The organism is Sandaracinobacter sp. T42 (genome assembly GCF_059115405.1).
Genome location: NZ_CM181101.1, coordinates 970796 through 1085057 on the forward strand (window position 1 = coordinate 970796; position 114262 = coordinate 1085057).

The 114262-nt window shown below is 67.6% G+C and carries 97 protein-coding genes (2 of these 97 cut by a window edge); 50 read left to right on the forward strand and 47 right to left on the reverse strand.

The features are described 5' to 3' along the window. The 9 genes from ACW9TV_RS04635 to ACW9TV_RS04675 form a co-directional block, all read left to right on the forward strand. On the forward strand, positions 1-448 hold the 3' portion of the coding sequence (locus ACW9TV_RS04635) for a YbgC/FadM family acyl-CoA thioesterase (protein ID WP_494304683.1). It extends 38 nt beyond the left edge of the window; the window shows 448 of its 486 coding nt (coding positions 39-486); its start codon lies beyond the left edge, outside the window; the stop codon is at positions 446-448. 88 nt (positions 449-536) lie between these two features. Beyond that, positions 537-1214: a protein TolQ gene (tolQ, locus tag ACW9TV_RS04640; protein ID WP_494305033.1), complete on the forward strand. Its 678-nt coding sequence runs from the start codon at positions 537-539 to the stop codon at positions 1212-1214. 73 nt (positions 1215-1287) lie between these two features. Continuing rightward, entirely contained in the window at positions 1288-1683 is a 396-nt protein-coding gene (locus ACW9TV_RS04645; RefSeq protein WP_494304684.1) for an ExbD/TolR family protein, read from the forward strand. Beyond that, positions 1680-2495 (forward strand): cell envelope integrity protein TolA, encoded by an 816-nt coding sequence (gene tolA, locus ACW9TV_RS04650; protein WP_494304685.1) that lies wholly within the window; start codon positions 1680-1682, stop codon positions 2493-2495. The genes ACW9TV_RS04645 and tolA overlap by 4 nt, the downstream gene beginning before the upstream one ends. After that, positions 2492-3808, forward strand: coding sequence for a Tol-Pal system beta propeller repeat protein TolB (gene tolB, locus ACW9TV_RS04655; protein ID WP_494304686.1), 1317 nt, complete (start codon positions 2492-2494; stop codon positions 3806-3808). Before tolA ends, tolB begins: the two co-directional genes overlap by 4 nt. A gap of 36 nt (positions 3809-3844) precedes the next feature. Next, positions 3845-4402, forward strand: a complete 558-nt coding sequence (pal, locus tag ACW9TV_RS04660) for a peptidoglycan-associated lipoprotein Pal (protein ID WP_494304687.1) — start codon at positions 3845-3847, stop codon at positions 4400-4402. After that, entirely contained in the window at positions 4402-5529 is a 1128-nt protein-coding gene (gene ispG, locus ACW9TV_RS04665; protein ID WP_494304688.1) for a flavodoxin-dependent (E)-4-hydroxy-3-methylbut-2-enyl-diphosphate synthase, read from the forward strand. Before pal ends, ispG begins: the two co-directional genes overlap by 1 nt. Then, positions 5526-6020, forward strand: coding sequence for a GNAT family N-acetyltransferase (locus tag ACW9TV_RS04670; RefSeq protein ID WP_494304689.1), 495 nt, complete (start codon positions 5526-5528; stop codon positions 6018-6020). The genes ispG and ACW9TV_RS04670 overlap by 4 nt, the downstream gene beginning before the upstream one ends. A gap of 25 nt (positions 6021-6045) precedes the next feature. After that, on the forward strand, positions 6046-6702 hold the full coding sequence (locus tag ACW9TV_RS04675) for a glutathione S-transferase family protein (RefSeq protein WP_494304690.1): 657 nt from the start codon (positions 6046-6048) through the stop codon (positions 6700-6702). A 92-nt stretch (positions 6703-6794) separates the two neighbouring features. Here the strand turns inward: ACW9TV_RS04675 and ahpF are convergent, their stop codons facing one another. From ahpF to ACW9TV_RS04690, 3 genes are all read right to left on the reverse strand, one after another. Next, positions 6795-8405: an alkyl hydroperoxide reductase subunit F gene (gene ahpF / locus ACW9TV_RS04680; RefSeq protein WP_494304691.1), complete on the reverse strand. Its 1611-nt coding sequence runs from the start codon at positions 8403-8405 to the stop codon at positions 6795-6797. A gap of 75 nt (positions 8406-8480) precedes the next feature. Next, a complete protein-coding gene (ahpC, locus tag ACW9TV_RS04685) occupies positions 8481-9044 on the reverse strand; it encodes an alkyl hydroperoxide reductase subunit C (protein WP_494304692.1) in 564 nt (187 codons plus the stop codon). A 323-nt stretch (positions 9045-9367) separates the two neighbouring features. After that, on the reverse strand, positions 9368-10408 hold the full coding sequence (locus ACW9TV_RS04690; RefSeq protein WP_494305034.1) for an aspartate-semialdehyde dehydrogenase: 1041 nt from the start codon (positions 10406-10408) through the stop codon (positions 9368-9370). Between the two features lie 116 nt (positions 10409-10524). On the opposite strand from ACW9TV_RS04690, the gene gspN reads away from it, so the two are divergent. Both gspN and ACW9TV_RS04700 read left to right on the forward strand, forming a co-directional pair. Next, a complete protein-coding gene (gene gspN, locus ACW9TV_RS04695) occupies positions 10525-11262 on the forward strand; it encodes a type II secretion system protein N (protein WP_494304693.1) in 738 nt (245 codons plus the stop codon). 55 nt (positions 11263-11317) lie between these two features. Beyond that, positions 11318-11890, forward strand: coding sequence for an HdeD family acid-resistance protein (locus ACW9TV_RS04700; RefSeq protein ID WP_494304694.1), 573 nt, complete (start codon positions 11318-11320; stop codon positions 11888-11890). Here ACW9TV_RS04700 and ACW9TV_RS04705 read toward each other — a convergent pair. After that, positions 11853-12926 carry an AI-2E family transporter gene (locus tag ACW9TV_RS04705; RefSeq protein WP_494304695.1) on the reverse strand — a complete coding sequence of 358 codons (1074 nt, stop codon included), beginning with the start codon at positions 12924-12926 and terminating at the stop codon, positions 11853-11855. The genes ACW9TV_RS04700 and ACW9TV_RS04705 overlap by 38 nt on opposite strands. An 80-nt stretch (positions 12927-13006) precedes the next feature. On the opposite strand from ACW9TV_RS04705, the gene ACW9TV_RS04710 reads away from it, so the two are divergent. After that, positions 13007-13387 (forward strand): GtrA family protein, encoded by a 381-nt coding sequence (locus ACW9TV_RS04710; protein WP_494304696.1) that lies wholly within the window; start codon positions 13007-13009, stop codon positions 13385-13387. A gap of 4 nt (positions 13388-13391) precedes the next feature. Here the strand turns inward: ACW9TV_RS04710 and ACW9TV_RS04715 are convergent, their stop codons facing one another. Further along, positions 13392-14609, reverse strand: a complete 1218-nt coding sequence (locus ACW9TV_RS04715; protein WP_494304697.1) for an argininosuccinate synthase — start codon at positions 14607-14609, stop codon at positions 13392-13394. A 152-nt stretch (positions 14610-14761) separates the two neighbouring features. Between ACW9TV_RS04715 and ACW9TV_RS04720 the strand changes: the two genes are divergently transcribed. Genes ACW9TV_RS04720 through ACW9TV_RS04730 form a run of 3 tightly spaced genes read left to right on the forward strand, consistent with a single transcriptional unit; the run spans position 14762 to position 19889 of the window. Next, positions 14762-16819 (forward strand): transglycosylase domain-containing protein, encoded by a 2058-nt coding sequence (locus ACW9TV_RS04720; protein ID WP_494304698.1) that lies wholly within the window; start codon positions 14762-14764, stop codon positions 16817-16819. Positions 16820-16878: 59 nt separating this feature from the next. Further along, positions 16879-18183, forward strand: a complete 1305-nt coding sequence (locus tag ACW9TV_RS04725) for a metal-dependent hydrolase family protein (RefSeq protein ID WP_494304699.1) — start codon at positions 16879-16881, stop codon at positions 18181-18183. Between the two features lie 59 nt (positions 18184-18242). After that, positions 18243-19889: an ABC-F family ATP-binding cassette domain-containing protein gene (locus ACW9TV_RS04730; RefSeq protein ID WP_494304700.1), complete on the forward strand. Its 1647-nt coding sequence runs from the start codon at positions 18243-18245 to the stop codon at positions 19887-19889. 10 nt (positions 19890-19899) lie between these two features. Here the strand turns inward: ACW9TV_RS04730 and ACW9TV_RS04735 are convergent, their stop codons facing one another. The 5 genes from ACW9TV_RS04735 to ACW9TV_RS04755 are packed head-to-tail and all read right to left on the reverse strand — an operon-like array spanning position 19900 to position 24934. After that, complete coding sequence (locus ACW9TV_RS04735) at positions 19900-20433, reverse strand: CinA family protein (protein ID WP_494304701.1); 534 nt, start codon at positions 20431-20433, stop codon at positions 19900-19902. After that, positions 20412-21926, reverse strand: coding sequence for a class I adenylate-forming enzyme family protein (locus tag ACW9TV_RS04740; protein ID WP_494304702.1), 1515 nt, complete (start codon positions 21924-21926; stop codon positions 20412-20414). The genes ACW9TV_RS04735 and ACW9TV_RS04740 overlap by 22 nt, the downstream gene beginning before the upstream one ends. Further along, on the reverse strand, positions 21923-22846 hold the full coding sequence (locus ACW9TV_RS04745) for an alpha/beta fold hydrolase (protein ID WP_494304703.1): 924 nt from the start codon (positions 22844-22846) through the stop codon (positions 21923-21925). The genes ACW9TV_RS04740 and ACW9TV_RS04745 overlap by 4 nt, the downstream gene beginning before the upstream one ends. Continuing rightward, complete coding sequence (locus ACW9TV_RS04750; protein ID WP_494304704.1) at positions 22839-23768, reverse strand: crotonase/enoyl-CoA hydratase family protein; 930 nt, start codon at positions 23766-23768, stop codon at positions 22839-22841. Before ACW9TV_RS04750 ends, ACW9TV_RS04745 begins: the two co-directional genes overlap by 8 nt. Next, entirely contained in the window at positions 23768-24934 is a 1167-nt protein-coding gene (locus ACW9TV_RS04755) for an acetyl-CoA C-acetyltransferase (protein ID WP_494304705.1), read from the reverse strand. Before ACW9TV_RS04755 ends, ACW9TV_RS04750 begins: the two co-directional genes overlap by 1 nt. A 163-nt stretch (positions 24935-25097) precedes the next feature. Here ACW9TV_RS04755 and ACW9TV_RS04760 point away from each other — a divergent pair, with 163 nt between their 5' ends. Together ACW9TV_RS04760 and ACW9TV_RS04765 are read left to right on the forward strand one after the other, a co-directional pair. After that, a complete protein-coding gene (locus ACW9TV_RS04760) occupies positions 25098-26441 on the forward strand; it encodes a DUF1214 domain-containing protein (RefSeq protein ID WP_494304706.1) in 1344 nt (447 codons plus the stop codon). Positions 26442-26473: 32 nt separating this feature from the next. Beyond that, positions 26474-28123, forward strand: a complete 1650-nt coding sequence (locus tag ACW9TV_RS04765) for an NAD+ synthase (protein ID WP_494304707.1) — start codon at positions 26474-26476, stop codon at positions 28121-28123. A 48-nt stretch (positions 28124-28171) separates the two neighbouring features. Here the strand turns inward: ACW9TV_RS04765 and ACW9TV_RS04770 are convergent, their stop codons facing one another. Together ACW9TV_RS04770 and ypfJ are read right to left on the reverse strand one after the other, a co-directional pair. Then, positions 28172-29311 carry an aspartyl/asparaginyl beta-hydroxylase domain-containing protein gene (locus tag ACW9TV_RS04770; protein ID WP_494305035.1) on the reverse strand — a complete coding sequence of 380 codons (1140 nt, stop codon included), beginning with the start codon at positions 29309-29311 and terminating at the stop codon, positions 28172-28174. Further along, positions 29308-30243: a KPN_02809 family neutral zinc metallopeptidase gene (gene ypfJ / locus ACW9TV_RS04775; protein WP_494304708.1), complete on the reverse strand. Its 936-nt coding sequence runs from the start codon at positions 30241-30243 to the stop codon at positions 29308-29310. The genes ACW9TV_RS04770 and ypfJ overlap by 4 nt, the downstream gene beginning before the upstream one ends. 145 nt (positions 30244-30388) lie before the next feature. Between ypfJ and ACW9TV_RS04780 the strand changes: the two genes are divergently transcribed. Further along, the gene (locus ACW9TV_RS04780; RefSeq protein ID WP_494304709.1) at positions 30389-31567 is read left to right on the forward strand and encodes a PQQ-dependent sugar dehydrogenase; all 1179 of its coding nucleotides are present in this window, start codon (positions 30389-30391) and stop codon (positions 31565-31567) included. Here ACW9TV_RS04780 and ACW9TV_RS04785 read toward each other — a convergent pair. Beyond that, positions 31542-32348 (reverse strand): sulfite exporter TauE/SafE family protein, encoded by an 807-nt coding sequence (locus ACW9TV_RS04785; RefSeq protein WP_494304710.1) that lies wholly within the window; start codon positions 32346-32348, stop codon positions 31542-31544. The two genes, ACW9TV_RS04780 and ACW9TV_RS04785, sit on opposite strands and share 26 nt — an antisense overlap. Positions 32349-32420: 72 nt before the next feature. Between ACW9TV_RS04785 and ACW9TV_RS04790 the strand changes: the two genes are divergently transcribed. From ACW9TV_RS04790 to ACW9TV_RS04810, 5 genes are all read left to right on the forward strand, one after another. Continuing rightward, entirely contained in the window at positions 32421-33290 is an 870-nt protein-coding gene (locus ACW9TV_RS04790; RefSeq protein WP_494305036.1) for an MBL fold metallo-hydrolase, read from the forward strand. 49 nt (positions 33291-33339) lie between these two features. Beyond that, on the forward strand, positions 33340-34518 hold the full coding sequence (locus tag ACW9TV_RS04795) for an ATP-binding protein (RefSeq protein WP_494304711.1): 1179 nt from the start codon (positions 33340-33342) through the stop codon (positions 34516-34518). A gap of 46 nt (positions 34519-34564) precedes the next feature. After that, on the forward strand, positions 34565-35623 hold the full coding sequence (locus ACW9TV_RS04800) for a cupin-like domain-containing protein (RefSeq protein ID WP_494304712.1): 1059 nt from the start codon (positions 34565-34567) through the stop codon (positions 35621-35623). Between the two features lie 126 nt (positions 35624-35749). Beyond that, entirely contained in the window at positions 35750-36403 is a 654-nt protein-coding gene (locus ACW9TV_RS04805) for a GntR family transcriptional regulator (RefSeq protein WP_494304713.1), read from the forward strand. Between the two features lie 86 nt (positions 36404-36489). Then, positions 36490-37092, forward strand: coding sequence for a hypothetical protein (locus ACW9TV_RS04810; RefSeq protein ID WP_494304714.1), 603 nt, complete (start codon positions 36490-36492; stop codon positions 37090-37092). A 94-nt stretch (positions 37093-37186) separates the two neighbouring features. On the opposite strand, the gene ACW9TV_RS04815 is transcribed toward ACW9TV_RS04810, so the two are convergent. Continuing rightward, on the reverse strand, positions 37187-38386 hold the full coding sequence (locus tag ACW9TV_RS04815) for a CaiB/BaiF CoA transferase family protein (RefSeq protein ID WP_494304715.1): 1200 nt from the start codon (positions 38384-38386) through the stop codon (positions 37187-37189). Between the two features lie 110 nt (positions 38387-38496). Between ACW9TV_RS04815 and ACW9TV_RS04820 the strand changes: the two genes are divergently transcribed. After that, positions 38497-39420, forward strand: a complete 924-nt coding sequence (locus ACW9TV_RS04820; RefSeq protein WP_494304716.1) for a hydroxymethylglutaryl-CoA lyase — start codon at positions 38497-38499, stop codon at positions 39418-39420. Positions 39421-39452: 32 nt separating this feature from the next. Here the strand turns inward: ACW9TV_RS04820 and ACW9TV_RS04825 are convergent, their stop codons facing one another. Both ACW9TV_RS04825 and ACW9TV_RS04830 read right to left on the reverse strand, forming a co-directional pair. Continuing rightward, positions 39453-40229: an SDR family oxidoreductase gene (locus ACW9TV_RS04825; protein ID WP_494304717.1), complete on the reverse strand. Its 777-nt coding sequence runs from the start codon at positions 40227-40229 to the stop codon at positions 39453-39455. Between the two features lie 12 nt (positions 40230-40241). Next, positions 40242-41810 (reverse strand): spinster family MFS transporter, encoded by a 1569-nt coding sequence (locus ACW9TV_RS04830; protein WP_494304718.1) that lies wholly within the window; start codon positions 41808-41810, stop codon positions 40242-40244. 217 nt (positions 41811-42027) lie between these two features. Here ACW9TV_RS04830 and ACW9TV_RS04835 point away from each other — a divergent pair, with 217 nt between their 5' ends. Beyond that, positions 42028-44784: a [protein-PII] uridylyltransferase gene (locus ACW9TV_RS04835; protein ID WP_494304719.1), complete on the forward strand. Its 2757-nt coding sequence runs from the start codon at positions 42028-42030 to the stop codon at positions 44782-44784. A gap of 103 nt (positions 44785-44887) precedes the next feature. Here the strand turns inward: ACW9TV_RS04835 and ACW9TV_RS04840 are convergent, their stop codons facing one another. The 10 genes from ACW9TV_RS04840 to ACW9TV_RS04885 form a co-directional block, all read right to left on the reverse strand. Beyond that, entirely contained in the window at positions 44888-45520 is a 633-nt protein-coding gene (locus ACW9TV_RS04840) for an outer membrane protein (RefSeq protein WP_494304720.1), read from the reverse strand. A 112-nt stretch (positions 45521-45632) separates the two neighbouring features. Then, complete coding sequence (locus ACW9TV_RS04845) at positions 45633-46199, reverse strand: EF-hand domain-containing protein (RefSeq protein WP_494304721.1); 567 nt, start codon at positions 46197-46199, stop codon at positions 45633-45635. Between the two features lie 74 nt (positions 46200-46273). After that, a complete protein-coding gene (locus ACW9TV_RS04850; RefSeq protein ID WP_494304722.1) occupies positions 46274-46981 on the reverse strand; it encodes a squalene/phytoene synthase family protein in 708 nt (235 codons plus the stop codon). A gap of 176 nt (positions 46982-47157) precedes the next feature. After that, a complete protein-coding gene (locus ACW9TV_RS04855; protein WP_494304723.1) occupies positions 47158-49023 on the reverse strand; it encodes a sugar transferase in 1866 nt (621 codons plus the stop codon). A gap of 200 nt (positions 49024-49223) precedes the next feature. After that, entirely contained in the window at positions 49224-50903 is a 1680-nt protein-coding gene (gene ettA, locus ACW9TV_RS04860) for an energy-dependent translational throttle protein EttA (protein WP_494304724.1), read from the reverse strand. Between the two features lie 90 nt (positions 50904-50993). Continuing rightward, positions 50994-51689 carry a transposase gene (locus ACW9TV_RS04865; RefSeq protein ID WP_494304725.1) on the reverse strand — a complete coding sequence of 232 codons (696 nt, stop codon included), beginning with the start codon at positions 51687-51689 and terminating at the stop codon, positions 50994-50996. A 763-nt stretch (positions 51690-52452) separates the two neighbouring features. Further along, complete coding sequence (locus ACW9TV_RS04870; RefSeq protein WP_494304726.1) at positions 52453-53247, reverse strand: SH3 domain-containing protein; 795 nt, start codon at positions 53245-53247, stop codon at positions 52453-52455. Between the two features lie 104 nt (positions 53248-53351). Beyond that, a complete protein-coding gene (locus tag ACW9TV_RS04875; protein ID WP_494304727.1) occupies positions 53352-54017 on the reverse strand; it encodes a TPM domain-containing protein in 666 nt (221 codons plus the stop codon). A 2-nt stretch (positions 54018-54019) separates the two neighbouring features. Then, positions 54020-54805, reverse strand: coding sequence for a TPM domain-containing protein (locus ACW9TV_RS04880; RefSeq protein WP_494304728.1), 786 nt, complete (start codon positions 54803-54805; stop codon positions 54020-54022). 2 nt (positions 54806-54807) lie between these two features. After that, entirely contained in the window at positions 54808-55392 is a 585-nt protein-coding gene (locus ACW9TV_RS04885) for a LemA family protein (RefSeq protein WP_494304729.1), read from the reverse strand. Positions 55393-55541: 149 nt separating this feature from the next. Between ACW9TV_RS04885 and mscL the strand changes: the two genes are divergently transcribed. The 3 genes from mscL to ACW9TV_RS04900 are packed head-to-tail and all read left to right on the forward strand — an operon-like array spanning position 55542 to position 57245. Then, positions 55542-55970, forward strand: a complete 429-nt coding sequence (mscL, locus tag ACW9TV_RS04890; RefSeq protein WP_494304730.1) for a large conductance mechanosensitive channel protein MscL — start codon at positions 55542-55544, stop codon at positions 55968-55970. A gap of 2 nt (positions 55971-55972) precedes the next feature. Beyond that, the gene (locus ACW9TV_RS04895) at positions 55973-56773 is read left to right on the forward strand and encodes a bestrophin-like domain (RefSeq protein WP_494304731.1); all 801 of its coding nucleotides are present in this window, start codon (positions 55973-55975) and stop codon (positions 56771-56773) included. A gap of 31 nt (positions 56774-56804) precedes the next feature. Further along, positions 56805-57245, forward strand: a complete 441-nt coding sequence (locus tag ACW9TV_RS04900) for an META domain-containing protein (RefSeq protein WP_494304732.1) — start codon at positions 56805-56807, stop codon at positions 57243-57245. 45 nt (positions 57246-57290) lie between these two features. On the opposite strand, the gene ACW9TV_RS04905 is transcribed toward ACW9TV_RS04900, so the two are convergent. Next, the gene (locus ACW9TV_RS04905) at positions 57291-57737 is read right to left on the reverse strand and encodes a peptidylprolyl isomerase (protein WP_494304733.1); all 447 of its coding nucleotides are present in this window, start codon (positions 57735-57737) and stop codon (positions 57291-57293) included. 137 nt (positions 57738-57874) lie between these two features. Here ACW9TV_RS04905 and ACW9TV_RS04910 point away from each other — a divergent pair, with 137 nt between their 5' ends. Beyond that, positions 57875-59896 carry an autotransporter assembly complex protein TamA gene (locus ACW9TV_RS04910; protein WP_494304734.1) on the forward strand — a complete coding sequence of 674 codons (2022 nt, stop codon included), beginning with the start codon at positions 57875-57877 and terminating at the stop codon, positions 59894-59896. After that, positions 59896-64134 (forward strand): translocation/assembly module TamB domain-containing protein, encoded by a 4239-nt coding sequence (locus ACW9TV_RS04915; RefSeq protein ID WP_494304735.1) that lies wholly within the window; start codon positions 59896-59898, stop codon positions 64132-64134. Before ACW9TV_RS04910 ends, ACW9TV_RS04915 begins: the two co-directional genes overlap by 1 nt. Positions 64135-64180: 46 nt before the next feature. Here the strand turns inward: ACW9TV_RS04915 and ACW9TV_RS04920 are convergent, their stop codons facing one another. After that, positions 64181-64597 (reverse strand): hypothetical protein, encoded by a 417-nt coding sequence (locus ACW9TV_RS04920; protein WP_494304736.1) that lies wholly within the window; start codon positions 64595-64597, stop codon positions 64181-64183. Positions 64598-64750: 153 nt separating this feature from the next. Here ACW9TV_RS04920 and ACW9TV_RS04925 point away from each other — a divergent pair, with 153 nt between their 5' ends. Beyond that, positions 64751-66076, forward strand: coding sequence for an amidase (locus tag ACW9TV_RS04925; protein WP_494304737.1), 1326 nt, complete (start codon positions 64751-64753; stop codon positions 66074-66076). A gap of 46 nt (positions 66077-66122) precedes the next feature. On the opposite strand, the gene ACW9TV_RS04930 is transcribed toward ACW9TV_RS04925, so the two are convergent. The 3 genes from ACW9TV_RS04930 to purM form a co-directional block, all read right to left on the reverse strand. Next, positions 66123-67304 (reverse strand): hypothetical protein, encoded by a 1182-nt coding sequence (locus tag ACW9TV_RS04930; RefSeq protein ID WP_494304738.1) that lies wholly within the window; start codon positions 67302-67304, stop codon positions 66123-66125. Between the two features lie 65 nt (positions 67305-67369). Beyond that, positions 67370-67948 carry a phosphoribosylglycinamide formyltransferase gene (gene purN / locus ACW9TV_RS04935; RefSeq protein ID WP_494304739.1) on the reverse strand — a complete coding sequence of 193 codons (579 nt, stop codon included), beginning with the start codon at positions 67946-67948 and terminating at the stop codon, positions 67370-67372. Beyond that, positions 67941-69041 (reverse strand): phosphoribosylformylglycinamidine cyclo-ligase, encoded by a 1101-nt coding sequence (gene purM / locus ACW9TV_RS04940; RefSeq protein ID WP_494304740.1) that lies wholly within the window; start codon positions 69039-69041, stop codon positions 67941-67943. Before purM ends, purN begins: the two co-directional genes overlap by 8 nt. Before the next feature lie 41 nt (positions 69042-69082). On the opposite strand from purM, the gene ACW9TV_RS04945 reads away from it, so the two are divergent. The 4 genes from ACW9TV_RS04945 to ACW9TV_RS04960 are packed head-to-tail and all read left to right on the forward strand — an operon-like array spanning position 69083 to position 74369. After that, on the forward strand, positions 69083-70396 hold the full coding sequence (locus ACW9TV_RS04945) for a heavy-metal-associated domain-containing protein (RefSeq protein ID WP_494304741.1): 1314 nt from the start codon (positions 69083-69085) through the stop codon (positions 70394-70396). Continuing rightward, a complete protein-coding gene (locus tag ACW9TV_RS04950; protein WP_494304742.1) occupies positions 70393-71028 on the forward strand; it encodes an HdaA/DnaA family protein in 636 nt (211 codons plus the stop codon). Before ACW9TV_RS04945 ends, ACW9TV_RS04950 begins: the two co-directional genes overlap by 4 nt. Positions 71029-71076: 48 nt before the next feature. Continuing rightward, positions 71077-73248 carry an RNA degradosome polyphosphate kinase gene (locus ACW9TV_RS04955; RefSeq protein ID WP_494304743.1) on the forward strand — a complete coding sequence of 724 codons (2172 nt, stop codon included), beginning with the start codon at positions 71077-71079 and terminating at the stop codon, positions 73246-73248. A 5-nt stretch (positions 73249-73253) separates the two neighbouring features. Continuing rightward, positions 73254-74369, forward strand: coding sequence for a glycosyltransferase family 2 protein (locus ACW9TV_RS04960; protein WP_494304744.1), 1116 nt, complete (start codon positions 73254-73256; stop codon positions 74367-74369). A gap of 26 nt (positions 74370-74395) precedes the next feature. On the opposite strand, the gene ACW9TV_RS04965 is transcribed toward ACW9TV_RS04960, so the two are convergent. The 14 genes from ACW9TV_RS04965 to ACW9TV_RS05030 all read right to left on the reverse strand — a co-directional run bounded on the left by ACW9TV_RS04965 (position 74396) and on the right by ACW9TV_RS05030 (position 90273). Next, positions 74396-74878, reverse strand: coding sequence for an acyltransferase (locus ACW9TV_RS04965; RefSeq protein WP_494304745.1), 483 nt, complete (start codon positions 74876-74878; stop codon positions 74396-74398). 101 nt (positions 74879-74979) lie between these two features. Next, positions 74980-75204, reverse strand: a complete 225-nt coding sequence (locus tag ACW9TV_RS04970; RefSeq protein ID WP_494304746.1) for a hypothetical protein — start codon at positions 75202-75204, stop codon at positions 74980-74982. Then, positions 75198-75350: a cbb3-type cytochrome oxidase assembly protein CcoS gene (gene ccoS / locus ACW9TV_RS04975; RefSeq protein WP_494304747.1), complete on the reverse strand. Its 153-nt coding sequence runs from the start codon at positions 75348-75350 to the stop codon at positions 75198-75200. Before ccoS ends, ACW9TV_RS04970 begins: the two co-directional genes overlap by 7 nt. After that, entirely contained in the window at positions 75347-77548 is a 2202-nt protein-coding gene (locus ACW9TV_RS04980; RefSeq protein ID WP_494304748.1) for a heavy metal translocating P-type ATPase, read from the reverse strand. Before ACW9TV_RS04980 ends, ccoS begins: the two co-directional genes overlap by 4 nt. A 2-nt stretch (positions 77549-77550) precedes the next feature. Then, the gene (locus ACW9TV_RS04985; RefSeq protein ID WP_494304749.1) at positions 77551-78015 is read right to left on the reverse strand and encodes a FixH family protein; all 465 of its coding nucleotides are present in this window, start codon (positions 78013-78015) and stop codon (positions 77551-77553) included. Continuing rightward, on the reverse strand, positions 78012-79490 hold the full coding sequence (ccoG, locus tag ACW9TV_RS04990; protein ID WP_494305037.1) for a cytochrome c oxidase accessory protein CcoG: 1479 nt from the start codon (positions 79488-79490) through the stop codon (positions 78012-78014). Before ccoG ends, ACW9TV_RS04985 begins: the two co-directional genes overlap by 4 nt. Positions 79491-79495: 5 nt before the next feature. Further along, a complete protein-coding gene (gene ccoP / locus ACW9TV_RS04995) occupies positions 79496-80365 on the reverse strand; it encodes a cytochrome-c oxidase, cbb3-type subunit III (protein ID WP_494304750.1) in 870 nt (289 codons plus the stop codon). After that, positions 80362-80523 carry a cbb3-type cytochrome oxidase subunit 3 gene (locus tag ACW9TV_RS05000; RefSeq protein WP_494304751.1) on the reverse strand — a complete coding sequence of 54 codons (162 nt, stop codon included), beginning with the start codon at positions 80521-80523 and terminating at the stop codon, positions 80362-80364. The genes ccoP and ACW9TV_RS05000 overlap by 4 nt, the downstream gene beginning before the upstream one ends. A gap of 10 nt (positions 80524-80533) precedes the next feature. Continuing rightward, on the reverse strand, positions 80534-81262 hold the full coding sequence (ccoO, locus tag ACW9TV_RS05005; protein WP_494304752.1) for a cytochrome-c oxidase, cbb3-type subunit II: 729 nt from the start codon (positions 81260-81262) through the stop codon (positions 80534-80536). Between the two features lie 13 nt (positions 81263-81275). Further along, the gene (gene ccoN / locus ACW9TV_RS05010; RefSeq protein ID WP_494304753.1) at positions 81276-82949 is read right to left on the reverse strand and encodes a cytochrome-c oxidase, cbb3-type subunit I; all 1674 of its coding nucleotides are present in this window, start codon (positions 82947-82949) and stop codon (positions 81276-81278) included. Positions 82950-83100: 151 nt separating this feature from the next. Next, a complete protein-coding gene (locus ACW9TV_RS05015) occupies positions 83101-84507 on the reverse strand; it encodes an efflux transporter outer membrane subunit (protein WP_494304754.1) in 1407 nt (468 codons plus the stop codon). After that, the gene (locus tag ACW9TV_RS05020) at positions 84500-87667 is read right to left on the reverse strand and encodes an efflux RND transporter permease subunit (RefSeq protein ID WP_494304755.1); all 3168 of its coding nucleotides are present in this window, start codon (positions 87665-87667) and stop codon (positions 84500-84502) included. Before ACW9TV_RS05020 ends, ACW9TV_RS05015 begins: the two co-directional genes overlap by 8 nt. A gap of 4 nt (positions 87668-87671) precedes the next feature. Next, positions 87672-88886 carry an efflux RND transporter periplasmic adaptor subunit gene (locus ACW9TV_RS05025; RefSeq protein ID WP_494304756.1) on the reverse strand — a complete coding sequence of 405 codons (1215 nt, stop codon included), beginning with the start codon at positions 88884-88886 and terminating at the stop codon, positions 87672-87674. An 85-nt stretch (positions 88887-88971) separates the two neighbouring features. Then, positions 88972-90273 (reverse strand): M20/M25/M40 family metallo-hydrolase, encoded by a 1302-nt coding sequence (locus ACW9TV_RS05030; RefSeq protein ID WP_494304757.1) that lies wholly within the window; start codon positions 90271-90273, stop codon positions 88972-88974. Between the two features lie 94 nt (positions 90274-90367). Here ACW9TV_RS05030 and purT point away from each other — a divergent pair, with 94 nt between their 5' ends. Both purT and purU read left to right on the forward strand, forming a co-directional pair. Continuing rightward, a complete protein-coding gene (purT, locus tag ACW9TV_RS05035) occupies positions 90368-91531 on the forward strand; it encodes a formate-dependent phosphoribosylglycinamide formyltransferase (RefSeq protein WP_494304758.1) in 1164 nt (387 codons plus the stop codon). A 14-nt stretch (positions 91532-91545) separates the two neighbouring features. Further along, positions 91546-92403, forward strand: a complete 858-nt coding sequence (gene purU / locus ACW9TV_RS05040) for a formyltetrahydrofolate deformylase (RefSeq protein ID WP_494304759.1) — start codon at positions 91546-91548, stop codon at positions 92401-92403. Between the two features lie 25 nt (positions 92404-92428). Here purU and ACW9TV_RS05045 read toward each other — a convergent pair whose 3' ends face one another. After that, the gene (locus ACW9TV_RS05045; protein WP_494304760.1) at positions 92429-93364 is read right to left on the reverse strand and encodes an oxygenase MpaB family protein; all 936 of its coding nucleotides are present in this window, start codon (positions 93362-93364) and stop codon (positions 92429-92431) included. Between the two features lie 80 nt (positions 93365-93444). On the opposite strand from ACW9TV_RS05045, the gene ACW9TV_RS05050 reads away from it, so the two are divergent. Next, entirely contained in the window at positions 93445-94113 is a 669-nt protein-coding gene (locus ACW9TV_RS05050; RefSeq protein ID WP_494304761.1) for a TetR/AcrR family transcriptional regulator, read from the forward strand. Here ACW9TV_RS05050 and ACW9TV_RS05055 read toward each other — a convergent pair. Further along, on the reverse strand, positions 94110-94820 hold the full coding sequence (locus tag ACW9TV_RS05055; protein ID WP_494304762.1) for a TetR family transcriptional regulator: 711 nt from the start codon (positions 94818-94820) through the stop codon (positions 94110-94112). The two genes, ACW9TV_RS05050 and ACW9TV_RS05055, sit on opposite strands and share 4 nt — an antisense overlap. 150 nt (positions 94821-94970) lie before the next feature. Between ACW9TV_RS05055 and ACW9TV_RS05060 the strand changes: the two genes are divergently transcribed. From ACW9TV_RS05060 to ACW9TV_RS05115, 12 genes are all read left to right on the forward strand, one after another. Beyond that, on the forward strand, positions 94971-97433 hold the full coding sequence (locus ACW9TV_RS05060; RefSeq protein ID WP_494304763.1) for a TonB-dependent receptor: 2463 nt from the start codon (positions 94971-94973) through the stop codon (positions 97431-97433). 181 nt (positions 97434-97614) lie between these two features. Then, the gene (locus ACW9TV_RS05065) at positions 97615-99195 is read left to right on the forward strand and encodes a fatty acid--CoA ligase (RefSeq protein WP_494304764.1); all 1581 of its coding nucleotides are present in this window, start codon (positions 97615-97617) and stop codon (positions 99193-99195) included. Further along, positions 99195-100379, forward strand: coding sequence for an acyl-CoA dehydrogenase family protein (locus ACW9TV_RS05070; protein WP_494304765.1), 1185 nt, complete (start codon positions 99195-99197; stop codon positions 100377-100379). The genes ACW9TV_RS05065 and ACW9TV_RS05070 overlap by 1 nt, the downstream gene beginning before the upstream one ends. Before the next feature lie 69 nt (positions 100380-100448). After that, positions 100449-101954 carry an L-piperidine-6-carboxylate dehydrogenase gene (gene amaB, locus ACW9TV_RS05075; protein ID WP_494304766.1) on the forward strand — a complete coding sequence of 502 codons (1506 nt, stop codon included), beginning with the start codon at positions 100449-100451 and terminating at the stop codon, positions 101952-101954. A 120-nt stretch (positions 101955-102074) separates the two neighbouring features. Next, positions 102075-103184: an acyl-CoA dehydrogenase family protein gene (locus ACW9TV_RS05080; RefSeq protein WP_494304767.1), complete on the forward strand. Its 1110-nt coding sequence runs from the start codon at positions 102075-102077 to the stop codon at positions 103182-103184. 4 nt (positions 103185-103188) lie between these two features. Continuing rightward, positions 103189-104394 (forward strand): acyl-CoA dehydrogenase family protein, encoded by a 1206-nt coding sequence (locus ACW9TV_RS05085; protein ID WP_494304768.1) that lies wholly within the window; start codon positions 103189-103191, stop codon positions 104392-104394. Positions 104395-104442: 48 nt separating this feature from the next. Continuing rightward, positions 104443-108078 (forward strand): hydantoinase B/oxoprolinase family protein, encoded by a 3636-nt coding sequence (locus ACW9TV_RS05090; protein ID WP_494304769.1) that lies wholly within the window; start codon positions 104443-104445, stop codon positions 108076-108078. A 5-nt stretch (positions 108079-108083) separates the two neighbouring features. Continuing rightward, complete coding sequence (locus tag ACW9TV_RS05095; protein ID WP_494304770.1) at positions 108084-108812, forward strand: DUF969 domain-containing protein; 729 nt, start codon at positions 108084-108086, stop codon at positions 108810-108812. Further along, positions 108809-109774, forward strand: a complete 966-nt coding sequence (locus ACW9TV_RS05100) for a DUF979 domain-containing protein (protein WP_494304771.1) — start codon at positions 108809-108811, stop codon at positions 109772-109774. The genes ACW9TV_RS05095 and ACW9TV_RS05100 overlap by 4 nt, the downstream gene beginning before the upstream one ends. A 2-nt stretch (positions 109775-109776) precedes the next feature. Beyond that, positions 109777-110784 (forward strand): DUF2891 domain-containing protein, encoded by a 1008-nt coding sequence (locus ACW9TV_RS05105; RefSeq protein ID WP_494304772.1) that lies wholly within the window; start codon positions 109777-109779, stop codon positions 110782-110784. Positions 110785-110833: 49 nt separating this feature from the next. Further along, on the forward strand, positions 110834-112129 hold the full coding sequence (locus ACW9TV_RS05110; RefSeq protein WP_494304773.1) for an MFS transporter: 1296 nt from the start codon (positions 110834-110836) through the stop codon (positions 112127-112129). Positions 112130-112651: 522 nt separating this feature from the next. Continuing rightward, positions 112652-114262, forward strand: partial view of a hypothetical protein gene (locus tag ACW9TV_RS05115; protein WP_494304774.1) — the 5' portion only. Its footprint extends 519 nt past the window's final position; 1611 of the gene's 2130 nt are visible here — the first part of the coding sequence; its start codon is at positions 112652-112654; the stop codon falls past the right edge of the window.

Below are 114262 nucleotides of genomic sequence, written 5' to 3' on the forward strand. Positions count from 1 at the left end.
CGGTCGGCTTGCGCCGGTTTCCGGTATTATCGAGGATGGCGTGCACCGGTTTCCGGTGCGCGTCTATTTCGAGGACACCGACCTTTCCGGCATCGTCTATCATGCCAATTACCTGCGCTACATGGAGCGGGCGCGGAGTGACCTGCTGCGTGTGCTGGGCATCGACCAGCGCGCGGCGTTCGAGAGCGGCGAGGGCGTCTATGCCGTGGCCGATCTTCAGCTGAAATATCTGCGCCCGGCGAAGCTGGACGATGATCTGCTGATCGAAACGCGCTGCCTGGCGCTGGGCGGGGCGAGCGTGCGCATGGAACAGCGCATCTTCCGCGGCGTCGACCTGCTGGTGGACGCGCAGGTGCGCGCCGGTTTCCTGACGCCTGCCGGCCACCCCCGGCGGCAGCCCGCCGCATGGATCGCCGCTTTTGCCCGGCTGTTGCCCGCGCACCCTTGAGCCGGGCCGTTCATTTCCCGTAAAGCCCTGTGACCTATTTCCGGGGTGAGACGAAACGCCCCAGCCGGAGAGTGATTTGGACCAGCTGATGGTGAAGACGGCGGAGACCATGTCTCCGTGGGCGCTGTTCCTGCAGGCCGACATCGTTGTGAAGGTGGTGATGATCGGGCTGTTGCTGGCCTCGATCTGGTCCTGGGCGATCATCTTCGAACGATCACGGCGGCTGCGGCAGATCGACGGCGAGGCCGAGGCGTTCGAGGAGCGCTTCTGGAAGGCCAAGACGCTGGACGAGCTGCAGGCGAGCAAGGGCACCCATCCGACCGCCGACCTGTTCCGGGCCGGCATGGACGAGTGGCAGGCGAGCGTGGAGGGCCGCGCGAACGTGGACCGGGAGGGTGTGCGCGCCCGGCTTCACACGGTGATGGCGGCTTCCATCGATCGCAGCGTTTCCGACCTTTCCGACCGGCTGAGCGTGCTGGCGACCATCGGGTCCGTTGCGCCCTTCGTGGGGCTGTTCGGCACGGTGTGGGGCATCATGCGCGCCTTCATCGCCATCGGGGCGACCCAGAACACCAGCCTGGCCGTGGTGGCGCCGGGGATCGCGGAGGCGCTGTTCGCGACCGCCATCGGCCTGTTCGCGGCGATTCCGGCGGTGATCGGTTACAATCGGCTGCTGCACCGCATCACCCGGCTGGAAGACCGGCTGCAGGGCTTTTCCAGCGCCTTTCACGCGCTGATGTCGCGCGAGCTGGACGGGGTGCATTGATGGCGGCCCCGGCAGGATCGAACTGATGGGCATGGGTGTCAGCGGGGGTCGCAGAGGCCGGCGCCGGCAGCCGATGGCGGACATCAATGTGACGCCCATGGTGGATGTGATGCTGGTGTTGCTGATCATCTTCATGGTGGCGGCGCCGCTGCTGGTGACCGGGGTGGCGGTGGACCTGCCGAAGACGGCGGCGAAGGCGCTGCCGAGCGACAATCAGCCGATTTCCATCACCATCGACGGGCGCGGGCAGCGCTTCATCGGGGACGAGCAGTTGCGTGACGCGGCGTTTGCGGCGCGGCTGGCGGCGTTGCTGGATGCGCGCGGCGCGGAGGCGCGGGTGGTGATCCGCGCCGACGCGGCGCTGCCCTATGGGCAGGTGGCGGCGTTGCTGGCGGACGTGACGGGATCGGGCTTTACCAGGGTGGCGCTGGTGAACCAGCCGCGCGCGTCGGAAGCCGACGCCGGATGACGGAGGGGCGGGCCCTTCTGATTGCGGCGCTGCTGCATATCGCCCTGCTGGGGGCGCTTTCCCTGGGCCTCGCGCAGAGCCTGCAGATGACGGCCGAACCGGATGTGACCCCGGTTGAGTTCGTGGACATTTCCGACATGGCGCAGGTGACGACCCCGCCGAAGCCTTCGATGGATGCGGCCCCGCGCGAAGCCGAGCCGCTGGCCGCGCCCGAAGCGATGCCCGAGGCGCCGCCCGCGCCGGAGGTGCCGGCCCCGCCCGCGCCGAAGCCGGTGAAGGCCCCCGACGACACCGCCGCGCAGGATGCGATCGCGGAGGCCGTGGCGGCTGCGCAGCCGAAGAAGCAGCCGCCCGTGAAGGCGCCCGTGAAGGACAAGGCCGGGCAATCCGCGCAACTGGTGGACAAGAGCAAGCCCAATGCCGCGAAGCCGCGCGAGGCGAGCGATTTCGCGAAGACGATCGAGGACGCCCTGCCGAAGCAATCGCGCCTGTCCGCCATTCAGGCGGCGACGCTGGAACAGGCGATCCGGGCCCAGATTGCGCCCTGCTGGAACCCGCCCATCGGCGGGGCCGATGTGGCCGAGATGACCGCCGTGCTGCGCATCCGGCTGAACCGGGACGGCACAGTGGCCGCGCCGCCGGAATTCGTCAGCCAGACCGGCGCGACGGCGGGCAACCAGGCCTATGCCCGCGCCTTCGTGGAAACGGCGAGGCGCGCCGTGCTGCGCTGCGCCCCGCTGGACCTGCCGGCGGATCTTTATTCCTACTGGCGTGAGTTCGAGCTCAATTTCGACCCGAGGCTGATGACATGATTGCAAGACTGGCCCTGTTCCTGTGCAGCCTTTCGCTGGCCGTGCCCGCCGCGGCGCAGTTGCGGATCGACATCACCAGCGGCGTCGCCGCGCCCATGCCTGTCGCCGTGCCCGACTTCCCCACCGGGGCCAGCGTGGGGACGCCGGCCGGGACCACGGCCGAACTTGGCCGTCAGGTGGCGACGATCATCGGCAACAATCTTTCCGGCACGGGGCTGTTCCGGCCGATCGACGCGGCCGCCTTTCCCGTGCCCGGCATGGCCGAGGTGGAGGCGCCGCAGTTCGCGGCCTTCCGCACGGCCGCCGCACAGGCGCTGGTGACGGGGTTCGTGACGGCGAATGCCAATGGCACGCTGACCATCGGCTGCCAGCTGTATGACGTGTTTTCCGAAGAGCGGCTGGTGGCGCAGGGCTTTACCGTGACGCCGGCCGGCTGGCGGCGGGCCGCGCACAAATGTTCCGATCTCGTCTATTCGCGGCTGACGGGGGAGAGCGGCTATTTCGACAGCCGCATCGTCTATGTCGCCGAAAGCGGCCCGCGCACGAAGCGGGTGAAGCGGCTGGCGGTGATGGATCAGGACGGGGCGAACCACCGCTTCCTGACCAGCGGGCAATCGCTGGTGCTGATGCCGCGCTTTTCCCCGGTGAACGAGACGCTGAGCTACATGAGCTTCGCCAACGACCGGCCGCGCGTGTGGATCTACAACATGGGAACCGGCCAGCAGCAGGCGGTCGGCGAGTTCGACAGCATGAGTTTCGCCGGGCGCTTTTCGCCCGACGGGCGAACCCTGGTGTTCAGCGTGACCAAGGCCGGAAATGCCGACATCCATGCCTATGACATCGCCAGCCGGACGACGCGGCGGCTGACGAGCGGCAGTTCCATCGACACCTCGCCCAGCTTTTCGCCCGACGGCCGCAGGATCGTGTTCGAGAGCGACCGGGGCGGATCGCAGCAGCTGTATGTGATGAACGCAGACGGATCCGGTGCGCAACGGATCAGCTTTGGCGAAGGGCGCGCCGGTTCGCCGGTGTGGAGCCCGCGCGGCGACCTCATTGCCTTTACCCGGATGCAGGGGGGCAAGTTCCGGATCGCGGTGATCCGTCCGGATGGCACGGGTGAGCGTCTGCTGACCGACAGCTGGCAGGATGAAAGCCCCAGCTGGGCCCCCAATGGGCGGGTAATCCTGTTCAGCCGGACCGAGCGCAACGGGCGGTCGAGCCTGCGGTCCATCGACCTGACCGGCCGCAACGACCGGCGAATCCCGACCCCCCTGGAAGCGAGCGACCCCGCCTGGGGCCCGCTGCTGAAATGATGGCCAAACGGCCCACCACCGCTTAAGGAGACAGGCATGAACCCCAAGATTCTTCCGCTGATCGTCGTGGCTGGCGCCGTGGCCCTGGCCGGCTGCAAGAGCAACCGCGACGTGCTGCCGCCGGAGGCCTGGCAGCCGGCGCCCGCCCAGCCGCAGGCCCCCGGTGCGATCGACCAGGCCGGCACCGTGCCGCCGCCCGAGCCGGTTGGATCGACCGCCCTTGCCGGCAGCCAGGCGGCGCTGATCGAGGCGGCCGGATCGGACACCGTGCTGTTCGCCTTCGACAGCTATGGGCTGGACGAGCGGGCGCGGCAGATCCTGGGCGGCCAGGCCGAATGGCTGCTGCGCAACCCCAATGTGCGGGTGACGATCGAGGGCCATGCCGACGAGCGCGGCACGCGGGAATATAATCTGGCGCTGGGCGAGCGGCGGGCGAACGCCGCCAAGAATTTCCTGGCGGCGCAGGGCGTCGGGGCCGAGCGGCTATCGATCATCAGCTATGGCAAGGAGCGGCCCGCGGTTGACGGCTCCACCGAAGAGGCCTGGGCCCAGAACCGCCGGGCCGTGACGGTCGTGGTTTCCGGAGGACGCTGATGTCGCATCGCCCGTGGAGGGACATTGTCCGCCGCAAGTCGCGGCAGATCATGGTGGGCAATGTGCCCGTGGGGGGCGATGCGCCCATCGCGGTGCAGACGATGACGAACACGCCGACCGAGGACGCCGCCGCCACGATCGACCAGATCCGTCGCTGCGAGGAGGTGGGCGCCGACCTGATCCGGGTGAGCTGCCCGACCGAGGAAGCGACGGCGGCGATGCCGCTGATCACCCGCGCGGCGAAGGTGCCGATCATCGCGGACATCCATTTCCACTACAAGCGGGCGCTGGAAGCGGCCGATGCGGGGGCGGCCTGCCTGCGCATCAACCCCGGCAACATCGGAAGCCCCGAACGGGTGAAGGAAGTGGTGCGCGCCGCCAAGGCGAATGGCTGTTCCATCCGCATCGGGGTGAACGCCGGCAGCCTGGAACGGCATCTGCTGGAGAAATATGGCGAGCCCTGCCCGGAGGCGCTGGTGGAAAGCGCGTTCGAGCATGCGAAGATGCTGGAGGATGCGGACTTCCACGCGTTCAAGATTTCCGTGAAGGCGTCCGACGTGTTCCTGGCGGTGGCGGCCTACAATGAACTGGCGGCGCGCTCGGACTATCCGCTGCATTTGGGCATCACCGAGGCCGGCGGACTGATCGGCGGGACGGTGAAGAGCTCCATCGGGCTGGGCATGCTGCTGTGGGGCGGCGTGGGGGACACGATCCGCGTTTCGCTTTCCGCCGAACCCGAAGAGGAAGTGAAGGTCGGCTATCACATCCTGAAATCGCTGGGCATCCGGGCGCGGGGCGTGAAGATCGTGAGCTGCCCCAGTTGCGCGCGGCAGGGGTTCGACGTGATCCGCACGGTGGAGACGCTGGAAAAGCGGCTGTCGCACATCACGACGGAGCTGAGCCTGAGCGTGCTGGGCTGCGTGGTGAACGGGCCGGGCGAGGCGCGGGAAACCGACATCGGCCTGACGGGCGGCGGCAACGGCAAGCACATGGTGTATCTGAGCGGCGTGACAGACCATCATGTGGCCGATGACGCGATCGTGGACCATATCGTGAAGCTGGTGGAGGCGAAGGCGGCCGAGATCGAGGCCGCGAAGCTGGCGGCGACGGCCGCGGCTGCGGAATGAGCGCGCCAGGCAGCAGCGCCGGCCCGGTTTCCATCCGGGCCGCGACGCCGGATGATGCCGCCGACATCCGGGCGCTGGTCTATGCGCTGGCGGTCTATGAGAATGAGCCGGACAAGGTGAAGATGACCGACGAGAGCGCGCGGCACGCGCTGGCGGCGGGGCATGTGCAGGCGCTGCTGGGCTTTCAGGACGGCAAGGCCGTGGCGATGGCGCTGTATTTCTTCAATTTCTCGAGCTGGACGGGGAAGCGGGGGCTGTTCCTGGAGGATCTGTTCGTGGCGCCCGAGGTGCGCAAGCAGGGCCTGGGGCTGGATCTGCTGAAGCGGCTGGCGGCCATCGCGGTTGCGAATGACTGTGGCCGGATGGAATGGAATGTGCTGGACTGGAACAACAGCGCCAAGGGCTTCTACGAGATGCTGGGTGCGCGACACGCCGCTGGCTGGGAGGTCTGGCGGCTGGAGGGCGAGGCGCTGAAAACGCTGGGCGGTTGAACGTCCGGCCGGGGGGAGGGACGATGTGTTCGAACTTTATGGGCATCCCTTTTCGCTGTTCACCTGGAAGCCGCTGATCGCGCTGTATGCGCGACGGGTGCCGTTTCGCTTCCGGCAGGTGGATGCCGGCCATCCCGACAATATGGCGCGACTGGCGGCGATGTCGCCCACGGGGCAGTTTCCGGTTCTGGTGCATGACGACCGCGAAATCTGCGAAAGCAATGTGATCATCGAATATCTGGATCTGCATGCGCCGGGCGATCCGCCGATGTTGCCCGAGGATCCCCGGGCAGCGCTGGAGGCCCGGATGATGGCCGATGTGTTCGACGATTATGTGAGCGCACCGATGCAGCAGATCGCCTTTGACGCCCTGCGGCCGGAAGCCGAACGCAATCCGGGGGACGTGGCGCAGGCGCGGGCGTTGCTGGATCGCAGCTATGGCTGGCTGGAGCGGAAGCTTTCGGGGCGCGAGTGGGCCTCTGGCGGGGATTTCGGGCTGGCGGATTGTGCGGCGGGGCCTGCGCTTTTCTATGCGGACTGGGCGCATCCGTTCGCGGGGCGCTTCCCCGGGCTTGCCGCCTATCGCGCGCGGCTGCTGGCGCAGCCTTCGATCCGGCGGGTGGTGGACGAGGCGCGGCCCTATCGGCGGCTGTTTCCGCTGGGGGCGCCTGACCGGGACTAGCGCGCCCGGCCAGGGCTGGCGCGCCGGGGCGGAACGGAAAGGGCGGCGCCGGTTGCCCGGCGCCGCCCTTGCTGTTCGCGGATCCGCCGACTTCAGGCCGCGATGGCCTGGGCATCCGGCTGCGGCAGGCGGATCATGTAATCGAAGGCGCTGAGCGCGGCCTTGGAGCCTTCGCCCATGGCGATGATGATCTGCTTGTAGGGGACCGTGGTGCAGTCCCCGGCGGCGAACACGCCGGGCAGGCTGGTTTCGCCGCGGGCGTTCACGACGATCTCGCCGTAGCGGGAAAGTTCGAGCGTGCCCTTCAGCCATTCGGTGTTGGGCACCAGCCCGATCTGCACGAACACGCCTTCCAGATCGACGGTGTGCAGGCTTTCGTCGGTGCGGTTCCGATAGGAAAGGCCTGTCACCTTTTCGCCATCGCCCCGGATTTCCGTAGTTTCCGCCGAGGTGAGGATGGTGACGTTGGGCAGGCTGCGCAGCTTGGTCTGGAGCACTGCGTCGGCGCGGAGCTGGTTGTCATATTCCACCAGGGTGACATGGGCGACGAGGCCGGCGAGGTCGATCGCGGCTTCGACACCGGAGTTTCCGCCGCCGATGACCGCGACGCGCTTGCCCTTGAAAAGCGGGCCGTCGCAGTGCGGGCAGAAGGCCACGCCCTTCGTCAGATACTGTTCCTCGCCGGGCACGCCCAGCTTGCGCCAGCGCGCACCGGTGGACAGGATCACGGTGCGGCTGTGGAGCGACGCGCCATTTTCCAGTTTCACCTCGATTAGGCCGCCGGGCGTGGCGGCGGGGATCAGCGCGGCGGCTTTCTGCAGCGGCATGATGTCCACGCCGTTCGCCTTCACATGCGCTTCGAGGGAGGCGGCAAGCTTCGGGCCTTCGGTATATTCCACCGAGATGAAATTCTCGATCCCCAGCGTGTCGTGCAGCTGGCCGCCGAAGCGTTCGGCAGCGACGCCGGTGCGGATGCCCTTGCGCGCGGCATAGACGGCGGCTGCCGACCCGGCTGGGCCGCCGCCCACCACCAGAACATCGAAGGCGGGTTTCTGCGCGATCTTCGCGGCGGCGCGGGCGGATGCGTTGCTGTCCAGTTTGGCCACGATCTGCGCCAGATCCATGCGGCCGCTGCCGAAGGGCTCCCCGTTCAGGAACACGGTGGGCACGGCCATGATCCGGCGGGCTTCCACCTCTTCCTTGAACAGCGCGCCATCGATGGCGGTGTGGCGGATGCGCGGGTTCAGCACGCTGGCGAGGTTGAGCGCCTGCACCACATCCGGGCAGTTCTGGCAGCTCAGCGAGAAATAGGTTTCGAAGTGGAAGTCGCCGTCGAGCTCTTTCACCTGATCGAGCAGATCCTGCGCTTCGCGGCTGGGGTGGCCACCGACCTGCAGCAGGGCGAGCACGAGGCTGGTGAATTCATGGCCCATCGGAATGCCGGCGAAGCGCACGGCGATATCGGTTCCGGCCCCTTTTTGCGCGCCCTCCGGCGCGACGCGGCGGATCTCGAAGCTGGGCCGGCGCGCATCGTCGTCTGTGCGGGCGTAGCTGACCAGCGGAGAGAGGGTCGCGATGTCCTGCAGCAGGGCTTCGAGCTCGGCCGACTTGGGCGAGGAATCGAGGGATGCGTTCAGGCTGATCGGGTGCACGACCTTTTCGAGATAGGCCTTCAGCTGGGCCTTCAGGGTCTGATCGAGCATGTCTCTCTCCGCAATTGGGCAGGTGGGTTGCGCGCCGCCCCGGGTTCGGGGGTGGGGCGGCGCGCGGGGGGGGTCTTAGATCTTGCCGACGAGGTCGAGCGAGGGGGCGAGCGTCTTTTCGCCTTCTTCCCACTTCGCGGGGCAGACTTCGCCCGGATGCGAGCGGACATACTGCGCCGCCTTCACCTTGCGCAGCAGTTCGGACGCGTTGCGGCCGACGCCTTCGGAGGTGATTTCGACATACTGGATCACGCCGTCGGGATCGACGACGAAGGTGGCGCGGTCGGCAAGGCCGGCGCCTTCGCGCATCACGCCGAAGTTGTTGGTGATCTGGCCGGAGGGATCGCCCAGCATCGTGTAGCGGATCTTGCCGACGGCCGGGGACGTTTCATGCCAGGCCTTGTGGCTGAAATGCGTGTCGGTGGAGACCGAGTAGATCTCGACGCCGAGCTTCTGGAACTCGCCATAGAGGTCGGCCATGTCTTCCAGCTCCGTCGGGCAGACGAAGGTGAAGTCGGCGGGGTAGAAGAAGAACACGGCCCACTTTCCGGCCACGTCGGCTTCGGTGACCTGGATGAACTTGCCTTCCTTGAAGGCCTGCGAGGTGAACGGCTTCAGCGTGCTTCCGATGATCGGCATGGGAACTCCCTTGGGTTGAATGGTTCGGGCGAGGCTGAGATAGGCAGCCGCGCGCCATGGGACAAATTGATATTGTGCAACCGCACAATCGATAAAATCGATCAATTCGCCGTTTGCATCGGCGGACTGCATCTGCGGATGCCTAGGCCGGCCGGCCGGCGGTTGCTTTGCGCTAAGTCATTCACTCGAACAAAGGCGGGTATCGCGCGCGGATTCTTGTGCAGCGCAGAAGTTTCTGGCGGGGCAGCTATGCGCTCAGTGCATGGAAAGGGGGGTGCCCGGTTGCCCGGGCACCCCCCTTTCGAATCCGGCGGTCGGGCCCGTCAGGCCTTTTTGAGGTGGCGGCGGCCCAGCAGTTCGGCGATCTGCACGGCGTTCAGCGCCGCGCCCTTCCTGAGATTGTCGGAGACGCACCACAGCGTCAGGCCGTTTTCGACCGTCGGGTCCTTGCGGACGCGGCTGACGAAGGTGGCATAGTCGCCCACGCATTCGACGGGGGTGACGTATCCCCCGTCCTCGCGCTTGTCGACGAGCATCACACCGGGGGCTTCGCGCAGCAGGCTCTGCGCCTTCGCGACCGAGATGGGGCGTTCGAACTCGATGGAGATTGCCTCGGAGTGGCCAACGAACACGGGGACGCGCACGCAGGTGGCGGAAACCCGGATATCGGGGGAGAGGATCTTGTTCGTCTCCTGAGCCATCTTCAGCTCTTCCTTGGTGTAGCCGTCGTAGCCGGTATCGGCGCCGACGAAGACATCGATGTGCGGGATCACGTTGAAGGCGATCTGCTTGGTGAACTTCTCGACCGTCTTGTCTTCGCCCACGAAGATGGAGCGGGTCTGGCTGAACAGTTCGTCCATGCCGGCCTTCCCCGCGCCCGAGACGGACTGGTAGGTGGAGACGACGACGCGGGTGATGCCGGCTTCATCGTGCAGCGGCTTCAGCGCGACGACCATCTGCGCGGTGGAGCAGTTGGGGTTGGCGATGATATTGCGCTTCTTGTAGCCGTCGATCGCATCCGGGTTCACTTCCGGCACGATCAGCGGCACGTCGGCTTCCATCCGGTAGAGCGAGGAATTGTCGATCACGACGCAGCCGGCCGCCGCCGCGCGCGGGGCGTGGATCTTCGTGGGGCCGGAGCCGGCGGCGAACAGGGCGATATCCCAGCCGGTGAAATCGAAATGCTCGATGGACTGGACTTTCAGGGTGCGGTCCGTCTCACCGAACTCGATGATGTCGCCCTGGCTGCGGGGCGAGGCCACCGCGGCGATGTCCGCCAGCGGGAATTCCCGTTCCGCCAGGATGTTCAGCATTTCGCGGCCCACATTGCCCGTGGCCCCGACGACGACGACCTTGTATCCCACAGTCATTCTCCGGCTTCATGCGGCTGCCATATGGCTGCGCCAAAGGGCAGCGCGGCGGATTGCCTTGGTGCGGCCCGCCCGTCAATGTCGCAATTTCCGTACGTGCAGGAGAATTCATGCGTTGGGTTGTTGTGACGGGTCTGGCCGCGTTGGCGCTGCTGATCCTGTTCTTCCCGCTTTCGGCCGCCACATCCTATCTGGCACCAGGGCTGGAGGCCGAGAGTGTGTCCGGCTCGATCTGGAACGGGCGGCTGCGCAACGCCCGCTATGCCGGGTTGCCGCTGGGCGATGTGGATGTCGGGCTTGATCCCGGCCGGCTGCTGAAGGGCGAGGCCAGCCTTCGCTTCGAGCGGCTGGGGCCGCGCCTGCAGGGCCGGGCGGGGGGCAGCCGCCAGTTGCGCCGGCTGGACGAGCTGAGCGGCGAGCTTCCGCTGCAATTGCTGCCCGCGCCTGCGCCCGCGATGGCGATCCGCTTTGATCAGGTGCATGTGGCCATGACGCCGCGCGGCATGTGCCGGTCAGCGGGCGGGCATGTCGCTGCCAGCCTCACCGGAATTCCCTTCCTGGGCGAATCCCCGCCGTTGAGCGGCACGCCGGCCTGCGACGGAGACAGGCTGTTCACGCCGTTGCGGATGCCCGGTGATCGTGCCGGGTTGGACCTGTGGCTGGCGGCGGACGGCAGCTGGGAAGGCCGGTTGCGCGTGCGGCCGGACAACCGCCTGGTGCTGGCGGCGCTGGCGGTGGCGGGATTCGCCATCGAAGCCGGCGACGCGACCCTTTCCGCGAGAGGACGGCTGCAACAGGGCGACATCCGGTTGTCACCCGCAGGTGAACCCATCGCCGATCCCGCTTGACCGCGGCTTCGCAACGGAGTCTTGTGCGGCCGATCACGAGAGGTGGAGGTTGGGGATGGCGTCTCAGCGCATGGTGGACGGTCTGGCGGAAATGCTGGAGCAGCGCTGGTGGCTGGTGGCCCTGCGCGGCCTTGCGGGGATCCTGTTCGGCATCCTCTGCTTTGTCAGCCCCTCGGTGGCCGGCTTCTCCCTGCTGTTCGTGTTCGCCATCTACTCCATCGTGGATGGCGGCTTCGGGCTGGCGGCGGCCTATGGCAAGGCGCGACGCGGGGAACGCTGGGTCTGGCTGGCGATCGAGGCGGTGGCCAACATCGTGATCGGTGTGCTGATGTTCGCGATGCCGGGCTTCGCGCTGACCTTCGTGTTCCTGCTGATCGCCATCCGCACCATCGTTTCCGGGCTGTTCCTGTTGCTGGCCGCGATGAAGCTGGACGGGGAACATGGGCGCGGGCTGCTGATGGTTTCGGGCCTGCTGAACCTGGCCTTTGCCGTGCTGCTGTTCGCGGCCCCGATGCTGGGGCTGAAGATCCTGATCTGGTGGATCGGGGCCTGGGCGATCCTGTTCGGGATCCTGCTGCTGGCGCTGGGCTTCAGGCTTCGGACGGCGGCGCAGCGGATGCGGGGCTAGCGCCCGCATCCCCTTCGGCCTGGTCGGCCGGATAGACGACGAGCTGCTTGATCAGGGTCTGCCCCACGACCGTCAGCGGAACGGCGAGGATGACGCCCATCGGGCCGAGGACGACGCCGGCGGCGATCAGCGAGAAGATGGTGAGCGCGGGCGGCAGTTCCGCCATGGTGGACTGCACCAGCGGGGTGACGATGTTTCCCTGCACCTGCTGCACCACGACGATGGCGATGATGGTCCACACGCCGGTTTCCGGGCTGATCGAGAAGCCGATCAGGATGGACGGAATGGCGACGACGATGGTGCCGAGATAGGGCACGAACTCGCACAGGCCGGCGACGAGGCCGATGGCGGGCGCGGCCGGGATTCCGACGAGCGACAGGGCGATTCCGGTGAAGGCGCCGACGAAGATCATGCTGACGCCCTGCGCCTTCAGCCAGCCGGAGATGGCGTCGGCGACGGCACGGACGACCTCCACCGTCTTGTGGCGGGCATGGGGCGGCACCAGGTGCAGGACGCCGCGGCCATAGAGGCGCGGCTGGGCGGCGAGGTAGATGCCCGCCACCAGCACCACGACGAGGCTGGTGAGGACGGTGCCGAGACTGGAAAACACCGTCTGCAGGATCGCGACGATCCGGCTGCCTTCCGGCACGAAACTGCCGGCGCTGGCGATGACCTCCCGGCCGAAGGGGGTTGTCTGCATCCAGGCCTGCAGATCGGCCCAGGCCTGGGGAATCTGATCGAAGAGGATGGCGAACTGGGCGGCCATCATGTTGCCGAACAGGGCGAAGGTGAAGACCAGGAACAGACTGGGCAGGAGCACAGCCAGCGTGAGCGCGGCCGGGAAGGGCAGGCGGAAACGGTGCTGCAGCAGGTTGGCGAACTTGTAGAAGATGAAGGCAACGAGCGCCGACGCCAGCAGCAGCAGGATCAGATCGGTCAGTCGCCACAGGATCACGGCGAAGCCGATGCCCGCGGCCACGACCAGTGTGCGGCGGAAGATGGTGAGATCCGTCACTGGCGCGCCTTGCCCCTTCATGCCCTGCTCCTGCATCTGCCGGTTCCATAGCGGGACTGGGGCGCTTGACCAACTGCCGCGCGACGGCTTTGTTCGGGCGCATGAGCCGCCCGGACTGGATCGGACAATCGCTGCGCTTCGGCCTTGTCGCGCCGCTGGTGTTCGCCGTGGACTGGGGGGTGCTGACGCTGCTGGCGGGGCAGGGCGTGCCGCCGCTTGCCGGGCGGGTGGGTTCGCTGGCCGCTTCCGTCTGCGTGGGCTTTGTCGCCAACAGATTCTTCACCTTCCGCGCGGCCGGACGGCCCGGCCTTGCGGAATTCGGCCGCTATCTGCTGGCGGCGGCGCTGGGCATGGCGGTGAATTACGGAACGTTCGCGCTGCTGCACCGGGCAGGCGCGCCAGACGCGGCGGCGATCGCGGGCGGCATGGGGGCGGCCGCGATCGTCACCTTCACGCGGTTCCGCGCGATCTTCAGGGGCTGATCCGTCAGCCCTGCCGGTCGCGCTGGCCCAGCAGCCGCAGGCGCAGGGCATTGAGCTTGATGAAGCCCTTGGCGTCGCGCTGGTCGTAGGCGCCCTGGTCGTCCTCGAACGTCACGATCTTCGGGCTGTAGAGGCTGTAGGGCGACTTGCGGCCCACCACCTGCACGCTGCCCTTGTAGAGCTTCAGGCGAACCGTGCCCGTCACCTTTTCCTGGCTGTGATCGATGGCGGCCTGCAGCATTTCCCGTTCGGGCGCGAACCAGAAGCCGTTGTAGATCATTTCGGCATAGCGGACGGCGAGTTCGTCCTTCAGGTGGGCGGCGCCGCGATCCAGCGTGATGGATTCGATGCCGCGGTGGGCGGCGTGCCAGATGGTGCCGCCGGGCGTTTCATACATGCCGCGCGACTTCATGCCGACGAAGCGGTTTTCCACCAGATCGAGGCGGCCGACGCCGTGCAGCTTGCCGAGGTCGTTCAGCTTTTTCAGCAGGGTGGCGGGGGAGAGGCCCTCTCCGTTGACGGCGACCGGATCGCCGCGCTCGAAATCGATGGTGATGTATTCGGGCGTGTCTGGCGCGGTTTCGGGATTGTCGGTGCGGGAATAGACATAGTCCGGAACTTCTTCCCACGGATCTTCCAGCACCTTGCCTTCGGACGAAGTGTGGAGGAGGTTCGCATCCGTCGAGAACGGGCTTTCGCCGCGCTTGTCGCGCGGGATCGGGATCTGGTGCGCTTCGGCGAAGGCGATCAGCGCCTCGCGGCTGGTGAGATCCCATTCGCGCCAGGGGGCGATGATGCGGATGTCGGGCGCGAGGGCGTAGTAGCCCAGTTCGAAGCGGACCTGATCATTGCCCTTGCCGGTGGCGCCGTGGGAGACGGCATCGGCGCCCACCATCTTCGCGATCTCGATCTGGCGCTTCGCGATCAGCGGGCGGGCGATGGAGGTGCCCAGCAGATACTGGCCTTCATAGAGCGCGTTGGAGCGCATCATGGGGGCGACGAAATCCTTCACGAATTCCTCGCGCAGATCGTCGATGAAGATCTGTTTCACGCCCATCAGTTCGGCCTTGTGGCGGGCGGGCTCCAGCTCCTCGCCCTGGCCGAGATCGGCGGTGAAGGTGACGACTTCGCAATTGTAGGTGGTCTGCAGCCACTTCAGGATCACGCTGGTATCGAGGCCGCCCGAAAAGGCCAGCACCACCTTCTTCACCGAATCGCTCATGTCTGTTCGCGCCTGTCTCGTGAAAGGGAATGGAAACGCGCCCGCGCATAGGGGGCGCGGGCCGTGCGCGCAATCGGGGCCTGCCGCGCGGGCCGGCGTGAAGGTCCGGCGGCTGCGGCGAAGCGTTGGCGCCCTGCCTTGTGGTGGCCACAATGGCGCTTTATCAGCGCAGCCTGCCGATGCACGCCCCCAGCAACAAGCGAAAACCCCCGAAGAAGCGGCGTTCCGCTTTCGCCCGCCTGATCACCGGCCTGATCGGCTGGGGCGTGGCGCTTGCGCTGCTGGGCGTGCTGGGGCTGGCCCTGGCGGTGGCGCTGACCATGTCGTCGCTGCCGACCTACCAGGAACTGATGAAGAGCCCGCAGGGGCAATCGGTGGTGATCCGCGCGGCGGATGGCACCGAGCTGGTGACGGTGGGCCCTAGCTATGGCCGCTGGCTGCCCTATGCCGAGATCCCGACCGAGATGGTGGAGGCGATGAAGGCGGTGGAGGACCGCCGCTTCGACTGGCACCCCGGCGTGGACCCGATCGGGATGGCGCGCGCGCTGAAGGCCAATATCCAGGCGGGCGAGACGGTGGAGGGCGCCTCCACCATCACCCAGCAGCTGGCGCGCAACCTGTTCCTGACGCGGGACCAGACCTTCATCCGCAAGATCCGCGAGCAGATCGTGGCGCTGGCGATGGAGCGCAGGTTCACCAAGCAGCAGATCATGGAACTGTATCTGAACCGCGTCTATTTCGGCGGCGGGGCTTACGGCATCGATGCGGCGAGTCGCAAATTCTATGGCCATCCGGCGACCGAGCTGGATCTTGCCAAATCCGCGATCATCGCCGGGCTGGTGAAGGCCCCCAGCCGATACGCCCCGACGGCCGACCCCGAGCGCGCGCGCGGCCGGGCGAAGATCGTGATTTCGACGATGGTGGATTCGGGCGCGATCGGCCCGGCGGAAGCGGCGGGCGCGAATGTCGATCTCGTCCGCTTCGTGGTGGACAAGGATCAGGGCGATGTCCGCTATTTCACCGACTGGGTGCTGACCCAGCTGGAAACGCTGACCGACGAGGCGGTGGAGCCGCTGGACGTGACCACCAGCCTGAACCCCCGCCACCAGGCCGCAGCCGAGGCTGCCGCCAAGGCGCAGCAGATCGGCGGCACGCAGGTGGGCATCCTGGCCATGCGCACCGACGGCGCGGTGACGGCGATGGTGGGCGGCCGCGATTATGCGACCAGCATCTACAACCGCGCCGTGACCGCCCGGCGGCAGCCCGGTTCCAGCTGGAAGCTGTTCGATTATCTGGTGGCGCTGGAAGAAGGCATGACGCCGGACAGCCGCGTGGTGGACGAGCCCGTGCGCATCAACGGCTGGAGCCCGCGCAATTCGAACGGCCGTTATCTGGGGGGGATGACGCTTCGGCAGGCGTTCGCGCTTTCGGTGAACACGGTGGCGGTGCAGCTGGGCCAGCGCTTCGGCTTTGAAAGCGTGGCGGCGATGGCGCGGCGCTTCGGCATCACCACGCCCATTTCAACCCAGCCCGCCATGGCGCTGGGGGCTTCGGAAACCACCCTGCTGCAAATGACATCCGCCTATGCCGCCATCGCGGGCGGCGGGGTGGAGGCGCGGCCCTGGGCGATCCAGTCGATCACCAGCGCATCCGGGCGGACGCTGTACAACCGGGAGCCGGAAAATCCGCGCATCCTGGTGGCGCCGTTCGTGGCCCAGTACATGACCGACATGCTGCGCGCTGCGGTGGAAACCGGCACCGGGCGCGCGGCCCAGATCGGCCGGCCGCTGGCGGGCAAGACGGGCACGACCAGCAGCAACAAGGACGGCTGGTTCATCGGCTTCACCCCGGAGCTTGTGGCGGGCGTGTGGATGGGCCGGGACGACGCGAAGGCGGTTCGCGGGCTGGCGGGCGGGCAGGCGCCCGCGCGGGTGTTCGCCGCCTTCATGAGCCGGGCGCTGACGGGCGTGGCCCCCACGCCGCTGAACGACCAGGTGGAGCTGCCCGAATTCGCCACCGAGCCGGACGCCGAGGCCTATGGGCTGGCGCCGGACGGGGCGTTTGGCGCGGACGGCGCCGCCCGGCCCGATCCGGGCCGTCTGGACCCGAGCCTGGTGCCCGATGCCGTGCCGCCGCCGGTGAAGGAGGAGCCGCAGGTGCTGACCGACGGCTGGATCGAGGACGTGACGGCCGGCGCGGCGAAGCAATAGCTTGGCAAGCGCGTTGCCCGGCCTCTAGATGGTTGAAACCATATCAGGGGATATCCGCCATGACACGCCCGGCTTTCGCCGCTCTTCTGCTCGCCGCTTCGCCCGCCGGCCTTGTGCTGGCCGCTTCGCCCGCCGCCGCCGAGGTAACCGTGATCCAGGCGGACCGGGTGCTGGCCGAGCCGGGGAAGGCGCCGCTGGGGCCGACTTCCATCGTGGTGGACAAGGGGCGGATCGTGGCGCTGCTGCCGGGCCGGCAGGCGCCCGCGGGCGCGAAGGTGATCGACCTGGGCAGCCGCTTCGTGCTGCCGGGCCTGATCGACAGCCATGTGCATCTGGACAGCGACGCCGGCGGCGAGGCGGCGCTGGTTGAAAGCGTCACATCCTCTGCCGGGACGAGCGCGCTGAGGGCCCAGTGGAACGGGATGAAGACGCTGAACGCGGGCTTCACCACTGTGCGCAACCTGGGCGACGGTTCGGGCGCGACGCTGGCGCTGCGCGACGCGATCGCCGCGGGCTGGGTGCAGGGGCCGCGCATCGTGGATGCGGGGCGGTCGATCTCTGTCACCTCGGGCCATATGGACGCGACCAACAGCATCGCGGAGGATCTGCACGGTTCGATCGGGCAGGAAAATTTGTGCGACGGCGTGGATGCCTGCCGGCAGGCGGTGCGGATGCAGGTGCGGCGCGGGGTGGACGTGATCAAGATCGCGACGACGGGCGGCGTGAACAGCCGCATCGGCGCGGGCCTGGGCCAGCAGATGTTCCCGGATGAGGCGAAGGCGGTGGTGGAAACCGCGCACCTGCACGGGAAGAAGGTGGCGGTGCATGCGCATGGCACCGACGGCATCAACGTGGCGCTGGCGGCCGGCGCCGACAGCATCGAGCATGGCACGATGCCCAACGACGAGACGCTGAAGCTCTTCAAATCGTCTGGCGCCTATTATGTTTCGACGCTCTCCACCATCAACGGCTACAAGGAGCGTCTTGCAAAGGACCCGAACGCCTATCCGCCCGCCGTGCTGGAAAAGGTGAAGTGGCGGCTGGAGATCACTGGCAAGGCGCTGGAAAAGGCTGTGCCCGCGGGCGTGAAGATCGCCTTCGGCACCGATGCGGGCGTATCCAAGCACGGTCGCAACGCCGACGAGTTCGAGCTGATGGTGCAGCACGGCATGACGCCTGCGACCGCCATCGTTGCCGCCACCACCAACGCGGCGGACCTGCTGGGGGTGAAGGACATCGGCGCGCTGCGCCCCGGTTATCATGCCGACATCATCGCCGTGGCCGGCGACCCGCTGGCGGATGTGAAGGTGCTGAAGACGGTGGATTTCGTGATGAAGGGCGGGGATGTGGTGAAGGGCCGCTAGCGCGCGCCATCACTTTCCCTTCGCGCTTGCAGCAATAATCCGCTAGGGCGCGCGGCATCATGCTCAACATCTCCGGCATCACCGTGCGCCTTGGCGGGCGCACCATCATCGATCGCGCGACGGCAGCCCTGCCGGGCAGGAGCCGCATCGGGCTGATCGGGCGGAACGGCGCGGGCAAGTCCACGCTGATGAAGGTGATGATGGGCTTCATCGAGCCGGATGAGGGCCGGCTGGAAATGCCGCGCGGCACGCGCATCGGCTATATCGCGCAGGAAGCGCCCGACGGGGCAACGACGCCGATCGAGCTGGTGCTGGCGGCCGACACCGAGCGCGCGGCCCTGCTGGCCGAAAGCGAGACCTGCGAGGACATGGACCGTTTCGGCGAGATCCACGAGCGGCTGATGGCGATCGACGCCTATGCGGCGCCTTCGCGGGCGGCGCGGATCCTGGTGGGGCTGGGCTTCGACGAGGAGATGCAGAACCGGCCGCTTTCCAGCTATTCGGGCGGGTGGAAGATGCGCGCGGCGCTGGCGGCGCTGCTGTTTTCCGAGCCCGACCTGCTGCTGCTGGACGAGCCTTCGAACCACCTCGACCTTGAAGCGACGATGTGGCTGGAGAATTTCCTGAAATCCTATCCGGCCATGATGGTGGTAATCAGCCACGAGCGCGATCTGCTGAACAATGTGGTGGACCAGATCCTGCACCTGGAGGGCGGCAAGGCGACCCTTTACACGGGCGGCTACGACAGTTTCGAGCGGCAGCGCGCCGAACGGCTGGCGCAGCAGGCGGCGGCGAAGGCCGCGCAGGATGCGCAGCGGGCGAAGCTGCAGGATTATATCGCCCGCAATTCCGCCCGCGCGTCCACCGCGAAGCAGGCGCAATCCCGCCAGAAGGCGCTGGCGAAGATGCAGCCCATCGCCGCGGTGGTTGAAGACCCGACGCTGAGCTTCGACTTCCCCAGCCCCGACGAACTGAAGCCGCCGATGATCACGACCGACGGCGCGGCAGTCGGCTATGAGCCGGGCAAGCCGATCCTTTCGAAGCTGAACGTGCGGATCGACCCGGACGAGCGGCTGGCGCTGCTGGGCCGGAACGGCAACGGCAAGACGACGCTGGCGCGGATGCTGGCCGGGCAGCTGAAGCCGATGGAGGGCGAACTGCACGCGCCGGGCAAGCTGAAAGTGGGCTATTTCACCCAGTATCAGGTGGAGGAGCTGGACGGCGCCGACACCCCGCTGGAGCATATGACCCGCGCCATGCAGGGGGCTTCGCAGGGGGCGGTCCGCGCGCAGCTGGGGCGGTTCGGCTTTTCCGGGCCGCGCGCCACGCAGAAGGTGGGCGAAATGTCAGGGGGTGAACGGGCCCGGCTGGCGCTGGCGCTGATCACGCGCGACGCCCCGCACCTGCTGATCCTGGACGAACCGACCAACCACCTGGACGTCGACACGCGCGAGGCGCTGGTGCAGGCGTTGAACGGCTTTGGCGGGGCGGTGGTTCTTGTTTCCCACGACCGGCACATGCTGGAACTGGCCGCGGACCGGCTGCTGCTGGTGGACAGCGGCACCGCGAAGGAGTTCGCGGGTTCGCTGGACGACTACACCGACTTCATCCTGGGCCGGAAGCCGAAGGGCGCCGAAAAGCCGAAGCAGCCGGCCGCGCCGCCGCCGAAGCAGGCGCAGAAGAAGCAGAAGGGGGTGCGCTGGTAGGACGCACTGCCTATCCGGCAGGCGTTCCTTCGGCTTCAGCCTCGATCCTTTCCCGCAGCTGCTGCAGGCAGGCGCGGGAAAAGCGCAGCATGTTGTGCAGGCGATCCGTTTCGCCCGTTTCCAGCGTGTGGGAAACGGCGCCTGCGGGCCCCGCGACTGCGTGGCAGCAATGGCCCGGCGCGTCGCCATAGGGGTTTCCCGAAGGGCCTGTGGCGCCGGTTTCGCCAAGGCCCCAGGTGGCGCTGAATCGCGTGCGGGCGCGATCCGCGAGCACACGGGCATAGGCTTCGGTCGCGCCGCGCAGGCCGCGCACCTCTTCCCGTTTCAGATCGAGCAGGCGGTGGCGGGCGCGGGGCGTGTAGATGACGCCGCCGCCGAGATAGAAGGCGGATGCGCCCGGCACCGCGAGCAGGGCGGCGGAGATCAGGCCGCCGGTGCTGCTTTCGGCGACCGCGAGCGTGTGGCGGCGGGCCATCAGCAGCGCGGCGACCTGCCGGGCGTCGGCCAGAAGGTCGTCGAAGGTCAGGGGATGTCGCCTTTCCACTGGTCGCGCAGCTCGCGCTTCAGGATCTTGCCGATGGCGCTGCGCGGCAGTTCATCGACCAGTTGCACGGCGGCGAGGCGCTGCACCTTGCCGACGCGTTCGTTGGTGAAGCTTCGCAGATCCTCGGCGTCTGCGCCGGGGGCGACGACGAAGGCGACGGGGCTTTCGCCCCAGGCGCGGCTGGGGATGCCGACAACGGCCACATCCTTCACTTGCGGATGTTCGGCCAGCACCTGTTCGATATCGATCGGATAGATGTTGAACCCGCCGGAGATGATCATGTCCTTGGCGCGGCCCATCAGCTCGACGAAGCCGTCCTCGTCTCTTCGGGCGAGGTCGCCGGTGCGGATGAAGATTCGGCCATCGGGGTGGATCCACTGGGTGGCCTTCGTCGCCTCTGGCCGGTTGGCGTAGCCCGACATGGTGGCGCCGGAATAGCCGATGATCTCGCCCACTTCACCCGGCGCGGCCTCTGTGCCGTCTTCCTTCACGATCAGAAGTTCCACCCCGGGGAAGGGACGGCCGATGGTGTGCAGCTTTTCCGGATGTTCATGCGCGACGAGGGCGGTGCCGCCGCCGCCTTCCGTCATCCCCCAATATTCGATGAGCCCGCCCGGCCAGCGCGCCAGGACATCCGCCTTCAGATCGGCGGCGAAGGGGGCCGAGGTGCAGAATTTGCAGCGATAGCTGGAAAGATCGAAGCTGCCGAAATCGGGCAGGTCCATGATGCGGCGATACTGCACCGGCACCAGCATGGAATGGGTGGCGCGCACCGCCTGCGCCAGTTCCAGGAACTGGCGGGCCTCGAACTTCGGCATCATCACCAGATGCCCGCCCCAGGCCAGCGTGGGCAGCGCGGAGACGAGAGTGGTGTTGGAATAGAGCGGGGTTGCAAGGAGGGTGACGCTGTCGGCCGCATAGCCGACGGCGGCACCGCCCAGAAGCTGCGACCAGCGCATCGCCCAGCTGTGGATGATGCCCTTGGGAACGCCGGTCGTGCCGGAGGAATAGATGATGTTGAAGGGCAGCTTCAGCAGCGCTTCATCGGGGATCGTCAGCGGCGCGGGCGGGCCATCGGCCAGCCAGTCGTCCAGCGCCTCGATCATCTGGATGCGGGCCGTGAAGGCGATATGGGCGAGCGCATCGGCGTTGGCCTGATCGAGGAACAGGAGCGGCGCGCCGGAATCGGATACCATCGCCTGCAGCTGATCCGGCGTGGCGCTGGGCGGCATGGGCGCGACGGCGACGCCGGCCATCAGGGCGCCCATGTAGAGCGCGACATAATCGGTGTTGGTGTAGCTGATGATGGCGATGGCCTGGCCGGGCGCGATGCCGTCGCGCTGGAGGCTGGCGGCGACGCGGCCCGCGCGGTCGGCCAGCTGCGCCCAGCTGAGGGTGGCGCCGGATACGGTGATGGCGGGCGCATCGGGCCGGGTGCGCGCATGGTCGCGGACGAGATCGCCGATGCGGCGGAAGGGTGGTTCGGCTGTCATGCGAGGAAACCCCTGAGCGCCGACACCAGCGCCAGCGGCTGATCGGCCATCACATGGTGGAAGGCTTGCGGGATGGGAATGAGCGGGCTGCCGGCGGGCAGCCGCCGCGCCATGTCGGCCACGAGGCCGCCATGCACCAGATCCGACTTTTCGCCCCACATCAGCGCCGTGGGGCATTTCGGGTTCAGCAGCAGATCGACCCCGGCGTTCATTTCGAATTCGCTCCACAGGAAGGGATCGAATTTCCAGGTGAAGCCGCCGTCCGCCGGGCGGATGGAGTTGCGGGCGATGAAATCGGCGATGAAATCGTGGGTGGTGGGTTGCGGCGGCGCCCAGCGGAAGCGGGCCAGCGCGTCGGCCTCCGTCGGGTAGATGGTGTGCGGCCTGGCATCCCCGCCGCTGCCGCGCGGACGGCGGCGCTGCTGCAGATCGAAGGGCGTGTCGAGGATGATCGCCTGGCGCAGCGGCGCGCCTTCGCGGTTGGCGAGCGCCATCATCGGGAAGCCGCCGAAGCTGTGGCCGAGGATGGTGAAGGGGCCGGTTTCCATCAGGCCGGCGGCTTCAGCCACGGCGAGGATTTCGGCCACGAACAGATCGACCGTGTAGCGCGGGCGGTGATCGGATCCGCCCATCCCGCTCCAGCTGAGGGTCGCCACGCGGTGGGTTTCGGCGAGGAAGGGGGCGATGAAACGCCACCAATCCGCATGGGCGCCGTTGCCGTGGAGCAACAGGAGGCCCGGCTTGCCGCGCGGCCCCCAGGCCAGCCATTCGATGCCGGCGCCTTCCACCTGGAGCCGGTGGCGTTCATGCGGGGCCTCGACCGCGTCGATGAACCATTGCGGCGCCGGCGGCCGCGCGCCGGCATAGGCGGCCAGCGGCGGCGCGAGCGCGGGATCGGCCGCCTGGGCGGCCTTATTCATAGGGCCGGTCTGCCCACCAGGGGAAGAAATCGGGCATGTTCGCCGAGACCTTGTCCGGATAGACGGCCGGGCGCTTTTCCAGGAAGCTGACGACGCCTTCCTTCGCATCGCCCTGCCGCCCGCGCGCGTAGATGGCGCGGCTGTCGATCTTGTGCGCCTCCATCGGGTGATCCGCGCCCAGCATCCGCCACAGCATCTGCCGGGTGAGCGCGACCGAGACGGGCGCGGTGTTGTCGGCGATTTCACGCGCGAGGGCGATGGCCGCGGGCAGCAGCTGATCGGGGGCCACCACCTGCCGCACGAGGCCGCCTTCGAGCGCCTCCTGCGCGCCGAACACCCGGCCGGTTGCGCACCATTCCATCGCCCGGCTGATGCCGACGAGGCGGGGCAGGAACCAGCTGGAGCAGGCTTCCGGCACGATGCCGCGCCGGGCGAAGACGAAGCCAAACTTCGCATCGGTGCTGGCGATGCGGATGTCCATCGGCAGCTGCATGGTGACGCCGATGCCGACGGCCGCGCCATTGATGGCGCCGATCACCGGCTTCAGGCTTTCGAAGATGCGCAGGGTGCACAGGCCGCCGCCGTCGCGCACGGCCGGATGGCTGTAATCCACCGTGCCGTCCGCGCGGACGGGGGAGCTGCCCTGCGGGCGCGTGCTCTGATCGTCGGTGCGGGCGTCATAGTCGAAGGTTTTCGCGCCGGCCGACAGGTCCGCGCCGGCACAGAAGGCGCGGCCCGCCCCGGTGACGATCACGGCCTTCACATCGTCGTTCGCGTCCGTCTCGTCGAAGGCGGCGATGATCTCCTGCATCATGCGGCCGGTGAAGGCGTTGAGCTTGTCGGGCCGGTAGAGGGTGAGGATGGCGATGCCGTCCGCGATCTCCAGCTTCGTTTCCTGCCGTTCCATGGCAGCGCCGCCCATCACAGCCGCTCCACGATGGTGACGTTGGCGAGGCCGCCGCCTTCGCACATCGTCTGCAGGCCATAGCGGCCGCCGCGCGCCTTCAGCGCATGCACCAGCGTCGCCATCAGCTTGGTGCCGGAGGCGCCCAGCGGGTGGCCCAGCGCGATCGCGCCGCCGTTGACGTTCAGCTTCGCCGGATCCGCGCCCAGTTCCTTCAGCCAGGCGACGGGCACGGAGGCGAAGGCTTCGTTCACTTCATAAAGGTCGATGTCGTCGATCTTCATGCCGGCCTTCTTCAGCGCGGCGCGAGTGGCGTTGATGGGGGCTTCCAGCATCACCACCGGATCCTCGCCGATCACCGTCAGCGAATGGATGCGGGCGATGGGATCGACGCCGAGCTTCTTCAGCCCCGCTTCGTTCACGACCAGCACGCCCGAGGCACCGTCGCAGATCTGCGACGAGGTGGCCGCCGTGAGTCGCCCGCCCTCGGACAGCAGCTTCACTGCCTTCGTGGCCTCAAGTGTGGCTTCGAAGCGGATGCCTTCGTCCACGATATGCTCGACGGGGTTGTTCTCGGCGTCGAGGCCCTGCACCGGCACGATCTCGTTCGCGAAGGCATTGGCCTTTGCGGCGGCCGCGCCGCGCTGCTGGCTGAGGAAGCCGAACGCATCCAGTTCATCCTTCGAGAGATCATATTTCTTCGCGATCATCTCGGCGCCGGCGAACTGGCTGAACTGGATGCCGGGATAGCGCTTCTGCATGTTGGGCGAGACATAGGTGCCGGCGCCTGCGTCCATCGCCGCCTTGAACGGCAGCGCCATGGGCACGCGCGTCATGCTTTCGACGCCGGCTGCGATCACCACATCCATCACGCCCGACATCACGGTAGCGGCGGCGAAGTGCAGCGCCTGCTGCGAGGAGCCGCACTGGCGGTCGACCGAGGTGCCCGGCACCGATTCGGGGAGCTTCGAGGCGAGCACGGCGTTGCGCGCGACGTTCGTGCTCTGCTGCGCGAACTGGTTCACGCAGCCCATGATCACATCCTCGAACAGGGCCGGATCATGATCCCCCACCAGATCGTTCAGCACCTGCGCGGCGAGATCCGCCGGGTGCCAGTCCCTCAAACGGCCGCCCTTGCGACCGCCCGCCGTCCGCCGCGCCTTCACGATATAGGCCGTGCCCATCCTGCATCTCCCGCATGGTTCCAATGTTCTGCCGACCTTGCGCCTTGTGGCAGGCCCGTGTCCCCTCGCTTTCTTGGGAAGGCGGCGCTTGCCTTTGGCGGCGCGGGCGGCGAGGATTCGGGTGCAATCGGGCCGGGGGAAGGCCTTGGGGGAGGGCGGACGGATGCGGAAGCTGTTGCTGGCGCTGGTGCTTCTGGGGGTGCTGGCGGGGGGTGCCTGGCTGTGGCTGAAGGAGCCGGTTGCCGAGACGCGCGAGGCGGCGCTGAAGGCGTTCCCGATCTACAGCATCGTTCGCGCGCGCAACGAGCAGCTGCTGCGCCTCGCCCATGACGGGCGCAACGGTTCGAACCTGCTGGTTCACCGCACCGGCCTTTCGGGCCCGCGGGACCGCACGATCACCACGCCGAACAATGACACGCTGTATTCCACGGCCTTTCTGGACCTGGCATCCGGCCCGGTGACGCTGACGATCCCGAAGCTGGACGGGCGCTATGCCAGCGTGGCGGTGATGGATGCCCGCACGGACAATGTGTTCATCCTTCGGGAGACGGACGAGGGGCGCGTGACCATCGAGTTCGGCAACGGAAAGGCGGGCGCAGTTCCGCCGGCGGGCGCTGTTTCGCCGGCGGGCGGAGAACCTGATCGGCGCTATCGCGTGCCGTCGAAGGAGGGCTGGCTGCTGATCCGCACGCTGGTGGATGGGCCGGCGGACCTGCAGGCCGCCCGCGCGGCCCAGGCGGGCTTCTTGCTGGATGTGCCTGAATCCAGCCGCCGACCGCAGCGGGAGGCCGTCGTGCTGCCTGTGCTGCCGGACCCCGCGACCCTGCTGCGCGGGGTGAATCCGGTGATTGCGGAAAACCCCTATCTGGCGGCGCCCGCGCTGGCCGCGACGGGCTATGGCGGCGGGACGGAGGCGTTCGACGAGCTGCCCTTATGGCTGCAATGGCTGTGGCGGATCCTGCTGCCGCGGGTTTTCGACAGGCTGAAAACCGGGCTGAACGAGGGGGCGCGCACCACCGGCGACGGATGGTCCAGCCCGCCGCCCGCAATCGGCACCGCCGAAGCGACGGATGCCGTGCGATCCGCCGTGGCGCTGGGTGGGCTTGCGGCGCTGCCGAAAAGCGAGGCGGTCTACTGGATGGCGGTTCTCGATTCCGGCGGGCGTGACCTGGATGGCGCGGGGCGCTATCGCCTGACCATCCCGGCCGATGTGCCGGTGCGGGCCTTCTGGAGCCTTGCCCTCTATGAGCGGCTGCCCGACGGGCGATTGTTCTTCGTGGAGAATCCGATCGATCGATACGCCATCGGCAACCGCACCCCGGATCTGAAGCGCAATGCCGACGGAAGCCTGACGATCGCCATCCAGCCGACCGATCCGGGGCCGGGGGCGAACTGGCTGCCCTCCCCGCCCCGGGGGCCGTTCAGCCTGGCCTTCCGCGCCTATCGGCCCGAGGCCCCGATCCTTTCGGGCGGGTGGCGGCTGCCGGCCGTGGAGCGGGTGGAGTAGGCAAACGAACGGAGCCGTTCTAAGGCTGGGCCATGGCCGACATGCTGAAGATCGCCGCCGCCCAGCTGAACCCTTCGATGGGGGATCTGGCGGGCAATGCCACCGCCATGCTGCGCGCCCGGGCGGCCGCACCGGGGGCCGACCTGATCGTGACGCCCGAGCTTTCCATCATCGGCTATCCGCCGGAGGATCTGGTGCTGAAGCCCGCGCTGCATACGGCCGCGATGGCGCAGCTGACGCGCATGGCCGAGGCGACGGCGGACGGCGGGCCGGCGATGCTGGTGGGCACCAGCTGGGCGACGGACCGGGGCCTGCACAACGGCTTTGCCCTGCTGGATGGGGGCAAGGTTGCGGGCGTGACGCTGAAGCACGACCTGCCCAACTATGGCGTGTTCGACGAGAAGCGCGTGTTCGTGGCCGGGCCGCTGCCCGAACCGCTGGACTTCCGGGGTGTGCGGCTGGGGGTGCCCATCTGCGAGGACATGTGGACGCCGGACGTTTCGAGCCATCTTAAGGCGCGCGGGGCGGAGCTGCTGCTGGTGCCCAATGGCAGCCCCTATGAGCTGGGGAAGGAGGACCGTCGGCTGGCGCTGGCGCGCGCGCGGGCGGCCGAGACGGGCCTTTCGCTTCTGTATGTGAACCGCAGCGGCGGGCAGGACGAGATCGTGTTCGACGGCGGCAGCTTTGCGGTGAATGCCGATGGCGCCCTGATGGTGCGCCTGCCCGACTGGGACGAAGCGGTGGTGACGCTGGACTGGGCGCGGGGCGCGGGCTTTGCGCCCGGCACGACGCAGATGCCGGACAGCTATGAGGAGGAAATCTACCACGCGATGCTGGTGGGCCTGCGCGACTATGTGGGGCGCAACCGCTTTCCGGGCGTGGTGCTGGGGCTTTCCGGCGGGATCGACAGCGCGCTTTCGGCCGCCGTCGCGGTGGACGCGCTGGGGGCGGAGCGGGTGTGGTGCGTGATGCTGCCCAGCCGCTTCACGGGGCGCGAAAGCCTGGACGATGCGGCGCTGTGCGCGCAGATGCTGGGGGTGCGGCTGGACAATATCCCGATCGAGCCTGCGGTGACCGCAATGGAGATGATGCTGGCCGGGCAGTTCGCGGGCAAGCCGAGGGACCTGGCCGAGGAAAACGCCCAGTCGCGCCTGCGGATGGTGACGCTGATGGGGCTGTCCAACAAGTTCGGCCACATGCTGCTGACGACGGGCAACAAGAGCGAGATGAGCGTGGGCTATGCCACCATCTACGGTGACATGGCGGGCGGCTACAATGTGCTGAAGGACGCCTACAAGACGACGGTGTTCCGGCTTTCCCGCTGGCGCAACGCGCAGCGGCCGCGGCTGGGGCTGGGGCCGGACGGGCCGGTGATGCCGGAGCGGGTGATCACCAAGCCGCCGACGGCCGAACTGCGCGAGAACCAGCGCGACGATGATTCGCTGCCGCCCTATGATGTGCTGGACGCCATCCTGCACGGGCTGGTGGAAGAGGAACTGGCCGCCGCCGACATCGTGGCGCGGGGCGTCGCCGACCTGGAGACGGTGAAGCGCATCGAGCGGCTGCTGTACATCGCGGAATACAAGCGCCGGCAGGCCCCGCCGGGGGTGAAGATCGGGCCGCGCAACTTCGGGCGGGACCGGCGCTATCCGATCACGAATGCGTTCCGGACGGGGGTGTAGGGGTGCGGCGGCGAAGGAAGATGATCAGTCCGCCTGAGGCATGAACCCCTAGAAGCCGTTGCCGGCCTGGCCGGGTTGCAGTTCGTCGATGGTTTCGAACAGGCGGGTCAGCGCTTCGCGTTCCGCTTCCCCGATCTCGGGCCGCCAGATCTCGAACAGCAGGATCACGCGGGTTTCGGTGCCGCGGTTCCAGGCTTCATGTTCGAAGCTGTCGTCGAAGACGAGGGCCTTGCCCGGTTCCCATCGGCGGGTTTCCGGGCCGACGCGCAAGCCGCAATCGGCATTGGTGACGAGCGGAATGTGCACGATCAGGCGGGTGTTCAGCATGCCGGTGTGCGGCTGGATGTGGGTGCCGGGCTTCAGCAGGCTCCACAACGCCATGGGGGAACGGCCCCTTATGCGCGGGATGGGGGCTGCGGCGAGGGCTTCCATGGTGGCGGGGGCGGCGGCGGCGTGTTCGGAAACCACTTCGCCGTTGTTCCAGAAATAGTGCGCGCCCCAGCTTGGATCGTCTTTCAGGGGGTTGTTGGGGGCGGGGCGGTCGGTGCGGGTTTCGACATAGGGGCGGAAGTCGGCGCCGCCTTTCATGCGCTCGGCGAGTTCTGCCTGCATGGCGGGTGTTGCGGCTTCCACCTGGGGCAGCCAGTCGAACTCTTGCCGTTCGTAGAAGGCGCGCTGCGGCAGGCCGGGGAAATAGAACATGCTGGGCTGCTGCAGGTAGAGCTGCGTCTTGCCCGTGAGCAGGTCGATCGCGTGGGAGAGGCGGGGGAGCGACGAGACATCGCCCAGCGCATCCCGGAGGTGCGATTCGAAGCGGGCCGAGGACCGGGCGATCCATTGCTGGGCGCGTTGCAGGAAGGGCCCCAGTTCGGGCGGCTGCGGTTCCACCATCGCCTGGTTCAGCGCGGCGCGGAAGAAGCTGGTGGCGGCGCGGTCATCCCCCACGCGGCTTTTCACATCGCCCATGGCAAGCAGCGCGCCGACATGGCGCGGGTTCGCCGCCAGCGCGCGGGCGAGGGCCGCCTGTTCGCCTTCGGCATCGCCCGACAGCTGGGCGACCTGGGCCGCCAGCAGCGGCGGCGCTTCGGGCCATTCGCCGAGGATGGCGCGCGCCGAGGCGAAGTCCCGCCGGCCGAGGGCGGCGCGGACCTGATCCATCCGGGGATCGGGGCGGGTCTGGGTGCTCAGAGCTGTCCCTCCGGCACGGAGAAGGTGTCGCAGACGTTGGGGTCGCCCGATTCGAAGCCCTTCTTCAGCCAGCGGATGCGCTGTTCGGCGGAGCCGTGGGTGAAGCTGTCGGGCACGACGCGGCCCTGCATCTGGCGTTGCAGCGTATCGTCGCCGATGGCCTGCGCGGCGCGGACGCCTTCGGCGAAATCGCCTTCGTCGAGCAGGTTGCGGTTGTTGGCGGCCCAGACGCCGGCGTAGCAATCGGCCTGGAGTTCCAGCCGGACGGAGAGGGCATTGGCCTCGCTCCGGCCGGCGCGCTGCTGGGCGCGGGTGACCTGCTGGGAGGTTCCCGTGACCGTCTGGATATGGTGGCCGACTTCGTGGGCGATCACATAGGCGGCGGCGAAATCGCCGGGCGCGCCGAACTGGCGGGCCAGCTGGTCGAAGAAGCCGGTGTCGAGATAGACCTTCTGGTCTGCCGGGCAATAGAAGGGGCCGGAGGCCGCCGAGGCGCCGCCGCAGGCGGAGCGGATGCTGCCGTCGAACAGGACCAGACGGGGGGCGGGATATTGCTGGCCGCTGGCGGCGAAGATCTTGCCCCAGCTATCTTCCGTGGTGGCCAGCACCTTTGCGACGAAGCGATCCGTTTCGGTCTGCAACTGGGAGCCGCTGCCGGCCGGCGCGCCGGGGGCCTGGGCGGAAACCTGCGGCGACTGGGCCGGCTGGTTCGACTGGCCGCCCATGTTGCTGAACAGGAAGATGGCGCCCATCGCCACCACGATCCCGATGATGCCGAACTTCGAGCCGATCAGCGGCAGGAACAGGCCCAGCAGGCCGCCCAGCCCGCCGCCCATGCCGCCCGCGCCCTGGCCGGCACCGCCGAAGCCGATGCCGCCTTCATCCCGCCGGTTTTCGATGTTCCCGCTTTCGCGCTGGTCGTCGAGCCGCATGCCTGTCCCTCCGTTTCGGGATGGCACGATAGGCGAAGCGACCGGCGGATGCGAGCAAAAGGGCACAGGCCGCGGCTTCGCACTTGTGCCGGAAGGCCGTTGTGCGCGAGATGCACCCGATTCACGGACTGGACGGGAGCGATCGATGCGCAAGTTGCTGGCGGCGGGGCTGATGGGGGTTGCGGGCGCCTGTGCGCAGGCCGGGTCCCCGGGTTCTGCGCAATCCGGGCCGCCCGTGGTTGCCTTCGAGGTGCCGGACGAGCCCGGCATCGCGCAGGAGGTGTGGGCGACCGGGCTGAACCGCCCCTGGGGCATCGCCTGGCTGCCCGACGGGCGGGCGCTGGTGACGGAGCGCGGCGGCACGCTGCGGATCCTGGGGGCCGACGGCAAGCCGGGCGCGCCGGTGGAGGGCGTGCCGGCGGTGGCGGCGGTGGGGCAGGGCGGGCTGCTGGATGTGGCCGTGCATCCGCGCTTTGCCGCGAACGGCCAGGTTTATCTGAGCCATGCCGTTGGCGACCCGAAGGCCAACATGACGGCGCTTTCGCGCGGGGTTCTGAAGGGCAATTCGCTGGTGGAGGTGACGGAACTGTTCCGCAACCCGCAGGCGAAGACGGGCGGCGCGCATTTCGGATCGCGGCTGCTGTGGCTGCCCGATGGCACGCTGCTGATGAGCGTGGGGGATGGCGGCAACCCCAATATCCAGCTGGACGGCCAAAACATCCGCAACAATGCGCAGAATCCGAACGCCTATTTCGGCAAGGTGCTGCGGCTGACGGCGGACGGCACGCCGGCGCCGGGCAACCCCGGCGCGGATGCATCGAAGGGCTGGGACGCGCGGCTGTTCAGCATCGGCCATCGCAATGTGCAGGGGCTGGCGCTGGATTCGAAGACCGGCGCGATCTGGGCGACGGAACATGGCGCGCGCGGCGGCGACGAGCTGAACCGCCTGTCTGCCGGCGGCAATTACGGCTGGCCGCTGGTGACCTATTCCATGGAATATTCGGGCCAGCCGATCACTTCCGAGCGATCCCGGCCTGGGTTCCGCGACCCTGTTTCGGTATGGGTTCCCTCCATCGCGGCGTCGGGACTGGCGGTCTATCGCGGCGCGCGGCTGAAGGCGCTGGACGGCGCGCTGCTCGCGGGCGGGCTGATGAGCCAGGATTTGCGGGTGATCCGCATCGGCAAGGACGGGCGGCCGACGGGCGAGACGCGGATCCGGATCGGGGCGCGGGTGCGCGACGTGGCGCAGGGCCCGGATGGCAATGTCTATGTGCTGACGGACGAGGAAGCGGGGCGGATCATCCGGCTGACGCCAGCGCGGTGAGCGCCGGCCAGCCGCTGGCCGTGACATAGAGGCCGGTGCCGATCACGACGAGCGCGAACAGCTTCGTGAGGCGGTCCTTCGCGCCGGCCATCCGCTTGCCCAGTCCGATTCCGGCGAACGCGCCCGCCGCGCCGCCCGCGACCATCAGGCCGGTCAGCGCCCAATCCACATGGCCGGCCAGCGCATAGCTGGCGGCCGTGGTGGCGCCCAGCGCGAACACCACCACCAGCGAAGTGCCGACCGCGTAGCCGATGGGCATGGCCGTCGCCAGCATCAGCGCCGGCACGATCAGGAAGCCGCCGCCGATGCCGAAGAAGCCCGCGAAGAGGCCGACGAGTAGGCCCAGGGGCACCAGCCGCGGCAGCAGCAGGCGCGCGGTTCCGCGCGTGAGCCGGACATCGGGGTTCGGGGCGGACCGCCGCGGGCGCAGCATCGACAGGCCGACCGCCAGCATCAGCAGGCCGAACAGGGCGAGCAGCAGATCGGGATCGGTCGCCTTTCCGGCCTGCGCGCCTGCCCATGCGCCGAGGCTGCCGCTGGCCGCGAACACGAGTGCGCAGTTCCATTTCACATTGCCGGCGCGCGCATGGCCCGCCAGCCCCAGCAGCGCCGACAGCGAGACGGCGACCGCCGCCGTGCCGATGGCGGCATGGGCATCGGGCACACCCACCCCATAGACGAGAAGCGGCACGGCGATGATCGAGCCGCCCGCGCCGATGAGGCCGAGGATGAGGCCGATGGCGGCACCGGCGCCGAGCGCGGGCAACAGGAAGGCAGGCATGACGGCTTGACCTTTATATTAGATTTTCCTAATTTAATTGGATTGCCGACCCTGTCAATCCGCGAGACCAGCATGACCGCCGAGATCAAGGCCTTCTTCGACGAACCGACCAACACCGTGAGCTATCTGCTGTGGGATCCGCAGACACGCGACGCGGCGATCCTGGATTCCGTGCTGGATTTCGATCAGCCTTCGGGGCGGATCGCGACCCGGTCGGCCGATGCGGTTCTGGCGGCCGTGGCGGAGCGGGGCCTTGCGGTTCGCTGGATCCTGGAAACCCATGCCCATGCCGATCATCTGTCGGCCGCGGGCTATCTGAAGGCGAAGACGGGTGCGCCCATCGGAATCGGCGCCAACATCGGGGCGGTGCAGGCCATCTTCCGGCCGCGCTTCGGAATCGAGGGCGAGGCCGACCGTTTCGACCGGCTGCTGGCGGACGGAGAGCGCATCCCGCTGGGCGGGCTTTCGATCGAGGTGATCGCAACGCCGGGGCATACGCCGGCCTGCGTGAGCTATCGGGTGGGGGATGCGGTGTTCGTGGGCGACACGCTGTTCATGCCGGATTACGGCACCGCGCGCTGCGATTTCCCCGGCGGGGATGCGAAGGCGCTCTATGCTTCAATCCGCAGGCTGCTGGCGCTGCCGGGCGAAACCCGGCTGTTCCTGTGCCACGACTACAAGGCCCCGGGCCGGGACCATTTCGCCTGGGAAACCACCGTTGCGGCGCAGCGGGCGGCGAATGTGCATGTGCACGACGGCGTGGGCGAGGCGGATTTCGTGGCGATGCGGGCCGCGCGCGATGCAACACTGGCCGCGCCGAAGCTGATCCTGCCGTCCATCCAGGTGAACATCGAGGGCGGGCGGCTGCCCGCACCGGGCAGGGACGGGGTGAGGCGACTGGCCCTGCCGCTGAGGGTGCCGGCGGATTACACGGAATTGTAGGAAGCTTTGGGCACTTTACTTGTAGGAGATAATTTGCCCTAATCTTCCTATGGATCCGGTTCGCAACCCCTTCGCGCCCGGGGCGGGCACGCGCCCCCCGGAACTGGCCGGGCGTGACGAGCTTGTGGAACGGGCGGCCGTGGCGCTGGATCGCATCGCGCTGGGCCGACCCGCGCGCAGTTTCATCCTTTATGGCCTGCGCGGCACGGGCAAGACCGTGCTGCTGGGCGAGATCCGCCGTGATGCGGAGGCGCGGGGACTGCAGACGGTGCGGATCGAGGCGCCGGAGGGGCGATCGCTGCCGGCCATGCTGGCGGCCCCGCTGCGGGCGCTGCTGCTGAAGCTGGACCGGATGGAATCGGCGAAGGCGGGCGCGCGCAAGGCGCTGCGCGCGCTGGCGAGCTTCGCGAAGCTGAAGGTCGCCTATCAGGACATCGAAGTGACCATCGATGCCGAGCCCGAGAAGGGCGTGGCGGATTCGGGCGATCTGGAAGTGGATCTGACCGAGCTGCTGCTGGCGGTGGGCGAGGCCGCGAAGGAGCGCGGAACGGCGGCGATCCTGACCATCGACGAAATCCAGTATGTAAAGGACACGGAGATGGCGGCGCTGATTTCGGCGTTGCATGCGGTTGCGCAGGCGCAGCTGCCGGTGGGAATGGTGGCGGCCGGGCTGCCGCAGCTGCTGGGGCAGATGGGGCGGGCGAAAAGCTATGCCGAGCGCCTGTTCGAATATGTGGAGGTGGCGGCGCTTGCCCCCGGCGCGGCGCGCAACGCCATCGTGATCCCGATCGAGCGCGAGGAGGAGGCGATCGAGCCGGCCGCCGTGGATGCCATCGTGGCCGCGACTCAGGGCTATCCCTATTTCCTTCAGGAATGGGGCAAGCATGCCTGGGATCTGGCCTTTGCTTCCCCCATCAGCATGCTGGATGTGGAAAACGCCGGCGTCACCGCGCTGGCGGAGCTGGACGCCAGCTTCTTCCGGGTGCGGTTCGACCGGCTGACGCCATCCGAGAAGCGCTACATGCGCGCCATGGCCGAACTGGGGCCCGGGCCGCACCGGTCAGGCGACATTGCCGAGATGCTGGGCAAGCAGGTGACCCAGCTGGCGCCGATCCGCAACAGCCTGATCCGCAAGGGCATGCTGTATTCGCCTGCCCATGGCGACACGGCCTTCACCGTGCCCATGTTCGACCAGTTCATGAAGCGGATCATGCCGGACCGGGGCTGAACGGGCGACTCCGGCCTGTCATAAATCTGTCGTAAGGGCCGGGGCCATGCTGGATGCGCGAAAAGGCTTCAGGGGCGACGATCCGATGCGGGCGCTGGGGATCCGGCCGCCTGCCCCGGCGGTGACGGCCGATCAGCAGGCGCGGATCGCGGCACTGCTGCTGGACGGGCTGTCGCCGGACGCCATCATGCCGCTGATGCTGCGCGAAGGTGCGCCGCTGGCGGCGCTGACGGCGGAGATCGAGGCGGCGCGCGACCATCCCTATCTGAAGGCGGCCAGGCTGTTGCAGGCGCGGCTGGCGAAGCGGGACTGGCTGCTGGAATCGCGCGCGAAGCTGGAGCGGATGGGGGCGGCGGACATTCCCGTGCGCGACCGGCTTTCGCCGGAGGCCTTCTTCGCCGGTCATTACACGACCCTGACCCCGGTTGTGCTGACCGGCCTGACCGATCATTGGCCAGGGCGCGGCTGGACGCTGGAGACGCTGGCGCAGAAAGTCGGCAATCCGGAGATCGAGGTGCAGATGGACCGGGAGGCGGACCCGGACTTCGAGCTGAACTCCATCGCGCACAAGCGGCGGATGCGCTGGCATGATGTGCTGGCGAAGCTGGCCGCCGATCCCGACACCAACGATTTCTATGTGACGGCGAACAATTCGGGGCTGAACCGGCGGGCGCTGGATCCGCTGTGGCGCGACGTGGGCGATCTGCCCGGCTACCTGGGGCCGAGCCATCTGGGCGACGGCTTCTTCTGGATGGGGCCGAGGGGCACGGTGACGCCCTGGCACCATGATCTGACGCAGAATCTGCTGGTGAACATGGTGGGGCGCAAGCGGGTGGCGATGGTTTCGCCTTCGGAAACGCACCGCATGCGGAACCACCGCCACTGCTTCAGCCGCTTTGGCGCGGATGCCGGCCTTTCGGACGTGCCGGCGGCGGAACGGCCCCGCATCCTGACAGTGGACATCGGCCCGGGCGATATCCTGTTCATCCCCGTCGGCTGGTGGCACCATGTGACGGGGCTGAGCCTGACGATCGGGATGAGCTTTACCAACTTCGTCTGGGACAATGGGTTCACCGGCTTTTACGCCAGCGAAGGGCCGCTCTGACGGAGGCGCTCTGGCGGGGGCGGCGCGCGATCCGCCGGAATGCCGGTGGACGGCCATCATTGTATACAATAGAGGAGCCTGACACCGCCCCGGGGATCGCCGGAGCGGTGCTGCGGGACGAGGATGATGTCCAAGGCTTCTGATCATGCCTATGCCCGGATCCGGGCCGGCATCACGGGCGGCGAGTGGGGGCCGGGAACGCCGCTGCGCGAGGCGGAGCTGGCTGTCCTTTGCGGTGTTTCCCGAACGCCTGTCCGCGAGGCGCTGCGGCGGCTGGAGGCGGAATTCCTGGTGCGCCGGAGCGACGGGGCCCGCAGCTATGTGGCGGACTGGTCGGCCGATGACGTGGCCGATCTGTTCGAGTTGCGCGCGATCCTGGAAGGGCATGCGGCCGCGCGGGCGGCTGCGCGGATCACGCCGGCGGAACTGCGCGAACTGGACGGGGTGAACCGGGATCTTGGGCAGGCGATCGCCGCGGGCGACCCCGAAGGATTTCTGGCCGCGAACCGGCGGTTTCACGCAACGGTGCTGGGGGCCGCCCGTTCGCCCCGGCTGGCGCAGATCCTGGGCGCGCTGGTGGAGCAGCCCGTGGTGCGCCGCACGGCGCGGCACTATGGCCGCGACGAATTCGCGCGCAGCCATGCCGAGCATGCCGCCCTGATCGACGCCTTCCGCGCCCGCGACGCACAATGGGCGGAAAGCCTGATGACAGGGCATGTCCGCCGGGCTTTCCATGCCTTTTCCACGGCCGCAGACGGGCGTGGCGGCAACGATTTGTGACAGTTCGGGGGGTGGCGCGGGCGGCCTGAGTCGCGTTAACCAGACGTCAGGGTCGGCAACCAAGAGCCAAAAAGGTGTTGGTCGCCATGAATAATGTCGCGTCGGACTGGAACTCTGCCGAATTTCGTCGCCAGCGCAACGCGCGCGAGGCGCTCGAACGTCTCCTCGATAATCCGGAAGGCCTGCACCACGGCCGGGCTGCCGAACTGCTGCGGCAGGCTGCCGCGCAGGATGAGCGCATCGCCATCCGCTGCGAGCGGATGGCGGCGGAACGCGGCCGGCTTCAGAATGTGGCCGGCTGGATGGCGGTGGCCGGCGCCCTGGTGGCGGTGGTGCTGATCATCTTCGTGTCCATGGCGCGCCTGCCGATGATCGATCAGGCGCTGCTGATCCTGGCGGCGGGCCTTTCGGTCGCGATGTTCCGGCTGGTCGTGCAGCCGGGGCGGCCGGTGCTTGGCACTCAGATGATGCTGCAGCTGATGCTGACCCTGTTCCTGATTCTGGCTGTCGGCGCCGAACCCTTCGGCGCGGCGGTCGCCCTGCTGGGCTGGGCAGCTGCGTTCGGCCGCGGCTGGGTGGAGGCCCGCGCCCGGCGGATCGACCTTGCCGAGATGGAACTGGCCATGAAGGTGCGCGGCGCCGACGCCCGCCGCGCCCATATGCAGATGCGCCGCGCCGCCGCGATCTGATCCGACAGGATCATCTGACCGGACAGGATCAGAAGCCGGATCAACCGGCCACGATCCGCCCGCTGCCGGACCCGGCAGCGGGCGGATCCGTGTGTCAGATCACGCCTTCGCGCGACAGGGTCGCCAGTTCGTCGTCGCCGAGGCCGAGCATGTTCCGGTAGATTTCCTGGTTGAACGCGCCCGGCGGCGGACCCGGCCAGTTCACCTTGCCCGGCGTTTCCGACAGCTTCGGAAACACATTCTGCATCACCAGATTGGCGAATTCCGGATGGGCGACCTTCACCAGCGCTTCCCGCGCGGCGAAATGCGGATCGGCCAGCATGTCGGGCGCCTTGTAGATCTTGCCGGCGGGAACGCCGCTGGCTTCCATCGCGGCGAGCACCCCGGCCGAAGTCTGCGTGCGGGTCCAGTCCGCGATCAGCGCGTCGAGTTCGGCCTGGTTGCGGCCGCGTGCGGCGTGTGTGGCGAAGCGCGCATCCTTCGCCAGTTCGGGCCGGCCCATCGCCTGCGCCAGCCGGGCCCAGATACTGTCCTGGTTGGCGCCGATCAGGATGTCGCCATCCGCGCAGGGATAGACGTTGGACGGGGCAATGCCGGGCAGGATCGAGCCGGTGCGTTCGCGGATCAGGCCCGCTTCGCTGTATTCCGGCACCGTCGATTCCATCATCGCCAGCACTGATTCGTAGATGGCGGAATCCACGACCTGACCCTGCCCGGTGCGGTGGCGGTGGTGCAGCGCCATCATCGCGCCCAGGCAGGCGAAGGTCGCGGCGAGCGAGTCGCCGATCGACAGGCCGACGCGGCTGGGCGGGGCCGAGGGATCGCCCGCGAGGTTGCGGATGCCGCCCATTGCTTCCCCGATGGAGCCATAGCCCGCGCGCGGGGCGTAGGGCCCGGTCTGTCCATAGCCCGACACGCGGATCATGATGAGGCCGGGATTGGTAGCGGCGAGCGTTTCATAGCCGAGGCCCCATTTTTCCATGGTGCCGGGGCGGAAATTCTCCAGAACGAAATCGGACCGGGTTGCCAGCCGCTTCAGCAGCGCCTGACCGCGTTCGTCGCGCAGGTTCAGCGTGATCGTCTTCTTGTTGCGGCCGATGACGGGGAACCAGACAGGCTTGCCCTGGCCCCACTGGCGCATCGGATCGCCCTGTTCCCCATCGCCCGGCTGCGCCGGCGCCTCGATCTTGATGACCTCGCAGCCGTGATCGGCCATGAGCTGGCCGCAGAAGGGCCCGGCGATCAGTTGCCCCATCTCGATCAGCCTGAGGCCGTCGAGCGCCCCCTGTGCCATTGCCTGAACCCTTCCATCTGCCGGCTTGCCGCCTGTTGCGGGCGGTCCTATAGCCGAATTCGGCAATTGTATACAATTGAGTTGGTCCAATGCGGGGCGAGGAGAAGGCGATGGGGCCGGTTGAAGTGGTCGAAGTCGGCGCGCGGGACGGCCTGCAGAACGAGCGCGAGATCATCGGGACCGACGGCAAGCTGGGCCTGATCGGGCGGCTGGTGGCCGCCGGCATCCGCCGCATCGAGGTGGCGAGTTTCGTGAACCCCGCGCGCGTGCCGCAGATGGCAGACGGCGAGGCGGTGATTGCGGCGCTGCCCGACCTGCCGGATGTCAGCTACATCGGCCTGTGCCTGAACAAGCGCGGCGTGCTGCGGGCGCTGGCGACGCGCGAGGGCGGCAAGCGGGGCGTGGACGAGGCCGGCTGCGTGCTGGTCGCTTCCGACAGCTTCGGGATGAAGAACCAGGGGCAGACCATCGAGGAGGGCATCCGCGAGAACCGGGAGATGCTGAAGCTGGCGCGCGAGGGCGGGCTGGTGCCGCAGGTGACGATCTCGGCCGCGTTCGGCTGCCCGTTCGAAGGGCATGTGCCGCCGGAAACCGTCGCCCGGCTGGCAGGCGAGATGGCCGATGCGGGCGCGGTGGAAATCGCCATCGCCGACACCATCGGGGTGGGGGTGCCGGCACAGGTGGCCGATCTGGTGGGCCGGGTGCGCGAAGCCGCCCCCGGCATCCGCCTGCGCGCGCATTTCCACAACACGCGCGGCACGGGCATCGCCAACGCCTGGGCAGCCTATGAAGCCGGTGTGGAGGTGCTGGATTCGAGCCTTGGCGGGCTTGGCGGCTGCCCCTTCGCGCCGCGCGCCACCGGCAACATCTCGACGGAAGAGCTTGTCTATCTGATGGATCGTTCCGGCGTGGCGACGGGGATCGACCTTGAAGCCCTGATCACGGCCAACCACTGGTTCGAGACGGTGCTGGGGCGCACGATGCCATCGCTGGTCGCGCGGGCCGGAAACTGGACCGGGGCGCCGACGGCCTGACCGCCCCCGCCTGAGGGAACACCCCCCGGCCTTCAGGCGGTGGTTGCGTAGCCGCCGTCTGCGGTGACGGTGGCGCCGCAGAGGTAGCCCGACGCCTTGGAGCCGAGGAAGAGGGCGACGCCGGCCATGTCCTGCTCGCTGCCCCAGCGGGCCATGGGGGTGAATTTCAGGGCGTTGTTGTTGATTTCGTCGGCGATGCCGGCCGTCATCTTCGAGGGGAAATAGCCGGGCGCGATGGCATTCACCTGGATGTTCCGGGCGGCGAGATTCTTCGCCATCATGCGGGTGAGGTGGAGGACGCCGGCCTTGGAGGCGGCGTAGCTGTAGGTTTCGATGGGGGAGACATGCTGGCCGTCGATCGAGCCGATGTTGATGATCTTTGCGTTGTCTTCGGGCGTGGCGGCGGCCTCCAGCAGGCGGATCAGCTTCTGCGAGAGGAAGAAGACGGACTTCAGGTTGATGTCCATCACCTTGTCCCAGCCGAGTTCGGGGAACTCGTCGAAGGTGCCGCCCCAGCTGGCGCCGGCGTTGTTGAAGAGGACATGGACCTTGTCTGTGTGCTTTGCGACTTCGGCGGCGAAGCGGTCGATTTCGGACATCTGCGAAAGGTCTGCCGGAATGGCGATCGCGGCATCGCCCAGCCGGGCGGCGAGGCCTTCGACATCGGCGGCCTTGCGGCTGGTGAGGATGACCTTCGCACCGTTTTCGACATAGGCGCGGGCGATCATTTCGCCGATCCCGCGGCTGCCGCCGGTGATGACGACGATTTTTCCGGCGACGGAGAAGAGATCGTTGATCCTGAGCGACATGTGCGGGTTCCTCTAGACGGGTTCGCCCGCCGCGCGCGCCCGTTCGAGGCGGGTCGCTTCGGCGGTGGGCAGGTTGCGATAGACATAGAGCATGCAGGCGAGTGGCAACGGCGCCAGCAGGGTGGTGGCGATGAGGGCATGGCCCAGATCGCCCAGCAGTTCCGACATCCGGCCGATCAGGAACGGCCCGAGGCCCAGCCCGATGACGGTGGTGCCCAGGAAGAAGGTGGCGGTGGAGGCGCCGCGCATGCGCGGCAGCACCAGATCCTGCGCGGTGGCGCCCGCGACACCGACCCACAGCGAGCCGAAGAGCGAGACCATGAAGGCCCACAGGTAGAACAGGGTGATGGACGTGGTGGTGTATTGCAGCAGGATGAAGGGGATCGGCAGCAGGATGGTCGCGAAACCGATCAGGATCCGCCCGGCCGGGTTCTTGCGGCGGAAGGTGTCAGCCAGTTTGCCGCCGATGATGATGGAGAGGAAGCCGCTGAGTGCGCCGCCCCCGCCCAGGAAGAAGCCGGCGACCGCCTTGTCCACGCCGAAGGTGCGGATGGCGTAGGCGACGCCCCAGAAGCCATGGGCATAGCCCGTCATGGAGATCATGCCGAAGCCCAGCACCAGCGCAAGGAAGGTGGGGGTGCCCCAGATGAGGGCGTGGGTTGGCCTGTCGCGGTGCTTCAGCGACTGCGACCAGGAAAAGACGGCATAGCCCGCCAGGCCCAGCGCCAGCCATTGCGGCCAGTTGCCGGTGAAATGGGACATGCCCGCGAAGAACAGCGCGGCGACGGCGAGGCCGACGAGGTTGGTGATCACCGCCTTGCGGCCGTGGGTGGCGGCGTGGAAGATGGTGAGCGGCGGCAGCACGCTGGACAGTTCGTTCAGGAACTTGGGGAACGGGTTCGGCTCGGACGGCATGACGATGCCTTCCGAAAGCCCCCGGATCGGTTCCTTCAGCGTGGCGACCCACAGCGCCAGCAGCAGGCCGGGGATGCCCACCGCCATGAAGGCCGCCTGCCAGCCGACGAGGCCGAGCGGCCCGCCATCGGGGAAGGCCGCGTTCCAGCGTTCCACCGTGAGGCCGCCGACAAACAGCGACAGGCCGCCGCCGATGTAGATGCCGGAGGAATAGATGGAGAGGGCGGTGGCGCGCTGTTCCTTGGGGAAATAATCGGACAGGACGGAATAGGCGACGGGCGAGGCGGAGGCTTCGCCGACGCCGACGCCGATGCGGGCGGCGGCGAGCTGGGCGAAGTTGCCGGCGAGGCCGGACAGCGCCGTCATCCCCGACCAGAGCGTGAGGCCGATGGTGAGCAGGCGCATGCGGTGCCACATGTCTGCCAGGCGGCCCAGCGGGATGCCGAACAGCGCATAGAAGACGCCGAACACCGTGCCGTAGAGGAAGCCGAGTTCGGAATCGCTGACGCCCAGATGGGCCTTTATGTCCTCAGCCAGGATCGCCATGATCTGGCGGTCGATGAAGTTGAAGACATAGACGAGAACCAGGACGCCCAGGACGTACCAGCTGTAGGGGCCGCCGACACGGGCTTTTGCTTCGGCGATTTCGGCTTCCGTCGGCTGCATCACGTCTCCCTCGTGTCCCTTGAGCCCGGGCCTAGCAGGCGGTTTCCGCCAGTCAAACGCCTATTTTTCGGGGATTCAGGTTCATGCGAACCGGCGGGGGGAGGGCCCGGCCAGCCGCTTGCGCCTAGGCCGGGCGCGGCCGGCGGATGAACCGGGCATCAGGGCGGCGCCGACAAGCCGCTGTCGAAAGCCGGACGGCCGCGCTAAGAAGGTCCCCATGCCTGGCCTTTACGACCATGTGCCCCAGCGGCGCGCCATCATCGATCGACGCAAGATCGTGGAGGTTCTGGACAGGGCCGTTGCGGACGCCGCGCCGGAGGGGCGGCGCGCGGCCGTGTCCGCCGTGCTGAAGACGGCGCTGGACGAGGGGCGGGCGGAAATCCGCCGGCGGATCGCCGCCACGCCGGGGCGCGGGCTGGAGATCGCGAGCGCGCAGAGCTTCCTGACCGACCAGATCCTGCGGCTGGCCTATGACGCGACCGTCGGCAGCCTCTATGGCCGGGACAATCCCTCTGCCGCCGAGCGCATCTGCCTGGTGGCGGTGGGTGGCTATGGCCGGGCGGAAATGGCGCCCTATTCCGATGTGGACATCATGTTCCTGTGCCCCCTGCGGCAGACGGCCTGGGTGGAACAGGTGGTGGAGGCGATCCTCTACATCCTGTGGGATCTGGGGCTGAAGGTGGGGCATTCCACCCGCACCGTTGACGACATGATCCGCATGGCGAAGGGCGACCTTACGGTGAAGACGGCGCTGCTGGAGGCGCGCTACCTGTGGGGCGACCAGCAGCTGTACGACGAGGCCAGCCGGCGTTTTGCCACCGACATCATGGCGGGCGAGGCGCGCGCCTTCATCGCGGAAAAGCTGGCCGAGCGGGACGAACGCCACCGCCGGATGGGCGACAGCCGCTATGTGGTGGAGCCGAACATCAAGGACGGCAAGGGCGGCCTGCGTGACCTGCAGACGCTGTTCTGGATCGGCAAGTTCGCCTTCCAGGTGCGCGAGGCGCACGAACTGGTGGCGAAGGGCCTGTTCACCGCCCAGGAATATCGCCAGTTCCAGCGCGCGCAGAACCATCTGTGGGCGGTGCGCATCAACCTGCACGACCTGGCGGGGCGCGCCGAGGAGCGGCTGACCTTCGACATGCAGCGCGAGCTGGCGGTGCGCATGGCCTATGCTAACCGGCCCGGCATGTCGGCGGTGGAGCGTTTCATGCGCCACTACTTCCTGACAGCGCGGACGGTTGGCGGGCTGACGGCCCTGTTCCTGGCGCATCTGGAGGAGCGTTTCGCGCGCAGCGCCTGGATGCCCAAGCTGAAGCGCCGCCCGCGCCGGCTGAACGGCTTCCGGCTGGCGCGCGGCCGGATCGAGGCGCCGGGCGACGATTTCTTCCAGGCCGATCCGGTGCGCCTGATCGAGCTGTTCCAGCTGGCAGCGCAGGAGGGGCTGGAAATCCATCCGATGACGATGCGGCAGGCCGCGCGCGACGAGGGGCTGATCACCGAGAAGGTGCGGCAGGACCGGCGCGCCAACCAGCTGTTCCTTGAGGTGCTGACCTCTCCGCGCGATCCGGAGACGGTGCTGCGCTGGATGAACGAGGCGGGCGTGTTCGGCCGCTTCGTGCCCGACTTCGGCCGGGTCGTCGCCAAGATGCAGTATGACATGTACCATCATTACACGGTGGACGAGCATACGATCCGGGCGATCGGGCTGCTTTCCCGCATCGAGAAGGGCGAGCTGAAGGACGAGCATCCGCTGTCGTCCGCGATCATCCGGCAGATCGTGTCGCGCCGGGTGCTGTATGTGGCGGTGCTGCTGCACGACATCGCCAAGGGCCGCGGCGGGGACCACAGCATCCTGGGCGAGGAAGTGGCACGGCGGCTGTGCCCCCGGCTGGGCCTGACGGCCGCGGAGACGGATACGGTCGCCTGGCTGGTGCGGCAGCATCTGCTGATGTCGGCCACCGCCTTCAAGCGCGATCTGGCGGATTTCAAGACCATCCTCGACTTTGTGGAGGTCGTGGCGTCTGCCGAGCGGCTTCGGCTGCTGCTGGTGCTGACGGTGGTGGACATCCGGGCCGTGGGGCCGGGCGTGTGGAACGGCTGGAAGGCGCAGCTGCTGACCACCCTCTACAATTCGGCCGAGGAAGTGCTGCGGCTGGGCCACAAGCAGACCGGGCGGCACGAGCGGGTGCAGGCGCGGCAGCGTCGCCTGCAGCAGGTGATGGGGTGGAGCGACGACCGCTTTTCAGCCTATGCCCGCCGTTTCGCCGACAGCTACTGGCTGGCGGAGCCCGCCGACGTGCTGGCGGCCAACATGGCGCTGGTGGACGATGCCGACCGGGCCGAACAGGCGATCACGATCCGCTCTCAGCCGGATGTCGCGGCGGGCACCACGCTGGTCACCGTCTATGCCATGGATCACCCGGGCCTGTTCTACCGGATCGCGGGCGGGATCGCGCTGGGCGGGGCGACGATCGTGGATGCGCGCATCCATACCACGCGCGACGGCATGGCGCTGGACAATCTGACGATCCAGGATCCGCTGGGCGGCCCCTTCGACGAGCCGGAGCGGCTGGCGCGGATGGAACAGGCGATAAGGGATTCGCTTGCCGGCAAGGTTCGGCTGGCCGACCGGCTGACGGCGAAGCCGCTGCCGCGGCGGCGGCAGGAAGCCTTCCGCGTGGTGCCGCAGCTGTTCATCGACAACAAGGCTTCGAACCGGTTCACCGTGGTGGAAGTGAACGCGCTGGATCGCCCCGCGCTGCTGTATGCGCTGACCTATGCGCTGTATGGTGCGAAGGTGACGATCCATTCCGCCCATGTCGCGACCTATGGCGAGCGGGCGGTGGACACCTTTTATCTGACGGACCTGACCGGCGAGAAGATCGACGGCGGGGCGCGCATGAAGGCGCTGGAGAAGCGGCTGCTGGAGGTGGCGGCCGCGCCGGGGCAGAAGGTGCCTGAGCCGGCCTGAGGCGATCGCCGGGCCGGGAAAAGGAAAGGCGGGCGTTCAGCCATGTGCCGAACGCCCGCCCTCTGTCGGTCTTGCGGGCGAGAGGGTCGCCCGCGCAGCCGCCTTAGAAGCGATAGTTCACGCCGACCATCACGCGGTCGCGGTTGACGCGCGACTGGGCCGTGGAGCCGAGGGCGGCATCAAGCGCCGAAGAACCGAAGCTGTTGAACTTGGTGTGGCGATATTCGACGCGGGCCGACACATTGTCGGTCAGCATCTGTTCCACACCGCCGCCCAGCGACCAGCCGTCGCGGTTGGTGCTGACGCCGATGCCGTTCACCTGATAGGTGAAGCGGCCATTTTCCCAGCCGCCCTTGCCGTAGATCAGGGTGCGCGGGCTGGCCAGCACGCCGGCACGGGCCAGCAGGCCCAGCGAGCGGCCGCCATCGAAGGTGGTGTTGCCGTCGCGCACCTTGTTGGTGTCGCCGGTCAGGAAGGCTTCGGCGCCGAGGACGAAGTTGTCACCCGTCTTGAAGTCGTAGCCGAGTTGCGCGCCATAGGCGAAGCTGGAGCCCGACTGGCGATCCGAGGCGGTGCCGGTGGCGCCGCGCAGGGTGAAGCGGTTGTTGTCGTGCTGCCAGCCGGCCTGGGCACCGACATACGGCCCGTTGAACGGCTCGGCGGCAGAGGCCTGCGTCGCCACGAACAGGGCCGAAGCGCCGGCGATTGCGAGCGCGAGATTGGTGGCACGTGCCATGAATGGAACCTTTCCTTATTATGAACTTGGCCGGCAGGCGCTGAGGCCTTCGACGTGGCGCCAGAAAGGCCCGCGCGGTTGAAGACTTGCTGAATCCCTTGTTATGCTGAGGTTAATCTTCGGCGTTTCGGGCGGACGAAGTGTGGGTTTTCGTCTGCGGGCAGCGGCAGGCTTCGGCAGACGCCGTCTGTCGATTTCCGGGCTTCGGGGCTGTCGTTGCATATTCCGCCGGGTTCAGCCGGCCGTCCCCGTCAGCGTCCGCCGTGGCGAACTTCGCGATGCCGCTTGCGGCATATTCGCTGAATTGCAGCACCCCGTCTCCGTTGCGGTCCAGCTTGTCATAGTTGCGTCGGCGGGCGTGGAGATATTCGGCCTGGGTGATGCGCCCGTCATCGTCCCGATCGGCGCGGGCAAATCTCTGTTCTTCCTTGTTTTTTTTCTTCCCTGGCGGCGGGAGCGCCAGACTCCCGACAGCCTGGGCGGCCTCGTCCGGGGCCGCCATGACCGCAGGCGTTCCGGTTGACGCGAGGGCGGGTGCGGCATCCGCCCGCCCGCGATCCGCCAAGAGCCACAGCGTGCCGGCCCCAAGCGCCAGAAGCAGGGCGCCGACGATCGCGGCATAACGGCTCGGCCGACCGGAAAACATGCTGTTCGGATCTCCTGCAATGTGGCGCGACATGCGCCATCCGGATCCGACCCCGGCGCATGCCTAGCATGTGCGCCGCGCATGGCAAATATCGGGAAAAGGCTGATTTACGATGCGCGATGCCGGAATGCGGCCAGCGCCATGCGCCACAGGCGGCCTGTACCCGCCCGTCTGGCGAGCGGTTTTCCGGCTTCGAGTCGCTTCCAGTCGTCTGCGGCCAGACGATCAAGCTGCAGAAGCGGCAGCGGCAGGGGATCTTCCGGCGCCGGGGGGAAATCGGGCGGTATCAGGCTGGACAGGCGGGCATCGGCCTGACCCCATCCACCGCGCCACAGCTGCGCCAGCGCCCAGCGCGTGCCGGCGCGGGCGGCGGAGTCGGCCTGGCCGGTGGAGAGCGGCCGGCCGAGGCAGGCGGTCGCCAGCGCCTGGAACAGGGGGCGGCCGCGACCTTCGGCCATCGCGAGCGGATCGAGCGCGCCTTCCGTCAACAGGGGGAGGAATGCATCCTCGATCTGCGACAGTGCGCCCAGATCGACCCCGCGCGGGCGGGCCTCCTGCCGGAGCGCGCGCAGCAGCGGCTGGGGCGGCGCGAGCCGGCCGGCCGAGAGAAGCTCCAGCTGTTCCCGCCACCAGGCGAGGCGGATTTCGGCGAGCATCGGTTCGCGCGCGTCGGCCACCACCCGCATCTGTTCGAGATCATAGGCATGGATGGCGATCAGCGCCGGACGCGCTGCGGCCGGCGCCCACAGGATGGACAGATAGCGTTCGCGGTCGCGGGCCTTCAGATCCGCAAGCAGGCTTTCCGTGTCGTTCAAGCGGCCCGCATCCTGCCGGCGCATGCGCAGGCCGCGCACCTGTCCTGCGTATTGACGACAGTCTGCGGGGCTGTGGGCATTACAAGCTTTCCGTTGTGAACGACCGGGGCGACCCGGTGAACGGGTCGGCATGGTGCGGAGTCTAGCCGCCTGCCCGGGCGGCGAACAGCGCCGAATCAGTTGCCGGACGACAGGGCGATCCCGGCCGTGCGCGCACGATCCCGCGAGAGGCGGGCGAGTGCCTGGATCTGTGCCACTTCTGTGGGATGGGCGGCCGCATACCGGGCCCGCCCCTGCCGTTTCGCCATCAGCACCAGCCCCAGGTTCGCCGGTTCCAGCCGGACGCCGAAATCGGGATGCCCGCCCGGATCGTCGGCCAGGATGCGCCGCATCACGACTTCGCCGAGTTGCGGCGTGAAGATCGACGAATTCCGGTACCAGCGCATCCGGCCATCGGTCTGGCCGGCCGGCACCCGCTCGGTGGTGATGGAGGAGTAGCCGGTGAAATCCCACAGCCGGATCGGGGCAAGGCTGTCCGGATGTTCATTGGCATCCGCGATCGCCAGCGTCAGATCCGTGAGCCAGCGTTCATGGACGGGGTAGAGGCCGGCGGCGCGGACCGCCTCCATCTGGTGGGCGTGCACGGGGGCGGTGAAAATATCGACCTGAACACCAGCCGCCGCCAGGTCGCGTGCAAGCCGGCCGAGCTGTTCGACCCGGCGCGGATCATAATCGAAATCGGCGTAGTGCCAGGGCGCGACCAGATAGCTGCGCACCAGCGCTTCGTTGAAGTTGCGCACGGGCGCCGCCTCGCCCGGGGGGCACTGGTGCAGGCCGGTTTCATGGTCGCAGCTCCGTGCGCCGGACAGGTTGGCCTTCAGGGTCTTCAGAGAAGCCGTGACGGCTTCGGGGCCGACGAGCGAGCGGAGCAGCACCAGCGGCATCCGGTCGCCGTCGAAGCCGGATCGCTCGAAATCGCCCACATGCGCGCGGTCGGCCTCGAACATGGAGAAGCTGATCCCGATGACGACGCGGCGCGGCGGAGTCTCGTCCAGCAGGAAGCGGCCGACCGCCACCAGTTCGGGCGCCGTGGCATCGCGCAGGGCGGCGTTGTAGGCATCGCGCCGGGCGAGGACGGGTGATTGCGGATCGATCCCGGCCCAGGTGCGGGTGCCGCCCAGGATCACCAGATCATGATCGGACCGCCACAGCGCGATCGAGCGAGCGACGCGGCCACCGTTGTCGACGCGATGGGTCTTTTCATCGTTGAAGCCCGGTATCCGGACGAACCCGGTGATGCCGTACGGATCGATCAGCGCCACGAAGGCGGCAACGGCCGCCGTCGCGAGGGTGGCGGCGGCCGAAGCGCGGAAGGACAGGCGCAGGATCGCCGGGGCCTTGCGGGGCCCCGGCATGACCGGCACCGCGCCGATCCGGCTGCCCTGGAATGCAGGCATGGTCGGATGCCCTTCGGCGGAGATTCCATCCTGCGTGACCACGCGGACGATGGTGAGGAACAGGATCTTCAGATCCAGCCACAACGACCAGTGGTCGATATACCAGACATCGTAGCGGAAACGGCGTTCCCACTTCAGTTCGTTGCGGCCATTCACCTGCGCAAGACCGGTGATGCCGGGCTTCACCTCGTGGCGGCGCGCCTGGCGGGCGGTGTAGAGAGCGAGATATTCGACGAGGAGCGGCCGCGGCCCCACGAGGCTCATCTCGCCCTTGAGGACGTTCACCAGAGTTGGCAGTTCGTCGAGGCTGGTGGCGCGCAGGAAGCGCCCGAGACCGGTCAGGCGCGCGGCATCATCGGCGCCGGCAGCTGCGCCGTCCATTGCGGTCATGGTGCGGAATTTCAGGATGGTGAAGGGGCGGCCATGAAGGCCGGGCCGCACCTGCCGGAACAGGACCGGTTCGCCAAGGTGCCACCAGACGGCGGCCGCGACCAGCAGCATCAGCGGAGACAGCAGGACGAGCAGCAGGGCCGCGGCGACGCGATCAAGCACAGCCTTCACCTGTTGCGACAGCTGCCTTCGCATTTGATTGCCGTGCATGGCTCAGCCGCCGCAACAGCGCGGCCGGGCCGATCCTTCGGCAGAATAAGGCGCGCTCCGACCCCGCATGCCAGACCCCTCGATATGCGTCGAGTGATCGCACAAAGCGCTGGGCTGCGCATTTGTTCTTAGGGGTTAGTCGGCGGGGCGGGCCGCAGCCCCTCGCAGGGCTGCGGCCGCGCCGGTCAGCGCGTCAGGCGCTTGTATTGCAGCCGGTGCGGGCGTTCGGCGGCGGGGCCGAGACGGCGCAGCTTGTCGGCCTCGTACATTTCGAAATTGCCCTCGAACCATTCGACATGGCTGTCGCCCTCGAACGCGAGGATGTGGGTGGCGAGGCGATCGAGGAAGAAGCGGTCGTGGCTGATCACCACGGCGCAGCCGGCGAAATTCTCCAGCGCTTCTTCCAGTGCGCGCAGCGTTTCCACGTCGAGGTCGTTGGTGGGTTCGTCGAGCAGCAGGACGTTGCCGCCCTCCTTCAGCATCTTGGCCATGTGGACGCGGTTGCGTTCCCCGCCCGAAAGCTGGCCCACCTTCTTCTGCTGATCCGTGCCCTTGAAGCCGAAGGCGCCGACATAGGCGCGGCTGGACACTTCCTGCTTGCCGAAGCTGAAGCGTTCGTTCCCGCCCGAGACTTCTTCCCACACGGTCTTGTTCGGGTCGAGCGCGTCACGCGACTGGTCCACATAGCCGAGGTGCACCGTCTCACCGATCTTGATGCTGCCGCTGTCGGGCTGTTCCTGGCCGGTGATCATGCGGAACAGCGTGGTTTTGCCCGCGCCGTTCGGGCCGATCACGCCGACGATGCCGCCGGGCGGCAGGGTGAAGGACAGGTCCTCGAACAGCAGCTTGTCGCCATAGGCCTTGGAGAGGCCCGTCGCTTCGATCACCGTGCTGCCCAGCCGTTCCGGGTTGCGGATCAGGATCTGCCGGTCCGAGCTGCGCTGGGCTTCCTGCTTCGCCACCAGTTCGTCGAAGGCCTTGATCCGGGCCTTGGACTTGGTCTGCCGCGCCTTCGGGCTGGAGCGGATCCATTCCAGTTCCTGGTTGATCGCCTTGGTGCGGCTTTCGCTCTCGCGCTCTTCCTGCGCCATGCGCTTGGCCTTGGCTTCGAGCCAGGCGGAATAATTGCCTTCGAAGGGGATGCCCTGCCCGTAATAGAGTTCCAGCACCCAGTTCACGACATTGTCGAGGAAGTAGCGGTCGTGGGTGACGAGGATGACGTTGCCCTTGTATTCCTTCAGATGCTGTTCCAGCCAGCTGACGGATTCGGCGTCGAGGTGGTTGGTGGGTTCGTCCAGCAGCAGGATGTTGGGCTTTTCCAGCAGCAGGCGGCACAGCGCGATGCGGCGCTTTTCCCCGCCCGACAGATTTTCGACCGACCAGTCACCCGGCGGGCAGCGCAGCGCGTCCATGGCGATTTCCAGCTGGTTGTCGAGCGTCCAGCCGTCGACCGCGTCGATCTTTTCCTGGAGGGTGCCCATTTCCTCCATCAGCTTGTCGAAATCGGTGTCGTCCTTCGGATCGCCCATTTCCGCCGAGATGGCGTTGAAGCGGTCGATCATGTCGGCGATGGGACGCACGCCGTCCTTCACATTTTCCAGCACCGTCTTGTTGGGATCCAGCTGCGGCTCCTGCGCGAGATAGCCGACGCGCACGCCTTCGCCGGGCCAGGCCTCGCCCTGGAATTCCGTGTCGATCCCCGCCATAATCTTCATCAGCGTGGACTTGCCCGAGCCGTTGATGCCGATGATGGCGATCTTGGCATCCGGATAGAATTGCAGGTTGATGTTGTTGAGGATCGGCTTGGCGACGCCGGGGAAGGTCTTGGTGAGACCCTTCATCACATAGGAATATTGCTGGGCCACGGTGGTCCTTTGGGGCGGGTGTTCGGGAAGTCGGGGAGGCCCTTAGCGCATCGGCGGGCAGGGTTCAAACGGGTGCTGTGCCGCAGGCCGCTATCGTGATTTCGGCTTTGGCCCGCGCCTTTGCGGGGCCAGCGGCCTGCCTGCCTGTTTTTCCATATCGGCAACCCATTCCTGAGGGCCAAGTGGGCGCCCCGTTCTCAGGCGGGCTTCGATCGTGTCGGCCAGAGCCTCGCCCTCGTCGTCCAGTTCGGCGGCGTTCCAGCCGCGCTTCAGCATCGAACGCCAGTTGCGCACCGCCCGGGATAACCCGGTGATGTCGGTGAGCGGGTCGTCGTCGACGCGCCTGCCAGCCATATGGCTGCGGGCGCTGGACCATTTCCAGTCTTCGGCGCGCTCCACCATGCCTGCGGCGACGGGGTTGTTTTCCACGTAACGGATGGCGGCCAGCAGGTGCGCGCCGCTCATCGGGTAGCTGGCGAAGCGGGACTGGAACAGGTGTCCGCGCCAGCCTTCGCGGAAGTTGATGTGGCGCGTGTAGCGCCGATGCGATTCCGCCAGGGCGGCGCGCAAACCATCCTGATCCCGTGGGAGGAGGACCAGGTGGACGTGATTGTCCATCAGGCACCAGCCGAGGCAGGAAACGCCGGCTTCGCGGCAGGATTGCGCGAGAAGCTGCAGATAGAGCGAGCGATCCTGATCCGTGAAAAAGACCGGAAGCCGGCGATTGCCGCGCTGGGTGACATGATGCGGAACATGCGGGAGAACGATGCGGGCGAGTCTGGCCATCTGGGTGGATTGGCAGAGCGGAAACGATTTGCCTAATTAGTATACTGTCCCCGGAATTCCCGTGTCATTTGCCTAATTAGTATACTGTCCCCGGAATTCCCGTGTCCAATTAGTATACTGTCCCCGGAATTCCCGTGTCCAATTAGTATACTGTCCCCGGAATTCCTGCTGCTCCTCGTCGGAGTAGCTGACTGTCTGAAGCGGGCGTGTGATGACCCGCCAGAGAGTCAGCGGATAATAGATGATCCATGACAACAGCTCGAATAGGAATTCCTCGAACGAGCGCAGCATTTTGATGAGATCCATGGCGTGCTGTTAGCGCATCGGCCCCGGGCTGGCCATGGACCGCCTTGCGCCTGGAATTCCGGGGACAGTATACTTAATTACGATGGACGCCATAGGAGGGTGGCCGGGATGTTTTCCGATGCGCTGCGCGATGTCATTCACTTGGACAAACCCCTAGGTGATTGAGAGCCCAATTCTAGAAATTGAGTATACTGTCCCCAGAATTCGCTGTCCCCGGAATTCCGGGCCACGGTGTCCTTGGAATCTGTGTGTCAGGAGTTGGGGAGGCCCTTAGCGCATAGGGGCCTGCGGTTCGAACGGCAGCGCGCGGCTTGTGCGCGGGCGTGCCCGTGCGGGCCGGGGCAGCAGCAGCGCGGAGGAAGCGGCGGCGGCCCCCGTATCCGGATTTACCGGACTTGCTATTGTACACAGTGACGCTCTCGGGAGAGCGTCACTGCTGTCCGTGAAAGAGGCGCGCTCAGCGGCGGGGGACGGTGAATAGAATCCAGCCATCGCGCCGCGCCACTTCGCGGCCGCCGGTTTCGAAGGCGAACAGATTCGGGTCTGTTCCGGGCGGGCAGGCGACGAGATCGCTGCCCGCACCGAGGAACGGGTTGGTGAAGTCGCTTTCGCCGGCCCGGCGGCACAGATCGTCCGGGTTGCGGAAGCCCGGCCCGAACAGGTTGATTCCGGCCGGGGGAACCGGCGCCTGGGCGGCCTGCTGGGGCGGGACGGTGAACAGAATCCAGCCATCGCGGCGCGCGACTTCCTTCCCGCCGGTTTCGAAGGCGAACAGCCGCGGATCGGTGCCGGGCGGGCAGGCGACCAGAACGCCCGAGCTGCCCATGAACTGGCCGGTGAAGGCGCTTTCCCCGGTGCGGCGGCACAGATCGCCATCGTTGCGGAAGCCGGGGCCGATCAGCGGGAAATCAGGATGCGAAAGCCCGGAGGCGGGCGGCACCGGGGCTGGCGCCACCGGCGGGACCGGGGCTGGCGGAACCGCCGCGACCACGGTCGGCCTTGGGCTCAGATGGTTGGCCGAAACCCAGCCATGCCGGTTGTTGAACACAGTCTGGCACCAGGTGACGGGATTGGTGCAGCCGAAAACCTGGAACAGCTGATGCTGCGGCACCCAGCCGATCACCGGATGCCCCGTGCCCGGACCGCTGCGGATGTTCAGGCCTGACGTGGCCTTTACGGTTTGCGTCTGCTGGGCGGCGGCCGGCATCGCCATTCCAAGTGACATCGCCAGCGCAACAGTCGAAAATCGCATCATCACATTGCTTCTCCTTGATCTTTGGCGACCTAGGAGAGAAATCGAGCCTGGACAAGGCGAACCGATGGCCGATGCGACCAACTGCCAGAACCAGGGCCGTTTCAGACGCGGAGCAGGCGGTTCGGCAGTTCGTCCGGGTTGTCGTCTCTTGGGGGGAAGTGGGTGGCCAGCACGCCGCCGGCCAGACCAATCGCGTCCACGAAGCCTTGCGCGATGTCGCCCCGGCGGATGCCGGCCAGCAAGGCGGCGGCGGTTTCGCCCCAATGCTCGTCCGGCACGCGGCGGTAGATTTCCTCGTCTGCGATCACCTCCACCACATGGTCTTCCAGCGAGACGTGGAGGAGGACGCCGGTGCGGTCCTGCGTGAGGTGGATGCCGCGGGTGAGGAACTGCTTCAGGGCGATTTCATGGACGCGCTCGCGCCGCATGGAGAGCGGGGCGTAGCGCTGGGCCAGCGGGGACCACCAGAGCGCCAGCGTGGCGAGGATCAGCAGGCAGACCTGCACGAGGGCATAGATCTCAACCGTCTGCACGTCCGTCAGTGGCTCGGCCTGCCAGATGCCGGCGAGCGCGGCCCATGCGCCGGGGCCGAAGCCTGCCAAGGTGGCAACGAGCGGGACCAGGAAGGCGAAGGCGGCCGCCAGCGCCAGCACCCATTCCACATAGCGGTGCCGTTCGGTGGAGAGGGTGCAGACGATCTCGCCCGAACTGTGCGCCTCGGCCGCTTCGATGGCGGCTGCGATGCGCGCTTCATCCGGCTGGGTCATGGTCACCATCCGCCGCTGGCCCCCCCGCCGCCGAAGCCGCCACCGCCGCCGCCGAAGCCGCCGCCGCCGCCCCAGCCGCCGCCACCGCCGCCCCAGCCGCCGCCCATGCCGGGGCCCCAGATGACGATCGGGCCGCCGCGCCGGGCGCGCCGCCCGCCTTTCGAGCGGCGGGAGGCCATGATCATCCAGATGGCGAGGATGATGAGGAAGAGGATGAGGCCGAAGGGAAAGCCTTCGTCGCCGCTTGCCGCCTGCCGTTCGGCGTTGGCGACATTCTGCGCGGCTTCGTCCGCGGGCAGTTCCACCTGCTTCGCGATGGTGTCGAACCCGGCCAGCACGCCCGCGGGCATGTTGCCGGCCTTGAATTCGGGCAGGATGGCGCGCTGGATGATCACCGAGGACAGCGCGTCCGTGAGGATCGGTTCGAGGCCGTAGCCCACCTCGATCCGCACCCGCCGTTCGTTGGGGGCGACGAGCAGGATGACGCCGTTGTCGCCGGTGGCGGCTCCGTCCTTGCCGGCCGTGCGCTTCTGGCCGATGCCCCAGTGGCGGCCGAGGCGGTAGCCGTAATCCTCGATCTCGTAGCCCTGGAGGCTGGGCACCGTCGCCACCACCAGCTGGGCGGTCGTCTGCTTCTCGATCGCTTCGGAGCGGGCGGTGATTTCAGCCTCCACCTCGGGCGGGAGGATGTTCGCGGCGTCCACCACGCGGCCGGTCAGGGCCGGAAACTCCTGCGCCGCAAGCGGCGCGGCGAGGAGCAGCAGCATCAGCGCCAGCAGGCGCCGCATGGTCAGAACTTCACTTGCGGCGCTTGTTCGGCGTTCGCGGCGGTGGCCTTGAACGGCTCCTTCGGGGTGGCGCCATAGATGGTCTTGGCGGCGATGATCGAGGGGAAGGTGCGAATTTCCACATTATACTGGCGCACCGCCTCGTTATAGTCGCGCCGGGCGACCGAAATGCGGTTTTCCGTGCCTTCCAGTTGCGATTGCAGGGCGAGGAAGTTCTGGTCCGACTTCAGCTCGGGATATTTTTCCACCACGACCATCAGGCGCGACAGCGCGGAGGACAGGCCATCCTGCGCCTGGCTGAAGGCGGCGACCTTGGCCGGATCGGAGAGATCCTGCGCGTTGAGCTGGATGGAGGTGGCCTTGGCGCGCGCTTCGGTCACGCCCACCAGCACGTCCTGTTCCTGCTTGGCATAGCCCTGAACGGTTGCGACCAGGTTGGGGATCAGATCCGCCCGGCGCTGATACTGATTCTCCACCTCGCCCCAGGCGGCGTTCACGCCTTCCTCTTTCGTGGGGATGGTGTTGATGCCGCAGGCGCTGAGCGAAAGGGCGGCGACGAGAGGCAGGCCGAGACGGACGATGCGCATGATGATGAACCCCCGGAACGATAATTCCGGCGGGAGTTAGCCCCGGAACGGCCGCCGGCGTCAAGAGACGGATTTCCGCCCGGCGGTTTCCGCTTGCGCTTGCGCGGCAGCTGGGTTCAGTAAGCGCGGAAACGCAAGAGGGGTGCGGCATGCTCAACGAATTCAAGGCCTTTATCGCCCGGGGCAATGTGCTCGATCTGGCCGTCGGCGTGATCATCGGGGGCGCCTTCGGCACCATTGTGAAGTCGCTGACGGAAGATGTGATCATGCCGCTGCTGTCTCTGGTGACGGGCAGCGCGGATTTCACCGAAAATTATCTGCGGCTGGGGCCTATACCGGCCGAACTTCAGGGCAAGGCGGTGGACTATGCCGCGCTGAAGGCCGCTGGCGTTCCCATGCTGGGCTATGGCGCCTTCCTGACGGCGATCATCAATTTCCTGATCCTGGCCTTCGCGGTGTTCCTGATCGTGAAGCATGCCAACCGCTTCTTCGAGAAGGCCGCGCCTGCCGCACCCGCCCCGGAAACGCCCGAGGATGTGCTGCTGCTGCGGGAGATCCGTGACAGCCTGAAGAAGTAGCGATGGGCGTGCTGATCACCACCCTGGAAGCCATGCCGCTGTGGCTGATGGGGATCATGCTGTTCGCCCTGTTCTGGCTGGCGGCGCTGGCCGGACGCTGGCTTCGCAGCCGGACCGCGCCGGACGACAGCAAGGATCCCGGCCTCATCGTCTCCTCGTCGTTGGGGCTGCTGGCTCTGCTGCTGGGCTTTACCGTTTCGATGGCGGTCGCCCGCTATGACAACCGGCGGACGGCGACCGTGGACGAAGCCAATGCGATCGGCACCTTCCTGTACCGCACGGACCTGATGCCTGCCGATCTGCGTGCGACAACGCTGGACGAGCTGGACCGCTATCTGACGGCGCGGATCACCGTGGGCGCGCACGGGGAAACCGCCGACGCTGTCGCCGCCGCGCGGGAACAGACCGGCAAGGCCGCCGCCCGCATGTGGCGCCACATGATGGAGGTGGGCCCGCGCGTGCCGGATACCGCCGTGCGCATCCTTTTGGTGGAAAGCGCGAACGAGATGTTCGATGCCGCAACCAACCGTGACGCGGCGCTGGGCAACCGGCTGCCGGGGACGCTGGTGGTGCTGCTGATCCTGTTTCCCATCGCGAGCCTTGTGCTGATCGGCTATGTCGGCGAGCGCAGCGTCGGGGTGCATTTCATGGCCTCGACCGAGCTGATCCTGTTGCTGACCCTGGTTCTTCTGCTGATCGCGGATCTGAACAGGCCGCGTTCCGGCACGATCCTGACGCCGATGACGCCGCTGCTGGATCTGGAACGGCAGCTGCACGAAACCCGGCTGACAAGGCCGCAATGATCAATGACATGAGCATGAGCAGGAGACAGACATGCGCCTACAGATACTCGCCGCCGCCGGGCTCGCCCTCGCCACGATGACGGGCTGCGCTTCTTCCGGAACGCCGGAAACGAAGCCGGCCGCGCCGGCCCCCACGGGTGGCGCCGCACTTCAGGGCCCGGAATGGGGCATCTTCGAGATCGGGGGCGCGCCAATCACCCCCGGCTCGAAGCCGACCATCAATTTCGAGGACGGCCGCGTGTTCGGGGCTGGCAGCTGCAACCGCTTCATGGGAGGCTACACTGTTTCGGCGGACGGGCTGAAGCTGGAATTTTCCCAGATGGCCTCGACGATGATGGCTTGCCCCGATCCGCTGATGCAGCAGGAAGGCCTGTTGTTGAAGACGCTGGGCGACGTGAAGGCCTATTCCGTGGCCGACGGCGTTCTGACGCTGTCCACGGCTGACGGGCGGACGATCAAGGCGAAGCGTTGAGAAGCGGCCGGCGGCGCCCGCCCTTCGGGCGCCGCCGGCCAGCCATCAGGCGCTGCGCATCGACACGATCTTGCCGGGCGCGCGCGGCGGCTCGCCCTTGGGCAGCGCGTCGATATGATCCATCCCTTCGATCACTTCGCCCCACACCGTGTATTGGCGGTCCAGGAAGCGGGCGTCGTCGAAGCAGATGAAGAACTGGCTGTTGGCGCTGTCCGGGTTGGACGTTCGCGCCATGGAGCAGGTGCCGCGCACATGCGGTTCGGCGGAGAATTCCTGCTTCAGATCGGGCAGGCTGGAGCCGCCGGTGCCGCGCCCGTGCGGGCAGCCGGCCTGGGCCATGAAGCCGGGGATCACGCGGTGGAAGACGATGCCGTCGTAGAAGCCGCTGTCTGCCAGTTCCACGATGCGCGCCACATGATTCGGAGCCAGATCCGGGCGCAGCCGGATGGTCACCTCGCCGGTTTCGGTGGTGAGCTTCAGCGTATCGGCCATGGTCAATCCTTTCCTCTGAGGTCGGGCGCTGCCTAGCTGCGCCCGCGCCCGCCCGCCAGCCCCGCCCGTCGCAATCTGCCGGAGATTCCGGGCCGAACCCCTTGCCTTTGCTTCAAGACCCGTCTTTGTCTTTGTGCGTGAGATCGCGCCGCCTGCCTGCTGCACGGGGTGTCCCCGCCGTTGTGGCGGGGTTTCTGGCCGTGGCCGCGCCTGCGCTGGCCCAGCAGGCGCCCGCGGATGACGACCTGTTCGCCCCGCTGCCGCCGATTCCCGAAATGGACGAGGGCGCACCGCCGGAGACCGCCCGGCCGATCGTGCTGCCGCCTGCCGAACCCATCGATCCTGCGCTGATGGTTCCGCTGCCGCCGCTTGCCACCTTCGATCCCGCGCCGCGCACGGATTTCATCTTCAAGACCGTGCATGAGGACGGCGTCCGCTATCGCGTGACGGTGGAGGGGCTGGCGGAAACCGGCCTGGATTCGAGCTTCCGCCGCCTGTCCGCCCTGTATCGCGGCCAGAACCGGCCCGCGACGGCCGCCCAGCTTGCATCGCGCGCGAACGCCGACAAGCTGCTGATGGAGCGGCTGCTCTTCTCCGAGGGCTGGTACAGCGCGACCGTCGAGGTGGCGAGCGACTTCGAAACGGCGGGCCAGGCGGCGATCCGGCTGATCGTGGTGCCGGGCACCCGTTACAGCTGGCGGCAGATCGTGCTGGATCTGATCCCCGAGGACCGGCCGCATCTGGCCGAGGGGTTCGGGCTGCGGGTGGGCGATCCGATCCGCGCCGCAGCCGTGGAGGAAGCGGAAGGGGCCTTGTTGCTGAAGCTGAACAGCAGCGGCTATCCGTTTGCGGAGATCGGCGTGCGCGACGTGGTGCTGGATGCCGACGCGCCGACGGGCACCTATCTGCTGACGGGCCAGACTGGCCCCGAAGGCGTGTTCGGTGACATCCGGCTGACCGGCTACAGCCCGTTCGACGAGGCGCATGCCCGGGTGATCGCCCGGTTCAAGCCCGGTCAGCCCTATGACGCCCGGCTTGTCGACGATTTCCGCCGCGCGCTGATCGCGACCCAGCAGTTCGGCGGCGTCACCGTGAAGGCTGTGGACACCGGCGTGCGCGATGCCGAGGGGCGCGCCGTGGCGGAGATGCAGGTGCAGGGCAACCGGGGGCCGCTGCGCATGCTGACCGGGCAGATCGGCTATGCGACCGAGGAGGGCTTCCGGCTGGAGGGCAGCTGGCGGCATCGCAATTTCCATCCGCCCGAGGGCATGCTGACCACCCGGGTGGTGCTGGGGACGGAGGAGCAGCGGGCATCGGCCGAACTGCTGAAAAGCAACTTTGGTCAGCGCGACCGCAGTTTCGAGCTGTCCGCTGAGGTGGCGAACCTGGATCCCGCCGCCTATTCCGCGCAGCAATTCGTGGTCGGCGCCGGCATCGGCCGGGCTTCCACCCCGATCTGGCAGAAGCGCTGGACCTGGCACGCAGCCCTTGGGCTCGGCTTCTCCCGCGAGCGGGGCAAGGGGATTACGAAGATTGTGGATCCGGACGCCCGGCGGCGCGATTTCCTGTTCGCGAGCCTGCCGGTGTGGATCGGTTATGACCGGTCGAACGACCTGCTGGACCCGGCATCCGGATATCGGTTGCGGGTCGACATAAGCCCCGAAATCTCTCGGGAGGGGGCGCAGATCGAGACCTATGCGCGGACGTTCCTGGAAGGAACCGCCTATCAGAGCGTGGCCGACAGCACGGTGCTGGCGGGCCGGGCGCGCGCCGGGGCCATCGTGGGGGCCGACCTGTTCAGCATCGCCCCCACAAGGCGCCTCTATGCCGGCGGCGGCGGTTCGGTTCGCGGCTATGACTATCAGTCCGTCGGCTCGCTGGGGGTGAACGGGCGCCCTGTCGGCGGGCGCGGGCTGTTCGAATCCAGCGTGGAAGTGCGGCACCGATTCGGCGATTTCGGTGTCGTCGGCTTCGTGGACGCCGGATCGGTCAACCCGGGGGTGGGGCCCAGCTTCAGCGACATGCGCTTCGGCGCCGGCCTTGGCGCGCGCTATTTCACCAGCTTCGGCCCGATCCGCATCGACGTGGCGCGCGCCCTGAACCGCAGCCCGCTGGATCCGCCGTTCGCGCTGTATATCTCGATCGGTCAGGCCTTCTGATGCCGGGCCTGCCCGACAGCGAGGCGATGCCGCCGGCGCAGGCAGGCGACGACCCGTTCGATGCGCCCGCCCCGCGCAGCTGGTGGGCCTGGCTGCTGGGCGCCCTGCTGCTGCTGACGCTGGCGGCCGCCGCCACCGTTCCGCTGGGGCTGTGGTGGCTGGCGGAAACCCCGGCCGGCCGGGCGTTCGTGGCGCATCGCGTTTCGGGCCTGCAGCCCGAATCGGGCATCCGCTATGATGTCGGTCGGATCGACGGGTCGCTGCTGTCGCGCTTCGAGCTGGTCGACGTGGTGGTGAAGGATCTGGACGGCCCGCTTGCGGTTATCCCGTTGGCGAAGGTGGACTGGGAGCCGGTCACGCTGATCCGCCGCGTGGTCTCCATCAACCGCCTGGACGTGCCGGAGGTGCGCATCCTGCGCATGTGGCGCATCAATCCGCGCGACCCCGACGAGCCGATCCTGCCCGACATCGACGTGCGGCTGGGCCGGTTCGATTTTCCCAAGGTCGTGCTGGAAGAGCCATTGCTGGGCCGTCGGGAGGAACTGGCGGCGACGGGACGGGCCGATATTCGCGCTGGCCGGGTGCTGCTGGACATGCAGGCCCGCGCCACCGCCGGTGACAGGCTGCTGCTGCTGCTGGATGCCGAACCCGACAGGGACCGGTTCGAGCTGGAGGCGGATCTGCGCGCGCCTTCGGGCGGACTGGTGGCGACGGCGGCGGGGCTGGACAAGCCGCTGGTGCTGACGGCGACCGGCAATGGCAGCTGGAGCCGCTGGCGCGGCGAACTGGAGGCCCGGATCGGCGAGGGCGAGGCAGCGGCCCCACTGGCCGATCTGTCCCTTTCGGCGGACGACGGCCGGTTCCGCGCCAGCGGCCGGCTGACCCCGCAACCCCTGTTGCCGGCCGGATCGCCGATCGCGGCGCTGGCGGCGCCCGCGATCACCCTGGACGCGATCGCCAGCCGCGACGGTGACTGGCTGGACCTGAAGCTGGCGGCGACATCGGACGCACTGGCGCTACAGGGCGGCGGGCGCATCGACACGACCGACAATCTGCTGGACGGTGCAAGGCTGGCGCTTTCGCTGAAGCAGCCGCAGGCGGTGTCGCCCGCGCTTTCCGGGCAGGGGATCACCGCGACGCTGACAGCGGACGGCCCCCTTGCCGACCCGGACATCCAGTGGCGCGCGACAGCCGCATCCGTGCGGTTCGCGGGCGAAGACGGGCCGATCGGGGCGGATGGGCTTGTGGCGGAAGGCGGGTTGCGGCGGGCGACGGATACGCGGCCGATGCAGATGCCCTTCACCGCGCGCGCGGTGCGTCTTGTGGGCCTGCCGCCGGAAACGGCGGCGCTGCTGGACGCGCCGCGTCTGTCGGGCACGCTGGCGTTCGCCAATGGCGGCCTGTCGGCGACGGGCGTTCAGTTGCAGACGACCCGGCTCAGCGCCAGCGGCAGCGGCGCGCTTGCGGCCGACGGCCGGGCCTCGGCACAGGTGAACGCCAATGTCGCGCGGATCCAGGTTCCGAACCTGGGGCCTGTCTCGGCGCAGATTTCGGCTGACATCCTGCGTCCGGCGGGTGCGGCGCGGCCATCGGTTTCCGGCCGGTTCGATGCCCGGGCGCTGGGGCTGGACAATGCATCGGTGAAGAATTTTCTGGGCGGTCTGCCGGCCGTGCGCGGCGGGTTCGCACTGGCGGCGGACGGCACGATCGCCGTCAGCAACGCGGCGCTGAACAGCCCCAACCTCAGCGTTGCGGGCGCGAAGGCCGGCTATGATCCGGCCACCGGCCGCTTCCGGCTGGATGCCGCAGGGCGCAGCCGCGCCTATGGCCCCTTCACGCTGACGGCGGCCGGCACCTCCGCCGCGCCGCGCGCGACGCTGTCGATGCCGAACCCCGGCTTTGGCTTCGGCGTGACCGGATTCGTGGCGGATATCGTGCCCGCGCCCGGCGGGTTCCAGGTGACCGCGCGCGGCGACAGCCCGCAGGGCCCCATGGATGGTCGCGCGGTGATCGGCTTCGGTGAGGGCCGGCCGCTGCGCATCGATCTCGAACGGGCCGCCATCGGCGGGCTGGAAGCGCGCGGGCGGATGGAGCAGACACCGGCGGGGCCGTTTGCCGGCAGGCTGACGGTGGACGGCCAGGGTCTCGACGCGACATTCGACCTTTCGGCCAGCGGGGCGATCCAGCAGGTGGACATGGCGGCGCGCGCCCTGAACGCCCGGATCCCGCTGGTGGAGCCGATCGCCATCGGAAAGGGCGCGGCGCGCGCGACCATCCTGCTTGTTCCCGACAGGCCGGAGATCCGGGGCAGCTTCACGGCAACGGGCGTCCGGCGGGGAACGCTGGTTCTGACCGAGCTGAACGGCGCCGCCAATCTGAAGGGGCAGAGCGGGGTCGCCACCGTGAACGCCAGCGGCCGCACCGGCGATGGCCAGCCCTTCAAGGCAGGCGGCCGGGTGCAGTCCGTCGCCGACGGTTATCTGTTCTTCCTGGACGGACGGGTGGGCAGCCTGCCGATGAAGCTGGACCGGCCGGCGCGACTGGTTCGGGGGGACGGCGGCTGGCGGCTGATGCCCGCCCGGCTGATCCTGCCGCGCGGCCAGGTGGATATGGAAGGCCGGTTCGGCGACGAGCGGGAGATCCGGGTTGCGCTGAAGGATGTGGACCTGTCGATCCTGGATCTGGTGTCGGACCGCTGGGGGTTCGGCGGCAAGGCGAACGGCCAGATCCTGTTCCGGGGCAATGCGAAATCGCGCATTCCCTCAGGCGAGGCGAATCTGACGATCGTCGGCCTGCAGCGCGCGGGTGTGACCGGCATTTCCATCCCCATCGATGTGCGCCTGTCCGCCACCTCGGATGGTTCCGGGCTGCTGCTGGGCGCGAAGATGTCCTGGCAGAACAATGATCTTGGCCGGCTGGTCCTTCGGGTCGATCCCGGCCCGGGCGAAACCCCTCAGGAACGGTTCGAACAGGGGCGGCTTTCCGGCGGAATCCGCTATAATGGCCCGGTCGAGCCCTTGTGGGCGCTGGCCGGGCTGGAGGGGCAGGAGCTGAAGGGCTCGGTCGCCATCGGGGCCGATGTGTCGGGAACGCCGGCGGATCCGGTTCTGACGGGCATCGCCCGGGGCACCGGGCTGGTCTATCGCAACGCCGCCTTCGGCACCGAGATCGTGGATCTTGCCTTCGACGGCCAGTTCGGCGGCAGCGTGCTGAAGCTGAACAGCATCACGGGCCGGGCGAACGGCGGCACCATTGCCGGTTCGGGTTTCGTGCGGTTCGGTCTGGAACAGCAGGTCGATCTGAGGGCCGACCTGAGCCGGGCCAGACTTGCCAATTCCGATACGCTGGAATTCACCCTGTCGGGCCCGCTGCGGCTTTCGGGCGAGGGGCGCAAGGTGACGCTGTCGGGGGATCTGACGGTCGACACGGCGCGGGTGCAGCTGGTGCAGGTTGAAACCAGCGAAATTCCCCAGCTTCAGGTGCGGCGCGCGGGCGAGGTGCGGCTGCCCGAGCCTGAGCCTTCGTTGCGGATCTCGGACATCGCGCTGGATGTGCGGGTGCGCGCCGACGACCGGGTGCTGGTGGAAGGCATGGGGCTGGAAAGCACCTGGCGCGGCGATATCCGTGTGCGCGGCACGGCGGCGGCGCCCCAGTTCATCGGCACGGCCACGCTGGTGCGCGGCGAGTTCAGCTTTGCCGGCAGCACCTTCGACCTGACGAGCGGCCGGGTCGGCTTCAACGGGAGCCCACTGGACAGTTCGCTGAACATCCAGGCACAGACCCAGGCCGAGGAAGTGACGGCGTTCGTGACGATCAGCGGGACGGCGGGCAAGCCGGACATCCGCTTCAGTTCTTCCCCCTCGCTGCCGGAGGACGAGATCCTGTCGCGGCTGCTGTTCGGCTCGTCTGTCGCCGACCTGAGCGTGACGGAGGCTGTTCAGCTGGCGACCGCCATCGCGGGCCTGCAATCCGGCGTGGACACGATGGGCAAGATCCGCCGGTCCGTCGGGGTGGACCGGCTGCGGCTGGTGGGCGACAACGCGCAGACCGGCATGGGAACCGGCATCGCCATCGGCAAGCGGCTGACGCGGAACATCTATGTCGAGGTGCTGACGGACAGCCAGGGCAATACGCTGACAACGGTGCAGCTGACGCTGAGCCGGATCTGGAGCGTGTTGCTGGAAGTCAGTTCGCTGGGGAATTCCAGCGTGAACCTGAGGTATCAGCGGGAGCGATAGGCAGGCGGCCACAGCAGCCCGGCCGGGAAGCCGGGCGCTGCCTGCATCAGTCGTCGACGGGTTCGGTTGCCTTCTTCACGCCTTCGACGACGGTCTTCGCGGCGCCGACCACATTCAGCCCCTGGGTGCAGCCGGTGATGCCACCAGCGCCGGCCGCCGAGCAGCTGCCGATGCCAGTGGCCGCCGTGCGGCCGCTGACGATGGCCGCGCGGTTGGCGGCAACCTGGTCTTCGCGCGCGATCTGGGCGGCCTTCTCAGCCTCCCGCAGGTCCTTGGGGATTCGGTAGCGCTCTTCCTCTGGCCGGCGGGCGCAGACGATGATTTCATCGGGATTGTCGGCCTTCGGGCAGGGATCGTTTCCGAATACCACCACCGTGCGGGACCGGTAGCCGGAATCCTGCGCGGCAGCCGGGCTTGCGGCAAGCGGCGCAGCCGCAAGGGCAAGTGCGAGGATCCAGCGCATCGATCGTCCTTTCCGTGGGATGTCTGTTCAAGGAAACACCAGTGCGTATGAACCGAGCCTGACATCCGCGCAACCATCCCTCTCCATCTGATGTCTTGACCGGGCATCCTTCGGACCCGCACGAAGGGGCAGGGATGCAGGCGGAGAGCGAGGTTGGCGGCCGGACTTCACAGACTGGGGGTGAAAGCCCTGCGCGCGGCCTGTGCGGCCGGGCAGGTCAGCGTGGTGGCGGCGATCGACCATCATCTGGCGCGGATCGAGCGGTTCGACGGGGCGCTTGGGGCCTTTACCTTCGTGGACGCGGCAGGCGCGCGGGCGGCCGCCCTGGCGAGCGCTGCCCGGTTCGAGGCCGGAACGGCGCGGCCGCTGGAAGGCGTTCCCATCGCCATCAAGGGGAATATCGACGTGGCGGGCTGGCCGGTCGCGGCCGGGACCGGGGCCTTGCACGACCGACGCGCGGACAGGGACGCCGCGGTTGTCGGCCGCCTGCGGGCGGCGGGCGCGATCCTGATCGGCCTGACCAACCTGCACGAAGGCGCGCTGGGCGCGACGACGGACAATCCCTTTTATGGCCGGACCCAGAATCCGTATCGCGCCGGCTACACGCCGGGCGGATCTTCGGGCGGCTCGGCCGCGGCTGTCGCGGCCGGGCTTTGCACGGCGGCGCTGGGAACGGACACGCTGGGATCCATCCGCATTCCGGCCAGCTATTGCGGAATCGCCGGGCTGAAGCCGGGCCCCGGCCGCGTGCCGGCAGACGGCCTGATGCCGCTGGTGCCGGAATGGGACGTGATTGGCCCGCTCGCCCGATCCGTGGCGGATTGCGCCGCGCTGTTCGATGTGCTGGCCGACGGCGCCCCGGCCGCGCCCGTCGCGCGGGTCGCCACCCTGACCGGCTGGCGCGGCGCGGCGACGGATCCGGCGGTCGATGCGGCCGTCAGGCTGGCGGCTTCGCTGCTGGAGGGGCTGGGGATCGAGGTTCGGAGCCGCAGCGCGCCGCTCGACTTCGATCGCCTGCGTCTGGCGGGGTTCCTTGAAGCGTCGGCCGGTGCGCGGGCGCATTTCGGGGCCCTGGCGGACCGCGATCCTTCGGGCTTTTCCGAAGCCTTCCTTGGTTATCTGCAATTCGCGGCCGGGATCGACCGGACCGCACGGGCGCAGGGCCAGAAGGCGATCGGCATTGCGACCATGGAGATTCGCGGGCTGTTGCGGCTGGCGGATGCGATCCTGCTGCCGGCCACGCCACAGGCCGCCTTCCCGCATGGCACGCAAGGGCCGGCGACCCTTGCCGACTTCACCTCGCTCGCCAGCTTCGCGGGGCTTCCCGCGCTGGTTCTGCCCGCCGGGTGGACATCGGACGGCCTGCCGATTGGCGTGCAGCTGATCGGGCGCGAGGGTGGGGAGGCTGCGCTGCTGTCGCTGGGGCAGCGGCTTGAAACGGCGTTGAATGCCCAGCGGCCACCGGCCGCCTATACTTAGACAGCGGCCACCGGCCGCCTGTTCCTGAACCGCAGCCGGTGGCCGCCTACCAGAACGGCTCGCAGTTCGTCGGCCCGCGCGGTGACGGCGCGCCGTCCACCCGCACGGTGGCGTTGTAGTGGCTCCAGGCATTGCCGGTGGGCGCCGTCCGTTCATAGACCGTGAGATCGAAGGGGGCGCGCCCCGTAAACGCGACAGACCAGCTGCGTTCCCCTTCGCCCACGCCCATCTTCTCGCAACGGGTGAGTGTGAGCTTCGCGCCGCGCGCGGCGAACGCTTCCGGGATGTTCAGCGGGATCATCTCCCCCACCTGGGACCAGCCGACGCCGACCTTTTCGGGCCGGGCGCCACCTTCGATCCCCATCGTGTAACCGCCGAGCCGGCCTGACGCGAGCTGCCCCTTTTCGGGCCGGGGCGCCCAGCGGACGCCTGCCATGCGCTGGCGCAGTTCGGCCAGGGCGGGCGCGGCGCCCGCCCCGCCCGGCACCGCCTGCAGCAGGGCTTCCGCGATCGTCTGGCTTGCGACGACGCGGCCCCATTCATCTGCGCAGGCGGGATCGATCCAGTCTGTCTTTGCCGGCTTTTCGGCGAGCAGCCGCTTGCGGCAGGCGGCCTTGAACCGCGCCTGTGCATCGGCCGCCACGCGTGGAATGGCCGCCGCCGGGGCAGATGCCCCCCCGGCCGCAGGGGCTGCAGGGGCCGCAGCGGGCGCCGCAGCCGTCTGGCCGCCTGTCGCCGGACGGGCCGCGATCCTGCGGCCGTCTGTCGGGACTTCCTCGAACCCGCCTGCGGCGGCATTCCATCGAATCTCGTCGCCACAGCGCGCCGTCCCGCCGCAGGCCGGGCCGGATCTGGCGATCTGAAGTTTCGCGGGACTGCCGGCGAGCACGCGGTAGGCGATCACCCGGTCAGCGAAGGCCAGCCGGGTATTTGCGCCGTCGCCCACCCACAGTTCCAGCCGGGATTTGCCATCCGCGCGGAACAGGGTGGGCCGGCCCGCACAGGGCACATTGCCTTCCGAAACCAGGAAATCGCTGCGGCCGTCGCCGCTGAAGTCGGCCGGGATCACGAACCGGCCCTGGCCCGTCATGCTGCCCAGCGTTCCGCCTGCCTGCACGCAGCGCGCGACCAGTTCGTTCACACGCGCCTTGATGGCGTCCGGCACGCCGGTCTGCGCACTGGCCGGTGCGGCCATCATCATTGCCGCAAACAATGCCGGACCTCTCATCAGCCGCCCTCCCGATCTGGTTGCCCCGCGCCAGTCTGGCGTCAAGGTGAAGGCGCTGCAACCCGTCAGTCGAGCCGGTCGAGGAAATCGGCGAACGCCTGCGGATAGAGGCGGTGTTCCGCTTCCAGCACGCGGGCGGCGAGCGTTTCGGGCGTGTCGCCGGGCATGACCGGCACGCGCGCCTGCGCCAGGATGGGGCCGGCATCCAGTTCTTCCGTCACCAGATGCACGGTGCAGCCTGCCTCGGTGTCGCCGGCCGCCAGCGCGCGGGCGTGGGTGTCGAGCCCGGGATAGCGCGGCAGCAGCGAGGGGTGGATGTTCACAAGCCGCCCCGCCCAGCGGCGCACGAAGGCAGGCGAGAGGATCCGCATGAAGCCCGCAAGCGCGATCGCCTGCACCCCGTGCGCTTCCAGCTCGGCCGAGACGGCCGCGTCGAACGCCTCCCGGTCGGGGTGAGACTTGCCGGGGACAACCGCTGTCGGCAGGCTGAGCTGCCGGGCGGCCTCCAGCCCCGGCGCGGCGGCACGGTTGGACAGCACAAGCACGATCTCTCCGGGATAGGCGGGATCCTGCGCGGCCCTGGCGAGCGCCAGCATGTTGGAGCCGCGCCCGGACAGGAGCACGGCGATCCGCTTCCTAGGCATCGTGGGCGGCAACCCAGCCTTCCGCCTGACCCCAGTGCCCCGCGCTGCCGCGAACTTCGCAGCCCTTTGCGCCCGGCACGATCCGGCCGACGGTGAAGACGGTTTCACCCGCCCCCGTCAGCGCGTCCGCCACCGCCACCGCATCGGCAGGCGCAACGGCCAGGATCATGCCGATTCCGCAGTTGAAGGTGCGGGCCAGTTCGGCCGCCTCCATCCGGCCCTGCTGCTGGAGCCAGCCGAACAGCGGGGGCAGCGGCCAGCTTGCGGCATCGATCAGGGCGCGTGTGCCGGCAGGCAGCACGCGCGGCACATTTTCGAGCAGGCCGCCGCCGGTGATATGGGCAAGCGCATGGATTCGACCCGCCTTCAGCAGGGGCAGCAGCGGCTTCACATACAGGCGGGTGGGGGCAAGCAGGGCGTCGATCAGCAGGGTTTCGGGATCGAAGGGGGCAGGGGCGTCCAGTGCCGCGCCCTCCACCAGCCGCCGCAGCAGCGAATAGCCGTTGGAATGCGCGCCCGACGATCCGATCCCCAGCAGCACGTCGCCGGCCGCGACCCGATCCCCCGTCAGAAGTTCGTCACGCTCCACCGCGCCCACGGCGAACCCGCCAAGATCATAGTCGCCCGGTGCATACATGCCGGGCATTTCCGCAGTTTCCCCGCCGATCAGCGCGCAGCCGGCCTGCGCGCAGGCGCGGGCGATGCCGGCGACCACTTCCTCGGCAACGCCTGTCTCCAGCTTGCCGGTGGCGAAATAGTCCAGGAAGAACAGGGGTTCGGCGCCCTGAACGATCAGATCGTTCACGCACATGGCGACCAGATCCTGCCCGATGGTGCCGTGACGGCCCGTTTCGATGGCGAGCTTCAGCTTGGTTCCGACCCCGTCGGTCGCCGCGACCAGCAGCGGATCCGTGAAACCGGCCGCCTTCAGGTCGAAGAGTCCGCCGAATCCGCCGATCTCGGCATCGGCGCCGGGGCGCCGGGTGGCGCGCACCAGCGGGGCGATCATCTTCACCAACTGGTTGCCGGCTTCGATGGAGACACCGGCTTCTGCATAGGTGGCAGGCTTTGCGGGGCGTTCGGGCGTGGTCATTGGCGCGCTCTAGCGCCTTGGGCCTTGGAATCCCACCCTGCATGCGCCAAAGGCAGGGCAAGATGAAGCTCTCGCGCGGGTTCGCAGGTGGAATGGCAGCTTTGGCGCTCGCGGTTGCGGCGCCTGCGGCCGCGCAGGCGGGGCTGAAGGCGGCCGACGCCCGGCCGAAGACCGCCGCGGCCGACCCGGACGTGCCGACGGCGATCGGCGGAAGCGGCGGTCTGGTGGTTTCCGGAATCGATGTGGATGTGGGCGGCAAGAGCCCGTCTGACGCGCGGCTGAATGGCTGGCGCGAGGCACAGCGGCTGGCCTGGCCCGCCCTGTGGGCCCGGATGTCGGGGCAGACGGCGTCCAGTGCGCCGCGCCTGCCTGACAGCGCGCTCGATTCGATGATTTCCGCGATCGAGGTGGAACGCGAGCAGATCGGCCCGGCGCGTTATGTGGCAAGGCTGGCCATCGTGTTCGACAGGGCGCGGGCGTCTTCCTATCTGGGCAAGTTCGCGGCGCTGAGTTCGTCGCCGCCGTTCCTTGTGATCCCGGTGCTGCAGGACGCGGCGACCCGGATGGCGCACGAACCTGCTTCGCCCTGGCTTGCGGCCTGGGCGCGGCTGCGCGCCGGGGAAAGCCCGATCGATTATGTGCGAATCCAGCCGACTCCGGGCGATACCATCCTGCTGAACGCCTGGCAGGCGGAACGGCGGCACATCTTCCTGTGGCGGGCGCTGATCGACCGCTACCAGGTGGCGGACGTGCTGATGCCGGAACTGATCCTGGACCGCAGCTGGCAGGGCGGGCCGGTTTCCGGCCTGCTGGTGGTGCGCTTCGGCCCCGCCGGGCGGGAAATCGGGCGGGTGCGGCTGACGAACCGCAGCGGCGATGTTGCTGGCCTGATGGACACAGCCGTGCGCGAATCGGACAAGCTGTATGTGGCAGCCCTGCGCGCCGGCAACCTGCTGCCCGATCCCAGCCTGATCGAACCCGACGTGCCGGCGACCGCGCTGGAGGACACGGGCCCCGAGATCGGCGGCGGATTCGAGGGCAGCGGCGGCATCCGGGTGCGCGTGGCGACCCCCGACGACGCGACATTGCAGGCGATCCAGGCCCTGGTCGCCGGAACGCCCGGCGTGGAGGGGGTGCGTCTGCAGAGCCTGGTGCTGGGTGGCGAATCGGTGCTGGAGATCGTCTCTTCGGTGCCGCTGTCGGACCTGCGCTATGCGCTGGACACGCGCGGCCTGCGGCTGGAGAGTGGTTCTCTCAGGCGCCGCGGCGCCGGCGAGGCGGCGCTGCCGCCGCCGGCGCCCGAGGTGCAGGAAGAGCAGCTGCAGGAATCGCCCGGCCCGCAAGGTGGCGCATGACGGGGGCGCCGCCGAAGCCGCATGAGGAGCAGATGGTGCTGCCGCTGCGCTGGCGGGCTGCGCAGGGCCAGAAGGACTTCTTCGTTTCCACCGCCAACAGCGAGGCGGTCGCCTTTCTGGACGGATGGTCCACATGGCCGGTTCCAGCGGCCCTGCTGATCGGTCCCACGGGCAGCGGCAAGAGCCATCTGGCCGCGATCTTTGCGCGCCGCGCCAACGCCCGGCTGTGGGACGATGCCGACCGCACCGCATCCGAGGAGGCGCTGTTCCACGCCTGGAACGCGGCGATGGAGGAGCGGCGGCCGCTGCTGATGACGGCGCGTTCCGTGCCGGCTGACTGGAACCTGACGCTGGCGGATCTGAAGAGCCGCCTGGCGGCCACGCCGCGCGTGCAGATCCGGGCCCCCGACGACGCCCTGCTGGAGGCGGTGTTCCGCAAGCAGTGGCGCGACAGGGGCGTTGATGTGCCGGCCGATGTCACCCGTTATGTCCTGTCCCGGATCGAGCGAAGTTTCGAAGGCGTGGCGCGAACCGTCGATGCGCTGGACAAGGCGGCGCTGTCGCAGCAGCGGCCCGTTTCGATCCCGCTGGCGCGGGAAGTTTTCATCGATCTCGACTTCGACGATCGTTAACCCCGCCCGTGATGGCTTCGCAGGCGCAGCAATGCTAAGGACCTTGCGATGGCCAGCGTGAACCGACCATTGCCGATCCAGCCCGTCGAGCCGCACCGGGTGCTTGGCGCCGGCCGTTATCTGAACCGCGAACTTTCCTGGCTGGCGTTCAACACGCGGGTCCTTGAGGAGGCGATGAACCCCGCGCATCCGCTGCTGGAGCGGCTGCGGTTCCTTTCCATTTCCGGCAACAATTTCGATGAATTCACCATGGTGCGCGTGGCGGGCCTGCGCGGGCAGGTGGATGAGGGCATCGAAACGCCGTCGCCCGACGGGCTGACGCCGGCGCAGCAGCTGGCGGAGATCGCCGTTGCGGCCGAACGGCTGATGACGGAGCAGCAGCGGGTCTTCGGCGTGTTGCGCAAGGCGCTGCGTTCGGCGGATTTCGCCATCCTCGATCATGAGGAGCTGGCGCCGGCGGAAGCCGAATGGCTGCAGGCCCATTTCCTGGATCAGATCTTCCCCGTGCTGACCCCGCAGGCGATCGATCCGGCGCATCCCTTCCCGTTCATTCCGAACAAGGGCTTCAGCCTGGTGTTCGACATGAAGCGGCTGGCCGACGGGGAACGTCTGAACGCCCTGCTGATGCTGCCGCAGATGCTGCCGCGCTTCGTGCGCCTGCCGGGCCGGTCGGCGCGCTATCTGGCGATGGAGCAGGTGCTGACCCGCTTCTTCGGGCTGATCTTCCCCGGCTTCGAGCGCATGGGGCAGGGCAGTTTCCGCATCATCCGCGACAGCGACATCGAGATCGAGGAAGAAGCCGAGGATCTGGTGCGCTTCTACCAGACGGCGATCAAGCGCCGCCGGCGGGGGCAGGTGATCCGGCTGAAGATCGAGGAGCACACCCCGCGCCGCCTGCGCACGGCGGTGAAGCAGGCGCTGGCGGTGAACGACCGCGACGTGATGGTGGTTGACGGCATCCTGGGCATCGCGGATCTTGCCGGGCTGGTGGACGAGGACCGGCCCGATCTGAAGTTCGAGCCCTATACGCCGCGCTTTCCGGAGCGCATCCGCGAGCATGGGGGCGACTGTTTCGCCGCGATCCGCGCCAAGGACATCGTCGTCCACCACCCGTATGAAAGCTTCGACGTGGTGCTGGCCTTCCTGCGCCAGGCCGCCGCCGACCCGGACGTGGTGGCGATCAAGCAGACGCTCTACCGCACCGGCAAGAACAGCCCGATCGTGCGGGCGCTGATCGACGCCGCAGAGAACGGCAAGGCCGTCACCGCCATCGTTGAGCTGAAGGCCCGGTTCGACGAGGAGCAGAATCTGACCTGGGCGGCTGCGCTGGAGCGGGCGGGTGTGCAGGTCGTCTATGGCTTCATCGACTGGAAGACCCACGCCAAGGCCTCGATGGTGGTCAGGCGCGAGGGCGGCGAGCTGAACACCTATCTCCATCTGGGCACGGGCAACTATCACCCGGTCACCGCCCGCATCTACACCGACCTCAGCTTCTTCACGGCGGACCGGGATCTGGCGCGGGATGTCGCGCAGGTTTTCAACTACATCACCGGCTATGTGGAGCCGCAGGGGTTGCGGCGGCTGGCGATGAGCCCGCTGAACCTGCGATCCACCCTGATGGAAGGGATCGACGCGGAAATCGCCCATGCAAGGGCAGGCCGCCCGGCGGCGGTGTGGGTAAAGATGAACAGCCTGGTCGATCCCATCATCATCGAGAAGCTGTACGAGGCGAGCGAGGCGGGCGTGCAGGTGGACATGGTGATCCGCGGCATCTGCTGCCTGCGGCCCGGCGTGAAGGACCTGTCCGAGAATATCCGCGTGCGTTCCGTGATCGGGCGGTTCCTTGAACACAGCCGGATTGTCGCATTCGGCAATGGCCATCCGCTGCCCAGCCGCGAGGCGAAGGTGTGGATCACCAGCGCCGACTGGATGCCCCGCAACTTCGACCGGCGGGTGGAATTGCTGATCCCCATCCTGAACCCGACCGTCCATGCCCAGGTGTTGGACCAGGTGATGGTCGCCAACCTGAAGGATGACGAGCAGAGCTGGGAGATGCAGGCCGACGGCAGCTATCGGCGGCTGACGCCGGGCACGCCCAGTTTCAACCTGCACCGTTATTTCATGACCAATCCCAGCCTGTCCGGCCGCGGACAGGCGCTGAGGGGCGGGACCGCGCCACGCCTTCTTGTCGGGGACGGAACGGACGGAACGAAGCCCTGACCACCATGCACAAGGGATCTGATCTGATCACCGCGCCCTGGGGGGTGCAGCCATGGCCGGCCGACGCGGCGGGCGATGACGAGGCCTGGGCCCCGCCCGCGCCCGATCCCGTCGCGCGGCTGGGTGTGGTGCTGGTGAACTACAAGGGCGCGGCCGACACGCTGGAGTGCCTGGAATCGCTGCTCCGTTCGGACATCCCGCTGCGCGTGGCGGTGGTGGACAACGCCTCTGGCGACGGATCGGACCGCACGATCATCGACTGGGCCTCCGGCAACCGACCCTACCTGCCGCCGGACGGCCCGCTGGGCGCGCTTTCCACCCCGCCGCTGGACAAGCCGGTGGCGATCGAGGTGCTGGATGCCGAGGAGGCGCTGGCCCATGCCCCCGGCGAGCGGCGGCTGACGCTGATCCGGTCGGCTGGGAATCTGGGGTTCGCGGGCGGCAACAACCTGGGCATCCGCCACTTGCTGAAGGACCCGGCGATCGAGGCGGTGTGGCTGCTGAACAACGACACGGTGGTGGAGCCTGCGGCGGCGCGGTCGCTGCTGGCGCAGATCCGGTCAGATCCGGCGCAGGGCATGATCGGCACCGTGATCCGCTATTATGCCGCGCCGGAGAAGGTGCAGGCGCTGGGCGGGATGACATTCAACCCGCTGACGGGCGGCAATGCGGGCATCCATGGCAACAAGCCGTTCAAGGCCCCCTGGGATGGCCGGGCGGCGGCGCGCAGGGCCGCCTGCGTGCTGGGGGCGTCGCTGACGGTCACGCGCGCGTTTGTGGAAACCGTGGGCCTGATGGGCGAGGATTATTTCCTCTATTTCGAGGAGATGGACTGGGCCCGCCGCAACCGCGGCCGCTTCTCCATCGGGCTGTCGCGGGGGTCTGTCGTCTATCACAAGCATGGCGGCTCGATCGGATCTTCCGCGAAGAAGGGGGGCAGGTCTGCGCAGTCGGAATACTGGCTGCTGCGGGCACGGCTGCTGTTCTACCGGAAATATCATCCGCTGCTGCTGCCCCTGATCTGGGTGCAGGGCCTGGCGCAGACGGCGCGGCGCGTGCTGCGCCGCCAGCCGGAGAGCGTGAAGGCCATGATGAAGGCGCTGTTCTTCCGCCCCCTCTGACACGGTTGGGAGGCCCGGGCGAAGGATCAGGCCTTCGTGGCCTCCCGCGCGAGGCGTTCGGCCTCCACTTCCAGGAAGCGCTTGTCGAAGATGTCCCAGCGCCCCGTTTCCACGCCGGAACGGATGATCTTCGCCGGGTTTCCGGCCACGATGCTGTTGGGGGGGACATCCGCGATCACCACCGATCCCGCCCCCACCACGCTGTGGTCGCCCACGCGAATTCCGGCGAGGATGATCGACCGCGCACCGATGAAGCAGTTGCTGCCGATGTAGGTGTCCAGATGGCGGTTGCCGACGAAATCATGCGTCAGGATCGCGGCATCGAACGAGATCAGTGTGCTGTCCCCGATGTGGATTCCCCGAGGGTTTGTCTTGTCCAGCTTGGCGGAGCGGGAAATGCGGCAGTCGTCGCCGATGGTCATTCCCCAGACGCGCCGGTAATACCAGGTCTGCACCGCGCTGGACGTGCGGTAGAGCCGCGTGCGCAACCGGGCCAGCCTTTTGTGCATGCAGCCTTCCCCCCAGTGACCCGTGCCGTTCGGGCACGGACCTTTCCGCTGAATGGCAGATAGTTAGCGCAAGGAAGGCAGGGCGGCAAACGCCTGTATCGTTAAGGGGCGCAACCGGGCCCCCGGTCTGCCCGGGGCTTGCGCGGGGTGCACCAGCCGTGCGGGCAGGCGCTTTCGCTGGCCGGCCTGCGGTTCTGGCCACCTTCCAGATCCACCCATTGCGTTCCGCTGGCGGAACAGACCGGCACCAGCCCGCGCGCGAGCGCGGGCGATGTGGCGTCCAGCAGCGCCAGCAGCAGCAGGGCGGGCATCATCTGCCTCAGCACGGGCCGTCATCCTCGTCTGTCAGGATGCGCTGCGCCGCGCCGTCCAGATCGTCATACTGGCCTGACCGCATGGACCAGAGGAAAGCAGCAAGTCCGCCAAGGCCCAGCAGCAGGGCGATTGGCAGCAGGATTCCGATCGTCGTCATTTCGGCGCCTTCAGCCTGAGCGCATTGCCCACCACCAGGATGGACGACAGCGACATGGCGACCGCCGCGATCAGCGGAGTCGCCAGGCCCGCCATCGCGATGGGCACGGCGAGGATATTGTAGCCGATGGCCAGCAGGAAGTTCTGCCGCACATGGCGATCCGCGCCGCGGGCGGTTTCCACGGCCTGCGGCACCGCCATCAGGCTGTCGGCCAGGAACAGCAGATCGGCTGCAGTCTGCCCCGCATCCGAGGCGGTGGCCGGGGCGATGGAGGCATGGCCTGCCGCCAGCATCGGGGCGTCGTTCAGGCCGTCGCCCACGACCAGCACCTTCCGGCCCCCGGCGGCCAGTGCTTCGATGGCGGCCAGCTTTCCGGCGGGCGACTGCGCCGCAGCCCAGCTTTCCACACCCAGCGCCAGCGCCGCATGGCGGACGGCGCTTTCCCGGTCTCCGGAAAGGATGCGCACGTCGAAGCCGTCTGTCTTCATTCGGGCGATTGCGGCGGCTGCGTCGGGGCGGAGCGGATCCTCGAACGGGATCAGCGTGGCAGGGGCTTCGCCGCGCCGGAACGCCAGCGTCAGCAGATGGCCATCCGCCGTGTCGCCGGTTCCGGCCCAGTCGGGCCGTCCGAGGCGGAGGGTTTCGCCCCCATGGCTTGCTTCCAGCCCCAGGCCTGGATGTTCATGGACATCGGCGAGCGCGACGGGCGTGACGCCGTCGGCCCTGGCGGCCGCCAGCAACGCGCGCGAGAGGGGGTGGCTGCTTTTCGCGGCGAGACCGGCGGCCAGCGCCAGCGCCTCTCCGGACAGGGGCAGCCGACCCGCCGGCACCGGGCGGCCCAGCGTCAGCGTGCCGGTCTTGTCCAGCACGACAGTGTCGCATTCGGCCAGCCGTTCCAGCGCGCTTCCGTCCTTCACCAGCAGGCCGCGCTTCATCAGCACGCTGGCCGCGCGCACCTGCACGGCCGGCACGGCAAGGCCCAGTGCGCAGGGGCAGGTGATGATCAGCACGGCGATGGCCGTCACCAATGCCTGATACAAGCCTGCCCCCGCGATGAGCCAGCCGATGGCCGTCAGCAGGGCCGTCAGGTGCACGGCGGGTGCATAGAGGCGCGCGGCGCGGTCCGCGATGCGGGTATAGCGGGCACGGCCCTGTTCGGCCGATTCCATCAGGCGCACCACCTGCGCCAGGAAGCTCGCCTCGCCCACGGCGGTCGCCTTCATGGCGAGCGGCGCATCCAGATTCAGCGTTCCCGCCAGCAGCAGGCCGCCGGGGGCCACCGGCTCGGGCAGGCTTTCGCCCGTCACCAGGCTGCGGTCGATGCTGGAACGGCCTTCCAGCACCAGGCCATCCACCGGAATGCGCGCGCCGGCCGCCACCAGCACCGTCATGCCCGGCGCGACGCTTTCGATCGGCCGCCATTCGGTTTCGCCCGACGGGGCGCGGATCAGCGCGCCGGGCGCGGATTGCTTCAGCAGCGCGGCGACGCCTGCCCGTGCCCTGTCGCGCATCAGGCTGTCGGCCACGCGACCCATCAGCAGGAAGAACAGCAGCATCACGGCTGCATCGAACCAGGCCTCGTGCCCGCGCGTGAATGTCTCGTAGAGGCTGAGCGCGGTCGCCAGGATCAGGCCGATGGAGATCGGCACGTCCATGTTGGTCCGGCCCTGCCGCAGCGCGCCCCAGGCCGAACTGAAGAAGGGCATGCCGGAATAGGCGATCGTCGGCAGGGCGATCGCAGCGGAGATCAGGTGGAACAGATCCCGCGTTGCGCCATCCGCCCCGGACCAGACCGAGACGGACAGAAGCATGATGTTCATGGCGGCGAAGCCCGCAACCGCCATCGCCTTGATGAGACGGCGGGACGCCGGATCGGATCCCTGCGCCGCGACATCCGAGGCGGAGAAGGGCCGTGCTTCGAATCCTGCCCCTTCGACGGCGGAAAGGATGGCCTCCGGCGTCAGTCGGCCCTCCTGCCATTCTGCCGTCAGGCGGCGGGTCGTGAAGTTGACGCGGGCGTGGGTGATTCCCGGCAGCCCGCGGACGGCGCCTTCCACCTTGCGGATGCAATTGGCGCAATGAAGCCCCGGCACGTGCAGGTCGATCCGCCGCCGGCCCGGCGCGGTTTCGGCCACGAACAGATCCAGGCCGGACATATCCTGACCGGACGGTGCGGCCGGTGGCGCGATCGTCGCCATGGTCAGCCCGGCACCACCAGCCGGGTGGGGAGATAGAATTTTTCCCCCCCGCGCGCGAGGCGCACTTCGGCCAGCCACTGGCCCGGCGCCAGCCCATGCGGCGCGGCATAGCGGCCGGGCGCGATTTCCCGGAGTTCGATATCGCGGGACGGCTCTGCCCCCAGCGGATGCTCCAGCGTGGCGATCACCTTCAGCCCCGACAGCGGCGCGCCAAGGGGGCCGTCAGCGGAAATGGTCAGCGATGCCGCATCGGCACGGGCGGCCACGTTCCAGCCCATCGCCTTCTGGGTGCGGCCCTGCGCCAGCCAGCCGTTGAACTTCTGGCTGGCGACATAGCTGTTCTCGACCACAAGGCCGGGATGGCTGCGGCTGGCGTTCACGGCCAGCGCCACGTTCACCCCAATCACCAGCAGGAATCCGCCACCGATCACAAGCAGGGCGTCGCGGCCCGTGAACGGACGGCTCATCGTGCCCTCACGGCGGATTCGGGGGCGGAAAAGCGCGTGGTTTCCATCACGTCGCCGTCCCCGTCGGCTGCATGGGCCTTGAAGACGATTTCCGACTGTTCGGCATGGATGGAAGCAGCCGGCACGCGCACCTGGATGGTATAGGTGTCCACCCCGTCCGGGCGGACATCCAGACGGATGCGCTTGGCGGGCGCCTCGCCGGTGCGGGGATTCGCCAGCCGGGCATTGTCGAGGCCGGATACGCTGAGGTCGAACTGCCGGGGCCGGGCCTCCTTGTTCATCAGCTTCACTGTGTAGCTATTGCGGATGTCGCCATCAGACAGCTGCACATAGACCGGATTGCGTTCCTGCGCGACGGAGATGTCCATGCGGGACCGGCCCGCCAGCACGACCAGCATGCCGATGCCGATGGCGGCCCACACGGCGAAGTAGATCAGCACGCGGGGGCGCAGCAGCGTCTTCCACATGGGGGCCAGCGTTTCGCCCTTCGACTCCGCGATGTCGCGTTCCAGCGTGGTGTAGCCGATCAGGTCTTTCGGGCGGCCGAGCTTGTCCATCACGTCGTTGCAGGCGTCGATGCACAGCGCGCACGTGATGCATTCCAGCTGCGGGCCGTTGCGGATGTCGATGCCCGTGGGGCAGACATTCACGCAGGCCATGCAGTCCACGCAATCGCCCAGGTTCGCATCCTTCGCCTTGGCGCTGCCGCGCGGTTCCCCCCGCCAGGCCTTGTAGGTGACGATGAAGCTGTCTTCATCCAGCATGGCGGACTGGATGCGCGGCCAGGGGCACATGTAGGTGCAGACCTGCTCCCGCATCAGGCCGGCCAGCGAATAGGTCGTGAAGGTGAGGACACCGATGGTGGCATAGGCGACGAACGGCGCCTGCCCCGTCAGCAGTTCGCGCAGCAAGGTGGGGGCATCGGTGAAATAGAAGACCCAGGCGCCCCCCGTCAGCACCGCGATCAGCAGCCAGATGGCATGCTTGGTGCTGCGTTTCGCCAGCTTGCCGGCGCTCATCGGGGCCTTGTCGAGCCGGATGCGTTCGTTGCGATCGCCTTCGATCCAGCGTTCCACGGCCATGTACAGGTCGGTCCACACCGTCTGCGGGCAGGCATAGCCGCACCAGGCGCGGCCGACCGAGGTGGTGACGAGGAACAGCCCCAGCCCCGCCATGATCAGCAGACCGGCGACATAGTAGAATTCCTGGGGCCAGATCTCGATCGGGCCGAAATAGAAGCGCCGGCTGGCGAGATCGACGAGAACCGCCTGATCGGGGGAGAAGGGGCCGCGATCCCAGCGCAGCCAGGGGGTAATGTAATAGATGCCCAGCGTGAGGAAGAGCACGGCCCATTTGAAGCGGCGGAAGGGGCCTTCCACCTTCTTCGGATGCACCTTCACCCGCTTCTTGTAGAGGCTGCCGTCCCCGCCGGGCCCCGTTGGGGTGGCGGGGGCGGGCTTCAGCACGCCGGGCATCTCATTCACTCCCCGCCGCCAAGGCTGTGCACATAGGCCGTCAGCTGGCGGATGGTCGATTCCGGCAGATGGCCCTTCCAAGCCGGCATAACGCCGGCGCGGGCTGTGGTGATGGTGGCGTTGATGTCGGCGCGGGTGCCGCCATAGAGCCAGATGGCGTCGCGCAGGTTCGGCGCGCCGAACTGGCGCATGCCCTCGCCGTTGGGGCCATGGCAGCTGGCGCACTGCTGGGCGAAGGTCGCGCTGCCGCGCGCGGCCATGGCGGCGTTATGTTCCTGCCCGGAAATCGCCAGCACATGTTCCGTGACGTCGGCGATCTGGGCCTTCGTCAGCAGCCCGTCCTTGCCGAAGGCGGGCATCTGCGACTGGTGGGTGTCGTCGTTGCCGGGCTGGCGCACGCCGTTCACGAGCGTCGCGTGGATTTCCTCCATGCTGCCGCCCCACAGCCAGTCGTCGTCGTTCAGGTTTGGATAGCCCTTGCCGCCCGCCGCGCCGGTGCCGTGGCACTGGATGCAGTACATCTTGAAGGCGGACCGGCCACCTTCCACGGCTGCCTGCATCAGCTGAGGATTGTTCTTCAGCTCGTTCAGGGGGACGCTGTCGAAGCCCTTCAGCGCCTCAGCGCGCTGCGCCTTCAGGGCGGCCAGCGCCTGCTCGCCCTCTGTCCGGCCGGAATAGCCGAGCGTGCCCTTTGTGTAGCCGCCCGGAATCGGGATCGCCGGATACAGCACGACCCACACCAGCGAGAAGGCGACCGTCGCATAGAAGATCCACAGCCACCAGCGCGGCAGGGGATTGTTCAGCTCCTGGATACCATCCCATTCATGGCCCGTGGTGCCGGGGCCGGATTCGGGATTCTTCGGGTCAGCGCTCATTGCTGCCTCTCTTCATCACGGAAGGGGATCATGCGGGCGTCGTCCTGCGCGGCGCGGGCGCCGGGGCGGAAGGCCCAGCCCACGATTGCCGACATGGAAATCACCATGAAGACGAGCCCCCAGCTGTCGGCCAGTGTGCGGAGTTGCTGATAGTCCATCGGCCCCTCCTCAGCGCCTGTTCTGTTCGGGCACATAGCTGCCGAAGTCGACCAGCGTGCCCAGCATCTGAAGGTAGGCGACCAGCGCATCCATTTCGGTCAGGCGCGTCGGATCGCCGTCGAAGTCCCGCGCCTGCGCCTTGGGATAGCGCGCCTGCAGATCCGTCGGATCCGCGTTGGGATCGGCCTGGGCCATCAGGTCGGCCATGGCGTTCTCGATCTGGGCGTCGGTGTAGGGCACGCCCACGGTGCGGTTCGCCTTCAGATGGGCCGCGATGTCGGGCACCGAGAGCTCCCGCTCCTTCAGGAAGGGATAGGAGGGCATGATCGATTCCGGCACCACGTCGCGCGGGTTCGTCAGGTGCTGCACATGCCATTCATCCGAATAGCGGTTGCCCACCCGGGCGAGATCCGGGCCCGTCCGCTTGGAACCCCACTGGAAGGGGTGATCGTACATGCTTTCCGCCGCGAGGCTGTAATGGCCGAAGCGTTCGGCTTCGTCACGGAAGGGGCGAACCATCTGCGAGTGGCAGGAATAGCAGCCCTCGCGGATGTAGATGTTGCGCCCGGCCAGCTCCAGCGGAGTGTAGGGGCGGACGCCCTCCACCTTCTCGATGGTGTTTTCCAGGAAGAACAGCGGCACCAGCTGCACCAACCCGCCGATCATCACCACGATGAGGGTGAGAACGGCGAGAATGGTGACGTTGCGCTCGATCTTTGCGTGATTTTCAAACGCCATGGCGACGTTGCTCCTATTCGGCGGGCTGCGCGGCGGGCGCGAGCGGCCGTTCCGCAAGGGGTTTGTCGAGGTGCGGATTGAGCGGCGCGCCGGCATCCAGCGGCGCTTCGGTGCGCACCCGGCCCTTCGCCGTCATCCAGACGTTGTAGACCATCATCACCGCGCCCAGCAGGTAGAGCACACCGCCCAGCAGCCGGATCAGATAGTAGGGATGCATGGCCGCGGTGACTTCCGCGAAGGAGTAGACGAGATAGCCTTCGGCGTTGAATTCCCGCCACATGAGGCCCTGCATGATGCCGGCGACCCACATGGAGGCGGTGTAGAGGGTGATGCCCCCCATCGCGAGCCAGAAGTGCCAGTTGATCATCCGGAGCGAGTAGAGCCGGGCCACGCCGAACACGCGCGGGGCCAGGAAATACATGCTGGAGAAGCTGATCATGCCCACCCAGCCGAGCGCGCCGGAGTGCACATGGCCGATCGTCCAGTCGGTGTAGTGCGACAGCCCGTTCACCGAGCGGATCGACATGACCGGCCCTTCGAAGGTGGACATGCCGTAGAAGGCGAGCGCGGCGACCTGCATCCGGATGATCGGATCGGTGCGGATCTTGTCCCACGCGCCTTCCAGCGTCATCAGGCCGTTGATCATGCCGCCCCAGCTGGGCATCCACAGCATGATCGAGAACACCATGCCCAGCGTCTGCGCCCAGTCAGGCAGGGCGGTGTAGTGCAGGTGGTGCGGACCGGCCCAGATGTACAGGAAGATCAGCGACCAGAAGTGGACGATCGAAAGCCGGTAGGAATAGACCGGCTTTCCGGCCTGCTTGGGCACGAAATAATACATCATGCCCAGGAAGCCCGCAGTCAGGAAGAAGCCTACCGCGTTGTGGCCGTACCACCATTGCGTCAGCGCGTCCTGCACACCCGCCCACACGACATAGCTCTTGGCGGAGAAGCCGACCGGGACGGCCAGGTTGTTCACCACATGCAGCATGGCGATGGTGATGATGAAGGCGAGGTAGAACCAGTTGGCCACATAGATGTGCGGCTCGCGCCGCTTCACGATGGTGCCCACATAGACCGCCAGATACGCGACCCAGACGATGGTCAGCCAGAGGTCCACATACCATTCCGGCTCGGCATATTCCTTGGACTGGGTGATGCCCAGCACATAGCCGGTGGCCGCCAGCACGATGAACAGCTGGTAGCCCCAGAAGACGAACCAGGCGAGGCCCGGCGCCCAGAGTTGCGCGCGGCAGGTGCGCTGCACGACCCAGAAGGAGGTGGCGAGCAGGGCGTTGCCGCCGAACGCGAAGATCACGGCCGAGGTGTGCAGCGGCCTGAGGCGCCCGAAGGAGAGATATTCGACCCCCCAGCCCAGCGTCGGGAAGGTGAGCTGGGCGGCGATCACCACGCCCACCAGCAGGCCTACGACACCCCAGAAGACGGTGGCGATGACGCCTGCCTTCACCACGCCGTCGTGATAGCCGCCGTCGGATCTGTCCGGAATCAGCCAGCCACCGGCGGGCGCGGGCTGCAGCCGCCCGACGGTCGTGGCGACCGCGAGGATGCAGGCGATGAGGATGATGACGCCATGGATGGCAAATCCGGCGCTCGTTGCCGTCGCGATCATGAACAGCGACAGGATGCCGAACAGCAGATAGGCGCCGATTGAGAAGAAGGAAGACATGTCTCTCTGGCCCTGACCATATGGTTGTCACCCGGATTCCCGGGTGTTGCGGACGATCTTTCGGCGGATCAGGCGGGTGCCGCCTTGATCCCGGTCAAATGGTCAGGTTGGCGCGGCGCCGGCCTCATTGGTCAGCCGGCAGCCCGCCGGGCTATTGTGTTGGCGGCAGCCCGCCGCCGAGCGCCGCGTAGAGTGCCGCCAGATTGTCCAGTTCCTCCCGCCTGAGCGAGATCAGCGACTGTTCGGCGGTGAACAGGTTCCGCTCGGCGTCCAGCACTTCCAGATAGTCCGCCACGCCTTCGCGATAGCGGATGCGGGCCAGCCTTGCGATTTCGCGCTGGGCCTTCGCTGCCCGTTCCTGCGCGGCCACCTCTTCGGCAAGATGCTGCCGCCCGGCGAGCCCGGTGGACACTTCCCGGAAGGCTTCCTGCACGGTGCGTTCGTAGGTGGCGACCGCGATGTCCGCGCGGGCGACGGCGACATCCACATTGCCCTTGCGACGGCCCCAGTCGAAGATCGGAAGATCGATGCCGGGCCCGAAGGACCAGGTCAGCCCGCCCTTCGTGAACAGGTCCGAAAGCTCGGACGAGGCATAGCCCAGCGTTCCCGTGAGCGCGATGGAGGGGAAGAAGGCGGCGCGCGCCGACCCCACATTCGCCCGCGCGGCCTTCAGTTGCTGTTCGGCGGCCATGATGTCGGGGCGGGCCGTCAGCAGCGCGGACGGCAGGCCCGCGGCAAGCGGCTTCAGCGGCGTCTGCGCCGCAAGCGGCAGTGCTTCGGGCATGTCGGCCGGCAGTTCGCCGCCGATCAGCACCAGCACGATGTTGCGCGCCTGCGTGCGGGCCAGTTTCAGGGCGGCGAGTTCGGTTTCGGCCTGGGTCAGCAGCGATTCGGACTGGCGATAATCCAGCGCGGAGGTGACGCCCGCATCCAGCCGCCGCCTGGCGATTCGCAGGCCGTCCTCCCGGCTTTTCAGGGTCGCTTCGGCAAGGGCGATCCGTTCATCGGCTTCGCGCGCCTGATAATAGGCGCCGGCCAGGTTGCGGATCAGCGCCAGCCGTGCGGCCCGTTCGCCTGCCACCGTTGCGAGATATTCGCCGCGGGCGGCGTCCGTCAGGTTGCGCACCCGGCCCCAGAAATCCAGCTCGAACGCGGGCACGGCGATCCCGATGGACGCCCGGTTTCCGGTGATGGGCTGGCCGCCGGCATCGACTGCGGCTGCCCGGTTTCGGGTGGCGGCTGCGGATGCGGCCAGCGTGGGGCCCTGATCCGCGCCCTGGATCCGCCACAGGCCGCGCGCCTCCGCGATTCGGGCGACGGAGACGGCGAGGTCGCGGTTCCGTTCGAGCGACAGCGCGATCAGGCTGCGCAGGCGCGGATCGGGGAAGAAGGCGTCATAGCCGATGTCGGTCGCGCGGATGGAGCCCGCCGGATCGGCGGCCGCTTCGGGCGCGTACCAGTCTGTGGTCTTCGTCAGCGGTTCCGGCCGCACATCGGCCGGGGCCAGGCTGCAGCCGGCCAGCAGCAGCGCGGCAAGGGGAATGATGCGCTTAGCCATGGGACGCGCCTCCGCCGCTGCCGGAACCCGGTGGGGCCTTGGGCGGCACGTCCTCCCGGCCCAGCCAGCGCCGGACAGAAAGGTAGAAGACCGGAATGAAGAAGATGCCCAGCAGCGTCGCCGCCACCATCCCGCCGATCACGCCGGTGCCGACGGCGATGCGGCTGGCCGCGCCCGCACCGCTGGCGATGAACAGGGGGATCATGCCGCCGATGAAGGCCAGCGATGTCATGATGATGGGCCTCAGCCGCATGCGCACGGCGCTCAGCGTCGCGTCCATCGGGGACTTGCCGTGGTTTTCCTCCTCGATCGCGAATTCCACGATCAGGATGGCGTTCTTGGCCGCAAGCCCGATGATCGCGATCAGGCCGACGTTGAAATAGACATCGGCCGAAAGCCCGCGCGCCATGGTGAGCAGGATCGCGCCCAGCACGCCCAGCGGCACCACCAGCAGCACCGAAACCGGGATGGACCAGCTTTCGTACAGCGCCGCCAGCAGCAGGAACACGATCAGGAACGAAAGCCCCAGCAGCAGCCCGATCTGGCCGCCGGCCTGTTTCTCCTCGTAGCTGATTCCCGTCCATTCATAGGCGAAGCCCTGCGGGAGCGCCTGGGCCAGACGCTCCATCTCGTCCATGGCTTCGCCCGTCGCCCGGCCGGGGGCCGCCATGCCGGAAATGGTCATCGACGGATAGCCGTTGTAGCGCTGCAACTGCTGCGGGCCGGAGATCCACTCGACCTGGGTGAAGCTGCCGAAGGGCACCATGTCTCCGGCGCTGTTGCGCACCTTCAGCGCCAGGATGTCGGGCGGCGTCATGCGGTAGGGCGCATCGGCCTTCAGCAGCACGCGCAGGATGCGGCCTTCGTAGCTGAAGTCGTTAGCGTAGGCCGAGCCGAAGGCGATCGCCAGCGTGTTGTTCACATCGGCCACCTGCAGGCCCAGCGCGCGGGCCTTCACCCTGTCGATGGTCACACGGAGCTGCGGGGCGGCTTCCTGGCCCTCGGGGCGGACACCCGTGAGGATCGGGCTCTGCGCGGCTGCGCCCAGCAGCTGGTTGCGGGCCGCCAGCAGGGCTTCGTTGCCCTTGCCGCCCACGTCCTGCAACTTGAACGAGAAGCCGCTGGAATTGCCCAGCGCCGAGATGGGCGGCGGGCTCAGCGCGAACACAAGCGCCTGCCGGATCTGTGAAAAGGCCATGTTGGCCTTGCCCAGCAGGGTGTCGGCATGATCCGCCTTCGCGGTTCGCTCGTCCCAGGGTTTGAACGCGGTGAACACCATGGCGTTCGCCTGGCCCTGCCCGAAGAAGCTGAAGCCGCGAACCGCCACGATGTTGGCGATTGCATCCTGCTGCTTGTAGAACCCCTTCACCTGCTCCAGCGCTTCTTCGGTGCGCGGGCGTGTCGAACCCGGCGGCCCCTGGATGGCCGTGAACAGCACGCCCTGATCCTCCTGCGGGAGGAAGCCGCCGGGCAGGCGCCCGAACAGGATCACCGCAAGGCCCGCCATCAGCAGGAACACCGCAAGCCAGCGCAGCGGCGCGGACAGCAGCTTTCCGACCTGACGCTGATAGCTGTGGGTGACAGTGTCGAACCATGTGTTGAACCGGTTGAAGGCGCGCGCCAGCGGCCCTTTCGGGCTGTCGGGGTCATCCGGGGTGTGTGGTTTCAGGAAGGTCGCACACAGGGCCGGCGTCAGCGTCAGCGCCAGCAGCGCGGAAAAGCCGATGGAAACGATCAGCGTGACCGCGAACTGCTGGTAGATCGCGCCCGTTGAGCCGGGAAAGAAGCTCATCGGCACGAACACCGCCATCAGCACCAGTGTGATGCCGATGATGGCCGAGGTGATCTGCCCCATCGCCTTCTGCGTCGCCTCGCGCGGGGGCAGATGTTCCTCCGCCATGATGCGCTCGACATTCTCGATCACCACGATGGCGTCGTCCACCAGGATGCCGATCGCCAGCACCATCGCGAACATGGTGAGCACGTTGATGCTGAAGCCGAAGGCAGCAAGACCCAGGCAGGCGCCCAGCAGGGCGATCGGCACCACGATCGTGGGGATCAGCGTGGCGCGCCAGTTCTGCAGGAACAGGAACATCACCAGGAACACCAGCGCGACCGCTTCGAACAGGGTGCGGACGACTTCGGTGATGGATTCCGAAATGAAGGGTGTCGTGTCGTAGGGAACGGACCAGTGGATGTCGGTCGGGAAGCTGCGCGCCAGCTCGTCCATGCGGGCTTTCACCCCTTCGGCGGTGGCGATGGCGTTGGCGCCGGTCGCCTGCTGGACGGCGATGATGGCGACCGGCCTGTCGTTCAGGTCGGCGGCCGTGTCGTAGCTCATGGCGCCCATTTCAACCCGGGCGACGTCGCCCAGCGTCACGGTGGAACCGTCGGGGTTCGCGCGCAGGATGATCCCTGCGAATTCCTTGGCCGAGGTGAAGCGCCCCTGTGTCAGGATTGTGGCGTTCAGCTCGGTGTCCCGGGCCAGCGGCAGGTCGCCCAGCTGGCCGCCGGGGCTCTGGCTGTTCTGTTCCTTGACGGCGGCCAGCGCGTCGGCGGCCGACAGCCGGTAACTGGCGAGCTTTTCGGGATCCAGCCAGATGCGCATGGCATAGGGCGACCCGAACAGCTGCACATCGCCCACGCCCGGCACGCGCCGCAGTTCATCGACCACGCGCGAATTGGCGAAATTGCCCAGATCCTCTGCCGCGTTGGCGCCGGTGCGCGATTCGATGGCGACAAGCAGCAGGAAGCCGGCATTGGCCTGCCGCACAGGGATGCCCTGCCGACGCACCTCTTCGGGCAGCCGCTGTTCCACCAGCGTCAGCTGGTTCTGGACATCCATCTGCGCGACATCGATGTCGGTGCCGGTTTCGAACGTGGCGGTGATCGAGCCGGAGCCGTTGGAAGAGGAGGTGGAGGCCATGTAGAGCAGCCCTTCCACCCCGTTCAGCTGCTGCTCGATCACCTGGGTGACGGATTGCTCCACCGTCGTCGCATCGGCGCCCGGATAGTTGACGCTGATGGTGAGCGAGGGCGGCGCGACCTCGGGATACTGCTCGATCGGGAGGCTGTAGAGCGCGATGGCGCCCACCAGCGAGATCAGCAGCGCGACGACCCAGGCGAAGATCGGCCGGTCGATGAAGAAGCCGGAGAACATGGCGTCAGCGCGCCGTGGCCGGCCGGGCGGGGGCCGGCTTCGGCGCGGCGATGCGCACCGGCTGGCCGGGCTGCACCTTCTGCAGGCCGTTCACGATCACCCTGTCGCCGGGCTTCAGCCCTTCCAGCACCACCCATTCCGATCCGCGCAGGTCGCCAAGCTTCACCGGCCTTGCCTCGGCCTTGTTGTCGGCCGTCACCACCATTACGCCGCCACCGCGCGCGCTCAGCTGGACCGCGCGCTGCGGCACCAGGATCGCGTTGTTCCGGGTTCCGGCGAACACACGCGCCCGCACGAACTGGCCGGGCAGCAGCATGGCGCCGGGGTTGGGGAATTCGGCGCGCAGGGCCGCCGCCCCGGTCGATTCGTCGAAGGCCAGATCCAGGAAATCCAGCCGGCCCGTCTGGGCGAAGGTGGTTCCGTCCTCCAGCTGGAGTTCCACCCGGGTCGCGCCCAGTTTCGGGCCCGTCACCCTGCCGGCCGCCATGTCGCGGCGGATTGCCAGGAATTCCGAGCTGGACTGGGAAAAGTTCACGAATACGGGGTTTATCTGTTCGATCACCGTCAGCAGCGTTCCTTCGCCCGCGCTGACGAGGGCGCCTTCCGTGACCTGCGCGCGGCCGGCGCGGCCGGAGATCGGGGCTGTCACCGTGGCGTAGCCCAGGTTCAGCCGCGCCGTTTCCACCTGCGCCCTGGCCTGCAGCACATCCGCTTCGGCCTGACCCAGACGGGCCACGGCGGCGTCATATTCCTGCTTGCTGATCGCCTGGTCCGTCAGCAGCGGGCGATAACGGTCCACGTCCTGCCGGGCGTTGCGCGCCGTGGCCTCGGCCCGCTGCGCCTGCGCCAGAGCCGCGCTGAGGCTGGCCTGCAATTCCCGCGGGTCGATTGCGAACAGCGGCTGGCCGGCGCGCACGTCGCTGCCTTCCTCGTACAGGCGGCGGGCGACGATGCCCGTTACCCGGGCGCGGACTTCGGCCGTGCGGATGGCCTGCACCCGGCCCGGCACCTCGATCACATTGTCGATGGCGCCGGCGCGGACGGTTTCCACCTCTACCTCGGGCGGGGGCGGCATCTGCGGCTCGCCGCCGGAGCAGGCGGCGAGCGCCAGCGCGACAAGCGGAATGGCGAGGGGGGGCAAGGCGAAGGTCTGGCGGGATTTGCCTGGCTTCATCTCGGTCACCCCTCGTCTGATCGGCGTCTGCAGAAGTTGTAGCATTCCTCGGGCATTCACGCCCAGCCACCCCGCGTCAACGGCATGGCAGCTATTCGAGCGCGACTCAAATCATTCGGTCCGGGCTTCGTCAGTCCCGCTTCTCGCGGGAAAGCCGGCTCATCAGAATCGCGGCGCGCTTGGCCTGAAGCGGGATGCTGGACAGGTCGATCTGCTCGCGCTCGCTGTGATCGCCGCTGCCTGCCGGCCCCAGCCCGGCCAGGCTGTCCACGTCGGCCGCCACGAAGCCGATGTCGCCCGCGCCCCGGCGCAGCGGGTCGAGTTCGGGCATCACGGCGAGGCCGAGATCCTTGTTCACCTCGTTCAGCCTGGCCAGCAACGCGCGGTTGCCGGCTGTCGGCGCCATCGGCGGATAGGGATCGTTGAAGATCAGCTCCGCTTTCGTGCGCGGGCTGTTCCTGGCGGCGATGGCGATCATCTTCGCCTTCACCCGCTCCGTCTGCTCCGGCGAGAGGCTGCGGAACTCCCCGACGGCGACGGCGGCCGGCGGGATGATGTTGGACTTGCCCGTCACGCCGGCGCGCACGCCTTCCGGATCGAGGTCCACCCGCTCTCCGCCGGCCAGCAGGCCGACGTTGAAGGTCAGGCTGGGCTCCGGCAGTTCGGTGCGGAATGCGGCGAGGATCCGGCTCATCTCGAACACGGCGCCGTCGCCCAGCCGGTCCGAGAAGATCGCGCTGGAATGGCCCGTCTCTCCGCTGGTCTTCAGCACCCAGGTATTGGAGGAGCGGCGCGCGATCGAACCCATGTCCTGCCCGTCGATCCGGACAAGCCCTTCGAAATCCAGCGCGACATCGGCGCGCTTCCCTTCCGCCACAAGGTCGCGTCGGGCGATCGCGCGCGGCTTGCCCGCCTCTTCCTCGTCGCCTGTCAGCGCCACCACGATGTTGGCGCCCTTCAGGGTACCTGCGGCCTTCATCGCCTTCAGGGCCGACAGGATCACCACGACCCCGCCCTTGTCGTCGCCCACGCCGGGCCCCTTCGCCACATTCCCTTCCCGGCTGAAGCGCTGGAACGGGTTGTCGGGTTCGAACACGGTATCCAGATGGCCGATGAGAAGCAGGCGCTTGTTGCCCGCCTTGCCCTTGTGCTCGGCGAACAGATGGCCGGCGCGGCCGGTTTCCGCCATCGGAACCCATCGCACGTCGAAGCCAAGCGCCTCGAACTCGGGGCGGAGCATTTCGGCCACCTTCGTGACACCGGCGACATTGTTGGTGCCGCTGTTCTGGTTCACCAGCCGTTCCAGCAGCGCGACATCGGCTTCGAACTGGCTGTCGACCGTGGCGACGATCTTCTGTTCGGCCTGCGGAAGGGCGGCTGCCGCCGCCGGAGAGGCGGACAGCAGGGCGGCGAGGACAAGGATGCGGATCATGGCGCGAAGCCTAGGCAAGCCGCGCGGCTGCCGCAACGCCCTTCCACAGCGGCGGCTGACATGCCATCAGGCGCCCCGCATCCGGGAGAGACTGATGGCCTTCATTGCAAAGATCCTGCTGCTGGGTTCCGGGGAACTGGGGCGGGAGTTCGTGATATCCGCCAAGCGGCTGGGCGCGCAGGTGATCGCCTGCGACAGCTATGAAGGCGCGCCCGCCATGCAGGTGGCGGACGGGGCCGAGGTTTTTTCCATGCTGGATGCGGATGCGCTGAAGGCGGCCATCGCGAAGCACAGGCCGGATTTCATCGTGCCCGAGGTGGAAGCGATCCGCACCGAGGTGCTGGCCGAGGTGGAGGCGCAGGGCCAGACGGTGGTGCCGTCGGCCCGGGCCGCGGTGATGACGATGAACCGGGACCGGATCCGTGAAGTCGCCGCCGTGGAACTCGGGCTGCGCACGTCACGCTATCGCTATGCCGAAAGCCTTGCCGAAGCGGAGGCCGCGCTGGCGCATGTGGGCACGCCCTGCGTGGTGAAGCCCGTGATGTCGTCCAGCGGCAAGGGGCAATCCACCGTGCGCGACCCGAAGGAGATCGGCGCCGCATGGGATTATGCGGTCGCCAATATGCGCGGTGACCGGGCGCGGGTGATTGTGGAGGCGTTCATCGACTTCGACTACGAGATCACGCTGCTGACGGTCCGCACGCGACAGGGCATCCTTTTCTGCCCGCCCATCGGGCACCGCCAGGACCGGGGCGATTACCAGGAAAGCTGGCAGCCCGCGCAGATGTCGGCACGGGCGCTTGCCGATGCGCAGGCGATGGCGGCGAAGGTGGTGGATGATCTGGGCGGCTTCGGCCTGTTCGGGGTGGAGTTCTTCGTGAAGGGCGACGAGGTGATCTTCTCGGAGCTGTCGCCCCGCCCGCATGACACCGGGATGGTGACGCTGATCTCGCAGAACCTGTCGGAGTTCGACCTGCACGCCCGCGCGATCCTCGGCCTGCCCATTCCAGGGATCGAGCTCAGGGGGCCTTCGGCCTCTGCCGTGATCCTGGCCGAACGGGACTCCACCGCCTTCCGCTATGCCGGCCTGGCCGATGCCCTGGCGGTTGCGGGGGGCGAAGTGGACGTGCGCCTGTTCGGCAAGCCCTCGACCCGGCCCTGGCGGCGCATGGGCGTCGCCCTTGCCCGCGCCGGCAGCACAGAGGCCGCGCGCGACCTTGCCGCCCGCGCCGCCGCCGCCGTCCGCATCCTGGACTGAGACAGAAGGAACCCATGAGCCGCCGCCACATCCTTGTCCTGTCCTGCGCCGACCGGCCGGGCATCGTTGCCGCCGTCGCCGGGCACATCGCCCGATCCGGTGGCAACATCACCGAATCGAGCCAGTTCAACGATCCCGATACCGACCGGTTCTTCCTTCGCACCGGCTTCGCGCTGGCCGACGGGGCGGATGAGCCGGCTCTCAGGGCCGGGTTCGATGCCCTGGCGGCCGAATATGGCATGACCCTGTCGCTGCGCCCGGCAGACCTGCGCCCCCGTGTGCTGATTCTGGTCTCGAAATTCGATCACTGCCTTGTGGACCTGCTCTATCGGCAGCGGATCGGCGAGCTGGACATGGAGGTTGCGGGGATCGTTTCCAACCACGACCTGCCGGCGCTCGGCAACGCCGACTTCGGCGCGATTCCCTTTCACCACCTGCCCGTGACGCCCGAAACGAAGGCCGCGCAGGAAGAACGGCTGCTGGTGCTGGTGGACGAAAGCCGGGCCGATCTGGTGGTGCTGGCGCGCTACATGCAGATCCTGTCGGACGGTCTCGCGGCGGCGCTGTCCGGCCGCTGCATCAACATTCATCACAGCTTCCTGCCCAGCTTCAAGGGCGCGCGTCCCTATCACCAGGCGCATGATCGCGGGGTGAAACTGATCGGTGCGACGGCCCATTATGTGACAGCCGACCTGGATGAGGGACCGATCATCGAGCAGGATGTGGAGCGCATCAGCCATGCCGACACGCCGGACGATCTGGTGCGCAAGGGCCGGGACATCGAGCGCCGGGTGCTGGCCCGCGCAGTGGGCCTGCACCTTCAGGGACGGGTGCTGATGAACGGGCGCCGGACGGTGGTGTTCAGGGACTAGGCTGTTCGGGAACCGGGCCGCCCGCTCAGGCGGCGACGGCCTGACCCCGGCCGGCCAGGATCCGCTTCTGCGCCGCATCCGGCAGCCAGGCGAATTCCCCTGGCAGGCCAAGCCGGATCGCGGCCTGCCAGGCGGGGGATTGCGGATCGCGCCTGCGGTCCGCCATCCGTCCGAAGGCCTTCAGCATCAGCCTGTCGGCCCATGTCAGATCCCATTCGGGGCCCAGATCCAGCACGGAGCGGATTTCGGGCGGCAGGATCGAAACGGACGCCCGCGCCACCGCGCGGTGGATGAACTTCGGCAGGGACGGCTGCGCCTTGCCGGACTGGATGATGTCCAGGAATTCGAGATTGATGGGGTGCGGCTCGAAGCCGGGCAGCAGCCTGCGCATCATCCGGTCGAACTGGGCTTCGGTTTCCACCGGCTCCGTCACGCCATAGAGTTCGGCGACGGGCCTTCCCTCGGCGAGGAACCGGTTGCGCTGCGCTTCGTCCAGAGGCCGGACGAAGCGGCAATAGGCGGTCAGGAAGCCATAGGCCGCCGTTGCGTGGACCCAGTTCAGCAACTCCGGCTCCAGCGCGCGATAGCTGCGGCCCGAGGGGGTTTCGCCGCCCACCTTCGCGTGCATGCGGGTAATGCCGGCGATCAGGCTGCGCGCCGCAGGCGCCGGGCCATAGACGCCGATCATCGCGGCCATGCCGGTCCGCATGGAGCGGCCGATCGGATCCACCTTGTAGACACTGTGATCCCAGACGCCGCTGCGGATGCGGGCGTCGGCAAATTCCATCAGCACGGCGGCGATCCCGCCCACGCCCAGCGCGATCGGGTTGCGGAACACCCGCCACTGGATCGAATCCGGCGCGAGCAGCGCGGGCTCGCCCGCAGGCTTCGTGAAATCGAACGTCAGTGCTGCCGCCTTTCGGTCAGGCTGCATGGCGTTCTTGCCGGGCGGCGCGTTCATTCCGTCCTCCATTCTATCGAATGATAGGTTTATCGCATGACAGGCTGTTCGGCAAGCCTGTTGCTGCTATCAGGCCGTGCATGACCACCGCTGAGCCCCGAGATCACGGCCGAGAAGGCACCCGTGCCCGCATCCTTGATATCGGGCTGCGCTGCTTCGCGCAGGAGGGGTGGTCCGGCGCGACGACCCGGATGATCGCCTCCGGGGCGGGCGTGACTTTGCCTGTGATCTCCTATCATTTCGGCAACAAGGAAGGCCTGCACCGCGCTTGCGCGGAAGCCATTGTCGAAGCCTATCGCGCGCGCATGCTGCCGCTGGCGATGGCGGCGCGCGCGGCGGCGGACGAAGAGGGGCTGTCGCGTGCAGGCGCCCGCGGCTGGCTGCAGCGCATTCTGGAGGCGCTGGTGGCAGGCATGTCGGGTTCCGCCACGGGGCAGCTGGAAACCGCCTTCGTGCTGCGCGAACTGAGCGAGCCCGGCCCCGGCTATGATCTGCTGCTGAACGAATTGTGGAAGCCCGGCATCCTGCTGGTGGCGGACCTGATCGCGGCGGCGCGGGGCCTTCCGTCCGCCGGAGAGGCGGAGCGGGCCGCCGCGATGATGCTGCTCACGTCGCTCACGGCCTTCAGTACCCATGCCCCCGTGACGATGGCGATCCTCGGCTGGCAGGGCGTGGACGAGACGCGCCGGCAGATGGTCTCAGCGCTGGCCGGGCGGATGCTGGACGGGCTTCTGGCCGATCCGGCCTAGGCCGGATCCGCCAGCAGGCCTTTCATCAGCGTTTCCACCGTGTGCGCACTGTAGCGGGCATGCAGTTGCGGATCGGCGTTGGGAAGGCCCCCGAACACGGCGGACAGGGTGAAGCGGTTGGCATAGAGCCCGTCGGCCGCGCCGATGGTATTGAAGTAGAACAGTTTGGGATCCACCGGCCGGAATTCGCCGCTGGCGACGCCGGCTTCGATGATGCGGGCCTGCGCGTTTGCGATCGGCTGCAGCAGTTCCTCCGCGATGTGCCGCACCCGGGCCGGGTCGGCTTCGCGGACCATCTGCTGGATCAGCCGGTTCAGATAGGGAATGGCGTAATAGGTATCGAGGATGCCGCTCAGGTGAATGCGCATCCGTTCCGTCGAGGTCACGTCCAGGCGGAACAGCCGGTCGAGCTGGCGGATCCGCCGTGTCACGTCACGGTCCAGCAGCGCCATCAGCAGCCCTTCCTTGCTGCCGAAGAAATAGCGGATCATCGCATGGTTCACGCCGGCGCGCGCGGCGATGTCCACGATCCCGATCTCGGTCGTGTCCAGTTCGCGCATCAGGGCGCTCGCGGCCTCCAGCAGGGCATCCCGGCTGTTCTCGCGCGCGGGCCTTTCGGGCGTGCGCGGCGGCTGCGCTGAATCCGGCGGTCCATTTTCCGCAACGCGCTGCCGGGCGGAATGGCCTTTGAGACGGCCTGTTATCATGCGGCGCATAGTGGGCATCGCACAGGCAAATGCAATCCCTTGCGCGTTGTTGCGCGCCCATTCACTATCAGGATTGATAATAAACTGTCAGGCGATAGTCTGCTTGGTGGCAGGCAAGAAGAACGCCAACACGACCTGGGGAGAAATCGAATGCGCCAATTCCGCCGCGTGCCGCTGCTGCTTTGCACGGCACTTGCCACTTCGCTGACAGCCGCGCCCACGCTGGCGCAGAATGCCGCCGCGGTGGAAGACGACGCGGGCATCGCCGATATCGTCGTCACGGCACAGCGCCGGGCTCAGGCGCTGAGCGACGTTCCGGTGGCCGTTCAGGCCTTCAACGGCGACACGCTGGAGCAGATGAACATCCGCTCCACATCTGATCTGCAAATGGTGGTGCCCAGCCTCAACGTCTCGCAGGGGTATCAGGGCATTCCGATCTATACGCTGCGCGGGATCGGCTTCAACACCATCAACCTGTCGTCCACTTCCACCGTTGGCACCTATGTCGATGAAGTGGCGCTGGCCTATCCCTTCATGAACTCCGGCCCGATGTACGATCTGGAACGCGTGGAGGCGCTGAAGGGCCCGCAGGGCACGCTCTATGGCCGCAACACCACAGCCGGCCTCGTCAACTTCATCACCAACAAGCCGAAGGATGAGTTCTCGGCCGGCGTCGCCGTCGAGGTCGGCAGCTACCAGATGCTGAATACGGAAGGGCATCTGAACGTCCCGCTGGGAGACCGCGCGGCCTTCCGCGTCGCCTTCCGCACGGAAGACAGCCACAAGGGCTGGCAGCGCAGCCGCAGCCGGCCCGAGGAATCGTTGGGTGAAACTCACCGCTACGGCATCCGCGGCACCTTTGCCGCCGAGCCCGTCGACGGCATGCGCATCGAGCTGACCGCCAACTACTGGAAGAACAAATCGGACACGCTGGCGGGGCAGGGCGTCGGCTATACGCCCAACACCGATCCGGCCAACGGCACCGTCTTCTCGCTGTTCAACGCCCCGGGCCTTCCGGCGTTCATTTCCGCCAACAAGGACAAATGGAACGCCCGCTATGCCGACTGGGCACCCTATTCGGTGCGCTCACCCGATATCGGACGTGGCGCCGGCATCAGCGATCCGCAGCGCGAGGACAGCAGCTTCATCGGCCTGCGCGGCCTGGTGGAGGCGGAAATCACCAATGACATCAGCTTCATCTCGCTGACGGGCTACAACAAGGTGACGCGCAACGCCGTGGTCGACTGGAGCGGTGCACCGTTCGAGGTGCTGCTGCAGGATACCTATGGCTATGTCGAATCCCTGTCGCAGGAACTGCGCTTCCAGGGCACGACCGGCCCGGCCGACTGGGTCGTCGGCGGCTATTACGCGAACGACAAGGTGCTGGACACCAACCAGACGCTGCTGGGCCAGAACGCCAATGTCGGCGCGATCCGGGCGACGATCCTGCAACTGGGCCTGCTGAACACGCCGTTCAATTCGGACGGCTTCAACGTCACCGACGTGATGCAGTCGTTCCGCACCTACAAGGACGAGGCAACCTTCGACGTCGAGACGATGAGCCTGTTCGCCAGCGCCGACTGGGAGCTGACCGAGGCGCTGACCCTCACCACCGGCATCCGCTACACCCGCGACATGCAGGACTACGAGGGCTGCTCTCGCGACATCAACGGCAGCATGCTGCCGAACGTGAACCTGTTCAACCGCGCCTTCTTCTATCAGGTGTATGGCACGCTGACGCCGCCGATTCAGCTGAACCAGTGCAATACCTTCGATCCGCCTTCCGGCACGTTCGGGCCGGTGAAGACCTATATGAGCGAGGACAATGTCGCCTGGCGGGTCGCGCTCGGCTATGATGTGAACGACGACACGCTGCTGTTCGCCTCGGTGACGCGCGGCTACAAGTCCGGCTCCACGCCGGTGAATGCCGCCAACATTTCCACACAGAACTTCCCGGCGACGCAGGAGCAGCTGACGTCCTACGAACTGGGTGTGAAAACCGCCCTTGCCGACCGCAAGCTGAACATCAACCTGACTGGCTTCTACTATGATTATCGCGACAAGCAGCTGTCGATCTATTTCGCGGATCCGATCTACACCACGCTGCTGCGCCTCGATAACGTGCCGAAGTCGCGGGCTTACGGCATCGACGGCGACATCACCTGGTCAATCACGCCCGAACTGACGTTCAACCTGGCCGGCACCTGGCTGCAGACGGAAATCCAGGGCTTCAAGGGCATCGACTCCGCTGCCCAGCCGCTGGACTATGACGGCTATACCTTCCCGCTCAGCCCCGAATGGTCCGGCGCCGCAGGCCTGATGTGGGACAGCGAGATCGGCAATGATCTCGGCTTCCGCGCGCTTCTGAACGGCCGCTACCAGAGCTCGTCGAAGAACGCGCTGCAGCCCAGCGACATTCTGGACATGCGGGCCTATGCCCTGCTGAACGGCAGCGTCGCGCTCTACAGCCAGAAGGGCTGGGAAGTGTCGTTGTGGGGCCAGAACCTGACCGATAAATATTACTGGGTGTCGGGCGCGACCAACGCCAACGTCGCCGTGCGCTTCCCTGGTCGGCCGCGCACGTTCGGGCTGACAGGCAAGTATAATTTCTGAACCCCAGGCCGCCCCGGGCAGTTCCTTGCTGCCCGGGGCAAACCCCTTTGCGAACCAACCCATGCGAATGAACAGGAGGCGGAACCGCTGAACTGCGACAATCAGATGAGGGAAAATCAGATGAGGGAAAACCGCCTGCGCGGACGGATAGCCGGCGACGGGCCAAGGGGAGAGTGACGGAATGGCGAAGGTGAATTTCGAACGGATGCACACGCTGGGCGATGTGACGCGGGTCCACGCCGAGGAGCGGCCGGACGCGATCGCCTTCGAGTTCGAGGGGCGCTCCACCAGCTTTGCCGAGCTGGATGCCCATGCCCGGCAGGTGGCCAATGCGCTTCTGGCCTCGGGCGTGAAGCCGGGCGACCGCATCGCCTATCTGGGCAAGAACAGCGACCATTATTTCGAGCTTCTGCTGGGCGCCGCCCGGGCCGGGGTGGTGATGGTGCCGATCGGCTGGCGGCTGGCGGCGCCGGAAGTCGCCTTCATCGCCGACAATGCCGAGGCCCGGATCCTGTTCGTCGGCGGGGAGATGGTGGAGGCAGTGAAGGCCAGGGCCGACCTGGTGGACGGGCGTCCGATCATCGCCATGGAGCCCGGTTCCGACTGGCCGACCTATGAGGTCTGGCGCGATGCGCAGCCCGCCACGGAGCCGCCGGTGACAGTGAAGTCGTCCGACGTGACATTGCAGCTCTATACCTCTGGCACAACGGGCAAGCCCAAGGGCGCGATGCTGACGCATGACAATCTGCTGGAGGGCCGCAAGCTCAGCATGGCCAATCCGATGCCCTGGAACGACTGGGGGCCGGACGACATCAGCCTCGTTGCCATGCCGGTCGCCCATATCGGCGGCACCGGCTGGGGGCTTGTCGGCCTTGTGAACGGCGCCAAGGGGGTGGTCGCGCGGGAGTTCGATCCGCTGAAGGTGCTGGACTATATCGAGCATGACAAGGTTTCGAAGATGTTCATGGTGCCGGCGGCGATGCAGATCGTCGTCCGCCAGCCGCGCGCCCGCGAAGTGGACTACAGCCGGCTGAAATATATCCTCTATGGGGCTTCACCCATTCCGCTGGACCTGCTGCGCGAGTGCATGGAGGTGTTCGGCTGCGGCTTCTGCCAGCAGTACGGGATGACGGAAACGACCGGCACGATCGTCTATCTGCCGCCGGAGGATCATGATCCGGCCGGCAATCCGCGCATGCGGGCCGCGGGTCTTCCGCTGCCGGGCGTGGAGATCAAGGTGGTCGATGCCGACGGCAACGAGGTGCCGCGCGGCGAGGTGGGCGAAGTCGCCACCCGCAGCTACGCCAACATGAGCGGCTACTGGAAGCTGGACGAGGCGACCGCCGCCACCATCTCCGCCGACGGCTGGCTGCGCACGGGCGACGCCGGCTACATGGACGAGGACGGCTATCTCTTTATCCATGACCGGGTGAAGGACATGATCATCTCCGGCGGGGAGAATGTGTATCCGGCGGAAGTGGAAAGCGCCGTCTATGGCCACCCGGCCGTCGCGGAAGTGGCGGTGATCGGCGTGCCCGACGACAAGTGGGGCGAGGTGGTGAAGGCCGTGGTGGTGCCGAAGCCCGGCGCCACCATCGACCCGGAGGAGATCATCGCCTTCGCGCGCAGCCGCATCGCCGCCTTCAAGGCGCCCAAGAGCGTGGACGTGATCGCCGCGCTGCCGCGAAATGCCTCGGGCAAGATCCTGAGGCGGGAACTCCGCGCGCCCTACTGGGCCGGCAAGACACGGCAGGTGAACTGATGGAATTCGCGCTTTCCGCCGACGACCTGGCCTTCCGCGAGGAGGTTCGCAGCTTCCTGAAGGAACGGCTCACGCCGGAACTGCGCGAGGCGGGCGCGCGCATGACATCGGTGTTCATCGACAAGCAATGGTCGATCGCCTGGCAGAAGATCCTGCACGAGAAGGGCTGGGTCGCGCCGGACTGGCCCGTCGAGCATGGCGGCACCGGCTGGACGGAGACGCAGCGCTACATCTTCGCCAGCGAATGTGCGCTGGCCTCTGCGCCGGCGCTTGCGCCGCAGGGGCTGAAGATGGTGGGCCCGGTGCTGATGCATTACGGCACCCCGGAACAGAAGGCGCATTATCTGCCCCGGCTTCTTTCGGGCGAGGATTTCTGGTGCCAGGGCTATTCCGAGCCGGGCGCCGGTTCGGATCTTGCCTCGCTCAGGATGGCCGCCGTGCCGGACGGGGACGATTATGTGCTGAACGGTTCCAAGATCTGGACGACTCACGCCCATTTCGCGAACCGCATCTTCTGCCTGGTGCGCACCAGCACGGCCGGAAAGCCGCAGGAGGGCATCACCTTCCTGCTGATCGACATGGAAACGCCCGGAATCACCGTGCGTCCGATCCTGTCGCTTTCGGGCGACCATGACCTGAACGAGGTGTTCTTCGACAATGTGCGCGTGCCGCAGGCCAACCGTGTCGGCCGCGAGAATGACGGCTGGACGGTCGCCAAGTATCTGCTGGAGTTCGAGCGCGGCGGCCGCGCCTCCGCCGGGTTGAAGGTGGGCCTTGCCCGCGTGCGCGAACAGGCCCGGGCCGAAGGGGTGCTGGCCGATCCCGCCTATCGACGCCGCATGCTGGAGGCCGAGGCGAACCTGTCCGCCATCGAGATGACGGAGCAGCTGATCCTCTCGGCCCTGACGGGTGGCAAGAACCCCGGCCCGCTGTCCTCGCTGCTGAAGATCCAGTCGACCGAGGCGATGCAGAAGATCGACGAACTGGGGATCGAGGCGGCCGGCCTTTATGGCAGCGTCGAGCAGACGGCGGCCCGCCAGCCGTTGAGCCAGCTGCCCTATGTGGGGCCGGAACATTCGCTGACGGCGATGCCGCGCTATTTCAACAACCGGGCCGCCACCATCTACGGCGGCTCCAACGAGATCCAGCGCAACCTGATCGCGAAGGTCGTGCTGGGCCTCTGACCCCCTCGGTTGACGCCCGGCCCCTGATCGGCAAACAGCAGGCACCCTGCCAGCCGACGAGGATCCCGCATGTCTGCTTCCCCTGCCACCCAGGCGCTGGAAATCCTGTCCGGCCTGGGCATCGCCCTGCCATCTTCCGGCCTTGAGGCCCGGTCCCCCATAGACGGCGCGCGGATCGGCCATGTGACCGAAGCTTCTGCCGCCGGTATCGAGGCCGCCATTGCCGCCTCTGCCGAGGCGTTCCGCGGCTGGCGGCTGGTGCCCGGCCCGAAGCGGGGCGAACTGGTGCGCCTGTTCGGCGAGGAACTGCGCCGGGTTAAGGAACCGCTGGGCCGGCTGGTCACGCTGGAGGCCGGCAAGATCCTGTCCGAAGGCCTGGGCGAAGTGCAGGAGATGATCGACATCTGCGACTTTGCGGTCGGCCTGTCGCGGCAGCTCTATGGCCTGACGATGACGACCGAACGGCCGGGCCATCGCATGATGGAAACCTGGCATCCGCTGGGCCCAGTGGGCGTGATTTCGGCCTTCAATTTCCCCGTTGCGGTGTGGTGCTGGAACGCGGCGCTGGCGCTTGTGTGTGGCGATCCGGTGATCTGGAAGCCCTCGGAAAAGACCCCGCTGACGGCGCTGGCGGTGCAGGCCGTGTTCGAACGGGCGGCCGCGCGCTTCGAAGGGGCGGTGCCCAACCTCAGCCAGATCCTGATCGGCGGGCCGGATGTGGGCAATGCGCTGGTGGAGGATGGCCGGATCGCCCTGGTGTCCGCGACGGGTTCCACCCGGATGGGCCGCGTGGTGGGGCCGAAACTGGCGCAGCGGTTCGCCCGAAGCCTGCTGGAACTGGGCGGCAACAATGCGCTCATCGTCGCCCCGTCGGCCGATCCCGATCTGGCGCTGAAGGCCATCGCCTTTGCCGCCATGGGAACGGCGGGCCAGCGCTGCACCACGCTCAGGCGGCTGATCGTGCACGACAGCCTGAAGGCGGCGCTGGTGACGCGGCTGAAGGCGGTGTGGGCCGGCGCCGTTGTCGGCGATCCGCTGGCTGCGGATACCCTTGTCGGCCCGCTGATCGACGAGGCTGCCTCGGAACGGATGACGGCGGCGCTGTCCGCCGCCCGTGCGGCGGGCGGCATCGTCCATGGCGGGGATGTGATCGACCGCGGCGGCGGGGCCTATCGCCGCCCGGCGCTGGTGGAAATGCCCGCCCAGGTCGGCCCCATGCTGGAGGAGACCTTCGCGCCCATCCTCTATGTGGTGGGCTACGCCACGCTGGACGAAGCCATTGCGCTGAACAACGGCGTCGGCCCCGGCCTTTCGTCCTCGATCTTCACGACCGACCTTCGCGAAGCCGAACGCTTCCTTTCGGCCGCCGGCTCGGACTGCGGGATCGCCAATGTGAACATCGCCACTTCGGGCGCGGAAATCGGCGGTGCGTTCGGGGGCGAGAAGGAGACCGGCGGCGGGCGCGAATCCGGATCCGACAGCTGGCGGGCCTACATGCGGCGCGCCACCAACACGATCAACTATTCCAACGAGGCCCCGCTGGCGCAGGGGGTCCGGTTCGAGATCGGCGGATAGACGCGGCAGGCGCCTGCCCGCCCGGCCCGCCGGGCGAATTGCCACAGACGATTTTGCATAGCTTGGCCCGCGCGCCGTCAACGTCGATGGAGCGCACAGATTCAACGCCTGGAGCCTGACATGACAAACCGCCTCTCCGCAGAGGAGCTGGACGCCTTCCTCGATTCGCTCCGCCGGTTGCTGGCCGACCGCTGCGCCGAAGCCGATGTCCGCCGCATCATGGACCGGGCCGACAGCCATGATCCCGATCTGTGGCGGCAGCTTTCCGACATGGGCGTGCCGGGGCTGCTGGTCGATCCGGCGCATGGCGGGCTGGGCGCCGGGCCGGCCGTGCTGGAACGCGCCATGGAAGAGCTTGGCGCGGCGCTCTGCCCGTCGCCCATCCTTTCCTCGGTGATCGCCACCGGGCTGGTTTCGGCGCTGGATGATTCCGCCGCCGCCCGGCTGCTGCCCGGAATCGCGGACGGCAGCACCATTCCCGCCATCGCGCTGACGGGGCCGGCCGCGAAATGGACCGCCGACAGCGTGGCGGTTGCCGCCACCCCGCGCGGCAACGGCTGGCAACTGGACGGCAAGGCGGCCTTCGTGCTGCACGCCGCGATCGCCAACCTGCTGCTGGTGGTGGGCCGCGCCGCAGATGGGCTTGCTCTGTTCGAAGTGGACCCGGCGGCGTCCGGGCTTACGCAATCCCCGCTTCCCGCCTTCGACCACACGTTGCAGATGTCGGACCTGGCGTTCGACGGGGTCGAGGCTGTCCGCCTTTCGCCAGAGGGTGACTGGTGGCCCCGGGTGGAACAGGCGCTGGATCTGGGCCGGGTTGCCCTGGCCGGCGAGCAGGCGGGCGGTGCGCGCCGCGTGTTCGAATTCACCGTGGATTACGCCCGCACGCGCCACCAGTTTGGCCGCGCCATCGGCAGCTTCCAGGCGATAAAGCACATGGCAGCCGACCTGCTGCTGGAAACGGAATCCGCCATATCGGCCGCGCGCCACGCCGCGCAGGCGCTGGCCGATGGCGCAGCCGATGCGCCGCAGGCGGTCAGCCTTGCCGCCTTTGCCTGTGCCGATGCCTATGTGCGAACCACGGCCGACAGCATCCAGATGCATGGCGGCATCGGATTTACCTGGGTGCATCCCGCCCACCTCTATCTCCGCCGCGCCCGCGCCGACGCCCAGTTGCTGGGATCCTCCGCCGTGATGCGCGAACGCTTCATCCAGCAACTTGGGGGCTGACCCGATGACAGACCAACCGATTTCCGATGCGCAGCTGACCGCAGAGGTCCGCGCATGGCTGGCGGCAAACTGGGACGCCGCCCAGAAGGTGAAGGCCGAGAATTTCGGCCGCAGCCCCTATCAGCCCTTCCTTGAGAAGGTGCTGGCTGCGGGATATGCCGTTCCCACCTGGCCGAAGGCCCGCTGGGGCCTGGGCCTGAAGCCGGCGCAGGCGCGGATCATCGAACAGGAATTCGCCGCCGTCGGCGCGCCCGGCGCCGCGCAGGACAAGCACAATCTGTGGGCCAATACCGTGCTTGCCCATGCCACGCCGGATTTCCGCGACGAGGTTCTGCCGAAGCTGCTGACGGGCGCGCTTGGCATGTGCCTGCTCTATTCCGAACCTGGCGCGGGATCCGACCTTGCCGCAGTGCGCACGCGCGCCGACCGCGAGGGCGACCAGTTCCGCGTGAACGGCCAGAAGGTGTGGACGTCCGGCGCGGCGGTTGCCGATTACGGGATGCTGATCGCACGGACCGACTGGGATGCCCCCAAGCACAAGGGCATCAGCTTCTTCTTCCTGCCGATGAAGCAGCCCGGCGTGGAAGTCCGCCCGCTGCGGCAGATCACCGACGAATCGCATTTCAACGAGGTGTTCATCACCGATGCGATGGTGCCTGCCGCCAATCTTCTGGGCCCGCTGAACGGGGGCTGGGCCGTGCTGCAGACGGCGCTGGCCTATGAACGGTCGGTGATGGGCGATGCCGCGCGCGGCCCGCGCAGCGGCAAGGGCGGCCCGAAGGGCGACGGCGCACTGCTGGAACTGGCGCGGGAAGCCGGTGTGCTGGACGATCCGCTGATCCGGCAGGACATCGCCCAGGTCACGGCGTGGAAGATCCTGAACCGGCTGAACAACAATCGCGCCAAGGCCGATCTGAAGCGGGGCACGTCTTCGCCCATCATGTCTCTGGGCAAGCTGGCGATGAGCCGGATCCTGCACCAGGAAGCGCGGCTGCGTACCCTGATGCTGGGGGCGGAAAGCCTGCTGGAAGGGCCGGAGCATCCGCGCGCGGAAGACGCCAACTTCCTCAGCCTGAATGCCTATTTCACCTCGATCGGCGGCGGCACCGACCAGATCCAGCGCAACATCATCGGGGAGCGCGTGCTTGGCCTTCCGAAGGAGCCGGAGATCGACCGCGAGATGCCCTTCCGCGAGGTGAAGAGCGGCTGAGCATCGCGGGCCTCGACACCCGGCCGCCGCCTGCCCTAGCAGGTGGCGATGGGTGAAACGGACGAAATCGCGGGCCGCGAGACGGGTGGGTGGCGCTTCTGGATCGACAGGGGCGGCACCTTCACCGACCTCGTCGCCCGATCGCCGGACGGTCGCCTGCAGACATTGAAGCTGCTCTCGGAAAATCCGGAGCATTATGCCGACGCCGCTGTCGAGGGGGTTCGCCGTTTGCTGGGGATCGGCGACGGCCCCCTGCCGCCGGGCCTTGTGCGGGAGGTGCGGATGGGCACCACCGTCGCCACCAACGCCCTGCTGGAGCGTAAGGGCGAACCGACGGTTCTGGCGATCACGCGCGGTTTCGGCGACGCGCTGAGGATCGGCTGGCAATCCCGGCCGGATCTGTTTGCCCGCCATATCCGGCTGAACAGCCAGTTGTACGACCATGTGGTGGAGATCGACGAGCGCGTCCGCGCGGACGGCGCCATCGACCGGCCGCTGGACGAGGCGCGGGCGTCCGCCGCCTTCGCCGCCGCCCGGGCGCAGGGCTATCGCGCCATCGCCATCGTGCTGATGCACGGTTGGGCCTGGCCGGCGCACGAGCTTCGTCTTGCGGCCCTTGCGCGGCAGGCGGGGTTCACCCAGGTTTCCGTCAGCCACCAGGTCGGCGCCCTCATCAAGCTGATCGGTCGCGGGGACACCACGGTTGCGGATGCCTATCTCTCCCCCATCCTTGCGGCCTATGTCGATCGTGTTTCGGCCGATCTGGGCGCGGCGACACCGCTGACGTTCATGCAATCGTCTGGCGGACTGACGGGTGCACACGGCTTTCGCGGCAAGGATGCGATCCTGTCAGGCCCGGCGGGCGGGGTGGTGGCCATGGCGGAAACCGCTCGCGTGGCCGGGTTCGATCGCGCCATCGGCTTCGACATGGGCGGGACCTCAACGGATGTTTCCCACTTTTCGGGCGATTATGAACGGTCGTCTGATGCAGTCGTCGCGGGCGTGCGGCTGCGGGCGCCGATGCTGTCCATCCACACGGTCGCGGCCGGGGGCGGTTCGATCTGCCGCTTCGACGGGGGGCGCCTGCGGGTGGGGCCTGAATCGGCGGGCGCTGTGCCGGGCCCGGCCGCCTATCGGCGGGGCGGGCCACTGACAGTGACGGACTGCAACGTGATGCTTGGCAAGCTGAGCCCGGATTTCTTCCCCGCAGTTTTCGGCCCCCATGCGGATCAGCCGCTGGATTCGGAAAGCGTGCGGGCGGGATTCAGCGACATGGCCGCCGAAGTCTCGACCGCGACAGGCCGGGCCGTGTCTGCCAGGGATCTGGCGGAAGGCTTCGTCAGCATCGCCGTGCAGCATATGGCGGAAGCGATCCGTGCCATTTCCATCCAGCGGGGCCATGACGTGTCGCGCTATGTCCTGAACTGCTTCGGCGGCGCGGCGGGCCAGCATGCCTGCCTTGTCGCGGATGCGCTGGGAATGACGAAGGTGCTGCTGCATCCGTTCGCAGGCGTGTTGTCGGCGTATGGCATGGGCCTTGCCGCGGTGCGCGCCATCCGCCAGCAGACCGTGGCGCGGCCGCTGACGGCGGCGGCCGACGGGGCGCTGGAAGCCGTTGTTGCCGCCCTGGAGGTAGCCGCCCGCGCCGATCTGGAAGGGCAGGGGTTCAAGCCGGAGCGTCTTGCCGCGGTCGCCCGCGCAGAGGTGAAGTTCGCAGGCTCCGATACGCCGCTCAGCATTCCCTTCGGTCCGGCGACGACGATGGCGGCCGCCTTCGAGGATCAGCACCGCCGCCGTTTCGGCTTCTTCGCGGCCGACAAACCGCTGGTGGTGGAAATGCTGGAGGTGGAAGCCATCGCGCCATCCGGCCAGGCCCCGTCCGCCGGCCGGGCCGGGCCGGGCGGTGCGCCGCAGCCGGCCACATGGCTTCGGGTGCGGATGGCCGGGGCCGATCATGACACGCCCGTCTATCCGCGCGCGTCCCTTTCGCCCGGCCATGCCGTGGACGGCCCTGCGATCCTGCTGGAGGAGACGGGCACCACCGTGGTGGAGCCGGGCTGGCGGGCAGGCGTGGACGACTGCGCCAACCTGCTGCTTGAACGGGTGGTGGCGCTGCCTGCGCGCACCGCCGCCGGTACCGCAGTCGATCCCATCCTGCTGGAATTGTTCAACAGCCGGTTCATGGCCTGTGCCGAGCAGATGGGTGAAGCGCTTTGCGCCACGGCGCATTCGGTCAACATCAAGGAACGGCTGGATTTTTCCTGTGCCCTGTTCGATGCGACCGGGGCGCTGATCGCCAATGCGCCGCACATCCCGGTGCATCTGGGCTCGATGGGTGAAAGCATCCGCACGGTGATCGCATCCCGGGGTGGGCGGATGGCGCGCGGCGACGCCTACATGTTGAACGCGCCCTATAACGGGGGCACGCACCTGCCCGACATTACCGTGATCCTGCCGGTGTTCCTGGACGATGATGCGGAGCCCGCCTTTTTCGTGGCGGCGCGGGGCCATCACGCCGATGTGGGTGGAATCACCCCGGGTTCGATGCCGGCCACATCGCGCACCGTGGCGGACGAAGGCATCCTGATCGATGACTTCCTGCTGGTTGAAGCCGGGCGCTTCCGGGAGGCCGAGACGCGCGCCCTGTTCGCATCCGGCCCGTTCCCGGCGCGCAACATCGATCAGAACCTGGCCGATCTGAAGGCGCAACTGGCCGCCTGCGCGCGCGGCGCGGCCGAGCTGGCGCGGATGGCGGCCGAGTTCGGGCGCGAAACCGTTTCAGCCTACATGGGCCATGTGCAGGACAATGCCGAAGAATCGGTGCGCCGCGCGATCGCCGCGCTGAAGCCGGGGGCCTTTTCCTACGAGATGGATGATGGCGCGGTGATCCGGGTATCCATCACCCCCGACACGATGGCGCGGAGCGCGGTTGTCGATTTCAGCGGCACCAGCGCCCAGCGCCCCAACAATTTCAATGCGCCGCTGTCGATCACGCGCGCGGCGGTGCTATATGTGTTCCGGACGCTGGTTGACGATGCCATTCCCCTGAACGAGGGGTGCCTGAAGCCGATCCGGCTGATCGTGCCGGAGGGGTCGATGCTGCGCCCGAAGCATCCGGCAGCCGTTGTGGCCGGCAATGTGGAAACCAGCCAGGCGGTTGTCGATGCGCTTTATGGCGCGCTGGGTATGATGGCCGCCGCACAGGGCACGATGAACAATTTCACCTTCGGTGACGACAGTCGCCAATATTATGAAACCATCGCCGGCGGATCAGGCGCGGGGCCCGGATTTGATGGCGCAAGCGCGGTGCAGACGCACATGACGAACAGCCGCCTGACGGATCCGGAAGTGCTTGAAACCCGCTTTCCCGTGCTGCTGGAGGAATTCTCGATCCGTCGCGGTTCCGGCGGGGCGGGGCGCTGGCGCGGCGGGGATGGCGCCGTTCGCCGGATCCGCTTTCTGGAGCCGATGACGGCTTCGATCCTGTCCAACCGTCGGCGGGTTCCGCCCTTCGGCCTGGCGGGCGGCGCGCCCGGCGCCACGGGTGTGAACCGGGTGGTGCGCGCCGATGGCCGGGTGGAGGAACTGGGCGCAACCGCCGAGGCGGCCCTGAACCCCGGCGACATCTTCGGGATCGAAACGCCCGGCGGCGGCGGATACGGCCCGCCGGAACAGGAAGGCTGACGGACATGCTTGTGCTTCTGGGGGTCGCCGTCGTCGTTGCGGGCTTCGTGGCCCGCATCAATCCGCTGATCGTGATCCTGATCGCCGCCGTCACCACAGGCGTTCTCGCTGCCGTGGGCCCTGGCCTGACGCCGCAGTTGCTGGCGGCGGCGGCGGTTGACACGATCGGCCGCTTTGGCACGGCGTTCAACGAGAACCGCTACTTCCACATCACCTGGCTGGTGCTGCCGGTGATCGGCCTGCTGGAGCGTGCAGGGCTGCAGGAACGGGCGCGCATCCTGATCCGGCAGGTGAGGGCGGCGACGGCGGGGCGGCTGCTGCTCGTCTATTTCATGGTGCGGCAGGCGACCGCCGCGCTGGGGCTGGTTTCGCTGGGCGGGCATCCGCAGATGGTGCGTCCGCTGGTCGCCCCGATGGCGGAAAGCGCGGCGGAGGCTGAGCATGGCCCGCTGCCGGACGGGGCGCGCTTCCGGATCCGCGCCATGTCTGCCGCGACGGACAATATCGGCCTCTTCTTCGGGGAGGATATCTTCATCGCCATCGGCTCCATCGTGCTGATCGTGGGCTTTCTGGAACAGGCCGGGATCCGCGTGGAGGCGCTGCATGTTTCGCTGTGGGCGATCCCCACGGCGATCGTCGCGCTGCTGGTGCATGGCGCGAGGCTGCTGCTGTTCGACGCCCGGGTGAAACGCGACATGGCGGCGGCGGATGCCGGCGAGGAGCCCGGCCGATGATCACGCTGGAACATGCCTATCTCGTCGTCGGGCTGATGTTCGCGGCCTTCGCGCTGCTGGCGCTGGCGGAACCGGGCGCGCCGGGGCGCATCCGCCGGGCGCTGTTCTGGGGGCTGGTCGCGGCCTCCATGCTGTTCGGATCCCGGCTGGGCGGTTTCGGCAACGGCCTGCTGGTGATCGCGCTGGTGGCGATCGGCGCCACGGGAAAGCTGGGGGTCGGCACGCCACCCACCAGCAGCCCGGCGGAGCGGCAGGCGGGCGCGGCGCGCTTCGGCAACCGGCTGTTCGTGCCGGCGCTGATGGTGCCGCTGTTCGCGGTGGGCGGCACCCTGCTGGCGAAGAACACGGCCGCCGGGCAATGGCTGATCTCGCCCGTGCAGACGACCTTGATCGCGCTGGGCATCGGCTGCCTTGCCGCGCTGGCGACGGCAATGCTGTGGTTCCGGCAACCCGTTCTGGCCCCGCTGCAGGAAGGCCGGCGGCTGATGGATTCGATCGGCTGGGCGGCGCTGCTGCCGCAGATGCTCGCCTCCCTGGGGGCGGTGTTCCTGGCGGCGGACGTGGGGCAGGTGGTGGGCGACCTGATCGCCATGGTGATTCCGCTGACGACGGTTGCGCTCGCGGTGTTCGCCTATTGCCTGGGCATGGCGCTGTTCACCATCGTGATGGGCAATGCCTTCGCGGCTTTCCCGGTGATGACGGCGGCGATCGGGCTGCCCTTCCTTGTCGGCAAGTTCGGCGGGGATCCCGCCATCATCTGCGCCATCGGCATGCTGGCCGGCTTCTGCGGCACCCTGATGACGCCGATGGCCGCCAACTTCAACGTGGTGCCCGCGAACCTGCTGGAACTGCCGGACAGGAATGCCCCGCTTAACGGCGTGATCCGCGCCCAGATCCCCACCGCCCTGCTCATGCTCTTCGCCAACATGGTGCTGATGTATGCGCTGGCCTTCAGGCATTGACGATGAACCTCACCCCCGCCCTTGCATCCCGCTTCGCCACCGCCGCGCTGGGCCATGTGACGCGCGAATATCCCAACATGCTTATGCATGTGCTGGCCGGCCCTGAAGACGCGCAGACGCCGCGCCGGCTGCATCCGCTGTTCTTCGGCAGCTACGACTGGCACAGCTGCGTGCATGGCTGGTGGACGCTGTTCACCCTGCTGCGCCTGCACCCGGACAGCGCTGAGGCGCCCGCCATCCGCGCCCTTGCCGACCGGCAGTTCACGGATGCGAATGTCGCGGCCGAACTGGCCTATGCCGCCCGGCCGGAATCGCGCGGTTTCGAACGCCCCTATGGCTGGGCCTGGCTGCTGAAGCTGTGGGCGGAACTCGCGGCCCACCGCACGGCCGATGCCCGGCGCTGGGCCGCCGCGCTGAAGCCGCTCGCGGATCATTTCGCCGCCCGGCTGGGGGCCTTCCTGCCCATTGCCGATTATCCTGTGCGGGTCGGCACCCATTACAACACCGCCTTCGCGCTTCGGCTGGCGCTGGATTATGCCGACGCCCATGATCCCCGGCTTGCGGCCGCCTGCCGTGCGGCCGCGCAGCGCTGGCACGGCGACGACCGGGACTGCCAGGCGTGGGAACCCTGCCAGGACGAATTCCTGTCGCCTGCGCTGATGGTGGCGGAACTGATGCGCCGCGCGCTGCCGGCAGAGGCGTTCGCCGGCTGGTTCGACGACTTCCTGCCGCGCATATCCGGAGGGAAGCCCGCGACGCTGCTGCACCCCGCGCGGGTGAGTGACCGGACGGACGGCAAGATCGCCCATCTCGACGGGCTGAACCTCAGCCGGGGCTGGTGCTGGCGCGCGATTGCCGCTGGGCTTCCCGCCAGCCATCCGGTGCAGCCGATCGCGGCTGCGGCGGCCGCCGCGCATCTGCAGGCGGCGCTGCCGCACGTGACGGGCGATTACATGGGCGAACACTGGCTGGCGAGCTTCGCGCTGCTGGCGCTTTGCGAAGCCGGTTGACGGCCCGTTCCGGCTGCCCGAAAGCCCGCGCAGCCTGGGAGGATGACGGATGGAAACGGACAGGGCGCGACAGCGCCGCGCGCTGTGGGCAAGCTTTGTCGGCACGGGAATCGAATTCTACGATTTCTACATCTACGCGACCGCCGCAAGCCTGGTGTTCGGGCAGATCTTCTTCCCCGCGGGCGACCCCGGCCTTCAGCAGATGGCGTCCTTCGCCACGCTTGCTGTTGCCTTCTTCGCGCGGCCGGTGGGGGCGGCCGTGTTCGGCCATTACGGGGACAGGATCGGCCGCAAGGCCACGTTGGTCGCATCCCTGCTGACGATGGGGCTTTCGACCACGCTGGTGGCCTTCCTGCCTACCTATGCGATGGCCGGCTGGATCGCGCCCTTCGCGCTGTGCGTGCTGCGCTTCGGGCAGGGCTTTGGCCTGGGCGGCGAATGGGGCGGCGCGGCGCTGCTGGCGGTGGAAAATGCCCCGCCCGGCTGGCGCGCGCGATTCGGCACCGCGCCGCAGATGGGCGCGCCCGCCGGATTCCTTGTCGCCAATGGGTTGTTCCTGCTGCTGGGCCTGTGGTTGACGCCCGAGCAATTCGCGGCCTGGGGCTGGCGCATTCCCTTCCTGCTTTCAGCGGGGCTGGTGGCGGTGGGGCTGTGGATCCGGCTGAAGCTGGGCGAAACGCCGGAATTCCAGGCGGCGCTGGAAGAAGCGCCGCCGCCGAAGGTGCCGCTGGGCGAAGTGCTGCGCAACCACCGGGGCGCGCTGATCGCGGGCACCATCGGCGCGGTCTGCTGCTTTGCCACCTATTATATCGCCACCGCCTTCTTGCTGGGCTGGGGCACCAAATCGCTGGGCTATGCGATGCAGGATTTCCTGGGGGTGCAGCTTGTCGCCATCCTGTTCATGGCGGCGGGCATCTATCTGTCTGCCTGGGCGGCGGACGTGCATTTCGACCCGCGCCGGGTGCTGGCGGGCGGCTGCGTTGGCGTGATGCTGCTGGGCTTCCTGATCGCGCCGCTGATGGCGGGCGGGCTGCTTTGGGTGTTCGTGCTGCTTGCGCTTCTGCTGTTCGCGATGGGCTTCGTCTATGGCCCGCTGGGGGCCTGGCTGCCGGGCCTGTTTCCGCCGCGCGTGCGCTATACCGGCGCTTCGATGACGTTCAACATCGCCGGCGTGATCGGCGGCGGCCTGACCCCGCTGATCGCGCAGGCGCTGGCGCTGCAGGGCGGCCTCGCCCCCGTGGGCTGGTTCCTCAGCGCGGCCGGCGCGCTGAGCCTGTGCGCGCTGATCTGGGCGCGGCGGACGGAGGCGCCGGCAACGGCAGCGGCAGCGGAACCGTTCCTGTGAGGCGGTGAAGCGGCCGGGCCGGGGGCAGTTCAAGCTGCAAGATCGAAGGCGAGGAAGGACGCAAGGAATGCCTGAGGACGGGCGGCAACACGGCCTTCTGTGAGGACTATTGGGGCAATTACTGGAAGACATGCGTTTCAGAACGGTGCGCGCCGTAGCAACGGGTGGGGGACGCTGGCTGCCGCTGAGAGGGAAGCCAAGTATACTGTCCCCTGAATTCCCCAAGGGGGATTTGGAGCGGTCGAAGTTGGGGTTTTTTCTACTGTGTCAGAAGCGGCGGCGTACCTGTAGGGGCTAGCCGGCAACTCACAGAAGCGGAGTGAGGTGCCGGCCGCTAAGGGTTTACCCAGTGGTGATACGCTTCGGCGTGAACGCAGCAATGGCAGCGCTCGCCTGCTGGGCGGGGATAAGCGCAGCGCCAGAAGCTCGGGTCTGGAAAACGGTGTGAGGACTCCTGTGGCAGAAGAGAACCAGTCATCTGATGATAGCCGACTAGCGGCATCCGAGAGCCTCCGTGACGAGATGGAAACACTCGCGGCGACCGTTCGTGATCTAGTTTTACGCCAACCACCGATTCAATTGCTCGGCTATCTGTTGGCCCAATTTCATATGACAATGATGCTGAAACCCTCTGGTCCGGATGATGATCCTCGCCCGAATAAGGATGTCATCAAGTTTTTTCAGTTTGCGCTCGAGTATGTCCACGCTGTGTGGAGCAGTCACGCTCCATTGCCTTCAGAGTCTTCCAAACTTGACGAGAATTTAGCTGACGAGTTGATGAATGCACTCTATCAGCTTGAAGAAAAAACCATGTGGTACTGCATGGCAAGCTCGGCAACGCCGATCGAATTCCATGCAAAGACCACCTGGTCATTCATCCGTGGGCACAGATACCCAGTACTAGAAGGCGAGTTTTTTCGGTTTGTCTTGGCGCCACACGAGTCCGCTCTCCGTGAAGCCTACGGCATCGGTGCCGATGAGATTGCCTCGGGTATCCAGAATATTTCGGATGCTTTCCGAACTGGGCTCAGCAACGCCGTCAACAAACTAACGGAGCGAATGGACGAGGCTTGCCGCCTCGTTGAGGAGACTGGGGACGATCTTGAAACGGTGCTTAACCGGCTCAAAGTCGAGAAGAACGATTATGTCTCTGAAATGTCCGGGATCATGCACGATATGTTCTTTGGTGGCGTTAGTAACCTTAACCGTCATTCCGGGTTGCCGCGGCCGCTACTCGAAGATCTTTCCTATGAGGCAGGACAGAATGAGAATTTCTTCGCCGAAGGCGCATTTTCGGGCACGCCGATGCGTACACTGCCAACGAGGATCAAGCCTGCGATCCGCTTAGGTGATGAGATTTTTGCCACAGATGGTCAGTTCGTGCGCGATTCCGCCTATCGCGCGATCCAGTGGGGGCTGTGGAAGCGCCTGCCCTATCGCGATGAATGGCTAAGGCGGCAGGGTCAGGCGATGGAGCAGGCCTATCCTGTCATTTTCGCAAAGCAGTTCAAGGGGGCGCAAGAGTTCGAGAGCGTCTTCTACCGCGATGCGCACAGCGGAGAGTGGGTTGAGACCGATCTATTGATACTGCTCGCGGATGTACTGTTAGTTGTCGAAGCGAAAGCGGGCGCCATGCCAACGCAATCCCCTGCGACCAACTTTGCGAGCCACGAACGCGTTATTCAGAGTTTGATCGTCGAAGCCTATCGGCAGTGTAAGCGGTTTCTAGACTATCTTGCCAGCGCACCGGAAGTCGCCCTCTACAATCTTACTGACGGCGAGTACGTTGAATTCGGTCGCATCCGCCTGGATCAGTTCCGTTTGATCCTGCCAATCGGCTTAACTGTCGAAGCCTTCACGCCATTCTCGGCCATGGCCAAAGAATTGCCGGAAGTCGTGCCCATCTTGGGAGCACACCCATTCATTTCGATGTCGGTCGATGATCTGTTCGTGCTCCAACGCTTTCTTCCGACAACCGGGGAACTGCTCCACTATCTCTTGGTGCGGCAGAAGGTGGCTGGCCTTAAAGGCGCACTGTTATTCGACGAGACCGATCACTTAGGCGCGTATCTCACAAAGAACCGCTTCGACATGGATATCCGGGAGCAACTCAAGGAAGCGGATCTAGTCACG

Excerpts from the sequence above, each read along its gene's own strand:
- ACW9TV_RS05025 (WP_494304756.1), bottom strand. The coding sequence starts at position 88,886 with ATGCTACAACTTCTGCAGACGCCGATCAGACGAGGGGTGACCGAGATG.
- ACW9TV_RS04745 (WP_494304703.1), bottom strand. The coding sequence starts at position 22,846 with ATGAATAAGGCCGCCCAGGCGGCCGATCCCGCGCTCGCGCCGCCGCTG.
- ACW9TV_RS04645 (WP_494304684.1), top strand. The coding sequence starts at position 1,288 with ATGGCGGACATCAATGTGACGCCCATGGTGGATGTGATGCTGGTGTTG.
- ACW9TV_RS04905 (WP_494304733.1), bottom strand. The coding sequence starts at position 57,737 with ATGGCCGATACGCTGAAGCTCACCACCGAAACCGGCGAGGTGACCATC.
- ACW9TV_RS04725 (WP_494304699.1), top strand. The coding sequence starts at position 16,879 with ATGACACGCCCGGCTTTCGCCGCTCTTCTGCTCGCCGCTTCGCCCGCC.
- ACW9TV_RS05030 (WP_494304757.1), bottom strand. The coding sequence starts at position 90,273 with ATGATCCGCATCCTTGTCCTCGCCGCCCTGCTGTCCGCCTCTCCGGCG.
- ACW9TV_RS05065 (WP_494304764.1), top strand. The coding sequence starts at position 97,615 with ATGGCGAAGGTGAATTTCGAACGGATGCACACGCTGGGCGATGTGACG.
- ACW9TV_RS04915 (WP_494304735.1), top strand. The coding sequence starts at position 59,896 with ATGCCGGGCCTGCCCGACAGCGAGGCGATGCCGCCGGCGCAGGCAGGC.
- ccoO (WP_494304752.1), bottom strand. The coding sequence starts at position 81,262 with ATGGCGTTTGAAAATCACGCAAAGATCGAGCGCAACGTCACCATTCTC.
- ccoP (WP_494304750.1), bottom strand. The coding sequence starts at position 80,365 with ATGAGCGCTGACCCGAAGAATCCCGAATCCGGCCCCGGCACCACGGGC.
- amaB (WP_494304766.1), top strand. The coding sequence starts at position 100,449 with ATGTCTGCTTCCCCTGCCACCCAGGCGCTGGAAATCCTGTCCGGCCTG.
- ACW9TV_RS04715 (WP_494304697.1), bottom strand. The coding sequence starts at position 14,609 with ATGAGCGATTCGGTGAAGAAGGTGGTGCTGGCCTTTTCGGGCGGCCTC.
- ACW9TV_RS04830 (WP_494304718.1), bottom strand. The coding sequence starts at position 41,810 with ATGCAGCCGACGGAAGCCGAAATCGCCGAAGCAAAAGCCCGTGTCGGC.
- purU (WP_494304759.1), top strand. The coding sequence starts at position 91,546 with ATGAGCCGCCGCCACATCCTTGTCCTGTCCTGCGCCGACCGGCCGGGC.
- ACW9TV_RS04950 (WP_494304742.1), top strand. The coding sequence starts at position 70,393 with ATGACGGGGGCGCCGCCGAAGCCGCATGAGGAGCAGATGGTGCTGCCG.
- ACW9TV_RS04825 (WP_494304717.1), bottom strand. The coding sequence starts at position 40,229 with ATGTCGCTCAGGATCAACGATCTCTTCTCCGTCGCCGGAAAAATCGTC.
- ACW9TV_RS04785 (WP_494304710.1), bottom strand. The coding sequence starts at position 32,348 with ATGCCTGCCTTCCTGTTGCCCGCGCTCGGCGCCGGTGCCGCCATCGGC.
- tolB (WP_494304686.1), top strand. The coding sequence starts at position 2,492 with ATGATTGCAAGACTGGCCCTGTTCCTGTGCAGCCTTTCGCTGGCCGTG.
- ACW9TV_RS04805 (WP_494304713.1), top strand. The coding sequence starts at position 35,750 with ATGTCCAAGGCTTCTGATCATGCCTATGCCCGGATCCGGGCCGGCATC.
- ACW9TV_RS04870 (WP_494304726.1), bottom strand. The coding sequence starts at position 53,247 with ATGCGATTTTCGACTGTTGCGCTGGCGATGTCACTTGGAATGGCGATG.
- ACW9TV_RS05055 (WP_494304762.1), bottom strand. The coding sequence starts at position 94,820 with ATGATAACAGGCCGTCTCAAAGGCCATTCCGCCCGGCAGCGCGTTGCG.
- purN (WP_494304739.1), bottom strand. The coding sequence starts at position 67,948 with ATGCCTAGGAAGCGGATCGCCGTGCTCCTGTCCGGGCGCGGCTCCAAC.
- ACW9TV_RS04765 (WP_494304707.1), top strand. The coding sequence starts at position 26,474 with ATGGCCGACATGCTGAAGATCGCCGCCGCCCAGCTGAACCCTTCGATG.
- ACW9TV_RS04790 (WP_494305036.1), top strand. The coding sequence starts at position 32,421 with ATGACCGCCGAGATCAAGGCCTTCTTCGACGAACCGACCAACACCGTG.
- ACW9TV_RS04980 (WP_494304748.1), bottom strand. The coding sequence starts at position 77,548 with ATGGCGACGATCGCGCCACCGGCCGCACCGTCCGGTCAGGATATGTCC.
- ccoN (WP_494304753.1), bottom strand. The coding sequence starts at position 82,949 with ATGTCTTCCTTCTTCTCAATCGGCGCCTATCTGCTGTTCGGCATCCTG.
- gspN (WP_494304693.1), top strand. The coding sequence starts at position 10,525 with ATGCGTTGGGTTGTTGTGACGGGTCTGGCCGCGTTGGCGCTGCTGATC.
- ahpF (WP_494304691.1), bottom strand. The coding sequence starts at position 8,405 with ATGCTCGATCAGACCCTGAAGGCCCAGCTGAAGGCCTATCTCGAAAAG.
- ACW9TV_RS04985 (WP_494304749.1), bottom strand. The coding sequence starts at position 78,015 with ATGAGCCGTCCGTTCACGGGCCGCGACGCCCTGCTTGTGATCGGTGGC.
- pal (WP_494304687.1), top strand. The coding sequence starts at position 3,845 with ATGAACCCCAAGATTCTTCCGCTGATCGTCGTGGCTGGCGCCGTGGCC.
- ACW9TV_RS04760 (WP_494304706.1), top strand. The coding sequence starts at position 25,098 with ATGCGGAAGCTGTTGCTGGCGCTGGTGCTTCTGGGGGTGCTGGCGGGG.
- ispG (WP_494304688.1), top strand. The coding sequence starts at position 4,402 with ATGTCGCATCGCCCGTGGAGGGACATTGTCCGCCGCAAGTCGCGGCAG.
- ACW9TV_RS05095 (WP_494304770.1), top strand. The coding sequence starts at position 108,084 with ATGCTTGTGCTTCTGGGGGTCGCCGTCGTCGTTGCGGGCTTCGTGGCC.
- tolA (WP_494304685.1), top strand. The coding sequence starts at position 1,680 with ATGACGGAGGGGCGGGCCCTTCTGATTGCGGCGCTGCTGCATATCGCC.
- ACW9TV_RS04780 (WP_494304709.1), top strand. The coding sequence starts at position 30,389 with ATGCGCAAGTTGCTGGCGGCGGGGCTGATGGGGGTTGCGGGCGCCTGT.
- mscL (WP_494304730.1), top strand. The coding sequence starts at position 55,542 with ATGCTCAACGAATTCAAGGCCTTTATCGCCCGGGGCAATGTGCTCGAT.
- purM (WP_494304740.1), bottom strand. The coding sequence starts at position 69,041 with ATGACCACGCCCGAACGCCCCGCAAAGCCTGCCACCTATGCAGAAGCC.
- ACW9TV_RS04955 (WP_494304743.1), top strand. The coding sequence starts at position 71,077 with ATGGCCAGCGTGAACCGACCATTGCCGATCCAGCCCGTCGAGCCGCAC.
- ACW9TV_RS04930 (WP_494304738.1), bottom strand. The coding sequence starts at position 67,304 with ATGAGAGGTCCGGCATTGTTTGCGGCAATGATGATGGCCGCACCGGCC.
- ACW9TV_RS05045 (WP_494304760.1), bottom strand. The coding sequence starts at position 93,364 with ATGAACGCGCCGCCCGGCAAGAACGCCATGCAGCCTGACCGAAAGGCG.
- ACW9TV_RS04820 (WP_494304716.1), top strand. The coding sequence starts at position 38,497 with ATGGGGCCGGTTGAAGTGGTCGAAGTCGGCGCGCGGGACGGCCTGCAG.
- ACW9TV_RS05070 (WP_494304765.1), top strand. The coding sequence starts at position 99,195 with ATGGAATTCGCGCTTTCCGCCGACGACCTGGCCTTCCGCGAGGAGGTT.
- ACW9TV_RS04740 (WP_494304702.1), bottom strand. The coding sequence starts at position 21,926 with ATGACAGCCGAACCACCCTTCCGCCGCATCGGCGATCTCGTCCGCGAC.
- ACW9TV_RS05060 (WP_494304763.1), top strand. The coding sequence starts at position 94,971 with ATGCGCCAATTCCGCCGCGTGCCGCTGCTGCTTTGCACGGCACTTGCC.
- ACW9TV_RS04855 (WP_494304723.1), bottom strand. The coding sequence starts at position 49,023 with ATGCGAAGGCAGCTGTCGCAACAGGTGAAGGCTGTGCTTGATCGCGTC.
- ACW9TV_RS04965 (WP_494304745.1), bottom strand. The coding sequence starts at position 74,878 with ATGCACAAAAGGCTGGCCCGGTTGCGCACGCGGCTCTACCGCACGTCC.
- ACW9TV_RS04875 (WP_494304727.1), bottom strand. The coding sequence starts at position 54,017 with ATGACCCAGCCGGATGAAGCGCGCATCGCAGCCGCCATCGAAGCGGCC.
- ACW9TV_RS04710 (WP_494304696.1), top strand. The coding sequence starts at position 13,007 with ATGAGCCGCCCGGACTGGATCGGACAATCGCTGCGCTTCGGCCTTGTC.
- ACW9TV_RS04880 (WP_494304728.1), bottom strand. The coding sequence starts at position 54,805 with ATGCGGCGCCTGCTGGCGCTGATGCTGCTGCTCCTCGCCGCGCCGCTT.
- ACW9TV_RS04755 (WP_494304705.1), bottom strand. The coding sequence starts at position 24,934 with ATGGGCACGGCCTATATCGTGAAGGCGCGGCGGACGGCGGGCGGTCGC.
- ACW9TV_RS04795 (WP_494304711.1), top strand. The coding sequence starts at position 33,340 with ATGGATCCGGTTCGCAACCCCTTCGCGCCCGGGGCGGGCACGCGCCCC.
- ACW9TV_RS05000 (WP_494304751.1), bottom strand. The coding sequence starts at position 80,523 with ATGGACTATCAGCAACTCCGCACACTGGCCGACAGCTGGGGGCTCGTC.
- ACW9TV_RS04960 (WP_494304744.1), top strand. The coding sequence starts at position 73,254 with ATGCACAAGGGATCTGATCTGATCACCGCGCCCTGGGGGGTGCAGCCA.
- ACW9TV_RS04700 (WP_494304694.1), top strand. The coding sequence starts at position 11,318 with ATGGCGTCTCAGCGCATGGTGGACGGTCTGGCGGAAATGCTGGAGCAG.
- ACW9TV_RS04720 (WP_494304698.1), top strand. The coding sequence starts at position 14,762 with ATGGCGCTTTATCAGCGCAGCCTGCCGATGCACGCCCCCAGCAACAAG.
- ACW9TV_RS05100 (WP_494304771.1), top strand. The coding sequence starts at position 108,809 with ATGATCACGCTGGAACATGCCTATCTCGTCGTCGGGCTGATGTTCGCG.
- ccoS (WP_494304747.1), bottom strand. The coding sequence starts at position 75,350 with ATGACGACGATCGGAATCCTGCTGCCAATCGCCCTGCTGCTGGGCCTT.
- ACW9TV_RS05105 (WP_494304772.1), top strand. The coding sequence starts at position 109,777 with ATGAACCTCACCCCCGCCCTTGCATCCCGCTTCGCCACCGCCGCGCTG.
- ACW9TV_RS05085 (WP_494304768.1), top strand. The coding sequence starts at position 103,189 with ATGACAGACCAACCGATTTCCGATGCGCAGCTGACCGCAGAGGTCCGC.
- ACW9TV_RS04670 (WP_494304689.1), top strand. The coding sequence starts at position 5,526 with ATGAGCGCGCCAGGCAGCAGCGCCGGCCCGGTTTCCATCCGGGCCGCG.
- ACW9TV_RS05080 (WP_494304767.1), top strand. The coding sequence starts at position 102,075 with ATGACAAACCGCCTCTCCGCAGAGGAGCTGGACGCCTTCCTCGATTCG.
- tolQ (WP_494305033.1), top strand. The coding sequence starts at position 537 with ATGGTGAAGACGGCGGAGACCATGTCTCCGTGGGCGCTGTTCCTGCAG.
- ccoG (WP_494305037.1), bottom strand. The coding sequence starts at position 79,490 with ATGCCCGGCGTGCTGAAGCCCGCCCCCGCCACCCCAACGGGGCCCGGC.
- ACW9TV_RS05090 (WP_494304769.1), top strand. The coding sequence starts at position 104,443 with ATGGGTGAAACGGACGAAATCGCGGGCCGCGAGACGGGTGGGTGGCGC.
- ACW9TV_RS05020 (WP_494304755.1), bottom strand. The coding sequence starts at position 87,667 with ATGTTCTCCGGCTTCTTCATCGACCGGCCGATCTTCGCCTGGGTCGTC.
- ypfJ (WP_494304708.1), bottom strand. The coding sequence starts at position 30,243 with ATGCGGCTCGACGACCAGCGCGAAAGCGGGAACATCGAAAACCGGCGG.
- ACW9TV_RS04815 (WP_494304715.1), bottom strand. The coding sequence starts at position 38,386 with ATGGCACAGGGGGCGCTCGACGGCCTCAGGCTGATCGAGATGGGGCAA.
- ACW9TV_RS04705 (WP_494304695.1), bottom strand. The coding sequence starts at position 12,926 with ATGAAGGGGCAAGGCGCGCCAGTGACGGATCTCACCATCTTCCGCCGC.
- ACW9TV_RS05050 (WP_494304761.1), top strand. The coding sequence starts at position 93,445 with ATGACCACCGCTGAGCCCCGAGATCACGGCCGAGAAGGCACCCGTGCC.
- ACW9TV_RS04730 (WP_494304700.1), top strand. The coding sequence starts at position 18,243 with ATGCTCAACATCTCCGGCATCACCGTGCGCCTTGGCGGGCGCACCATC.
- ACW9TV_RS04900 (WP_494304732.1), top strand. The coding sequence starts at position 56,805 with ATGCGCCTACAGATACTCGCCGCCGCCGGGCTCGCCCTCGCCACGATG.
- ACW9TV_RS05110 (WP_494304773.1), top strand. The coding sequence starts at position 110,834 with ATGGAAACGGACAGGGCGCGACAGCGCCGCGCGCTGTGGGCAAGCTTT.
- ACW9TV_RS04810 (WP_494304714.1), top strand. The coding sequence starts at position 36,490 with ATGAATAATGTCGCGTCGGACTGGAACTCTGCCGAATTTCGTCGCCAG.
- ahpC (WP_494304692.1), bottom strand. The coding sequence starts at position 9,044 with ATGCCGATCATCGGAAGCACGCTGAAGCCGTTCACCTCGCAGGCCTTC.
- ACW9TV_RS04835 (WP_494304719.1), top strand. The coding sequence starts at position 42,028 with ATGCCTGGCCTTTACGACCATGTGCCCCAGCGGCGCGCCATCATCGAT.
- ACW9TV_RS04920 (WP_494304736.1), bottom strand. The coding sequence starts at position 64,597 with ATGCGCTGGATCCTCGCACTTGCCCTTGCGGCTGCGCCGCTTGCCGCA.
- purT (WP_494304758.1), top strand. The coding sequence starts at position 90,368 with ATGGCCTTCATTGCAAAGATCCTGCTGCTGGGTTCCGGGGAACTGGGG.
- ACW9TV_RS04800 (WP_494304712.1), top strand. The coding sequence starts at position 34,565 with ATGCTGGATGCGCGAAAAGGCTTCAGGGGCGACGATCCGATGCGGGCG.
- ACW9TV_RS04865 (WP_494304725.1), bottom strand. The coding sequence starts at position 51,689 with ATGGCCAGACTCGCCCGCATCGTTCTCCCGCATGTTCCGCATCATGTC.
- ACW9TV_RS04845 (WP_494304721.1), bottom strand. The coding sequence starts at position 46,199 with ATGTCGCGCCACATTGCAGGAGATCCGAACAGCATGTTTTCCGGTCGG.
- ACW9TV_RS04840 (WP_494304720.1), bottom strand. The coding sequence starts at position 45,520 with ATGGCACGTGCCACCAATCTCGCGCTCGCAATCGCCGGCGCTTCGGCC.
- ACW9TV_RS04885 (WP_494304729.1), bottom strand. The coding sequence starts at position 55,392 with ATGCGCATCGTCCGTCTCGGCCTGCCTCTCGTCGCCGCCCTTTCGCTC.
- ACW9TV_RS05015 (WP_494304754.1), bottom strand. The coding sequence starts at position 84,507 with ATGGCTAAGCGCATCATTCCCCTTGCCGCGCTGCTGCTGGCCGGCTGC.
- ACW9TV_RS04945 (WP_494304741.1), top strand. The coding sequence starts at position 69,083 with ATGCGCCAAAGGCAGGGCAAGATGAAGCTCTCGCGCGGGTTCGCAGGT.
- ACW9TV_RS04895 (WP_494304731.1), top strand. The coding sequence starts at position 55,973 with ATGGGCGTGCTGATCACCACCCTGGAAGCCATGCCGCTGTGGCTGATG.
- ACW9TV_RS04750 (WP_494304704.1), bottom strand. The coding sequence starts at position 23,768 with ATGGGCGGCGCTGCCATGGAACGGCAGGAAACGAAGCTGGAGATCGCG.